The organism is Kribbella capetownensis, from assembly GCF_004331485.1.
In the GTDB taxonomy this organism is placed as follows: domain Bacteria; phylum Actinomycetota; class Actinomycetes; order Propionibacteriales; family Kribbellaceae; genus Kribbella; species Kribbella capetownensis.
Genome location: NZ_SJKD01000001.1, coordinates 1,911,920 through 2,022,366 on the forward strand (window position 1 = coordinate 1,911,920; position 110,447 = coordinate 2,022,366).

A 110,447-nucleotide genomic window follows, 5' to 3' on the forward strand; every position below is an offset into this window, starting at 1 on the left:
CCGGCAGATCGCCGGGCACCCGATCGCGGCGGCCACCCGGTGCGCCAGCGTCGTCTTCCCGGTCCCTGGCGGGCCACTGACCACTACGACAAGAGGTTTGGACTGCACCGCCGCACCCTAGCCACCCCCGCCCTCCGCTCGCACCAGGATTCCAGCAGACGTCACCGAAAAGTGTCCGTGGAGACAGCTAGCGTGACGTCCGGATGTGGCCAGACCGTCGGTGGGCAGGGGGTGACAGTGGACGGATGACGACCTATTCCGCGGTCCGTACGACGGGCATCTACTGCCGGCCCGGATGCAGGGCGAAACCGCTGGCGGAGAACGTCCGGACCTTCGAGCTCGCGGCGGCCGCGGAGGCGGCCGGATACCGCGCCTGCCTGCGCTGCCGGCCGTACCGGGTCGCGGGGACTGTGCCGGACGAGGCGCCCGAGCTCGTCTGTCGCGCCGTTCAGCTGATCATCGCCGGCGTGCTCGACGAGTCCGGCGAGGCGGCGCTCGGCGCGAGGCTCGGGCTGTCAGCTCGCCACCTGCGTAGGTTGTTCCACGAGCACCTCGGCGTCACACCGGACCAGTTCGCCCGCTCGAGACGGGCACATTTCGCGCGCAGACTCCTCGATGACAGTGATCTCTCCATCGCGGACATCGCGTTCGCATCCGGTTTCGGGAGTCTGCGGCAGTTCAACCGGGCGATGCATGAGATCTTCCGGGCTTCCCCGCGCGAGCTCCGCGACCGTCGGCGCCGCACGGACCGCCTGGTCGCCGATGGTGGCCTGATACTCCGGCTGCCGTTCACCACGCCGTACGACTGGGAGGCGATGAGCGCGTTCCTCGCGTCGCAGGCGATCCCTGGCGTCGAGTCGGTCGAGGATGGTGTCTACCGCCGGACCATCACGCTCGACGGCGATCCGGGTCTGCTCGAGATCGGTTCAGGCGGTCCCGATCACCTGCTACTGCACGCACATCTCCCGTACTGGGAAGGTGTCATCCACGTTGTCGAACGAGCCGCGCGACTCGTCGCCGTCGAATCCAATCCAGATGTCCGCATGCCCGGCGCGTGGGGCCCGTTCGAGGTCGCGGTCCAGGCGGTCGTCCGCGACCAGCTTCCGCCCGAGGATGCGTACGACGTACTGCGCAAGCTCGTCGAGGTGTACGGCGTTCCGGTCGCGGGGCTCGGCCACGGACTCACGCACGCATTCCCGGGTCCTGAGGCGCTGACCGAGGCCGAGCTCGTCGGGCCTTTGGCGCAAGCTGTTGCTTCGGGCCACGTCGTGCTCGACCACGACGCCGGGATCGGCTCCTTGGAGACCGTGCCCGGCGTCAGCGCCAACGCAGCTCGCCAGATCGCGATGCGGCTCGACGGTCAGCGGAGCAAAGAGTTGAGTTTGCCGAACTCGGCTGCAGTGGACAGGGCCTCGTAGGTACCGCTCGTGAGCAGTTCCTTCGCCGCGGCGGTCGCCAACCCGTAGGCACCGGCGGTGATCGCCGGCCCGACACTGATCCGCGTCACCCCAAGTGCGGTGAGCTCGGCAACCGTCGGTGCACCCGGACCGACCATCACGTTCAGCGGCAGCGGCGACGCGGCCACCAGCTCGCGAATGGCCGGAGCATCAACGACACCTGGGACGAACAGCACATCGGCGCCGGCTTCGGCGTACAGCTTGGCGCGTTCGATCGTGCCGCTCCCGTCGCCGAACAGATAGGTGTCGGTCCGCGCGTTGATGACGAGCTCGGGGTCAGTGGCCCGAGCGGCAGCGATCCGCTCGGCGTGCAAGGCCGGAGCGATCAGCGAGCCACCGGAGCTGTCTTCGAGGTTGATGCCAACAGCCCCGGCTTCGATGACTTCGGCAACCGTTGCCTCGACATCGCCGTAGCCGGACTCGACGTCCGCAGTCACCGGCACCGACACCGCCGCGACGATCGCGCGGAGCGCCGCGATCGCCGCCGTACGATCCAACCCGCCGGCATCGGTGACCCCAGCCGCCCACGAGACACCCGCGCTCGTGGTCGCGATCGCGGCAGCACCCGCCGCCTCGATCGCCCGCGCCGAACCAGCATCCCAGGCATTCGGCAACACCAACGGCGGCCGCTCGTGCAAGGCGCGCAACCGCCGCGCCAACTCGCCCTGGCTGCTCACAAGCTCACCACCAGTTCATGATCGATCTCGACGAACTCCACGATCAGCCCGGCGAACTTCCCCGCGATCAACTCCCGGTACGCCGCCGACCCGGTGTGCGCGTCGTATGCCGCCTGATCCGCGAAGTGCTCCACGAAGAGCAGGTAGTCCGGGTTCGCCGGATCGCGATAGACGCGGAACGACAACGTCCCCTCCTCGGCCCCCGGCCCCACCGGCGCGAACTCCCGCACCAGCTCCTCGGCCACCGCCTGATTGCCATCCCTCAACTTGATCGGAAACACCTTGGCCAGCACTTGATTCCTCCTGACTCCGACTGAACGACTCAAGCGTCGCCCCCCTGCCACCTCCCGGTCTGGCCATATTCGGCCATCTACATGCATCCAATATTCGAGACGATATGTCTCACGACACAAGATTTTGGGTTAGCGTGAGAATCGTTGGTAGAGGGCAAAGGAGCCTGGGATGAGCAACGTGTACACGCATGGGCATCATGAGTCGGTGTTGCGGTCGCACAGTTGGCGGACCGCGGAGAACTCGGCTGGGTACCTGCTGCCGCAGCTGCGGCCGGGGATGGCGTTGCTCGATGTCGGCGCGGGTCCCGGCACCATCACTGCTGACCTCGCTCGGCTGGTTGAGCCGGGGCCGACTACTGCCCTGGAGGCGACGGACGAGGCGATCGACATCACCCGTGCGACCTTCGCGAAGCTCGATCTCGAGGTGGAGTTCGTGGTCGGCGACGTCCACGCGCTGGATCTTCCGGACGACACGTACGACGTCGTCCATGCGCACCAGGTGTTGCAGCACGTGGCGGATCCGGTGCAGGCGCTCCGGGAGATGCGGCGGGTCTGCAAGCCCGGCGGGATCGTCGCGGTCCGGGACTCGGACTACCACGGTTTCACCTGGTATCCGGAGCTGCCCGAACTGGACGAGTGGATGGACCTCTACCAGCGGATGGCGCGCGCGAACGGCGGCGAACCGGACGCAGGCCGGCGGCTGCTGAGCTGGGCCCTGGAGGCCGGCTTCGAGAAGGTGGACGCGACGACCAGCACCTGGACCTTCGCGAACCCGGAGGACCGCGCGTTCTGGGGCGGCATGTGGGCAGACCGCGTCCTCAAGTCGGCGATGTCCGATCAGGCCCGCCGGGCAGGTGTGCCGGAGGAAACGCTGACCTCCATCTCGGCTGCTTGGCAGACCTGGGCGGCGCAGCCCGACGGCTGGATCGCCATCCTCCACGGCGAACTACTCTGCACCGCCTGATCAACACCGCCTGATCAAACCGACGACCGCTGGCGGGACACCTCGTAGAGGACGGCCGTGGCGGCGTTGGCGGCATTGAGGGAACTGGCCGATCCGGTGATCGGGATCCGCACCAGTTGATCCGCGGCCTCCCGCCACCCGGCGCTCAGCCCGCTGGTCTCGTTCCCGATGAGCAGCAGCGTCGGCTGGGTGAAGTCGAAGTCGAACACATCGACCGACCCGTGCTCGTCGGTGCCCACGACAACGATTGGTACGTCGGCCGACCGTCGTACCCACTCGATCACTTCACGCTGCGACGGCGCGCGTACGGCGGGAATGCCGAACAAGGATCCCGTGGTCGCGCGGACCGCCTTCGGGTCGTAGACATCGGCGGCGTGCCCGGTGACGATCACGCCGTGCGCACCGAAGGCATCGGCGGACCGGATGATGGACCCGATGTTCCCCGGCCCGGTTGGCCGGTCGAACACGACGCCAAGGAAGTCGGGCCGCACCGGGATGCGGTCCAGATCGTCCGGTGGCAGCTCCAGTACCGCGACGAGTTCGGGCGCGGCCTCGTCCTTCTCGCCGAGCTCGGCCAACAGCTCCGGCGCCATCGCAACGCGCTCGACGGACGGCAAGCGCTGCAGCAACTCCTGAGCCCAGCGGGACAACGGCCGCGAAGCGTCAGTAATCACGGTCCGCACAGGCCATCCGTTGTCCACGGCAAGCGAAATCGGCCGGACGCCCTGGACCAGGAACTCACCCGCGCGCTGCCGCTTGGTCCGGTTGGTCAGGGACGCCTGCCACACCTGGAACCGCGCGTTCCGTGACGAGATCCGTTGCACGCCCTCCACCCTACGGCGGCGGCGCAGTGGACTCGCGCACGATCAACTCCGGCCGGAAGAGCAGCGACTGCCCTTGCGACGGCCCGGGGTCGTCGAGCCGCGACCGCAGTTGGCTGAACGCGGCCGCCGCCATCTCACGCATCGGCTGCCGCACGGTGGTCAACGTCGGCGCGTACAGATCCGCCAGCACGATGTCGTCGAACCCCACGACCGACACATCCTTGCCCACCTCGAGCCCGCCGTCGCGCAGTCCACGGCAGACACCAAGCGCGCACATGTCGTTGATCGCCACGATCGCGGTCGGCGGTTCGTCGAGTGCGACCAGTTCCGCAGCCGCCGCGCGACCGAGCTCTGATGCCTCGACATCCCCGAAGTCGTCGGCGCCGCTCCCGGTCGGTGCGCGCAGGGCCTCCGCCGGATCGAGGCCGGCCTGCTCCAACCCGGCGACGAAGCCGCGGTACCGCTCCTTGCGGTTCACGCTCGCCAGCGCGCCGGACACGTACGCCAGCCGGCGGTGACCGAGATCCGTCAGGTGCTGCGTCGCCAACTGGCTGCCGACGGCGTTGTCGACGCTGATGCTCACCAGCGACGCCGGGTCGCCGGCCTGCGACGTACGGTCGAACGCGACCAGTTGGAGTCCACGCTCGACCAGCGGCATGACGTGCTCGAGCGACGGCAGCGACGAACAGAGGACGACGCCATGAACGCCGTCCGCCCAGAGCTCGTCGATGTAATCGCGCTCGCGGCGCGGATCGCGCTCGGAGTTGCACAGCAGCACGTGGTAGCCCTCGGCCAGCGCGGCCGACTCGATGTGCCGGGCGAGCGCGCCCCAGAACGGGTTGCCGACCGACGGCACAACGAGGCCGATCGTGCTGGTGCGCCCGGTGCGTAGCTGCCGGGCCGCCCGGTTCGGCCGATAGCCGAGCTTGTCGATCGCCGTTTCGATCCGCTGCCGGGTCTCCGGCAGCATCCGGTGGTTCCGCCCGTTCAGCAGATTCGACACCGTGCTCGGCGAGACGCCCGCCTCGGTCGCGACCTGCTGGATCGTCACCTCACCCATGCCCACCCGCGCATTCTTCCTCACCGTTCACCCCGTACTGCCGGATCGCAGTGCAACGATGCATCACCAGAGGCCGAAAGTCCAGCGATGGCGGAACCGGCCCGACCCCTTGACGATCGCGGAGAACGCTTCCTAGCATGCGGTGCATCGTTGCACCAGTCCGCACCAGCTCCGCCGCGCCGACTGGTAGATCGTTGCACCACTCCTATCCCGCAGCACCACGAAAGGCGCGCCATGGAGTACACCCGCAGATCAGTCCTGTCGGCCCTCGGGCTCGGCGCGTTCGCCGCCGCCACCGGGTGTTCCGCGGCGCCGTCCGGCGACGGCCAGGCGGCCGCCGACGGGCCCGCCGAGGGTGAGATCACGCTGCTCACCCCGATCTACGAGGGAAGCACCGGTAAGCAGTTGCTGGAGGGCAAGCTGCTGCCCGCGTTCAAGCAGAAGAACCCCAACGTCACGGTCAAGGTCGACTACACGACGTACGCCGCGCTGAACGAGAAGCTCACCACCGGCCTGGCCGGCGGCCTGATGCCGGACGTGGTGATGCTCGGCGTCGGCTGGATCCCGCCGTTCGCGCACAAGAAGGTGCTCGCCGCGCTGCCCGACGACCTGGGCCAGCGGTTCGACTACGAGGACCGGGTGCTCGAGCCGTGCCGGTACGACGGGAAGCTGTACGCGCTCCCGTTGATCCTGGACACCCGGATCGTCACCTATCGCAAGGACATGTTCGCCGAGGCCGGCATCAAGCAGCCGCCGAAGGACTGGACCGAACTCCGCGCGATGGCCAGGGAACTGACCCGCGCCGACGGGTCCGGCAAGCTGACCCGGGTCGGGTTCGATCCGTTCTCGATCGATCTGCGGCAGTGCTGGGAAACGTTCCTGTTCGCCAACGACGGCACGCTGTTCGACGAGTCCGGGCAGCAGGTGAAGTTCAACGACGACCGTGGCGTCGAGGCGTTGCAGCTGTTCCTGGACGTGATCAAGGACAAGTCGGGCGACTACTCGTTCAAGTCCGCGGCAGGTCAGCCGAGCACGCTGGCGCAGGGCCGGTCCGCGATGATGATGGCGAACAACTCGCTGTGGGTGCAGTTGCAGGAGCAGACGCCGGAGTTGCTCAAGGAGGACAAGGTCGGCGCGTTCATGCTGGCCAACCGGGTGCCCGCGATGTTCCAGGGTGGCACGCTGGTGTCTCGCTCGGCGACGACCAAGCACGCCGCGGCGGCGCAGGCGCTGGTCGAGTTCCTGGGTACGCCGGACACCATCTTGCCGACCGCTGCGCAGCGGGGTGCGGTGCCGGGTGTGCAGGACCTGCAGACGTCGGACTACGTGGAGAACAACGGGTTCGTGAAGCTTGCCCTGGGCAACATGGACAAGGCGCGGTCCGAGGGTGGTACGCCGGCCTGGATGGAGATCCGGGAGAAGATCAAGACCACTCTGGAGACCGCCGTGGTTGGCCAGCGGACCGCCAAGGAGGCGATCGACGAGCTGGCGAACCAGAGCAAGGAAGCGATCTCCCGCCTATGACCGGGACGATGGTGCCGGAGCGCGTGCGCGAAGTCGTCGCTGGTCCGGCCACCAACCAACCACGCCGCCTGTTGCGCAGCCGGAGACGCGCCGGTCTGCTGATGGTCGCGCCGGCGTTGCTGCACGCGCTGATCTGGATCGGCATCCCACTGGTCGCGGCCGTCGTTCTGAGCTTCACGTCGTACGACGTCCTGACGCCACCGCGGTTCGCCGGGCTGGACAACTTCCGCGAGCTGGTCCACGACGACGTGTTCCGGCGTGCGGTCCTGAACACCAGCGTCTACACCTTCTTCACCGTCCCGGTGGCGATGACGATCGCACTGCTGATCGCATTGATGCTGAACAGCAAACTGACCGGGCGGGCGATCTTCCGGACCGCGATCTTCATCCCGCAGGTGACCGCGACGATCGCGGTCGCGTTGGTCTGGCTGTGGATCTACGACCCGCGCAGCGGCCTGGCCAACGCGATCCTGTCGTTCCTCGGCCTGGACGGACCGAACTGGCTGTCCTCGACCAGTTGGGCAATGCCGGCGGTGATCATGGTCGGCATCTGGCAGGGCATCGGTCTGAAGATGCTGATCTACCTGGCCGCCCTGCAGAGTCTGCCGGGCGAGTTGTACGAGGCGGCGTCGGTGGACGGGGCGTCGAAGGTGCGGCAGTTCTTCAGCCTGACCGTGCCGTTGCTGAAGCCGGCCACGTTCTTCGTCTTCGTCACCTCGGTGATCGGCGCGTTCCAGTCCTTCGACCAGGTGTACATCCTCACCGACGGCGGTCCGGCGAACAGCACCACGATGATGACCTACGAGATCTACAAGTCCGCGTTCCGGGAGTTCCGGATGGGCTACGCCTGCGCGCAGAGCCTGGTGCTGTTCGCGTTGCTGCTGATGCTGACCCTGGTCAACCGGCGGATCACCGGAGGTGACCGTGGCAGTCGTTGACGGAGTACGACGGGTCCGGGCCGGCCGGATCGCGCTCTACCTGACCCTGGGCGCGATCTCGGTGGTGATGATCGTCCCGTTCGTGTGGATGCTGCTCACCTCGGTGAAAACCCCGGCCGACATCGCCGCGTTCCCGGTCCGGATCCTCCCGACGAAATGGGCCTTCGGCAACTACGCGGACGCGTTGCAGGCTGCGCCGTTCGCGACGTACGCGCGGAACAGTTTCGTTATCGCGGCCAGTCACACCGTGCTGAACGTGGTGATTGCCTCGATGGCCGGGTACGCGCTGGCGCGGCTGCGGTTCCGGGGCAGCCAGCTGATCTTCCTCGGGTTCGTGGGTGCGCTGATGATTCCGACGTACACGAAGATCCTGCCCGAGTTCCTGATCGTGCGGTTCATGCCGCTGTTCGGCGGCAACGACATCACCGGCCAGGGCGGTACCGGCTGGCTGGACACGTGGTGGGCGCTGATCATCCCGGGTGCGGTGAGTCCGTTCTCGGTGTTCCTGTTCCGGCAGTTCTACCTGGACCTGCCGGTCGAGCTCGAGGAGGCGGCGCGGCTGGACGGCCTCGGTGAGCTGGGCATCTACGCCCGGATCATGACGCCGCTGGTGAAGCCGGCGTTCATCACCGTCGCGTTGCTCACCTTCGAGGGATCATGGAACAACTTCCTCTGGCCCTTGCTGGTGACCAAGAGCGACAGCCTGCGGGTGATCCAGGTCGGCCTGTCGGTGTTCCGGACCGAGAACGACACGCAGTGGGCATTCCTGATGGCCGGTACGACGTTGGCCACCGTGCCGATGGTGGTGCTGTTCCTGATCGGGCAGCGCTATTTCGTCCAGGGTTTCGCGACCGCGGGGATCAAATGACATCGAGTGAAGGAGCTGGACCTATGACCGAGGAACTGCAGGGCGCACGGGCGCTGGTGACCGGGGCCGGGCACGGCATCGGCCGGGGGATCGCGCTCGGTCTGGCGGCGGCCGGGGCGGACGTGGTGGTCCACTACGGCAAGTCCGCCGACGCGGCAGCACGGACCGTCGCCGACATCGAGACCCTCGGCCGGAAGGCGATCGCGGTCGGTGCCGACGTCACCAGTACGCCGGACGTCGACCGGCTGCTGGACGAGGCGGTCGGGTTCCTCGGCGGGCTGGACGTCCTGGTCTGCAACGCCGGCCACCTGATCGGCCGGGTCAAGGTGGAGGAGATGTCCGACGAGCACTACCAGCAGGTCGTCGACGTGAACCTCGGCGCCACCTTCCGCACCACCAGGGCCGCGATCCCGCACCTGGCGCAGTCGGCCAACCCGCGGATCATCACGATGGCCTCGCTCGCCGCGCACAACGGTGGCGGCCCGGGCTCGGTGATCTACGCGGCGGCCAAGGCCGGGATCCGCGGCTTCACCAAGGGCCTGGCCAAGGAACTCGGTCCCCGAGGCATCACGGTGAACTCGGTCGCGCCCGGGTACATCGCCGAGACCGCGTTCCACCAGACGTTCTCCACCGCCGAAGCCCAGGCGAACATGGTCGCCGGGACGCCGATCGGCCGGGCCGGCCAGGTCGAGGACGTGGCGAACGCGGTCCGGTTCCTGGCGCTGCCGTCGTCGGGGTACCTGACCGGGATCACCATCGACATCGACGGTGGCACATGGCCTCGCTGACCGATCATCCGCCGACCGAGCGCGGTGGGTGGTGGCATCAGTATGTCTGCCCCGCCCACGGCGTCGAACTCGACCACGTCGGGTTCGAAACCGGTGAGTTTCCGGCCGGCGGCGTACCGTGCGCGTACGGCTGCCGCGTCGACACCGACGCGGTGCGCGGTGCGTGGCGGGTGCTCGCGCACCACTGGTGGGCTCGGCGGATCCGCCTGCTCTCGTACGACGGTGGCGGTGCTGAGCTGCTCACGTCGTACGCACGGTTGTACCTGGAGCTGACGAAGGCCGGGGAGCACGAGCAAGCGCAGGGGTGGATGCAGCGCGGGCGCCTGTTCCACCAGGCACTGACCGATGCGGTCTGGGGTGTGCCGATCGCGCACGCGATCCGAAACCTGGCCGGTCGGGCGGAGCTGGCCGAGACGTTGCCGATGCTCGACGACATGGTCGACGGCGCACGGCGGGCTCGCGACGCGATGGTTGCCCAGGACAAATTCTCCTCGAACTACACCGCGTGGTTCAACGCCTTGGGTACGACGGCCGGCCAGGCTGCCGCAGCAGTTCGGGGCGAGCGGTGGGATGGCGAGAAGGAGTGGCTGACCGGTGAGCACGGTCAGTTCGCGCACCTGGAGGTTGCGACTGGGGAGGACGGCTGGGAGTGGGAGGCCAGCACGTATTACCACGGCTTCGTGCTCCGCGCGTATCTGCTGAGCCTTCGTGGTGCCGATCCCGCGCAGGTGCCGGATCGGCTGGAGACGATGATCGCTGCGCTCGCCGGGATCGCCACCGACGGCGGCATCCTGCCGGCGCTCCACGACGGCCCGTACCGCCGAGTGCCGCTCGCTCTGGAATGGCTCGAGATCGTTGCCCTGGCGCGGCAATTCACCGCGAGCCACGGTCTCGACGCTGTCGCGGCGCACGCTCGTGCGGAGGTCGGTCCGGAGTACGACGGGCTCGAGGACAGGTTCGGTGGCTGGTTCGCCGGGCCGCCGCGCGCGGCAGGTTCGGTACGGTCGCTAGCCATCACCAGTTCCTACGCCGTGATCCGGGCTGGTGGGATCCACGCGATCCTCGACCACGGCGCACACGGCGGATCGCACGGGCATCACGACAAGCTCGCGCTGTATCTCTATGGCAAGACCACTCCGTGGCAGCCGGATCCTGGTCAGGTGCCCTACGGTCATGCGCTGTGGCGGCGGCACTACAAGTCCGCCGCTGCGCACCCCACCATCCGCATCGACGGCCTCGAGCCGGACGAGGCCACCGGCACCCTGAGACGGCACGAGAGTTCGGTGACGGCCGAGGTGAACGGCTGGTACGAAGGCGTGCAGGCGACCCGGCAGGTAATTGCTGGCGACAACTACTTGGTCGACGTGGTTCATGTGACCGCGGATCGGGAGCGGGAGATCGTGCTGCAGTTCCGCCCCGACGTCGACCTGAGCGTGGACATCCGGCCGGGAGCAGTCCACACGACCTGGGTGGGTGACGAGACGCTGTACGGCTACCACGTCGGCCCCGGGGTGCCTGTGACGTCGCCGGGACCAGGACCGGCGGACGACCCGCAACGAGTTCGGACTGCTCTCGACTGGACTGTCGTTGGCACCGCGGCGACCTTCTGCTCCGTCTACTCGATGACAGCCGTCGCCGTCGAGCTGACCGGCGACGCGGTAGCGGTCGATGGATACATACACCGGATCGGAGAGCGCTGATGCTGATCGAGGACCGCCTTGACGACCTGCGTGACGGACTCGACGGCCGGCATGCCGCCCGGTGGCGTCGGCTGCGTGAGCAGTGTGACTGGTACCGCACCCAGACGCCGCCGACCGAGCATCCCTCCGCGAGCATCACGTACTTCGGCCCGGCTGCGGCGAACCTCGCGCTCGCCTACCGGCTGACCGGCGACCCCGGCTACCGCGCCGGGGCCGCGCGATGGATCTCCGCCGCGATCGGGTTCCCGCACTGGGGCAAGGCGCATCTGCCCGACCACGACCTCGACGCCGGCTGGCTGCTGCATGGGTTGTCGCTCGCGTACACCTGGCTCGGCGACGACTTCGTGCTGGCCGACGAGTTGCGCGCGAAGCTGGAGTTGCAGGGGGCGCGGCTGTACGAGTTCGCCGTCGAGTCCGAGGGTTCCTGGTGGAGTTCGTCGTACTGGCAGAACCACAACTGGATCTGCTACACGGGTCTGGCCGGTGCTGGGTACGCGCTCGGCAAGTCCAAGTGGACCGAGCGGGCGAAGGCGAACTTCGCGACCGTGATCGACCTACTGCCTGCGGACGGCTCCGACATGGAGGGTGTCGTCTACTGGCGGTACGGCGTCCCGTGGCTGGCGACGTACCTGGATCTGCTGCAGGACCAGGAGGGTCTGGACTGGTGGGATCGCTGCAAGTTCTTGGCGAACACGTTCTCCTACCGGCTGCAGCAGTGTGCACCGGGATTCGAGGAGAACATCGATCACGGCGACTGCCATGATCGGCGCAGCGGACACAGTGTTGCGCTGTACTACAAGCTCGCCGCCGCTTACCGGATCGGCGAGGCGCAGTGGCTCGGGGACCTCGTCGCCGATCGCTTCTTCTGGCGTGAGGCGTACGCGAGTGGCGTGAAGCCGGGCGTGATGCCGGAGGCCTACCTGGAGTTGCTCTGGTACGACGAATCGGTGCGGCCCGTGTCGCCATCCGAGCGCAGTCCGCTGTCGGCGTACTTCCCGGACCTCGGGCTGGTCACCGCGCGGACCGGATGGGACGACGAGGCAACGATGGTGTCGTTCAAGGCCTCTCCGGGCGGTGGGCACCAGGCGTGGGAGACCTCGCATCGGCTGGACACCGAGCGTGGGTGGGACACCTTGAGCGCCGGTCACCATCATCCTGACGCAGGGTCGTTCGTGCTCACCTCGCGAGGGTCGTTCCTGGCGGTCGACGAGGGATACAGCAACCGGAAGCGGGCTGGGGACCACAACCTGATCCTGGTCGACGGGCAGGGGTTCGCCGACGAGGATCGGTACCACGTCTACAAGGGTGTGCCGTACGAGCGGCAGGCACGGATGGTCGACGTACTGGCATCGGACGGTGTCGCTCACGGAACGGCTGAGATCGCGGCGATGTACCCGGCCGAGTTGGAGATCACCCGGCTCGATCGGACGCTGGTGTTCACTCCGGCCGGGCGGGTGGTGCTGCTGGATCGGTGCGCTGCTCGTTCGCCGCGGGACTGGACGCTACTGCTGCACGCGGACTGGCCGCTCACGCTCGGCGAGGACATCGTGATGCGGTCGGGATCCGCACAAGCGTGGGTTCGGCTGCATACTCCGCTGACGGTCGAGACCGCAGTGACCGAGGTCGAGGCGAATCCGACATCCAGTACGCCGAGCCTCCGGCTGACCCGCACGATGCACACCCTGCGCGCGACGGCCGAGCGTCGTACGACCGCGGCCATGCTGACGACGATCGAACCGACCTCGGCGCTGCGGCCGGAACCACCGAGCGCGCGTCGGCTCGACCTCGTCCGGGGCTTCGGCATCGCCTTCGACGGGGAAACCGTTCTGTTGGCGGACGACGACGGGGTGATCGAGGGTGAGGGGTTCCTCGAGAAGGCGAAGGTCGTGATCCACTCCGCGACCAGGAGGGTCTCGCTATGACTCGGCGGGCGCTCGACTGGTTGGGCTGGCTGGCCAGTCCCGTCCTGGCGGGTGCGGCGTTCTCGATCCTGTGCCTGGGTGTGGTGACCTGGTTGCCGGCGCTGGCCGCCGTCGGGTTCGCGCTCAACCGGTGGCGGACCGACGGCGACACCCGGTGCTTCACCGGGGTGTTCGCCGGGTGGCGTCAATACTGGCGTCCGTTGCTACCGCACTCCATCGTGATGACCGTCGCCGGTGTAGTTGCCGCTAGCAACTTGCGATTCCTGGCCGGCCACTCCGGACCGCTCATCGTCGCCTTGTTCATGATCCACGTCGGTCTGGTCGCGGCCGCAGTCACCTACCATCTCGCGCTGGCCGTCGCCGCCGGTCGTGATCCATCCGGTGCGGCCGCCGATTGGCGTCGTACTGCGTTCCGGCTTGCGTTCACCTCGGTACCGCGGGGAACGGCGTTGCTTGGCGCGGCCATTGCGGCGCCCGTCTTCTCGCTTGTCGTTCCTGCAGGCCCACTGCTCCTTGGCGCCACCGTCCCCGTCCTGATCGGACTTCTTGTCGCCGATCACGTGTAACCGCCCCACACAGGAGGACCAGATGTCCAGAGCCGTCCCCATCTTGCTTCTCGGCGCCGCACTGGCGTTGCCAGCGATCCCGGCACATGCCGCGTCCGACTACTACGTCTCCCCGGCCGGCAGCGATACGAACTCCGGTACGACGTCCGGTTCGCCGTACGCCACGATCCAGAAGGCGCTCGACACGGCGCCGCGTGGTGCGACCGTACACCTTGCCTCTGGCACCTATTTGCAGGATGCGGTGACGAAACGGTCCGGCGTCACCGTCACCGGCCCGTCGACCGCGGTCGTCGAGGGTGCGGGCAACTCGCGGATCTTCCAGATCCAGCACGACCGCGTGACGCTCGACGGGTTCACGATCGACGGCCTGCACGGCTCGTCGTCCAGCGAGTCCGGCTACCGGGACAAGCTGATCTACGTGATGAGTACGACGGCCGGCGACGGCGTCGGCGGGTTGACGATCCGCGACATGACGCTGAAGAACGCGGGTGGCGAGTGCATGCGCCTGCGGTACTTGATCACGAACGCCGACGTCCACGACAACACGATCGGGCCGTGTGGTGTCTACGACTTCAAGTTCGACGGTGGCGGGAAGAACGGTGAGGGGATCTACCTCGGGACCGCGCCGGAACAGCAGGGTGAGAACGGCGCTCCCGACGACCAGCCGGACCGCAGCCGCGACAACCGGATCCACGACAACACGATCGCGACCGACGGCAACGAGTGCGTCGACGTGAAGGAGAACTCGACCGCGAACGTCGTCGAGAACAACGACTGCTCCGCGCAGAAGGATCCGGAGTCCGGCGGTCTGGATGCCCGGGGGAGCGGCAACACGTTCCGCAACAACACGATCCACGGCAACACCGGGGCCGGCGTACGCCTCGGCGGCGACACCGAGAGCGATGGCACGGACAACAACATCTACGGCAACACCATCACCGGCAACGCGGCCGGTGGCATCAAGTTCATGCGCACTCCTCAGGGCCAGGTATGCGGCAACACGATGTCCGCCAACACCGGCGGCAACTCCGTCGGCACGTACGCCGCCGACTTCAACCCGACCGACCCCTGCTGATCGAGCTCAATGAGCTCGTCTTCGGGCGATCAGTCCGCCGCGCAACCAGTTCGTCCAGCCCGCGTGGAAGACGCCGTACCGCGGCCGCAGCGACGCGTCGAAGACGGCGGTCCCGTCCGGCGACTCCAGCCGGTCGAGGGCCCACCGTGCTTCGGCCGCCGCGTCGACGGACTGCTCCGGATCGGCGAGGCCGATCTGGACCCAGGTCAGCCCGTAGAGCGCGTTGAGGAAGAAGTAGCCCTCCGGGAACTGCTTCTGCGCCGCATCCGGTGACCGGACAGCTCAGGTACCGAGCGTCGACTCCCGCGTGACCAAACGTGTCGGCAGCGCCATCTCGCCGGGGTGCGGTGAGCCCGCGATGGCGTCCAGCAGAAGATTGGCGGTACGGCGGCCGAGCTCCTCCAACTCCAGGTCGACCGTGGTCAACGGCGGCCGGCTGGCCAGAGCCATGACCGACCAGTTGTCGTAACCGGTCACCGCGATGTCGTCCGGCACCGATCGGCCCAGCTCGCGCAGGCGGTCGCAGACCCCACGGGCGATCTGGTCGCTGCCGCACGAGACCGCATCGATCTCAGGGTTCGAACGCAGCAGTACGTCGACCGCGTGCCGGCCCCACCGCTCGCTCCACTCGCCGTGCATCGGTTCGCCGACAAGCGAACTGCCCGCGGTCGCAACCGCCGCGGCGGCGCGGACCTGCGCGCTGTGGTGCGTCGCCGGTCCGGTGATGTGTGCGATGCGCCGACGGCCCAACGACAGCAGGTGCTGCACGGTCGAGGCTGCGCCGCCATGATCGTCCACGATGACCGAGATGTCGGCCGGATCGGTCGACGGGCTGAACGCGTACACGACCGGGATCGGTACGTCGATCGGCGCGCGCGGCTCGGTCCGTCGTCCGGTCACGATGATCCCGTCGACGCGGCGCGACACCAGCGAGCGCAGGTAGTGCTGCTCGCGGAGCGGGTCGTCCCGGGTGTCGCACAGCACCAGCGCCATCTCACCGGCGCTCAGTGTGTCCTCGGCACCGAGCATGATCGGGATGCTGAACCGGCCGGAGCTGTCCGTCGTGATCAGCCCGACCGTGAAGCTGCGCCCGGACGACAGCGCGCGACCGCGGCTGTCCGGCGTGAACCCGAGTTGCTCGGCGGCCCGGCGTACGCGCTCCCTGGTCTCCTCGCGGAGCTGACCGGTGTCGTTCAGGGCCTTGGACGCCGTACTCGTGGAGACGCCGGCCAGCGCGGCCACATCCGTGATCCGGGGCAGCGAAGGACCGCGAGACGCCATCGGCAACTCCTTTCCGAACTTTCCGGAAACAGTACCTCATGAAGCTCGTGGTGACCGGATTTCACCAGGTCCGAGGGGTTGACCAGGCTGCCGAAGCTCTCTAGCTTCATCAAGGAAAACGTATTCTGGATTTTCCGAGCAGCCCTCCCAGCCTCCCTGGAGTCACGCCCTATGAGCGCTACCCCGGACGCAGTCAGTACCTCTCGCAGCCCGGCCGCCGGCACCCGCGGCCGGTGGCGCCCCGTCGGCCTCGCCGACGCGAAGATCACCGGCGGCTTCTGGTCGCCGCGCCAGCAGCGCAACGGCGACAGCGCCATCCCCAGCGGCCAGGATCAACTGGAGAAGGCCGGCAACCTGCAGAACCTCCGGCTCGCGGCCGGCATCGGCGAGGGCGAGGCGATCGGCCCGGTGTTCGCCGACTCCGACGTCTACAAGTGGCTCGAGGCCGCCGCCTGGGAATACGGCCGCAATCCGAGCGAGGAGCTGCTGCAGCGCCAGCGCGACCTCACCGCGATCGTGGCCGCGGCCCAGCGCGAGGACGGCTACCTCGACTCGGTCGTCCAGCTCCGGTACGGCGACGAGGGCCGCTACAAGCAACTCGTCTGGAGCCACGAGCACTACTGCGCCGGTCACCTGATCCAGGCCGCCGTCGCGCAGGTCCGCTGCACCGGCGACCGCGAGCTGCTCGAGGTCGCGATCAAGCTCGCCGACCATCTGGTGGCGACGTTCGGCGACGGCAAGACCGTGGACGTGGACGGCCACCCGGTGATCGAAATGGCCCTCGTCGAGCTGTATCGGGAGACGGGGACGGCGGCCTACCTCGATCTGGCCCGATGGTTCGTCGACGCCCGCGGTCACGGGATCATCAAGAACCACGGCCACGAACCGGCGTACTTCTCCGATCGCGTTCCGGTCCGCGAGGCAACCACCGTCGAGGGTCACTCGGTGCGCGCGGTCTACCTGGCCGCCGGGGCGACCGATGTCGCGGTCGAGACCGGCGACACCGAGTTGCTCGAGGCCCTGAAGCGGCAGTTCGCACACATGTGGTCGACGAAGACGTACGTCACCGGCGGGCTGGGTGCGCGCTGGGAGGGTGAGGCGTTCGGCGACGAGTACGAGCTTCCCTCGGACCGCGCGTACGCCGAGACATGCGCGGCGATCGGCGGGATCCAGTGGGCGTGGCGGATGCTGCTCGCCACCGGTGAGGCGTCGTACGCGGACGCGATCGAGCGGATGCTGTACAACGGGTTCCTGGCTGGAGTGTCGCTTGCTGGGACCGAGTACTTCTACGTCAACGCGCTGCAGTTGCGCGGCGGGGCACACGCGGACAACGGCCGCAGCCCGGCGCACGGCCGGCGCGGGTGGTTCGACTGCGCGTGTTGCCCACCGAACATCATGCGTACGCTGGCCAGCCTCGACGGGTACCTCGCGAGCACCAGCGACGGCGCGATCCAGATACACCAGTACGTCGCCGGCACGCTCACCGCCGGTGAGGTCACGCTGACCGTCGAGACGGCGTACCCATGGGACGGCGCGGTCGGGATCACGGCCAGTGGGCCGATCGCGGTGGAGCTGCGGATCCCAGCGTGGGCAGAAGGTGCGACGGTCAATGGGAAACCGGTGGATGCCGGCACCTACGCGCAGGTTGATGCGGCGGCCGGTGACGTGATCGAGCTGAAGTTGCCGATGGCAACTCGCGTCGTCGGGGCAGACCCGCGCGTTGACGCAGTACGCGGCTGTGTCGCGCTGGAACGCGGTCCACTCGTCTACGCGGTCGAGCAAACCGACCAGGAGGCGAATGTCGACGACCTGCATCTGTTGCCTCAGGCATCAGTTGCCGCGAGCCACGACGACCAGTTGCTCGACGGTTTCACCGTGCTGAGGACCCGCGGACGAGCCGGCACCGGTCATCGCGATGCCGTCTGGCCGTTCGCGACCGACAGTGCCGACGGGGTCGGCGACGAGGTCGACGTGGTCGCGGTTCCGTACTACGCGTGGGCCAACCGTGAGATCGGTGCCATGCGCGTCTGGCTGCCCAGGGGCTGATCATGTTCAGCCGGCGGAAGTTCCTCGGTCTGACGGCGGCAACCGCCGCGGCCGGCGCCGTGCCGGGTTGCAGCTCTGTCCTGTCCGAACCCGACGTCCAAGCAGCCGGGTTCGGGCAGGAAGCCACCGGCACCGTGCAGGTGTGGTGCCGGGCGGCGACGCAGACCGGCCTGACCGACCTGGTGAAGAAGTTCAACGCGTCCCAGCAGCGGCTCACCGTCGAGCTGACGCCGGTGCTGGACGCGCAGTACGTGACCAAGCTGGCGACCGCGATCCGTGGCCGGAGTGTGCCGGACCTGGTCGACATCGACGACATCAACTCGATGCTGTTCATCTACCGCGACGCGTTCACCGACCTGACCGACCCGCTGCAGGAGCTGGACTTCCGGGACAAGCTCAGCCCCGGCCACCTCCGGCTCGCGACCAAGGGCGACCGGGTGTTCGGCGTCCCGTACCTGGCCGACAACTCGATGTTCTGGTTCAACACCGAGCTGTGCGACCGCGCGGAGGTCGACCCGGACGAGGCGATCAAGTCCTTCGACAATCTGCTGGATGCGGCCCGGAAGCTGCGCATGCTGGGCGACGACATCTATGCATGGAGCTTCCCGGCGAACAGTCCTGGTGCGCTCGGGTTCGTCGTACAGCCGATGATCTGGGCCGCGGACACCGATTTGATCAAAGGCACGATCGGCGAGCAGTCCGGCAACATCGTCGGCAACGACGTGGTCCAGCGGATGCTCGAGCTGCACCGGCAGCTGTGGGTCGACGGACTCGTGCCGCGGGCGAACTTCTCCGACGACGCGTCCCGCTGGGGCAGCGACTTCCGGGCCGGCAAGGTCGGCATCTTCCCGTCGAACTACAGCGTGGTCGTGTCCGCGTCGGACGACAAGTTCCACCAGAAGCTCGCGCCCCGGCTGCTGTCCGGGCCGGACGGCGGCTCGGCGTTCTTCGACGGTGGCGACAACATGTGCATCCCACGGGGCGCTCGAAATGCCTCCGGTGCTTGGGAGTTCGTTCGGTTCGCGCTCGACCTGCCGCAGCAGATCGATCTGCCGGCCGGCGGTTATACACCGGTCCGGTCGGATGCCAGGACGACGGAGTTCGCGAAGAAGTACCCGCTCGCGACGTTGCCGCTGGAGCGCATCTCGGAGGGCTACGCGCCGACCACGCTGTCCTACAACCTGCTCTACAACCAGCCGGACGGTCCATGGCTGCAGATGTTCCGCCGGGCCGTGTTCGACGGCGAGCTGGAGGCCGCCATGAAGGAAGCACAGCAGAACTACGACCGGATCCTGTCCCAGGGACAAGCATGAGTACGGACGTTGGAACCCGGCGTACGCACCGGCTCGACCCGGGATCGCGCAGGGCGGCCTCGGCCGGGCGCCGGGCCGGGCGAGGCTCACTCACCCATCCAGCCCGGACCGGCTTGCTCCTGGTGACGCCCGCCGTACTGTTCGTCGGGGTCTTCGTGCTGGTGCCGCTGGCCTTCGCCGTGGTGATCTCGCTGACCAACTGGCCGCTGATTGGCACGGTGAAGTTCAGTGGGCTGAAGAACTACACCGCGATCGCGTCCGATGCGGCGTTCGCCAAGTCGGTCCTCTACACGTTGCTCTACACGGTCATCGTGACCGGGCCGATTCTCGTGCTCGGCTACGCGCTCGCGGTCCTGGTACGACGGAAGCGCCGTGGCGCGACGTTGTTGCGGACGGTCTTCTTCCTGCCGTTCGTCGTCGGCCTCTCGACGTTGAGCTTCGTCACCGTGCTGGAGGCCCAGCCGGACAGCGGCGCGATCAACATCGTGCTCCGCAAGCTCGGCATCACCGACGGTACGACGGCCTGGCTGGTGGACGGGCCACTCGCGACCGGACTGATCTGCGTGCTGGTGATCTGGGGTGTCAGCGGCCTGACCATGATGCTGCTGATGGCCGGCATGCAGGCGATCCCGCGCGAGTTCTACGAGTCGTCCGAGCTCGACGGCGCGACCTGGTGGCAGCAGGAGCGGGAGATCACCATTCCGGTCTTGCGGCGGACGATCGCGATGTGCGTGATCATCTCGGTGGTCGGCTCGCTGCTCGCGTTCACGCAGTTCTACATCCTGACCCGCGGCGGGCCGGGAACGGACACCACCACGGTCGTCCAGTACATCTACAACCGGGCCTTCGTCCAGCTGCAGCTCGGTGCCGCGACCGCGCTGTCGATCGTGCTGGTGATCGTGGTCGGGCTCGTCACCGCGGCACAGTTCTGGCTGCTCCGGGAGAAGGACTGACGATGAGACTCAAGAACACCCTGTACGTCGTCGGCGGGGGCGGTGCCTTCCTCGTCTTCGCCGTACCGTTGCTGTGGGCCCTTTTCCGGTCGGTGCAGCCGAACGACGTGATCGTCGCGGCGCCGGACGCGTCGACGTTCTTCCACCTGACCTGGGACAACTTCCGGACCCTGATCGAGGGACCGGGCAACCTGATCCGGTCCGTCGGGAACAGTCTGATCGTCGCCTTGAGTACGGCGGTGCTGACCGCCGTACTGGCGACGCTGGCCGGGTACGGGTTCGCGCGGTTCCGCTTCCGCAGTGGGCCGTTGTTGTTCGCGCTCGTGGTGGTGTCGATGATGATCCCGTTCCAGGCGATCCTGACTCCGCTGTACCTGGAGATGAACGTCCTGCGGCTGACCGACAGCCTGCTCGGGCTGGTGCTGTTCTACACCACGGTCAACCTGCCGTTCGGCGTCTTCGTGATGCGCAACTCGTTCGCCTCGGTGCCGGTGGAGCTCGAGGACTCCGCCCACGTGGACGGCTGCGGCACCCTGCGCATGATCGGCTCGGTCCTCCGGCCGCTCATCACCCCCGGCGCCGCGACCGTCGCCCTCTATGCCTTCCTGGCCGCCTGGACCGAGTTCCTAGGCGCCCTGACCTTCCTCACCAAGGACGAGCTCTACACCCTGCCGGTCGCGTTGGTGAACGTCCAAGCCGGCGCCTACGGCGAAGTCAACTTCGGCTCCCTCGTCGCCGGCTCCGTCATCGCCATGATCCCCTGCGTAGTCCTGTACGTCGCCCTCCAACGCTTCTACGTAACCGGCCTGGCCTCCGGAGCCGTCAAGGGCTGATTCAACGCCGGCCCCGCAGCCACTCGCTCGAGACGGCACGGCGCGCAGCCGCGACTCGAAGTCGGCGCAGATCGTCGTGTCATCCTGCAGGACGAGGTGGTATCCCTCATCACTTCCACTGTCCCAGGCGATTGCCGCTGCCCTCAGCGCCGACGGCGCACCATCCGGCTCCGGGTCGACGACCACGGTCGGGCTCAGAGTCGGCAGTTTCGCGGCCAGTTCCTCAGCTCGTTCCAGCCGTCGAGGATGCGCCATGATGCTTGCGCTGATCCTCAACGTCGCTCCTTTCGTCATCCGAGCGCGGACCCCGCTGCCCTGAGAGGCGCGTGGGTGGGGTGAACCAGCTTCAGAGGCTGGGGCGGATTTTGTGGTCGGGGTGGGCGGCGGCGTGGGCGTCGGCTACCTCGCGGCACAGGGCCATCAGTTCGGTTTCGTTGCGGACCTGCTGCTTGGCTTGCGGGCCCAGCGCGGCGATGTGGTCGCGGGCCCGGAGTAGCCGCTGGAAGATCCGCTCGCGTTCGGCGGGGTCTTCGGTGTACTCCGCGTCCAGGTAGGCGGTGGCGTCGCGGCGGATGTGGGCCATCGCGGTCTGGGTCCGGCCACGGGTGCTGAACAGGGACGCGAAGATCGTGATCAGCAGGACGATGAGGATCACGACCAGCGACAGGCCGGTGCTGATCTCGACCACCTCGACGGGGTCGCCGCCGTTCACGAACGGCAGGTTGTTCTCGTGCAGTGCGTGCAGGATCAGCTTGGCGCCGATGAACGCGAGGATCGCGGCCAGCCCGAAGGACAGATAGATCAGCCGGTCCAGCAGCCCGTCCAGCAGGAAGTACAACTGCCGCAGACCGAGCAGGCTGAACGCGGTCGCGGTGAACACGACGAACACGTTCTGGGTCAGGCCGAAAATGGCCGGGATCGAGTCCAGCGCGAACATCAGGTCGGTGCCGCCGATCGCGAGCATCACCAGCAGCATCGGCGTCATCATCCGGCGCCCGTCGACCACGGTGGTCAGCCGGTCGCCGTCGTACTCCTCGCTGGTGTGGAACAACCGACGGCTCAGCCGGACGACGATGTTCTGCGCCGAGTGCGACTCCTCGGTCTCCGGTTTGAGCATGTTGCCGGCCGTCACCAGCAGCGCGATCCCGAACAGGTAGAACACCCAGGCGAACGTGTTCAGCAGCGCCGACCCGACGAAGATGAACCCGGCGCGGGCGATCAGTGAGACCACGATCCCGACCAGCAGCACCTTCTGCTGGTTCTCCCGCGGCACCCGGAAGCTGGTCATGATGATCAGGAACACGAACAGGTTGTCGACCGACAGCGCCTTCTCGGTGATGTACCCGGCGAAGTACTCCGAGCCCATCGCCGTACCGCCGAACACGAACGTCCCGAGGCCGAACAGTACGGCGATGCCGACGTACACGGTGGACCAGATCGCGGCCTCCCGCAGCGTTGGCACATGCGCGGACCGGACGTGGAAGAAGTAGTCGAACAACAGCAACGCGACGATGCCGAGCAGGGTCAGCACCCAGACCACCGGGGACACGGCCATGGGCTCAACCCAACCACGGCGGGTCCGCCGCTGAACAACCTCCCAAGGAATTTGCCTAAAAGGCATCTTTGCACTTTCGGCAAACTTTGCTACCGTCGAGGACATGGCCGAAGGATTGCGGGAGCGGAAGAAGCAGGAGACGCGGATCGCGTTGAGCTGGGCGGCCGTGCGGCTGACGGTCGAGCGGGGGCTGGCCAACGTGAAGATCGAGGACATCGCGGCCGAGGCCGGGGTCTCGCTGCGGACGTTCCGGAACTACTTCTCCAGCAAGGCGGAGGCGATCGCGGCCCGCGAGGTCGACCGCAGCCTGTGGGTCGCCGCCGAGCTGCGTGCGCGGCCGTCCGACGAGCCGCTGTGGACCGCGATCCGGGCGTCGATCGAGTCGGGATTCGCGCTCGGCGAGACGGGTCACGGCGGTGAGCAGCCGCCGGACGAGCGGTGGCTGGCGGGGATCCGGCTGATGGTGACCGAGCCGTCGTTGCAGGGTGAGATGGCGCGGGCCTCCGCCGCGGCGGGTGCGGAGTTCGCCGATGCGGTCGCGGAGCGGACCGGGACCCACGGCTTGTATCCCCGCCTGGTCGCCGAGGTCGTCGGCTCCATCCGGGCGGCGACGACGGCCGAATGGCTGCGCGCCGATCCGCCGCGGTCGATGGCCGACCTCCTGTCGGAGGCCCTCGACCTGGTCAGCGCAGGTCTCCCGGCACCCGAGAAGCACTAGAGCCCACAGCTCAAGCACACACCCCGGCGCCGCCGGGGCGATCAGTCACGCCAACTTTCGCTTGGAAGGACACCTGTCATGGACGCTGATGTCGTCATCGCCGGGGCCGGACCGAACGGCCTCATGCTCGCCTCCGAACTGCGGCTGGCCGGAGTCCGGCCGATCGTGCTGGAGCGCCTGCCCGAACGCAGTGAAGTGCCGCGGGCCAACGGTCTGGTCGGCCAGGTCGTCCGGATGCTCGACCGCCGCGGCCTGTACGAGCGCCTCAGTGGCCGGCCCGGTCCGCCGGAACCGCAGCCGGGCTATGTGTTCGCCGCGATGCCGCTGCACCTCAGCGGGCTCGACAACAACCCCGTCTACATGCTGTCGGTCCCGCAACGCCGGATCGAGGAAGTCCTGCAGGAGCGCGCCCTGGAACTCGGCGCCGAGATCCGCCGCGGTCACGAGGTCACCGGCCTGAGCCAGGACGCGGAGGCAGTCACGATCACGGTCGACGGTCCGGACGGGAGGTACGAACTACGCACCCGCTACCTCGTCGGCGCCGACGGCGGCCACAGCCTCACTCGTAAGCTCGCCGGCATCGACTTCCCCGGCGTCACCAACGACGCCACGGTCTCCCGTACGGCGAACGCCTTCGTGCCATCGGAGTACGTCGACCCGGCCACCGGAGTACTGACGATCCCCGGGTACGGCGTGATCTCACCGTTCATGCATCACCGCAACGAACGCGGACTGTTCGTGTACGGGCCGTTCGCCGACCGGCTGCCCGTGATCAGCACCGGCGAGCGGGACGTTGCCCCGGACGGTGAGATGACCTTCGCCGAGCTGCAGGAGAGCGTCGATCGAGTGCTCGGCGTACACCTGCCCTTGACTCCGCCGGAGGGTGACGGTCCGCACTTGCTGCGGCGGGTCACCGGTGGGAACAGCCGGCTCGCCGAGAGGTTTCGCGAGGGTCGCGTATTGCTGGTCGGCGATGCAGCGCATGTCCACTCGGCCATTGGCGGACCTGGGCTGAACCTCGGTCTGCAGGACACGATCAACCTCGGCTGGAAGCTCGCCGCCGAGCTGCAGGGCTGGGCGCCTGACGGTCTGCTCGACACCTACGAGTCGGAACGCCGGCCGGTCGGGCAGCGGGTGGTCATGCAAACGCAGGCGCAGTCCGCGCTGATTGCCCCAGGCAACGAAGTGACTGCGTTGCGCGAGTTGTTCGGTGAGCTGTTGTCCGAGCCGCGGAACGTGCAGCGGATCGCGGACCTGATCACCGGAGCGGACATCCGCTATCAGGATGGACCGCATCCGCTGATCGGCAGATGGGCTCCGGATCTGCAGGTGGATGGCACTCGTCTTGCCGAGCTGACCAGGACCGGTCGTCCGCTGCTCCTCGATCTCACCGAGGACGGGACCTTCGCCGCAACGGTCAGCACGGATCGGATCGAGGTCGTCGCCGGCCGAGGTGAGTCGCCGATCGCCTTGCTGATCAGGCCGGACGGGTACGTCGCCTGGGCCGCGGACCACGACGGTGTCACGGAGCAGGAGGGCTTGCGTACGGCGCTGGCCCGGTGGTTCGGCGTACGCGTGGATCAGGAGCGGCCCTTGACCAGCGCGACCAGATAGCGGCAGGGCTCCGTCGCCGGGTTGTGGAACTTGGTCGGCGTCGGCGGGCCGAGTTGGAGGCAGTCGCCGGTCAGCAGGTCGTGGATCACCGGGCCTTCGTGGAAGCGGAGATGGCCGTCGAGGATCCAGAGTTGCTGGTACTTGAAGATGTAGGCGTCGGCCGGATACGAGACCGAGGCGCCGGGTGGCAGCTCGACCTCCACCAGCTCGAGTGGGCTGTCGGTGATCGGTGACACCGCGCGGCGGCGGTAGCCGGTCATCGGGTCCGTCCACACCGGTTGGTCGGCAGCGCGGCGGAGCAGGTCGCCGGTGTTCTCGGCGCGGGCGACCAGCTCGGACAGCGTCATACCGAGGGCGCCGGACAGCCGGCCGAGCAGGACCGCGGTCGGCTGGGCCTCGCCCCGCTCGATCTTGCCGATCATCGCGCGGGACACCCCGGATCGGTCGGCCAGCGCGTTCACGGACAGGTCCTGCGCGACCCGGGCAGCCTGCACGGTCGCGGCCAGTGAAGCGGAGAGTTCGTCAATCACGCTTGCCACTATAGCGGCAGTTGTGGCTACTATCGTGACATGCCAAAGATCAGAGACGCCTCCGAGCTCGACGGCCCGGCCTGTGCGGCGATCTACACGCCGTACGTCACCGACACCGCCATCACTTTCGAGACCGAACCGCCGACGGCGGCCGACATGGCCGCCCGGATCGCCGAGGTGCAGGACACGCACGCCTGGGTGGTGCTGGAGGACGAGGGACGCGTGGTCGGGTACGCGTATGCGACTCAGATGAAGCCACGAGCCGCGTACCGGTGGTCGTGCGCGTTGAGCGTGTACATCGAGCCTGGCCGGCGGCGCACCGGGGGCGGCCGGGCGCTGTACGAAGCGCTGTTCGAGCGGTTGGCCGAGCGTGGCTTCCGGACCGCGGTCGCCGGGGTGACCCTGCCGAACGAGGCCAGCGTCGGACTGCACACGGCGCTCGGCTTCGAGACGATCGGCACCTACCGCAAGATCGGCTGGAAGCTGGGCGCCTGGCATGACGTCCACTACTGGCAGCGTCCCCTCGCCGTTCTCCCGGACCCACCCGAGGAGACCAGCTAGCTCATCGGTGGGCAGGTGCCGCCCGGGGTGGTGACGAGTTCGAAGTGCCACATCTCGTTGGACAGCGTCTGACAGAGACCGAACTGCGCTCCCTTGCGGATCAGCCAGTCGTCCGCGTCGGTCGGGCCGATGTCGACCGCGTGGCCGGTGACGTGGTGGGACTCGTCCGGCTCCGCGACGAACTCCAGCGCCTTCTTCTTGCTGCCGTACTTCCGGATCGCCTTGTCCAGCAGCTCTTGCTGGTACTTCTTACTCCGCCATCCCGTGGTCACCTGCATGCTGATGCCCTTCTCCTTCATTGCCTGCTCGGCCTGCTGGACCGCCTTCCGCAGGGCCGGGTCGAGGTTCGCGACGCCGGGCAGGCTGGTGTCGAAGGCCGAGGTGTGATCCGGCAGTACGCCGTCCGCGGCGCCGGGCGGACCGCTCTTCGACGTCGACGGTGCGCCGGCCGTCGACGGTGCCGGGTCGTCCTGGGCGGAGACCGCCGTACAGGACGACAGGGTGAGACTGATGACCGCGGCAACGACCGCCGGTCCGGCCGAGACTGACAGCCGGCGTTCGCGTTTGCGGATGGCAACGAGTTGATCGGTCAGCATGGCCACCAGTCCAACTCAGCCGATGTTGCCGCAGCGTCTGCGTTTCGGCATACGTTTTCAATACGTCCGGCCTGGTTCAATGGACGGTATGCGGGTGCTGGTTGTCGAGGACGAGGTCTATCTCGCCGAGGCGATCCGGGCCGGGCTGCGGCTGGAGGCGATCGCGGCCGACCTCGCCTTCGACGGCAACGCCGCGCTCGATGCGGTCGCGGTCAACGCCTACGACGTGGTGGTGCTGGACCGCGACATCCCCGGCCCGAGTGGCGACGAGGTGTGCCGGCAGATCGTTGCGGACGGCATCGGTTGCCGTGTGTTGATGCTGACCGCGGCCGGTGATCTCGACGACAAGGTGGCCGGCTTCGAGCTCGGCGCCGACGACTACCTGACCAAGCCCTTCGAGCTGCGTGAGCTCGTGGTCCGGCTGCGCGCCCTGGTACGCAGTCCGGCCGCCACCACGCCCACGGTGGATCGGTTGTGGAGGGCAACGAGGTCCTGCTGCACCAGCTGGTCACGAACCTGGTGCAGAACGCGATCCGGCACAACCTCGCTACCGGTGGTTCGGCGACGATCACGGTCCGTGCCGGGCAGGTCGTCGTACGAAACACCGGACCGCTACTCGACCCGGACCAGGTCCGCACGCTCACCGAACCGTTCGCCAAGGACCGGTACGGCGCCGGCCACGGACTCGGGCTCGCACTGGTCGCGCGGATTGTCGAGACCCATCACGGCCGGCTCGACCTGGTGAGGAACCCGGACGGCGGACTGACCGTCAGCGTCACCCTGCCGGAGGCTGACCTCGTCGGCGGGTGAGGATGGTGCGGTGAGTGACGAACGCCTGCCCGAACCTGAAACGACCGTCCGCCGCGCCGTCGAGTCCGACGACACTGTCCTGCTCGAGATCGACCGCACCTCGTGGGACGCCTCGTCCGGCTTCCCGTCGTACCAGGAAACCGTCCGGGAGAGCTTCTTCGAACGGTGCGGTCCGGAAGCGCATCTGGTCGCCGAGTACGACGGACAGGTCGTCGGCTATCTGCGATTGCAGGACAAGTACACCTTTCCGGAGGGCGCCGGTGTCCTGGCCGTCAACGGCCTCGCCGTCGCCCAGTCCGCTCGCAGCCGCGGCGTCGCGTCAGCCCTGCTCGAAGCAGCCGCCGCCGAAGGCCGCCTCCGCGGCGCTCGCAAGATCACCCTGCACGTCCACAGCACCAACGCCATCGCCCGTCGCCTCTACGAGCGGCACGGCTACCTGGTCGAAGGCACCCATCCCAAGGAGTTCCTCATCGACGGCACCTTCATCGACGCTCTCGACATGGCGAAGATGCTCTGATGACCACCTTCGGTGCGCCTGACGGAGTCCAGTTGGCCTATCGGCTTGTGGGGGAGGGCGAGCCGGTGGTGTGCGTGCCCGGCGGGATGCTGCCGAGTACCTACCTCGGTGATCTCGGCGGGCTGTCGGCGTACCGGCAGTTGGTGATGGTGGACCTGCGGGGGACCGGAGAGTCCGGTGGGCCGGGGGAGCCGGAGAACTGGCGGTGCGATCGGCAGGTGCCCGACCTGGAGGTGCTGCGGGAGCACTTGGGCCTTGAGCGGATGACGCTGCTCGGGCACTCGGCGGGAGCGAGTCTGGTCACCCGGTACGCCGCGGCGTACCCGGAGCGGATCGAGAAGCTGGTGTTCGCGACTCCTGGCACGCGGTCGGTCGGGATCGACCTGACGGCGGACCGGCGGCGCCAAGTCCTGGAGTCGCGCAAGGACCAACCGTGGTACGCCGAGGTGTCGGCGGCGTTCGAGGCGCTCCAGACCGGTGAAGGCGCGGACTGGGCCGCCCTCCACCCGATGTCGTACGCGCGCTGGGACGCCGAAACCCAAGCCCACCAGGCGTTCGAGGACAGCCTCGCCAACTTCGACGCGCTCCGGCAGTTCAACTCACCCGACGCCTTCGACCCACCCGCGACGCGCGCCGCGCTGGAAAAGGTCGATGCCCCGGCCTTGGTGCTGGCCGGGGCTCTCGACTGGGGTACGGACACCGTCGCCGCCGAAGCGTTCGCCGGAGTCTTCCCGCAGGCTCAGCTCGTGGTCCTGCCGGGAGTCGCCCACCACCCGTGGCTCGACGACGCCGAGGGCTTCGTCAGCACGGTAGTGAGGTTCCTGGGAACTACGGGTTGACGCCGTGCTCCCGGAGCCAGGGCTCCGGGTCGATCGGGGAACCGCCACCGGGCAGGACCTCGAAGTGGACATGCGGACCGGTGGTGTTGCCGGTCATGCCGATGGCGCCGACCTTGCTGCCGGCCGAGACGGAGTCGCCGACCGAGACGTCGAACTCCGACATGTGGCTGTACGACGTCACCGTTCCGTCGGCGTGCCGGACCTTCACCTGGCGTCCGTACGCGCCTTCGTAGTCGGCCTGGATGACCTCTCCGGCCATGACCGAGCGGACCGGCGTACCCATCGGGGCAGCGAAGTCCAGACCGGTGTGGTTGTGGGCCCAGCGGCCGCCGGCCTGGTTGAAGCGCGCGGTCAGGTGGTAGCCGGTGGTCGGCAGGACGATCTTCGGGGCGGCCTTGGCCTTCGCGGCGGCCGCCTTGGCCTCGGCCTTTGCCTTGGCGAGAGCGGCAGCCTTCGCGGCGGCGAGAGCCTTGGCCTTGGCGGCAGCCTTGCGCGCGGCGACGGCCTTCGCGGAAGCCAGCGCCAGCGCCCGGCGTTCGGTCAGGGTCGCGTTCGCGGCCAGTCGAGCGGCCCGCTGATTCGCGGCCTGGTCGGCCGCCGCCTTGCGGGTGGCGGCCAGCGACAGGTCGATGCGGGACGCATCGCGCGAGCCGAGGTCGCGCCGGTCGACCCGGGCCGCGGTGAGAGCGTCGGCCTGTGAGGGGCTCAGGCCGGTGCTGGTGGGGGCGGGCCCGGTCGCGGACGACGAAACGCCGACCGCGGTCGTTCCGGCTGCGGCGGCGAGAGCGGCGGTCAGGCCGATCAACTGGCCGCGACGGCCGATATTTCGACGGGACAAGCGGTGCTTGGCCACCCGGCGCGCAGTGGCCAGGCGTCGTGGTGCCGGCCGTTCTGCCTCCGGCACGTCATGGTGGTGGGACACGGGGGCCTTCCAGGGGAGGGTGCGCCGCCTGAGGGGGTGACGGCTCATCGACCATAACGAGCACGTCTCAACAGCCTCAAACGCAGAGCGCGACGAGATCACGGAATTGTGGCGACGCGCTGTGATCGGCTCTCTCCGCCTTGTGTGCGCTCAGGCGTGCGGGCCCGGTGAAAGTGAAGAGTTTTCACCGTGATGCGGATCACGGACGAAATGGCGCGGAGCAGACCTTCTGGACCGGTATAAGGCGCCATCGCGCAGGCGTCTGCTGATCGCAGACGGAGGCTGCATGGGCCCGAATTGGCGGGTAGGACTGATGTCATGCGGATCGCAATCTTGGGTGGTACCCGGTTCATCGGACGGGCAGTGACGCAGCGGTTGGCCGCGGAGAGGCACACGCTTGTGGTGGTGCATCGCGGGGAGCACGAGCCCGCCGGACTGCCGGAGGCTGAGCACGCTCACGTGGACCGACATGACGGTGCGGCGCTGGCGGCGGCGCTGAAGCCCTTCGACCCCGAGGCGCTGGTCGACGTGTCCGGGATGAACGCGGCGGCAGCCGACGCGGCGCTCGGCGCGGTCGGGGAGTCGGTGAAGCTGGTGGCGATCTCCAGTTGCGACGTGTACCGGGCGTACGACGCCCTGCACTCGAGCCGGAATACCGATGCGGTGCCGTTGAGTGAGTGGTCGCCACTGCGGACTCGGCGCTTCGTCGACGGACCGCAGTACGAGAACCTCGAGATGGAGGAGAGGTACCTGCCCCGCGGCGCGACCGTGCTGCGGCTGGGTGCCGTCTATGGGGAGCACGACTATCAGCGGCGGTTCGAGTTCATCCTGCGCCGCGTTCGGGCTGGTCGCCGGCGGATCCCGATCGGGTCGGGGCAGTTCCTCTTCAGTCGTGTGTACGTCGGTGATGTCGCCGCAGCGGTGTCGTTGGCGCTCGCAGGGGATCAGCGGGGCGAGGCGTTCAATGTGGTCGAGCCCACGACAGCGCCGTACGGGCTGCTCGCTCAGCAGATCCTGGCGGCGGCTGATGCCGAGGACGTCGAGCTGGTGACGGTTCGGGACGACCTGCTGCCGGCGGATCTGGAGCTCACCGGGACGTTGAGTCAGCACCTGCTGATGGATTCGTGGAAGGCGCACACCGTGCTCGGCTGGGAGCCGACGGACCCGGCCGGCACGCTGCGGACGTCGGTCCGCTGGCACCTGGAGAACCCGCCGCCGGACGGCTCGGACGACTTCTCGGCCGACGATGCCGCTCTCGCCTCCGTGCTCGACTCCGCTCCGGGCTCCGCTGTCGGCTCCGATCCCGGCTCGGAGTAGGCGGAAATTGGTCAAAGCAGCTGCCGGGAACCGGTATGCTTTCCGGGTCGGACAGAGGGGACCGCAAGGTGCGCCCGGCTCGATTTCACATCGGGACGGCGGACCGTGTAATCTCTCTCCTCGGCCCGCCCCTTTAGCTCAGTCGGCAGAGCGTCTCCATGGTAAGGAGAAGGTCTACGGTTCGATTCCGTAAAGGGGCTCTGAGCACGGCATCTCACCCGGTCCGCCGGGTGGGGTGGCGAACTCACCCGGCGGGGTAGCTCAGGTGGTTAGAGCACACGGCTCATAATCGTGGTGTCGCGGGTTCGACTCCCGCCCCCGCTACCCACCGACCAGTACTACGAGAGCGCGCGGAACCTGCGTGCTCCTGATCAGAAGAGGCAGCAGTGGCCAAGTCAACCGACATCCGCCCGAAGATCACGCTGGCGTGCACGGTCTGCAAGGAGCGCAACTACATCACCAAGAAGAACCGGCGCAACAACCCGGATCGTCTGGAGATGAAGAAGTACTGCGCGCGCTGCAACGACCACACGGACCACCGCGAGACCCGCTGACCTCAGCTTTCTTCGCGAGGGCCGCTTCGGACACCGAAGCGGCCCTTTCGCTATGCCGTTTCGTTGTGGTCAGACCGTGAGGATCGGGCGGCCGCCCTCGTAGGCGGTCAGCCGCTCGTCGCGCGGAGTCAGGCAGCACGAGCCGCAGAGGCTCCCGGTGCCGACCTCGCTGCTGTAGTAGAGACAGCAGGTGTTCCGCAGGTAGACGAGCTTGCCGGCCGCCGTCTCGACGTCGCCGAGCCGGGCCAGGCCGCCGGGTGCCTTGGCGACGAACGTCTGCCAGCGCTCCAGCAAATACGCCGGCTCGACCGTCTCCTCTTCGCGAGTGGCGGCGCAGAACCCCATCGCGCAACCGGCCGCTACCCCACCGTGCAGCTGCCGGAGGCCGGCCCGGGTACGCCGGTGCAGTTCGGCGGACAGGGGTAATAGGTGCTGCCGGAGGACCACGTCGTACAGCGTCTCCAGGCCGCCCGGGAGGTAGTTGGCCGACCGTACGGCGACCGCGGCAAGGCCGTGGCCGTCATGCGGGCGGACCCAAAGGTTGTGCGGGCGGACGTCCAGGACGTGGCCCTCGAGTGCCCACAGCAGCAGCGCGGTCGCGGGAGCGCGGCCGGCGTAGAAGGACATCAGGCTCAGCGCGTTGGCATGGGCGGACCGGTGACCGCTGGCGTCGTTGTCGCGCTTGAGAAGCTCGGTGAGCTCAGGCCCGTCCGGCTCCAGAATCCGATCGACCCGCAGCCACTCGGATCCCGTCGGCTCACCGATTTCCAGCTTGTACCGAGGCGCGTACCTGGCCAGCGCCGCCACTGCCGTCACGTTCAACCTTCCCCAGTCCCGGTCGCACGGTGAGTGGGTGGCGGCACTCGGCCTCATAGTCTGCCAGTAGGCTCTTGCGATATGACGATCGACGCCACGATGGTCGGCCGGAGCTATGCGGCCGCCGAGTCCTACCAGGTCGGCCGGGAGAAGATCCGCGAGTTCGCCGACGCGATCGGCGACCCCAACCCGGCGTACCGGGGTGCCGATGCGGTCGCGCCGCCGACCTTCGCGTTCATGCTGGGCAGCCGGGCGCTGGAGCAGTTGCTGAGCGACGAGGAGCTCGGGCTGCGGCTGGACCGGATCGTGCACGGCGCGCAGAAGTTCAGCTACACCCGCCCGATCAAGGCCGGCGACGACATCGCCGCGACCGCGACCATCACCACCGTGCGCAAGGCCGGTGACGTCGAGGTGATCATGTACGAGACCGCCCTGACCACCGTCGACGGCGAACCGATCGCCACCTCGACGTCCACCATCTCGCACAACCGGGCGGGCGCATGAAGACCGTTGAAGCGGGCTTCGAGCTCCCGCCGCTGACCGTCACCTTCCGGCGCGAGGACCTGGTCCGGTACGCCGGTGCGAGTGGCGACTTCAACCCGATCCACTGGAGCGACCGGATGGCGGGCGCGCTCGGCCTGCCCGGTGTGATCGCGCACGGCATGCTCACGATGGCGACCGCGGTCCGCGTCGTCACCGACTGGCTCGACGACCCGGCTGATCTGGTGGAGTACGGCGTACGGTTCACCAAGCCGGTCGTCGTACCGGACGATGACAAGGGTGCGAGCGTGACGTTCTCGGCGAAGGCCGACAAGGTCGCCGACGGGCTGGCCGAGTTCGACATCACCGCGATCGCCGGCGACGAGAAGGTGCTCGGCCGGGCCAGGGCGGTTGTGCGCGTCTCGTGACTACGCATGTACGCCTGGCCGACTTCACCACCCTGCGGATCGGAGGGTTGGCCGACAAGCTCGTCGAGGTCAGCACCGAGGACGACCTGATCACCGCCGTCCGCGACGCCGACGCAGCCGGGGAGCCGGTGCTGCTGCTGTCCGGCGGCAGCAACGTGGTGATCGGCGACGACGGTTTCCGCGGCACGGTGGTCAAGATCGAGACGCGTGGGATCCGCGTGGACGCCGGCATGTGCTCCGGCGCGATGGTTCACATCGCCGCTGGTGAGGACTGGGATGCCGTCGTCCAGCGCGCGATCGCCGAAGAGTGGAGCGGTCTCGAGTCGATGTCCGGGATCCCCGGGCTGACCGGGTCGACCCCGGTGCAGAACGTCGGCGCCTACGGTCACGAGGTGGCCGAGACGATCGCGTCCGTCCGCGTCTGGGACCGGGTCGACAACGCGGTCCGCACGATGTTCGCCGCCGACTGCGGGTTCAGCTACCGGAACTCGCGCTTCAAGGCCGACCCGGCGCGGTACGTCGTACTCGACGTCACCTTCCAGTTGCCGCTCGGCGACCTGTCCGCGCCGGTCGGGTACGCCGAACTGGCTCGGGTGCTGGATGTCGAGCCGGGGTCGCGGGCGCCGATGACCGACGTACGGGAAGCCGTGCTGGGGTTGCGGCGGAGCAAGGGCATGGTGCTGGACCCGGACGACCACGACACGTGGAGCGCCGGGTCGTTCTTCACCAACCCGATCCTGGACACCCCGGCCGATGTACCCGCTGGTGCACCGCAGTGGCCGCAGCCCGACGGCCGCGTCAAGACCAGCGCCGCCTGGCTGATCGAACACGCAGGCGTCTCCAAGGGCTTCACCATCGGCTCGGCCGCCGTCTCCACCAAACACACCCTCGCCCTCACCAACCGCGGCAACGCCACCGCCAAGGAACTCCTCTCCCTGGCAGCCCACGTCCGCACCCAGGTCCACCAAGCCTTCGCCATCACCCTCACCAACGAACCAGTCCTGGTGAACTGCACCCTCTGACGTCCTAAGCACAGGAGGTAATGCCGGTTCTACGGCATTCCCAAGGGTCCACGAGCGTGCGAGGTCGCGGACGGCGGGAATACCTCCTGTCGTTAGCTCGCCTGTGGACAACTTCAGCCGCGAAATCGGCGAAGCGGGCAGGATCCTGGGGTGGCATCCGTCGTCGAAGCGCTGGCCCGGCTGGGCGGTTCGGCGACCTGGGCCGAGCTGGCCCGGGCGACGACGCCCGGGGCGCTGAAGGCCGCCGTCGAGCGGGGTGAGGTCGAGCGACTTGCCCGCGGGATCTACGGGCTGCCGAGTCTCGGAGCTGACAGGTTGGCCGCCCTGGCCTACGACGGTGTTGTCTCGCACCTGAGTGCCGCGGCGGCCTGGAACCTACCGCTGCTCGTCCGCCCGGAGAAACCGCACATCACAGTGCCGGTTCACCGCCGCCCTCGTCCTGGTCGACCGGTCGTCATGCACTGGGCGGCGGTCTCGTCGGATGAACGGCTCAGCCGGGTGACGTCGTTGCTGCGAACGGTCGTCGACTGCGCCCGAATCCTGCCGTTCGGTGAAGCTCTTGCGGTAGCCGACGCTGCACTCGCCACCGGCCGGCTGACCCAGGATGAGCTGGAAGCAGCCGTCACGGCGATGCGCGGGCCAGGGCGGCCGAACGCGGTGCGGATCGCGGCCGCGGCAACTGGGCACGCCGAGAGTTTCCTGGAATCGATGCTCCGGAGCCTTCTGCTGGTTGAGGGGATCGATGGGTTCGAGCCTCAGTTGCTGGTGGACACCGGCGGCGCCACGCCGCGCGTCGATCTGGGCCACAGGTCGGCGCGGATCGCTCTGGAAGCCGAGGGCTACGAGTTCCACGGCTCGGCCAGCGCCTTCGCGGCCGACTGCAGGCGGTACGACGACCTGGTCACGGCTGGATGGTTGGTGCTCCGATTCACCTACCAGCAGGTCATCGGAGACCCCCGATGGGTGATCGGAACTGTCCGGAGCACTGTGACGCAGCGATTGGCTGCGGCTAACGACAGGAGGTAGTCCTGCCACAGCGGGCGGCTGCGGTGGGCGCGGGACGCCGGCCGGCGGCCACGAGGCACTACCTCCTGTCGTTAGCTCATCGCCTGAAAAAGTTTTGCATCAGGGCTAGGCAACAGATGCTGCGCTCGCTAATCTTTTGCGAGATTCGATGGGAGGTGGGGTGTGAGGCGAAAAAGATTTTCGCGGCGGGAGGTGTTGGCCGGGCTGGGTGCGGGGGCGCTGGCGTCGGTGGTGCCTGGGTGCTCTGGTGGGGGAGCACGGTCGGCTGTGCTGCAGGTCTGGGGCGGAGTGCCGGCCGCATCCGGGCCGGCGAACGTGGTCAAGGCGTTCGAGCAGCGGTTCCCGCAGTACAAGGTGAACTACACGCGGTTCGTGAACGACGCCCGCGGCAATCTGAAGCTGGACACCGCGCTGCAGGGTGGTGTCGACATCGACGTGTACTTCACCTACTCGCCGGCGTCGCTCGCACTCCGGGCCGGGTCCGGGCTGGCCGTGGACCTGACCGACCGGGTGACCCAGGATCCGCAGCTGAAGGTGTTCCTCGACACCGACCAACCGCGGGCGTACCTCGACAACGGCCGGGTCAAGGCGCTCGCCACCGCCCGTGAGCCGTTCTTCGTCCTCTTCAACGAGAAGCTCCGGCAGCAGGCCGGCGTCGACCTCCCACAGCAGTGGACGATCGACGAGTACCGCGCGACCGCGAAGAAGCTGACCACCGCGAACACCATCGGCGCGTACACCGTCCCCGACGTCGCCAGGATCGCGCTCGGCCCCAACTACTGGTACGACGGCGATCGCTCGAACTTCGGTGATCCGCACTTCGAACAGAACTTCCGGATCGGCCAGGACATGATCCGGGAGGGGTCCGCGTTCCCGTGGACCGAGGTGCTCGCCCGGCACCTGGACTCGTACCAGCAGAACTCGTTCCTCGGCGAGGAGTTCCACCTCTGGTCGACCGCACCGTTCAACCTGCGGTACCTGTACGACCCGAAGAAGTTCCCGCACGACTTCAAGGTGTCGTTCGCGCCACCCCCGACCGTCGACGGCCAGGACTGGAACGGCGGCAGCTACAACAACTTCGTCATGGTGAACCCGAAGTCGCCGAAGGTCGACGCGGCCTGGGAGTTCGTGAAGTTCTGGCTGACCGAGGGATCCACGCCGATGCTCGCGGGCGGCAAGCTGCCGACGCTGGGCAACGTCACCGACGATCAGGTACTCACCGGCATGCTCGGCAAGGAACCCGAGAAGTACTTCGACGTCGACTCGTTCCGCCGCGTCGTCCTGGACGCCGAACCGAAACTCGCCACCGACACCCGGCTGGCCGGGTTCCCCGAGATCACCCTCGCGGTGAAGCAGCAGAAGGACCTGTGCTGGCTCGGCGAGAAAGACCCCGGAGCGGCGATCCGTGAGGTACGCCGGGTCGCCGACGCCGCGATCGCCCGGAACGAGAGGAGTTCCTGATGGCCACCGCCACCGTCGTCGCAGCGGAACGGACCACGGTCCGGGCCGATCCGGGTCCCGGGATCAAGCCGAAGGGCTGGATCGGGCTGCTCTTCATCGCGCCCAACCTGCTCGGCGTCATCGCGTTCACGCTGATCCCACTGATCAGCGTGATCGTGCTCGCCTTCACCGACTGGAACCTGGTGTCCGGCCTCGGCGGCATCAAGTTCAACGGTCTCGACAACTTCATCGCCATCGCCCGCGACCCCGGCTTCTGGAGCGCGGTCGGCCTGACCCTCGTGTACGTCGGGGTGTCCGTGCCGCTCACCGTCATGCTCGGACTGGGCCTCGGGATCGCGCTCAACCGGCCGCTGCCGGGCCGCGCCGTACTGCGGGCGATCTTCTTCCTGCCGTACATCGTCAACATCGTCGCGATCGGCATGACCTGGCTGATGCTGATGAACCCGAAGGCCGGCCTGGTCAACCAGGTGCTCGACGTCTTCGGGCTGCAACCGGGCTGGTTCGCGTCCTCGCACTGGGCGTTGCCGGCGCTGATCGTGATGGCGGTCTGGGGTGGCGTCGGCTACTGCTCGCTGATCTACCTGTCCGCGTTGCAGGACGCGCCGCGGCAGCTGTACGAGGCGGCCGACATCGACGGTGCCGGGGTGTGGGCGAAGTTCCGCGTCATCACCTGGCCGTCGTTGCTGCCGACAACGATCTTCCTGCTGGTCACGCTGATCATCGGTGCGTCGCAGGGCTTCGGCCTGATCGCGTTGATCACCGCCGGTGGTCCGGGCGACTCGACCACGACGATCTCCTACTACATGTACCAGACCGGCTTCCAGTTCTACCGGTTCGGCTATGCCTCGGCGATCGGCCTGGTGACCTTCGTCGGCGTACTGGTGCTGACCCTGGTGACCTGGCGGGCCCAGCGAGGGAGGGCTCTGCATGACTAAGCGCGCCAAGTGGTACTGGGGGATCCCACTGTGGATCCTCGCGATCGCCTTCCTCGCGCCGTTCGCGTGGATGCTGTCGACCGCGCTCAAGCAGGACGTGGACGCGTACAAGATCCCGATGCAGTGGATCCCGGACCCGTTCCAGTGGGACAACTTCAGCACGGTGCTGAGCGGTGCCACCTCGGTGCTGCCGGCGTTCGGGCGGTCGGTGTTCGTCGCCGTACTGCGGGTCGCGGGGGAACTGATCACCGCGACGATGGCCGGGTACGCGTTCGCGCGGATGTCGTTCAAGGGCCGGGACAAGCTGTTCCTGGTGTACCTGGCGACCGCGATCATCCCGGCCCAGTTGTTGCTGGTACCGCGGTTCATCTACTTCCAGAAGCTCGGGCTCTACGACACGCTCTGGGCGCTCATCCTGCCCGGCATGTTCACGGTGCTCGGGACCTTCCTGATGCGGCAGTTCTTCGTCAGCCAGCCGGCCGAGTTCGCCGAGGCGGCGCGGATGGACGGCGCGAACGAGTGGCGGGTGTTCACCCGGATCTACTTGCCGTTGGCAACACCGGTGATCAGTGCACTCGGCATCCTGGCGTTCGTCTGGTCGTGGAACGACTACGAGACGCCGCTGGTGCTGATCAGCAACCCGGAGCGGTACACGTTGCCGCTCAGCCTGACCAACTTCGTCGACGAACAGGGCCAGATCGCACCCGGCCTGACGATGGCCGCCTCGGTGATCTCGATCGTCCCGGTACTGATCGTCTTCGTCGTCCTGCAACGCCGCTTCATCGCGGCCATGACTCACACAGGGATCAAATGACAGTGAACGTCTCAGGTGTCTTCCCCCATCTCGCGCAGATCGGCGACTTCGGTCCGCCGCGCAGCGAGCTCGGCGTCGGCTCGCTGATGCCGTGGAACGGGAAGCTCTATGTCCAGAACTACAACTCCCACAAGGCGCCGTCCGGTGCCGGCGTCAGTCTGCGCCGGATCGACGCCGACCTGTCGATGGAGATCGTCGCCGAGACGCTCGGCGTGGACGGCACCTACACCAACCGGTTCGTGCACTTCCCGACCTCGCAACTCGTCCTCGGGCCGCACGTGATCAGTGCCGACCACAAGATCGTCACCATCCCCGAGCTCCAGCCGCTCCGGGTCTGCGGTACGTCGCGGCACCTGACCAAACCGGACACCCACGTGTACGTGCTGGCGATGGAAGGCGAGCTGCTCGAGCTGGACCTGACGACGTACGAGTGCACGCAGCTCTTCGACCTCAACGACGAGCTCGGCACCGACGGCGAGATGAAGGTGCACTACAAGGACTGCTACACGTCGTTCGGCCGGCTCGTCGTCTGCTCCAACGAGTACGCCGAGCCCGAGTGGGCCGGTGAACGGTCGCGCGGACGACTTGCGGAGTACGACGGCCAAGCGTGGAGGGTACTGCGGGAGGACCCGTTCACCGCGATCGGCGGCCGGCACGAGTTCGGTGGGACCATCTTCGCGACCGGGTGGGACCGGGCCTCGGCGATCCTCGAGGTGTTCACCGAAGCCGACCAGAAGTGGACGCGGTACCGGCTGCCGAAGGCGTCGCACTGCTTCGACCACAAGTGGCAGACCGAGTGGCCGCGGATCCGGGAGGTCGAGCACGAGCGACTCCTCCTCGACCACCACGGAATGTTCTACGAGCTGTCCCCTTGGGCGTACGGCGGCCGGATCTGGGGTGTGCGGCCGATCTCCACCCACCTCTGGGTGCTGGGCGACTTCTGTTCCTGGCGGGGCATGCTCGTCGCCGGTGCGGACAACGCGTCGCCGAGTCACGGGCTCAACCCGACGACGGCCGAGCCGCAGTCCGGGTTGTGGTTCGGGAAGACGGACGACCTGTGGAGCTTCGGCAAGCCGGCTGGATGGGGTGGTCCGTGGTGGGAGACGCCGGTCGCCGCCGGGGTGCCGTCCGATCCGTATCTGATGACGGGCTTCGACGGGAAGTGTCTGCACCTGGAGAACTTCTCGGCCGATCCGATGACGATCACGGTCGAGATCGACTTCCACGGGCACGGGCGCTTCGGGGCGGTCACGGAGTTGACGGTCGAGCCGGGGCAGCTCCGGACGCACGTGTTCCCGCCCGGGTTCAGCGCGCACTGGGTGCGGGTCGTCAGCGACACCGACGGTGTGGCGAGTGCCCAGTTCGTCTATACGTGATGATCGCGGAATGGGAGACATGGAGAGAGCTGACAGCCCGAGCCCGTTGCAGCTGGTCAAGCGCGCCCTGCCCGAGCTGAACGGCGCGATGCAGCGGGTCGCCGAGCACATCCAGGCGAACCCGGACGAGGTCGCCCGCGGATCGATCACCAAGCTGGCCGAGGCCGCGCAGACCTCAGCGGCGACGGTGACCCGATTGTCGACGCACCTCGGATTCGCCGGTTACCCCGCACTCCGGGCTGCCCTGGCGATGGAGGTCGGCCGCGGGATCGAGGCCGGCTGGGCGAGCGACATCGGGATGGCGATCGGTCCGGCGGATCCGCCCGAACAGGTGCTGAACGTGCTGGCCAGCACCCAGGCCAACGCTCTGCGCAACGCGCTGGCGTCGATCGACCTGGCGGCCGCGGCGCGGGTCGCCGATTCCATCGCGGGCGCACGGCGTACGCATATCTATGGGGAGTGGGGCGACGCGATCCCGGCCCGCGAGCTGTACATCCGTCTGCTGCGGATCGGGATCCCGGTGTGGTTCTTCGACGGACCGCAGGCCGGGTCGATCGGCAGCGGGTTGCTGGAATCCGGGGACGTCGCGCTGGTCGTGACCCGGCAGGGGAACGATCCGGCCACGCTGGAGTTCATCAAGCGCTCCAAGTCCGGGGGCGCACTCACGGTCGCGATCACCGGGGTCGCGGACTCACCGATCGGACGGGTGGCGGAGGTCGTCTTCGACACCGGTACGCCGGTCGGTGGGACCTGGACCGAGTTCTTCGCCGGGCGGGCGAGCGACACCTTGACCGCCGGCTTGCTGTTCGTCCTGGTCGCGCAGCGCGTCCCGGATCACCTCACGGCCAACCACCCGAACGGGCCCGGACAACCCGTCATCACACCTGACAGCTGAAAGGTTCCTGCATGCAGCAGCTCGAAATCCAGACCGATCTGACCGTCGTCGGCGGGGGGCTCGCCGGTATCTGCGCCGCGATCGGTGCGGCCCGGCAGGGGAGCACAGTGGCGCTGGTCCAGAACCGGCCGGTGCTCGGCGGCAACTCCTCCAGCGAAGTACGGGTGTGGGTGTGCGGTGCGACCGCGCACGGCGTCCAGCACTTCGCCCGGGAGACCGGGATCATGGGCGAGCTGTTCGTCGAGAACCAGTACCGGAACCCGGAGGGAAATCCCTACTACTGGGATCTCGTGCTGCTGGAGGCGGTCCGCGCGGAGCCGCGAATCCAGCTGTTCCTGAACACCGACGTACGGAGCGTCGAGGCTTCTGACGGGGAGATTCGGTTGGTGACCGGCTGGCAGATGGGGTCGGAGAAGGAGATCCGCTTCGTCAGTCCGGCGTACGCCGACTGCTCGGGCGACGGCCTGATCGGGTTGCTGGCGGGAGCGGAGTACCGGACCGGTCGTGAGCCGCGGTCGATGTACGACGAGTCGTGGGCGCCGGACGTACCGGACAACGACACGCTCGGCAGCACGATCCTCTTCTACACCAAGGACACCGGCGCACCGGTGCGGTTCGTGCCGCCGTCGTTCGCCCGCGACATCACCGAGACCGCGATCCCGGATCGCCGCGTGATCCGGTCGGATCTGAATGGGTGCGCGTACTGGTGGATCGAGTGGGGTGGCGAGCTCGACGTCGTCGACGACAATGAGGCGATCCGGGACGAACTGCAGGCTGTCGTGTACGGGATCTGGGACTACATCAAGAACTCGGGACGGTTCGACGCGGACAATCTGACCCTGGAGTGGATCGGGTCGGTGCCGGGGAAGCGCGAGTACCGGCGGTTCCTCGGTGATCACGTGCTGACGCAGCACGACGTACTCGGGCAGACGCTCTTCGAGGATCGGGTCGCGTTCGGTGGGTGGTCGATCGATCTGCACCCGCCAGGTGGGGTGTACGCGAGTGAGCGCGGGTCGAAGCACTGGCATCCGGATGGGAACTACCACATTCCGCTGCGGTCGCTGTATTCGCGGAGTGTGCGCAACCTGTGGATGGCGGGGCGGAACATCAGTGCGAGTCACGTCGCGTTCGGGACGACTCGGGTGATGGCGACCTGCGCGATTCTGGGGGAGGCGGCCGGCATCGGTGCTGCTGTTGCCCTGCGCAACGGGTTGTCGCCGCGGGAGTTGGCTTCTTCGCGATTTGAGTTGATGCGGCACGCGCTCACTCGGGCCGATGGTTCCGTTCTTGGGGTCGTCGACGATGATCCGGACAACCTTGCACTGCAGGCCTCTGTCACGGCTTCGTCGACGTTGACGCATCCGGCTGTCGAGATCTCGTCGGGCACGTTGCCGTTGGACACCGATATCGCGATCGTCGTACCGGTCGATCCTGCGTTGGATCGTCTGGAGTTGTTGGTTGATGCTGCCGAGGACGCCGTACTGACCGTCGAGTTGCATGATCCGGTCAATCCGCAGAACTATCTGCCGTTGGCGCTGATCGACTCGCGTTCTGTGCCTGTGAGTGCGGGGGAGAAGCGATGGATCGACGTACCTGTCGACTATCGTCCGGACCACCCGGGCAATGTGATCGTGGTCCTCAAGCAGAACGCGTCTGTCTCCGTGCATACGGCGGCGACGGGGTTGCCCGGGATGATCTACTTCGCGCACCGCGAGCCGTCGCCTGATGAGCAGTGGACCGAACAGTTCCGTCCGTGGAAGCACATCCTGCCGCGGGCCGGTCTGTGCGTTCGCTTGGGGGAGACGTCGGCGTACGCACCGGAGAAGGTGATCGGCAGCTACTCCCGCCCGTACGGCGGACCCAACCTCTGGTCCTCCGAGGACCTCGCCTGGGACCTCGACCCGTGGATCGAACTCAGTTGGCCGACCCCCGTGGATGTCTCCGAGGTCGTCGTGATCCTCGACGACGACGTCGAAGAAGACCTGATCAACCTCCACCACCACCGCACGCCCTTCACATCCCTCCCCACCCTGCTCGAGTCCTACACCGTCGAAGCCCGCAACGGCACCGCCGACTGGCACCCCATCGCCACCGTCACCAACAACCACCACAGAACCCACCGCCACCCCCTCCCCACCCCAACCCCCCTCACCCACCTCCGCCTAAAACCCCACTCCACCAACGGCTCCCCCCGAGCCCATATCATTTCCATCCGCACCTACTGATTCCGCTGGCGACGCGACTGGAGTTGCCGGTAGAGTTATCGATGCCCAGGGCAATAGCTTGTGGGAAGTGAACCCGGCAGCCATCCGGACGGTTGGTGAGCCGGGTTCCGCGCGTTCAGACCGGCCGCAGGGCGCAGTACTCACGAACCACCTTGCGCCACTCGCGACCCTTCGCCCGGGCCCAGACCACCGCATCGGGGACCCGGAGCAGCGGGTCCAGGCGCTCGGCGGTGGACGCCGCGTCACGCACGATCGCGGTCAGACAGAGACGCCGGCTCGCGACATCGGCGCGCGGGACGGCGTACAGGTTGACGCGTACGTCGAGTTCGGTGATGGCGGCAAGGATCTTGCGTTGGCGCGGGGGCGATTCCTTCTGGAAGTGGATCCGGCGCTGGCCCGGCATCAGGAGGTCCGTCCGGAGGCGGCGACTGGGATTGACCCCGGCGGCGGGGCAGCTCGCGGCGGCCATGAGGAGACCTCGGGACTTGTTCTCGTCGACGAATATGTGGAGGCGGGTGGCGTGGGTGGTGGGAGGCACACCTGCGGTTAGTGGAGCGCGATCGATTCGAGGGGGGCCCAGTGGTAGAGGTGGTGGGTTCTGGTGAGGGATAGGAGGGTCAGGGTGGTGATGGAGAGGGTGGTGTCTTGGGGTGAGTGATTGAGGAGGCGGGTGGTGATGGGGGGTGCGGGGGCTGGGTGGTTGCAGTAGGCGATGGTGATGTGGGGGTTGAGTTCGGGGAGTTCGGGGACGGCGTCGTCACCCCAGACGTCGGTGATGGCGGCTCGGGTCAGGTCGCGGAGGTGTTGGAGCGGCTCGATCGGGCGGACCGGGAGTTGGATGGACTCGCGGTCGAGGACGGCCGGGCCGATGCCGACCGGGAACGAGCCGAGGCCGGTGACCCGATGACGAGTGGCCTTGACGATGTCGGCCAGGTCTGACTCCGGCACCCGGTCGGTGAAGCCGATGCCTTGCAGGGTGAGGTGCAACCACTCAAGCGGCACGGGTGTGAAGCCGGGGAGGTCGTCGACCAGCTCGGCGTACGACGCGTGCAACGCGGCCATCTCGGGTCGGTCCGCGAACGTGATGTGCCAGGTGTAGAAGGAACGATCGGCGCGCCAACCGGGGCGCCAGTACCAGTGATCCTGAACTTCTTCGAACATCGATGGGCCTCTCATTTGCTCGGGGTCGCCCGGCTGGCGGGATGACGGGTGAAGACGCGGATGGAGTCGTGCAGCGCGCGAGCCTTCGGATCGGTCGCGTGCCGGCTGAGGCGCGTGAGGGCGGCGACCTCGCTGATCCGATGGATCAACGGGCGCACCCGGTACTCGACCGGGGTGGTCAGCACGACCGACACCGCTTCGGTCGCGCCGTCGAGATCACCGAGCTGCAGATGCGCCTTGGCCTGCTGGAGCCGGACCATCCGCTCCGAACCGAAGTTGCGTACGGCGTGTGGCGCCGCCTCGAACTGCGCGATGCCGCGATCCGCATGCTCGAGGGTGCGGTGTGCCTCGCCCAGCGCGAGATGCGTGTCGGACCAGATGCCTTCCGCGCGTTCCGGCGTACAGAGGAAAGGGCCGCCAAGCTCCGGTACGTCGGTGCGGACCGTGGTGCGCTTCGCGATCGTGAGGGCCTCGCGGGCCTCGGCGTGACGACCGGTCCGCGCGAGATCGACCGCAGCGACGCTGGCCAGGAACAGCGTCGAGCTGCCGGTCGCGTACTGCAGTCCGTCCTGCGCGTACGTCGTCGCCCGGGCGAAGTCGTCCTGCCAGAAGGCGGCGGTGTGCTGCGTCGCCCGCACCCACGCTCGCAGGTCGTCGCTCTCGGCGGCCTCGGCACAGGCCCATGCGGTCCGGGTGTGGCTCTCGGCGACATCCGGACGGCCGAGGTCGACCGAGATCCACGCCAGCAGGGTCAGCGCCCAGCCGCCCGCGGCGTACAGGTCGCGGGTCTGGCTCGGAGGCTGCCGGCCGGCGAGGAGGCGGAACGCGCGGTCGCGGATCGCGCGGGCGCGGATGTACAGCGGTCGGGTCGGCGTACGCAGGTACTGCTGGGTGATGCGCACGATGTCGGCGTGCAGTTGTTCGACGGTCAGGTCGCCGACGTTCGACTCCTCGGCGAGGGCGAGTAGCGCGACCGACTCGTCGCCGGCTTGCACCAGGTCGTCCTCGAGCCCGAGCATCGAACTCGTCCCCGGCTCCGGATCGGCACCGGTCAGGCCGCCGGGCGCGACGAATCCGAGGTCGGCGTCGTCGACCACGTTGAGGACGTAGCGCAGGCCGGCCCGGTAGGCCGCTCCGGGCCAGCGGACGGCGCCGCGTTCGAGCTTCGCGATGTAGTGCCCGTCGAGCTCGTACTTCGTCTCGGTCGTCTCCCACAGCCAGCCGCAGACCGCCTCCGCGAGCTCGGCCCGGGACATCTGCTCACCGGGCGCTCGGCGGGAAGGGGTGCGTTCGCGGGCGGTGCGGAGGAGTTCGTTCGGGTCTGGCATGGCGGTAACTGTAGGTGTCCGCGCACCCTCTGTGAGGTCGAAGACGAGGGCTGTGGATGATCTGCCCCAGGTTGCCCCGGAATGCCCCGCGATGCCCCGGTTTTCTCGCGCTGTAAGGGGTTTTCGGGTGGTGCGCCTGGCCGGCAGGTGGCGAATCGGGGCAGATCGATGGTCGAGGGTCGTCGCTGAGCGTGCATGGCCGGGGCAGACAGGGGCAGGCCGGGGCAGATGCGGGACCGGCTGGCCGCCGGCGCGGAGGATCCGCCTCCTAGGGTGGGCGGATGGCCGAGGAAGCGGTGACGACCTTGCGGGCGGAACTCGCCCGGTTCGAGCAGGCCGAAGAAGGCTTCGCGTTGCTGGAGGTGTTCCTGGAGGTCGCGCGGCCTTGGCTGGGGCCTGTCGTCCTGGACCCGGTGGAGTTGCGGTTGCCGGACGAGATCACCCACGACCGGCGGTTGGTGCTCGGGCTGATCGAAGGGATCGAGGCCGAGCCGCTCCAAGGGCGCGTGGTCGAGCGGGCGTTCGACATGGCGGACGCGCAGGCGCGGTGGGACTACGTCCGGCTGGCGTACAGCGCGCGGCAGGCGACCGTCTGGAGCACCAAGCGACGTACGACTTACTTCGAGGTCATGCACCAGAGCAAGGCCTCCTACTGGTTGCCGGACAGTCTCAAGGCGGCGTACTTCGATGCAGTGCAGGCCAGGGGTTGGACCGTCCCGGACGACTGGCTGGCGGCCGTCGCCAAGCGGCCCAAACCCTGGTGGAAGCGCGGTGGGCGCTAGCTCAGAACGGGCAGGCGGGTGAGGGCCTGGGCGACCGCGGACTGGATGTCGGCGTCGTCCCACGAGCGGTCCGTCATCGCACCGCTGAGGTAGGCCTCGTACGCCGCCAGGTCCAGGTGGCCGTGACCACAGAGAGCCGTGAGGATGACCTTCTCCTCGCCGGACTCCTTGCAGCGTTGAGCCTCCTCGATCGCCGCGGCTAGGGCGTGCGTCGGCTCGGGCGCCGGCACGATGCCTTCGGTGCGGGCGAACTGCAGACCTGCGGCGAAGCACTCGGACTGTGGCTTGGCGACGGCCTCGATCTCACCGGTCTCGTACAGGTGGCTGATCAGCGGGCTCATGCCGTGGTACCGCAGACCGCCGGCGTGGATCGGGTCGGGAATGAAGTCGTGGCCGAGGGTGTGCATCTTCATCAATGGCGTCATCCCGATGGTGTCGCCGAAGTCGTACGCGTACGTCCCCTGCGTCAGCGACGGGCACGCGGCCGGCTCAACCGCCCGCACTGTCGGCGACATCCGCCCGGCCCACTTCTCCCGGAGGAACGGGAACGCCAGGCCGCCGAAGTTCGACCCGCCACCGGTGCAGCCGACCAGTAGGTCCGCCGTCTCACCAACCATGGCGAGCTGGATCAGCGCTTCCTCACCGATGATCGTCTGGTGCAGCAGCACGTGGTTGAGCACCGAACCCAGCGCGTAGTGCACCGACTCGTCCTGAACGGCGGACTCGACCGCCTCACTGATCGCGATGCCGAGCGACCCGGTCGACTCCGGGTCCTCCGCGAGGATCTTCCGCCCGGCCTCGGTGAGCTCTGACGGACTCGGGTGGACGGTCGCGCCGAAGACCTCCATCATCGTCCGGCGGTACGGCTTCTGGTCGTACGACGCCCGCACCTGCCAGACCTCGCACTCCAGCCCGTACTGCGCGCAGGCGAAGGCGAGAGCGGTGCCCCATTGGCCGGCGCCGGTCTCGGTGGTGAGCTTCCGGACACCGGACTTGGCGTTGTAGTAGGCCTGCGGAACGGCCGTGTTCGGCTTGTGCGATCCGGCCGGGGAGACGCCTTCGTACTTGTAGTAGATCCGTGCCGGGGTGTCGAGCGCCTTCTCCAGCCGGTGCGCCCGGTAGAGCGGGCTGGGTCGCCACAGCCGGTACACATCGAGCACCTCGCCCGGGATGTCGACGTACTGGTCCTGTGAGACCTCCTGCAGGATCAGGTCCATCGGGAACAGCGGCGCGAGATCGTCCGGCCCCACTGGTTGCCCGGTCCCCGGATGCAGCACCGGCGGCGGGGGCGTGGGGAGGTCGTGCAGCACGTTGTACCAACGGGTCGGAAGCTCGTCCTCTGGGAGCAGGATCTTGGTCGGCGTCATGTACGCAACGTAATTCCCGCCCGCGGGCCCGGGCAATGCCCTGATCAGGAACCAGACCAGCACTTATTCGGCACTCGTCAACCGATCGATCGAGCCGTCGGAGGTGACCCGATAGATCACGTCGGAGGGCTGGTCGCACCGCAAGGCATCCTCGACGCTGAGCCCCGCGAGTTGCTTCACCAGCAGCCGGCCGATCATCTCGTGCGAGACGAGCAGTGGCCGGCGCGATCCCGTCGCTGCGATGCTCTCCAACGCGCGTAGGGCCCGTAGCTCAGCGTCCGCATAGCTCTCGCCACCGGGAAAGCGGAAGGCGTACTTGTCCTTCTCCCGAGCCGCACGCTGCCCTGGCCAACCCGTGTCGATCTCCGCCGACGTGAGTCCGGACCACTCGCCGTGCGCGACCTCGGCCAGATCGTCGAGCACCCGCAACTCCGATGCCTCCGCAAGAATCTCAGCGGTGCGGCGCGCGCGGCCGAGCGGACTGGTGAACACAGCATCAAGCTGCTCGCGTCTGACCAGAGCCACATTCCGCTGTGCCTGCAGTAGTCCGTTCGGCGTCAGTGGCGAGTCCAGTCGCCCCTGCCTCCGTCCCTCGACGTTCCACTCCGTCTGTCCATGGCGAGCCAGGTAGACGATGTCAAACAGCACTAGTATGCCGGGACCGGGGCTGGAGTGGTGACGCCGAGCCATTCGTCGATGTCGCTGAGCAAGGACTTCTGGACGTCGGGTGGAGCGGTGGAGGCCAGGACCGAGCCGCGGGCCAGGTCGGCGAGCTCCTGGTCGGTGAAGCCGTGGACCGTGCGGGCTGACTCGTACTGCTCGGCCAGACGCGAGCCGAACAGCAAGGGGTCGTCCGCGCCGAGCGCGATGCGTGCACCTGACTCGTACAGCTGGCGGAGTGGCACGTCCTCCGGCCGCTCATAGACGCCGAGTGAGACGTTGGACGCCGGACAGACCTCCAGCGCGATCTGTGCGTCGACCACACGCTTCAGGAGGTCCGGATCCTCGATCGTCCGCACCCCGTGTCCGATGCGGCCGGCTCCCAGCTCGTCAAGGCAGGTGCGGACAGTCGCGGGACCGCACAGCTCGCCACCGTGCGGGTCCGCGAGCAGTCCGGCGCTCCGCGCGATCCGGAAGGCCGGCGCGAACTCGGACGTCGTACCGCGGCGCTCGTCGTTCGACAGGCCGAAGCCGACCACTCCGCGCCCCACGTACTGCGCTGCCAGACGAGCGAGGGTCCGTGCGTCGAGGGGATGCCGGGTGCGGTTGGCGGCGATGATCACCTGCACTGCGATCCCGGTCGTGGCTGACGCGTCCCGCGCCGCGTCCAGGACCAGATCGGTGAACTCGGTGATGCCATGGAACCGGTTCGCGTACCCGGACGGGTCCACCTGGATCTCCAGCCAGCGGGAGCCGTCGGCCCGGTCGTCCTCGGCCGCCTCCCGGACCAGACGCCGTACGTCGTCCTCCGTGCGCAGCACCGAACGGGCGATGTCGTACAGGCGCTGGAACCGGAACCAGCCGCGCTCGTCCGCCGCGGACAGATCCGGCGGCCAGTCGGTCCGCAGAGCGTCAGGCAGCCGCACCCCGTGCGTGTCCGCCAGCTCGACCAGCGTCAGGTGGCGCATCGACCCGGAGAAGTGCAGATGCAGGTGCGTCTTCGGCAGCACCCGCAGATCCCGCTGCGTCATTACCGAAGGTTACCGACGGACGGCGTACGGACAGAAATCGGGCCGATCCCGGTCAGCTGAGCAACTTGGCGATCCGGCCGACGCCCTCGGCCAGGTCGGCGTCGCCGAGTGCGTAGGACAGCCGCAGGTATCCAGGCGCGCCGAACGCCTCACCCGGGACCACCGCGACCTCGGCCTGGTCAAGGATGATCTCGGCGAGCTCCGCCGAACTGGCCGGCGTACGCCCGTTGATCTCCTTGCCGAGCACGCCCTTGACCGAGGGGTAGGCGTAGAACGCACCAGTCGGCTCCGGGCACTCGACGCCGGGGATCTCGTTCAGCAGCCGCACCATCGTCTGCCGGCGGCGATCGAACGCCTTCTTCATCTCGTCGACCGCGCTCAGGTCGCCGGTCAGGGCGGCGATCGCGGCCCGTTGGGCGATGTTGCAGACGTTCGAGGTCTGGTGCGACTGCAGGTTCGTCGCGGCCTTGACCACGTCCTTCGGGCCGATCATCCAGCCGACCCGCCATCCGGTCATCGCGTAGGTCTTTGCGACACCATTCAGTACGACGGTCTTGTCCGCCAGTTCCGGCACCGCGACCGGGAGCGACGTCGCCTTGGCGCCGCCGTACGTCAGGTGCTCGTAGATCTCGTCGGTGATCACCCAGAGGTCGTGCTCGAGCGCCCAGCGTCCGATCGCATCGACCGCCTCCGGGCTGTCCACCGCGCCGGTCGGGTTGGACGGTGAGCAGAACAGCAGCGCCTTGGTCTTCTCGGTCCGGGCCGCCTCGAGCTGCTCGACGGTGACGCAGTACCCCTGCGTCTCGTCGGCGAGCACCTCGACCGGCACGCCCCCGGCCAGCCGGATGATCTCCGGGTACGACGTCCAGTACGGCGCCGGCAGCAGCACCTCGTCACCGGGGTCGAGCAGTGCCGCGCACGCGTTGTAGACCGCGTGCTTCCCGCCGTTGGTCACCAGGACCTGGGCAGCCTCGATCTCGTAGCCGGAGTCGCGCTTGGTCTTCTCGACGATCGCCTGCTTCAGCTCCGGGAGTCCGCCGGCGGGGGTGTAGCGATGGTTCTTCGGATCCCGCGCGGCCGCGACCGCCGCCTCGACGATGTAGTCCGGCGTCGGGAAGTCCGGCTCGCCGGCGCCGAACCCGATCACCGGGCGACCGGCCGCCTTGAGCGCCTTGGCCTTGCTGTCGACCGCCATCGTCGCCGATTCACTGATGGCGCCGATCCGCGCCGAAACCCTGGAACCCATGCGTCCCATCCTGGCACCAGCGCGGCTGGCGATGCACCGTGGTGTCACCTGGTGATCCGGGGAACACGCAGGGGGCGTGGTCCGTTGGGACCGGTTGGAGGCTGTATGGTTCTGGTCGCGGTGCGGCGCCCGGTCAAGGGGTCGTACGGGCAAGGGCCTCAGTTAGACCAGGTGGCGCGGACCCCGTACACTCTTCTAGTCCGGGCGTTGGTGGCCCTGATCCGGCATGCCCGAGATCAGGTCCCGCGGCGTCCGGAGGATTGCAGAGGGCACTAGCTCAACTGGCAGAGCATCGGTCTCCAAAACCGAAGGTTGGGGGTTCAAGTCCCTCGTGCCCTGCAAATCCTGACCGGCGCAGGGCCGGTCAGGCCGCCGCTAGCGAAAGAGGTAGGTCGTGACGGAGACGCGCACCCCGGCACCGTCCGGCGCCGGCAAGCCGGCGGAAGGCAAGCAGGGCAGGGGCCTGCTGCGCTTCTACCGCCAGGTGGTTGCCGAGCTCCGCAAGGTCGTCTGGCCCACCCGTAAGCAGCTGTCCACCTACTTCGTGGTCGTCCTGACCTTCGTGGTGTTCGTCATCGCGATCGTCTCGGTCCTCGACCTCGCCTTCGGCTGGGCGATGTTCAAGATCTTCGGCTGAGGTTCGCAGCAGCCCACGAACGCATTCGCCGGGGGTCCCGGGCCGACGGCCCGACCCGAAGCCAGACAAGACCCGATGCACAGATGACGGAGTACAACGTGTCCGAGCGCGACGACGAGGTCCTCAACCTGGAGGACGAGTTCGACGTATCCGCTGACTCCGACGACGAACCTGACCTCGACTTCGACGAGAACGCCACCGACGACGACGATCTGTTCGCCGACGACGATGACGATGGCGACGACCCGTTCGCCGGGCTCGACAACGAGGACGACGACGAGGACGTCAGCGCCGACGACGAGGTCGAGGAGGACGTCGCGGAGTACTCCGCCGACGACGAGGCCGAGGACGGCCCGGCCGACGCTGACGACTCCGACGAGGAGCCGGTCGTGGTGGTCGCGGCCGCCGACGACTCCGAGGACGCCGAGGTCGTGACCGAGGCCGACGTCGAGGACGCGGCCGACGAGCTCGCTGCCGAGACCGCCGAGACCACCTCCGACGAAACCATCGAGGAGGAGCCGGCCGACGACGAGCTGGTCTTCTCCAGCGCGGACGCCAGCCCGGCCGCCGGTGCCGAGGCCGACGACGACGCGGACGTGGACGCGTTCGCCGCCGCGACCGCTTCCGCCGACGCGCAGGCCGGCGACGCCGACGAGGAGAGCGAGCCCGAGGAGCCGGGCGACCCGCTCGAGGAGCTGCGCGGCCGGCTGCGCTCGCAGATCGGCGACTGGTACGTCGTGCACACCTATTCGGGGATGGAGAACCGGGTCAAGGGCAACCTGGAGAACCGGATCAACTCCCTGAACATGGAGGACTACATCTTCGAGATCATCGTGCCGACCGAAGAGGTCGCCGAGATCAAGAACGGGCAGCGCCGGATGGTGAAGCGCACTGTCCTCCCCGGCTACGTGCTGGTCCGGATGGACCTGACCGACGAGTCCTGGTCGACCGTGCGGCACACGCCGTCGGTGACCGGCTTCGTCGGCAACAGCCAGAAGCCCGTCCCGCTCAGCCTCGAAGAGGTTGAGAAGATGCTCGCTCCGGCCGTCGTGGCGGCGGCCGAGGCAGCGGCTGCCGAAGCCGGCGCCGCACCCGCCAAGACCGCGGCCAAGAAGAAGGTCGAGGTCGCCGACTTCGGTGTGGGCGACTCGGTCATGGTGGTCGACGGGCCGTTCGCGACCCTGCACGCCACAGTCACGGAGATCAATGCCGAGGCCCAGCGGATCAAGGCCCTGGTCGAGATCTTCGGCCGGGAGACCCCGGTGGAACTCAGCTTCAACCAGATCCAGAAAGTCTAAGGACCCGACAGAATGCCTCCCAAGAAGAAGATCGCTGCCCTGGTCAAGGTGCAGCTCCAGGCCGGTGCCGCGACGCCGGCCCCGCCGGTCGGTACCGCGCTCGGTCCGCACGGCGTCAACATCATGGAGTTCTGCAAGGCGTACAACGCCCAGACAGAGTCCATGCGCGGCAACGTGGTTCCGGTCGAGATCACGATCTACGAAGACCGTTCCTTCACCTTCATCACCAAGACGCCGCCGGCGCCGGAGATGATCAAGAAGGCCGCTGGTCTGCAGAAGGGCTCGGCCGTTCCGCAGAAGGACAAGGTCGGCAAGATCACCAAGGACCAGGTCCGCGAGATCGCCAACACCAAGATGCCGGATCTCAACGCGCGCGACATCGACGCCGCGATGAAGATCATCGAGGGCACCGCCCGCTCGATGGGCGTCGTCGTCGAGAAGTAGTACCTCCATGGTCCGCTTCGGCGGATCAGCAGGAGTGGAAGGGCGACAGGTTCGCCCGTCATCACCACAACGCGAACGAACAAGCAGCGTTCGCACACAGGAGAACAGACATGACACAGCGCAGTAAGGCCTACCGCGCGATCGCGGAGAAGATCGACTTCGACAAGCTGTACACGCCGCTCGAGGCGATCCGGCTGGCCAAGGAGGCCGCCGGCAGCAAGAAGTTCAACTCCACGCTCGACGTCGCGATGCGCCTCGGGGTCGACCCCCGCAAGGCCGACCAGATGGTGCGCGGCACCGTCAACCTCCCGCACGGTACCGGCAAGACGGCACGGGTCCTCGTCTTCGCCACCGGTGAGCGGGCCGAGGCCGCGAAGGCGGCCGGCGCCGACTTCGTCGGCGACGACGACATGATCAAGAAGGTGACCGACGGCTGGCTCGACTTCGACGCCGTCGTCGCCACCCCTGACCTGATGGGCAAGGTCGGCCGGCTCGGCCGCGTCCTCGGCCCGCGTGGTCTGATGCCGAACCCGAAGACCGGAACGGTCACCCCGGACGTGGCCAAGGCCGTGACCGAGATCAAGGGCGGCAAGATCGAGTTCCGGGTCGACCGGCACGCGAACCTGCACTTCATCATCGGCAAGGGCTCGTTCGACGAGAACCAGCTGGTGGAGAACTACAGCGCCGCGCTGGAGGAGATCCTCCGGTTGAAGCCGGCCAGCTCCAAGGGTCGCTACATCAAGAAGACCGTCATCTCCACCACGATGGGGCCGGGCGTTCAGGTTGACCCCAACCTGACCCGCAACCTCACCGACGAGAACGCGGACGACTGACCCACAGTCAGCACACAGCAGGGCCCCGGGATCTCCCGGGGCCCTGCTGCATATCTAAGCTGGCCGGGAGTAGCGGACGGTCCGGGAGCAGAGGACGGAGCCGCGCTTGCTTGTCCGGGGGCTGGGCTGCGGCCTCAGCTGCGGGTGAAGCGGAGCGGGTGGTCGGCGGTTTGGATGGTCCAGCCGTTGTCATGCTCGGCAAGCACAGTGCCTGGCGCACCAGCCGACGGTCCATCAACGGGATCGGTACGGCTGATCACGTGAGTGGTGTCGCCGACGCGGATCTGGGCCTGGGGCGAGGTGACGTTGAGGGCGGCGGCCTTGCGGCGGATCTCGGCGGCAGGTACGGCGAGGTCGAGAAGCTTCTCCTCCTCGGTGAAGAACGGCGCCTCGCTGGCCCGGGCCGGATCCTGATCCTCGCCGGCTTCTCCGGCAACCAGCCGCGGAACGGCTTCGTCCAGGCACTCGCTGAGCAGCTCGTACCAGGACTGCATGAGTCCGCTCCCATTCAAATCCGCAGGCAGCGGCGCGATCCGCTGCGCCAGGATGGCTCCAGTGTCGAACTCAGCCGCAGTCCGATGCACGCTCGCCGCGACACGCTCGTCGCCTTCGTAGATCAGCCGCGACGGGTTCGGTCCACGGCCTTCGGGTAGCGGTGACGGGTGACAGTTGATCGCGCCGTACTTCGGGATCTGCAGGATCTCGGCCGGGATCAGTCGCGGGAACGCCGCTGAGATGACCACGTCCGGCCGCAACGCCTCGACGACCGGTGCGGCGACCGTCCGCAGCTTGCCGGTGATCAGCACATCCGTCCGCTCGGGCAGATCCACCACGAACGGGTTCGCGCCCTCGTCGTACCGGCTGCCCGAGGTCAGGGGCAGCGTGACGACCAGGACGATCTCGTGCCCGTTCCGGGCGGCGAAGTCGTGCAGCACCCGGAAGCCGGGCATGAAGGCATTCAGGCAGACGATGCGCAGCGGGTCCGGACGACTCATGTCAGCTCCTCCGTGCTCCGAGCAGCCCAGGCTCGCCTGGGATCACCAGATCCGGCGTGAGATCGCCAGGCCGTGCACAGCCGCTGAGACGAAGAGTGTGGCTCAGTTCGTCGCCCAAGTCGGTGAGCAACCGGGTCACACCGGTCGAGCCTCCGACTGTGAGCGCCCACAGGGCCGGGCGACCGACGAAGACTGCTCGGGCGCCCAGGGCGAGCGCAGCCAGGATGTGTTCGCCTCGGCGGATGCCGCCGTCGACGTAGACCTCGGTGCTCGTGCCGGCGAGCGCCTCCGCGACCTCGGGCAGCGCTTGTGCGGTGGCGATGGAGCCGTCGAGCTGGCGGCCGCCGTGGTTGGACACGATCACAGCCGCCGCACCCGCGTCCGCACAGCGCTTGGCGTCGTCACCGCGCAGTACACCCTTCACGACCACGGGCAGCCCCGTGCGGTCGGCGATCCAGCCGATCACGTCAGGGCTGAGGTCGTCGGCTTTGTCCAGGTCGTCGTCGGACCACTCGCCCTCGGGTAGGTTCTTCAGCCACTGGCCAGGCTGAGCCAGCTCCCACACCGTCTGTCCGTCGTCCTCCTTCCGGCCCACCACTGGCGTGTCGACGGTGAGCACGATCGCCCTCGCGCCACCGGGGACCGCGGCGTCCAGCATCCGCTCGGTGATGGTGCGGTTCCGCACGACGTAGATCTGCAGCCACCACGGCACGCCGGTCTCCCCGAGGTCGGCGAACGACGTCCCCGCGTTGCTCGACACCCCGAGCACCGAGCCGGCCGCTCCGACGCCGGTCGCCATCGCGATCTCACCGTCGGGGTCAGCCATCCGCTGCATGGTCGACGGCGCCACCAGCACCGGGGCGTTCACCGGCGTACCGAGGACTGTGGTGCTCATGTCGATGGTGGACACGTCGCGCAGCACGCGGGGACGGAACCGGTACGACGCCCAGGCCGCGGTGGCCTCGCCGACGCTCGTCCCGCCGGCGGAACCCTGCCGGTAATAGCGGTGCACGGCCTCGGGCAGCTTCTCGGCGGCCGCCGCTTCCAACGTGTCGATCCATCGCATGCGCCCCATCGTTGCACCTGGACAGTCGAGCCGGCCCGGTCTCGGCCCGACTTTGAGCACGGGTCGACCAGCTGAGCGCGCTTCGGATGGTTGATCGGTGCACAGAGTCGGTCGGTTGGTGACCTAGGCGGCAGGGGTGGTGCGCCTGGGCGGAAACAAAATGCCTCCTGACGGCAAAGAGTTTCCGAGAAGGGGACCGGCGAGGGGTGGGCGCGCGCGTGGGTACACTGGTTGGCATGACGCAGTACGGACGGCGATTTCTGCGCCCCGGCCGGCACGACGGTGCCGACGGGGTGAGCTGCTGCTGCGCTCTCTCCTGAGGTGACCGCGGCCGACCGGGGTGTCCCCCCCGTCGAGACCGTCATCCTGGAGAGAAACCCATGTCTGTACTCACTTCTGAAGAACTGCACGCTGCCCTGTCCCTGCGCGACCTGACCGATCCGGCCCAGGGACCGCACGCCGTCCAACTGGTCGTCGACTCGCTCCGTACGGCGCTGGGCGCGGCCTGGCCGTACACGGAGATCTGGACCAGACGCGACCATCCGGTGGTCAGCCTGGCCGACAACTACGACAACCTCGGGTACGCCGGTGACGCGGTGACCCGGGAAGCCCGCTACACCCGCTACGCGTCGGAGACCGAGGTACTGCGAAGTCACACGTCGGCGATGATCCCGCCGGCACTGCGTGAACTCGCCGAGTCCGAGGCGTCCGACGTACTGATGGTGTGCGCTGGCATCTGTTACCGCCGTGATTCGGTGGACTGGCAGCACACCGGTACGCCGCATCAGCTCGACCTCTGGCGGATCAGCCGGAACGTGACGCTCGGAGAGCCCGAGCTGGAAGAGATGATTGCCCGTCTGGTCGACACGGTCCTGCCCGGGCAGACGTACCGCACTGTGCCGGCGGTGCACCCCTACACGATCCATGGCCGTCAGATCGACGTACTGCTGGACGATCAGTGGATCGAGATCGGTGAGTGCGGGGTGGCTGCTCCGCATGTCCTCCGCCAGGCCGGACTGGACGAGCGCTGGACCGGACTGGCGATGGGGCCGGGGCTCGACCGCTTGCTGATGCTCCGCAAGGGCATCCGCGACATCCGGCTGCTCAGGTCGACCGATCCCCGTGTGGCCGGGCAGATGCTGGACCTGGCGCCGTACAAGCCGGTGTCGTCCATGCCGCCGGTACGTCGCGACCTGTCTGTGGTCGTGGACGCAGCTGCCGACGTGTCACCGGAGGTGGTCGGCGACAAGGTCCGCGACGCGCTCGGACCGGACGCGGACGCTGCGGAGTCACTGGATGTCCTCGGGGAGACGGCGTACGACGACCTGCCGCCAGCGGCTCGCGAGCGGCTGCAACTGACGCCAGGTCAGCGGAATCTGCTGGTCAGACTGGTCCTCCGGCCGGTGGACCGCACGCTGACCGATGCCGAGGCCAACGTCCTGCGCGACAAGGTCTACCGGGCGCTGCACGAGGGGTCGGTCCTGGAGCTGATCGGTTAGCTCCGCCGGACTACGCACTAACTACGGGAGCATCACCGTCAACTGATGGCAGCGCAGAAGGTCTGCGCCTTGGCGGTGATCGTCTCCCAGTTCGAGGCGGCCACATCGGCGGGCGACACCACATCGGTGCCGGCGCTGACAGCCAGGGCGCCGGCGGTCAGGTAGTCGCGGGCGTTGCCGGCGTTGATCCCGCCGGACGGGACCAGCGGTACGCCGGGGAACGGGCCGTTGAGGTCCTTGAAGTACTTCGGCCCCAGCTGATGCGCCGGGAAGATCTTCACCGCGTCCGAGCCCAGAGCCAGCGCCGTCATCACCTCCGACGGCGTGAAGGCTCCGAGAATCACCGGGATCCCCGCGGACCGCGCAGCCTCGGCGATCGCAGCGGCGTCCGGACCCTGGCCAGGAGTGACCAGGAACTGCGCACCGGCGTCGATCGCCCGCTTGGCCTGGGCGCCGGTCTGGACAGTGCCGGCCCCGACCACCGCACCGGTCTCGGACGCAGTCGAGGCGGCGCGTTCGAGGTGCCGGGGGAGATCCGGGGTGGTGTACGTCAGCTCCACCACATGGATGCCGCCGGCAACCAGTGCGGCGCACAGATCGCGGGCATCGGCGATCTCCGGCGCCCGGACCACAGTCAGCACCCGGTCCGCGCGCAGCAAGTCCAGCGTGTTCATCAGATTCCTCTCGCAGTCGGAGTACGGCGGATCGCGCCGCCAGGCAGAGCGTCGGTACGTTGACCGCCGTCGATCACGGGGACGCCGTTGACCAGGACGTACGGGATACCCACGGCCTGCTGCCGCGGCTCCTCGAAGGTCGCGGTGTCGCGGACCGTCGCCGGATCGAACAGCACCAGGTCGGCGACGTACCCCTCCCGGACCAGACCACGGTCGGTCAGCCGCAGCCGCCGGGCCGGGCGGCCGGTGAGGTGGTGGATGCAGTCGGCCAGCTCGAGTACGCCGAGCTCACGGACGTACCGGCCGAGGTAGCGCGGGAACGTCCCCCACGACCGCGGATGCGGTTTGCCGCCGACCAGGATCCCGTCCGACCCGCCGGTGTGGCTCGCGTGCCGCATGATCGTCCGGACGTTCTCCTCGTGCCCGACGTGCTGCAGGATCGACGTCGCCATGTTGTCCTCGACCAGCAGGTCGAAGAAGACGTCCGCCGGCGCCCGGCCGTTCCCGGCCGCGAGCGCCGCGACGGTGTTGCCGATGGCACCGGTCAGCGCCGGGTTGCGTACGCCGCCGATCTCGATGGTGTTCCAGTCGGTCACACAGCCGTGGCAGCCGTCCGACCCGACCTGCTCCATCTCGACAGCGATCCGGGCTCGCTGCTCCGGATCCTTCAGCCGCGCCAGTTGCGCGTCCGGCCCACCCTCGGCGGTCCAGCTCGGCAGGATCGCGCCCAAGGTCGTTGACCCAGGCAAGTACGGGTAGGTGTCCGTGGTGACGTCGATGCCGTCCGCGAGCGCCTTGTCGATCATCGCGACGAGCTCGGCGCCGCGACCGCGGTTGGGCTCGAAGTTCATCACCGCGTGAGTCAGGTGCAACGCGCATCCGGACCGGCGGGCCACCTCGACCATCTCGCCGTACGCGTCCAGTGCGTTCTTGCCGTACGACCGCTGGTGCGGACCGTAGTAGCCGCCGTACTGCGCGACGACGCCACACAGCTCGACCAGCTCGTCGGTGGTCGCGAACATGCCCGGTGTGTAGGTGAGACCGCTGCTCATCCCGACCGCGCCTTGCTCCAGGCCCTCGGCCAGCAGCCGCTTCATCTCGTCCAGCTCGGCACGGGTCGCCGGGCGGTTCTCGGTGCCGACGACCATCATCCGCAACGTGCCCTGCGGGATCAGGTACGCCGCGTTGCACGCGATGCCCTGGTCGAGCCGGTCGAGGTACCCGGCAACCGTGGACCAGCTGAAGTCGAAGTCGTCGGGTTCGCCGTTCCAGCCGGCGATCTGGCGCCGGACCGCGGACCGGGTCGGATCGTCGATCGGCGCGAACGACAGCCCGTCCTGACCGAGGACCTCCAAGGTGACGCCCTGGCTCACCTTCGCCGTGTGGTCCGGGGTGGCCAGGATCTGCAGGTCGGAGTGCGCGTGCATGTCGATGAACCCGGGCGACAGCGCCAGGCCGGCCGCGTCGACCGTCCGCCGCGCCCACGGCAGGTCGTTGCCGATGGCCACGATCCGGCCGGCGTCGACCGCCACATCCGCCCGTACGCCGCGAGCACCGGACCCGTCCAGCACCAACGCGCCGGAGATCAGCAGGTCCGCCATGTCAGAAGAAGGTCCTGACCAGATCGACGACGACGGGATCGGCCGCGTCCGGATCGTCCACGACCGGAATCAGTCCCCACTTGTCGAACGCCGTACACGGATGCGACAACCCGACCCGCAGCTCGTCGCCGATCACCACCGGTACGTCGGTGAAGTGCAGGAACCCATGCTGGTCGTTGAGCTTGGTGACCGTCATCCCAGTGGCCGGCAGCACCGGCTCACCGTCGGAGCGCGGCCGGATCAGCTGTGGCTCCGGCATGTCCTGGTCGAACGGCAGGTCGCGCTTGCCGGCGTCGAAGATCGCCAGCCCCGGCTCGGGCTGGGACGTGATCCGGACCCACGCATGCATCGCCGACACCAGCCGCTCGCCGTCCGTGCGCGGGTTCTCGCCGAGCGGAGAGACGCGGCGATAGAGCCCGTCGTCGTGGGTGATGTACGCACCGGACCGCAGTACTACGCGTGCTCCGTCAGCACCGAGTGGCCCGAGCACCTCGGCCACCAGCTCGAAGTACTGACTGCCACCGGCGCTGACCACCGGCGTGATGTCCGCGTCGTACAGACTCTTCAAGCGGTGGTGGATCCCAGCAAACTCGCTGAGGTACGCCCGCACTCCCGCGAGACCGGCCTCGTCGACGCCATGCCCGACGGCGCCCTCGTAACCGGCGACTCCGGCCAGCCGCAGCGTGGACGCCGCCGCGATCGCCTCACCGACGGCCACCGCCGTCTCGGCATCCCTCGCGCCGGTCCGGCCGTCGAGTCCACCGATCTCCACGAGTACGTCGAGTCGCCGCGCGTCCGGACCGACGTACGCCGACCGGGCCGCCTCCATGATCTCCACGGTCCGCACCGAGTCGGCCCAGCACAGCACCTCGAACTCCGGGTCCCGGGCGAGCTCGTCCGCGATCCAGCGCAGCTGCAGCGGGGAGATCACCGCGTTCGCGATCAGCACCCGGCGGACGCCGTACGCGCGGGCGACGCCGAGCTGGAAGACGTTCGCGAGCGTGATCGCCCACGAGCCGGCGTCGAGCTGCATCGCCCAGAGCGCCGGAGCCATCGTGGTCTTGCCGTGCGGCGCGAGGTCGAGTCCGTGGTGGGCGGACCAGCGGGCGAGGGTGTCGACGTTGTGGCGCAGACCGGGCGCGGACAGCGTCATCACCGGAGTGGGCAGCTGGGACAGCCGGGGCTTGTCGGCCAGCACCTCCGCGACGGTCCGGCCCCAGAACGCGGGCGGTAGGGCCTTGTCCCGCCAGCTCACGGGCTGGTCGGCGAGGGCGGCGATGGCGTCGGCATCGTAGGCGGCTGGCATCTGCTCCCCTGATGGTGGTCGATATTGCAGAATGCGCAACGATGATTGCGCATTCTGACGATACGGTTGTAGCATCGCGCCGAAATCCGCGTCAACGACACGTGTCGCAGCTCCCATCCCATCACTCGCACCCCGAGGAGTGCCGATGGCCGAACCGCTCCCTGAGACGGCTGCCGCCGCCGCGATCTGCATCGGCGAGGCGATGATCATGCTGGCGGGGGAGACCGGGGCACCGCTGGAAGACATCGAGACGTTCCGGCGGTCGGTGGGCGGGGCCGAGAGCAACGTCTCCGGCGGTCTCGCCGCGCTCGACATCCCGACCGCCTGGCTCTCGCGACTGGGCGACGACGGCTTCGGCCGGCATGTCCTGCGCGACCTGAAGGCGCGCGGTGTGGAGGTCGGTGGAGTCGAGATCGACCCCGACCGGCCGACCGCGATGTATGTGAAGGAGTCGCTGGGCGGCCGCTCGCGGATGCACTACTACCGGACCGGTTCGGCAGCCTCGGCCATGACTCCGGCGTTCCTGGACCGGCCGGCGGTCCGCGACCGGCTGGCACAGGCCAAGCTCGTGCACACGACCGGAATCACTGCAGCGATCTCCGACACGGCCGCACTGATGCTGGACACCCTGGCTGAGCAGCAGCACGACTTCACCCTGAGCGTCGACCTCAACTGGCGACCAGCGCTGTGGCGGGGCAAGGACCCGGCGCCACTGTGGCGGTTGCTGCGCGCGGCCGAGGTCGTACTGATCGGTGCTGACGAGGCGCTGGTCTTCGCAGGCACCAAGGACCCCGGTGAGCTGCGTGAACTCCTCGGACCGCGGTCGACGCTGGTCCTGAAGGACGATGCGCACACCGCGCTGGTGCTGGAGCCGGACGGACGTCGTACTGAGGTCCCTGCCCTCACGGTCGAGGTCGTGGAGCCGGTTGGTGCGGGCGACGCGTTTGCTGCGGGCTTCTTGGCGGGGACGCTGCAAGGGTTGCCGATGGAGCAGCGGCTGCGGCTCGGACATCTGGGTGCTGCGGCGGTGTTGGCTGTGCCGGAGGACCACGCGGCTCCGTTGGACCCGGCCGTACGTCAGGCACTGCTCACCTCCTCCGACGAGGAGTGGGCCGTGACGCATGTCGGTCCGGCAGGTGTGAAGACGGCGGCATGAGTCAGAGTCTCGCCAGGGCACTGCAGATCCTCGCCAGTCTGGGCGAGGGGGAGCGGTCGCTCGACCAGTTGGCGACGGAGCTCGGCGTACACAAGACGACTGTGCTCCGGCTGCTGCGGACCATGGAGGCGGACCGGTTCGTACGACGTGATGACTCGCATCGCTACCGGCTCGGGTCGCGGCTGTTCGCACTGGCGGATGCGGCTCGCGAGCAGCACGTCGTACGCGAGGTGGCGGCGCCACATCTGCGGCAGCTGAACCAGAAGACCGGTCAGACGGTTCACCTGGCGGCGTGGGAGAACGGCGAGGTCATCTACGTCGACAAGCTCGACAGCGTGCGGTCGGTGCGGATGTACTCGCAGATCGGCGTACCCGCCGCACTGCACTGCACTGCTGTCGGGAAGGTGCTGCTCGCGGCGCAGCCGAAGCGGATCCGGGAGGCGCTGCTCGCGTCGATCGACTACCACGCGTTCACGCCGCAGACGATCACCGATCCGGACGCACTGCGCGCCGAACTGGACGCGGTCCGGGCCCAGGGCTGGGCGCAGGACCGGGCCGAGCACGAGTCCTTCATCAACTGCATCGGTGCGCCCGTCGCCGACCAGCACGGCCGGATCGTGGGGGCCGTCTCGATCTCGGTTCCCGACGTCCTGCTGGACTATGGGCAGGTGCTCGAGCTCCTGCCCGAGCTCCTCGCCACCACCAAGGCGATCAGCGCCGACTACAACTGACGACAACTGAGAGGTGTCAGACCTGATGTCCGACAAGACCGCCGTCTCCACCACCGAGGCGCCCGCGCCGATGCCGGTGTACTCGCAGGGCGTCCGCAAGGGCAACATCCTGCAGGTGTCCGGTCAGGGTTCGGTCGACCCGGCCACCGGCGAATTCGTCTCCACCGGTGACGTGAAGGGCCAGACCACGCGGGTGCTGCAGAACGTCGAGGCGATCCTGAAGGCCGGCGGCGGCAGCTTCGACGACGTCGTGATGATGCGCGTCTACCTGACCAAGCGCGAGGACTTCGCCGTCATGAACGAGGCGTACGCCGAGTTCCTCTCCACCCGCACCCCCAGCGGCGTCCTCCCCTCCCGCACCACCGTCTTCACCGGGCTCCCCCGCGAGGACATGCTGGTAGAGATCGACGCCCTCGCCGTCCTCAGCTGATCCAACCCGCAAGGCACCTGGTGCTGTCCACTGGCACCAGGTGCTCAGCGGCCTGTGGTGACTGGGTTGGTGAGGGTGCCGACGCCGGGGATGCGCGATTCGGCGGTGTCGCCGACGGTGATGTGGACGGCGCCGGGGGTGCCGGGGGAGATGATGTCGCCGGGGTAGAGGGGCATCACCTTGCTGTGGAAGCTGACCAGGAACGCGGGGCTGAAGGCCATGTTGGCGATCGTGTTGCTGCGGTGCACCTCGCCGTTCAGGACCGTCGAGACCTCGACCGCGTCGAGTGAGCCCCAGTGCGCGAGGACGGCGTCCAGGCTGGTGATCCATGGGCCGAAGGAGAAGAAGCCGGGGAAGTTCTTCGAGCGGGTCAGGAAGCGCGGGTTCTTCTCGAGGATGTCCTCGGCGGTCTGGTCCAGCACCGGGACGACGCCGAAGATGTGGTCGAGCGCCTCGTCCTCCTCGACCTGGTAGCACTCCCGGCCGATCACCAGCCCCAGTTCGGCCTCCGCCGTCGTACGCCGGCTCTGCGACGGGACCGGGATCGGATCACCCGGCCCGATGATCGTGTGGTCGCCCTTCATGAACGACGCCGGCTCGGTCGGCACGTTCTCGGACAGGTCACCGGCGTGCTCGAGGTAGTTCAGCCCGATGCCCCAGATCTTGCGCGGATTCCGGTACGGCGCCACCACCTCGGCCGGCGAGTGGAACGCCGAGTCCGGCGCCCGCTCGGCCGCGACCGCGAGCTTCGCCAGGGTCGTCGTACCGAACAGCGTCGGCAGGTCCGGCGCGAAGCCGAGGTCGGCGATCGGCACCACGCCGCGGTCCGGATCGTGCACCACCGGCACTTCGTTGCTACTAGCAAGCTTCGCGGATCCCACCTGGACGAACCGGCCGGCCATGCTGCTCCTTCGACGCGGGGACAGGTGCGCCACAGCCTAGATCCGGACCTGTCCGTCTATCGGGAGCGGATGCAAAGTTCCCGCATCGTGGGATACATTCTCGCCATGCAGGAAGACCCCGGACGCCGTGGATCGGTGCAGTCCATCGATCGGGCGGTGGCGATCCTGCGCTGCTTCGACGCCCGGACGCCCGATCTCGGCATCAGTGACCTGGCCCGCGCGACCGGGCTGTCCACCAGCACCGTGCACCGGCTGCTGCTGGCGATGCAGGAGAACGGGCTGATCCGCCAGACGGCACACCGCCGGTACGCGATCGGTCCGCTGGTCGCCCAGTTGGCGCACAGCGGCGGGATCCCGGCGACCCTGCGTGACGCCGCCATGCCGGTCCTGCGGGCCCTTCGCGACGAGACCGAGGAGACGGCGGCCGTGCACGAGTTGCTCCCGTCCGGGCAACGCGTCGTCCTCGATCAGGTCGAGAGTCGTCACCAGTTACGTCGTACGTACACGGAGTTCGGCATCCCGGTGCCGTTGCCGCTCGGTGCCCCAGGCAAGGTTCTGTTGGCGTTCTCCCCGTGGGAGCGACAGGTCGCAGTGCTGGCCGGTCCGCTCGAGCAGGTGCTGCCGCAGACCATCACCGATCCGGTCGCGCTGGCCGCTCAACTGGCTGAGATCCGGACCCGAGGCTTCGCCAAGTCGCTGTCCGAACGAACGCCGGGCATCAGATCCGTGGCCGCTCCGGTCTTCGACTTCTCCGGTCAGGCGGTCGGCTGCCTGTCCGTGTCGGGTCCGGAGATGCGGATGCCGGTGGAGCGGATGGATGAGTTCGGCGAGCGGGTGGTCCCCGCCGCGTGGTCGGTGTCCGAGCTGCTCGGCGCCACCCCAGCTGAACGCGACCTCGGTACGGCGCGCGCGTCGGAGCCGGCGGTCAGCCGCTCATGACCGGACCGGCAGGCCTCTGGAAGATCGCACCATCGGTCTATCTGCCCGCTTTGCTCTACGGCATCGGGCAGGGCGCGATCGCGCCCGTGGTCGCGGTGTCGGCTACCCACCTCGGCGCCTCGGTCGCAGTCGCCGGTCTGGTCGTGGCGGCGGCCGGTCTCGGTCAGGTCATCGGTGACATCCCGGCTGGTGCGCTCACCACCAAGATCGGTGAGCGGAGCGCGATGCTCGCCGCGACGGTGCTGGTCGCGCTGGCGTTGGCGGCCTGCATCGTCGTCCCGACGGTCTGGGGCCTGGCGATCGCGATCGGGGCGACCGGACTGGCCGGCGCGGTCTGGGGTCTGGCCCGTCAGGCGTACCTGAGCGAGGCCGTGCCGATCCAGTTGCGTGCACGCGCCCTGTCCACGCTCGGCGGCGTACAGCGCATCGGCTCCTTCATCGGCCCGTTCCTCGGTGCGTTCGCGATGCGCTTCCTCGGCACCGACGGCGCTTACTGGGTCCACCTGGTCGCCGCGGTCCTGGCGTGTGGCGTGCTGGTGAGCCTCCCCGACATCGAGTCCGTACGGCGTGCGCGCGGGAGCCGACCGGTGTCCGCGCAGTCGACCTGGGGCGTGATCCGCGACCACCTGCCAGTACTGCGGACCCTCGGCGTCGGCGCACTGCTCGTCGGCGCGGTCCGGGCGTCACGGCAGGTGGTCATTCCGCTGTGGGCGCTGCACATCGGGCTCGATCCGCAGACCACCAGCATCATCTTCGGACTGTCGGGCGCGGTCGACATGCTGCTGTTCTATCCGGCCGGTTCGGTGATGGACCGCCTTGGCCGCAAGTGGGTCGCCGTACCGTCCATGCTCGTCCTCGGGTTCGCGCATCTGCTGCTGCCGTTGACGCACACGACGGTCACGCTCACCGCGGTCGCGTTGCTGATGGGTGTCGGCAACGGTCTGGGCGCCGGCGTGATCATGACGCTGGGAGCGGATGCGTCTCCGCCGATCGGGCGCGCGCAGTTCCTCGGTGCGTTCCGGCTGTTCGCCGACACCGGCAACGGCAGTGGGCCGTTGCTGCTGGCCGGGGCCACAGCTCTGTTCGGACTCGGTCCGGCGATCGTCATCATGGCCGCGACGGGGTGGGCCGCTGCCACCGCGATGCATCGCTGGATCCCGCCACATCCGATCGCCGAAGCACCGACCTGACGGAACCGATTTGGTTTCCGGAGTAACAGTCAGGCACAATGAATCTTGCCGAAGACCGCTGGTCGTCACTTTCGAGTGACTGAAGGTCCCACAGATCGAGTGGGCGGCCCGCGTAGGTGACTTGGACAGTGTGACATCAGTATGTTCACGCCCTTGCGCCTGCGCAGGGGCGCTTTTTTGTGAAGTCACAGCTTGTTCTGCGGGTCCGGCCCGGGGTCGAGGCGTTGAAGCCAAACCCTGCGCAAGCAGGTTGGAAGGAGACCCCATGGCGAGGCCGGACAAGGCAGCCGCTGTCGCCGAGCTCACGGACGAGTTCCGGAGCTCGAACGGCGCCGTGCTGACCGAGTACCGCGGACTCACCGTGGCGCAGCTGCGGCAACTGCGTACTGCGCTCGGTGACGACGTGAACTACGCCGTGGTGAAGAACACGCTGACCAAGATCGCGGCCAAGGACGCGGGTGTCGAGTCGTTCGACTCGCTGCTCGAGGGTCCCTCGGCCATCGCCTTCATCAAGGGCGACCCGGTGGTTGCGGCCAAGAGCCTGCGTGACTTCGCCAAGGCGAATCCCCTGCTCGTCATCAAGGCCGGTGTGCTGGAAGGCAAGGCACTCGGCACCGACGAGATCAACAAACTCGCTGACCTGGAGTCGCGTGAGGTTCTCCTCGCGAAGCTCGCAGGTGCGATGAAGGCGGCTCCGCAGCAAGCGGTGTCGTTGTTCGCTGCTCCGCTGTCGCAGGCCGCGCGCCTGTTCGCGGCGCTGCAGGACAAGCTGCCGGCCGAGGCCGCCCCCGTGCAGGACACGGTTGCGGACGAGGCGCCGGCCGTGCAGGACGCGGTCGAGGCACCTGCCGAGGCGAGCACCGAGGAGACCGCCCCAGCCGAGAGCTGAGGCCGATCCGACCCGCAACACCCCATCAGTGATCACCAAGCACGACCATTAGGAAGGACCGCCACCATGGCGAAGCTCAGCACCGAAGAGCTCCTCGGCCAGTTCAAGGAACTGACCCTGCTGGAGCTGTCGGAGTTCGTTAAGGCGTTCGAGGAGGAGTTCGGCGTCACCGCCGCCGCCCCGGTCGCCGTGGCCGCCGCCCCGGGCGCCCCGGCCGCTGCTGCCGAAGAGGCCGCGGAGCAGGACGAGTTCGACGTCGTTCTCGAGAGCGCCGGCGACAAGAAGATCCAGGTCATCAAGGAGGTGCGTGGTCTCACCAGCCTTGGGCTGAAGGAGGCCAAGGACCTCGTCGAGGCGGCTCCGAAGCCGATCCTGGAGAAGGTCGACAAGGCTGCCGCGGAGAAGGCCAAGGAGGCCCTCGAGGGCGCCGGCGCCACCGTCACGCTGAAGTGACCTGTGCGGCACCAGCCGCACACCCCAGCAGTACGCCGAGGGGCGGTCCTCACCAGGACCGCCCTTCGTCACGTTCTCAGACGCCGATGCGGCGCCACAGGCCCCAGATGGCGAACGACATACCGCGACTGGCCTGGATGTTGCCGAACAACGTGTGGCCGTCGGGGCTGAAGGTGGAGCCGGCGAACTCGTCGCCGGAGCGGTCCGCCCCGGGTGCTGCTGGTCAGCCGGTTCAGCCGGTCTCCCTCCGCGACGGCCGCGCTGCCCTTCAGGAATGTTCGTCGTTCGATGCTCATCGGTCGTCCCCTCCTCGGCCTGCGAAACCCTTGATCGACGCCAACTTTCGGGTCGCGGTCGGGACAGACCTCGGGCAGCCGCTAGGATCGCCGGTGCCGTGTGCCTGTCAGCACACCGTGTTGGGCCGGTCGACGCACCGTGATCGGCGTGACCGGAGCGTGACCAAGCGGTCACCGTCGCTTGACATGCGGGGGTTACGCAAAAGCGTACTCGTGCGTAACCTAGGCAACCGTGCCTCGTTGGACCGGGCAGAAACTCGTCGGTTCGGGGCCTGACAGACATCCCGTGAGGAGGACCGGTGGGCGTAGAAGTCCGCGTCGAAGGTCTGACCAAGTCCTTCGGAAACCAGCTGATCTGGGGCGACGTGTCCCTGACGCTGCCCGCCGGCGAGATCTGCGTCATGCTCGGCCCGTCCGGCACCGGGAAGTCGGTCTTCCTCAAGACGCTGATCGGTCTGCTCAAGCCGGACAAGGGCCACATCTACATCGAGGGCACCGACATCGCGACCTGCAGCGAGCGCGAGCTGTACGAGATCCGCCGCCTGTTCGGCGTGCTGTTCCAGGACGGCGCGATGTTCGGCTCGATGAACCTGTACGACAACGTCGCCTTCCCGCTCCGCGAGCACACCAAGAAGTCCGAGTCCGAGATCCGCTCCATCGTGATGGAGAAGATGGAGATGGTCGGTCTCGTCGGCGCGGAGAAGAAGCTGCCCGGCGAGATCTCCGGCGGTATGCGCAAGCGCGCCGGCCTGGCCCGCGCCCTGGTGCTGGACCCCGAGATCCTGCTGGTCGACGAGCCGGACTCCGGTCTGGACCCGGTCCGTACGTCGTTCCTGAACCAGGTGATGATCGACCTGAACGAGGCCTTCGGCGCGACGTTCCTGATCGTCACCCACGACGTCAACACCGCGCGCACCGTGCCGGACAACATCGGCATGCTGTACCACCGGCATCTGGCCATGTTCGGGCCGCGCGAGATGCTGCTGTCCAGCGAGGAGCCGGTGATCCGGCAGTTCCTGAACGCGCAGATGATCGGCCCGATCGGCATGTCCGAAGAGAAGGACGCCGACGAGTTGGCCGCCGAGGCCGGCCAGGAGCTGCCGCCGCTGCCACCGATCCCGATCCAGCAGCTGCCGAGTAGCGGCATGCTCCGGGCGACGCAGCGGCCGCCAGGCGAGTGGTGCCGGGAGAACGGCATCACCCCGCCGCCCGGATCCTTCGCCGACACGAGGGCGGGGGCTACGTGACTGTTTCTGCGACCGCCCCCCTGAAACACGCCGGCTCGCTGTTCTCCTTCGCCCTCGACACTGCCCGCGCCTCGGTGCGCCGGCCGTTCCAGTTGAGGGAGTTCCTGCAGCAGGCGTGGTTCGTCGCCAGCGTGACGATCATCCCGACCGCGCTGGTCGCGATCCCGTTCGGTGCGGTGATCGCGCTGCAGGTCGGTGGGCTGATCAAGCAGTTCGGCGCGCAGGCCTTCACCGGGTCGGCCGCCGTACTGGCCGTGGTCCGGGAGGCGTCGCCGATCGCGACCGCGCTGCTGATCGCCGGCGCCGGCGGCTCGGCCATCTGCGCGGATCTGGGCTCGCGGAAGATCCGCGAGGAGCTGGACGCGATGATGGTGCTCGGCATCGACCCGATCCAGCGGCTGGTGGTGCCGCGGGTGCTGGCGACAATGCTGGTCGCGTTCTTCCTGAACGGTTTCGTCAGCGTGGTCGGCGTGATGGGCGGCTACGTCTTCAACGTCGTCCTGCAGGACGGCACGCCCGGTAGTTATATAGCCTCGTTCACCGCGCTGGCCCACCTGCCCGACCTGTGGCAGGGGCAGGCGAAGGCGCTGGTGTTCGGATTCATCGCCGCGGTCGTGGCGTCGTACAAGGGAGTCAACGCGGGCGGCGGGCCGAAGGGTGTCGGCGACGCGGTGAACCAGTCCGTCGTGATCACCTTCATGCTGCTGTTCGTCGCGAACTTCTCGATGACCGCGATCTACTTCCAGCTCGTTCCGCCGAAGGGGGCCTGAGGAATGTCAGCCCTCGTCGACACCCTGGTGAAGAAGCCGCTGCACTCGCTCGACCGGCTGGGCGAGCAGCTCTCCTTCTACATCAAGGCGCTGGCCTGGTCGGGCAAGTCGATCACCCGGTACCGCAAGGAGATCTTCCGGCTGCTGGCCGAGGTGACGCTGGGCACCGGCGCCCTCGCGGTGATCGGTGGCACCGTCGGAGTGATCACGTTCCTCGCCTTCTTCACCGGCACCGAGGTCGGCCTGCAGGGCTACTCCGCGCTGAACCAGATCGGTACGTCGGCCTTCGCCGGGTTCGTCAGCGCGTACATCAACACCCGCGAGATCGGCCCGCTGATCGCCGGGATCGCGCTGGCCGCGACCGTCGGCTGCGGCTTCACCGCGCAGCTGGGCGCGATGCGGATCAGCGAGGAGATCGACGCCCTCGAGGTGATGGCGATCCCGTCGCTGCCGTTCCTGGTCACCACCCGGATCATCGCCGGCCTGGTCGCGGTCATCCCGCTGTACGTCGTGGGCCTGCTCGCGTCGTACTTCGCCACCCGGCTCACCGTGACCACGTTCTACGGGCAGAGTACGGGCACGTACGACCACTACTTCCATCTCTTCCTGCCACCCGGCGACGTGCTGTGGTCGTTCGGGAAGGTGCTGGTGTTCTCCGTCCTGGTGATCCTCGTGCACTGCTACCACGGCTACCACGCGACCGGCGGTCCGGCCGGTGTGGGCGTCGCCGTCGGTCGTGCGGTCCGGACCTCCATCGTCGTCATCAACGTCGTCGACCTGCTGCTCTCGATGGCGATCTGGGGTACGACGACCACCGTCAGGCTGGCGGGGTAGCGCGATGACGAGACGAGTCCTGGGGGTCGCCTTCATCGGCGTGCTCTGCTTCCTGCTCTGGCTGACGTACGCCTTCTACGCCAAGGTCTTCACCAAGACCGTCGACGTCGAGCTGAAGACCAGCCACATCGGCCTGCAGCTGAACGAGCACGCCGACGTGAAGCTGCGCGGCATCATCGTCGGCGAGGTCCGCAGCGTCTCCACCGACGGCGACGAGGCGACCGTGAACCTCTCGCTCAAGCCGGACCAGATCGGCGAGATCTCCAGCGCGGTCAGTGCCCGGATCCTGCCGAAGACGCTGTTCGGCGAGAAGTACGTCGCCCTGGTGCCACCGGAGGGCTCGGAGGGTCGCCACATCCGCGCCGGGGACGTGATCTCGCGCGACAAGACCGCGGTCGGCATCGAGATCGAGAAGGTGCTGAACGACGCGTTGCCGCTGCTGCAGGCGGTAGACCCGGCGGACCTGAACGCCACGCTGAACACGCTGGCCACCGCGCTCGACGGTCGCGGCGCCGAGCTCGGTGGCACGCTGACCCAGCTGGACGGCTACCTGAAGAAGCTGAACCCGAGCGTCCCGAAGCTGATGGACGCGCTGACCAAGCTCACCCAGGTTTCCGAGCTGTACGGCGATGCCACGCCGGACCTGGTCCGGGCGCTGCGCAACCTGACCATCACCGGCAACACCGTGGTGGAGAAGCAGGCGCAGTTGCAGAAGTTCTTCCTCGATGTGCAGGGCCTGTCCTCGACCACGAACACGTTCCTGAAGCAGAACGAGGACAAGGTGATCCGCCTGGGCGAGGTGAGCCGGCCGGTGCTCGATCTGCTGGAGCGGTACTCGCCCGAGGTGCCGTGCTTCCTCAAGGTGATGACCGAGACGGCCCCGATCCTCAACGACACGTTCCGCGACGGGCGGCTGAACATCAACCTCGAGCTGATCACCAATCAGCCGACGCCGTACGCCCCGAACGAGCTGCCGGCGTACAACGACCACCGTGGGCCGACCTGTGTCGGCAAGAACTACAGTCACCCCGGTGCGAAGCCAGGTCCGTACACCCAGCAGAACCCCGCGCCGTACATCACCGGTGACGACGGCGTGATCGGCGACCACAACAAGAACCAGCGCTTCCCGCTCAACCTGCAGCTGAACCGGGCGGTGCCGGGCTTCGACCTGGACACCGGCGGCGTCGGTACGCCGGCCGAGCAGCAGGTGATCGACTCGGTCGTCGGCCCCGCGATGGGCGTCCCGGCCACCGACGTCCCCGATCTGACCACCCTGATGGTCGGCCCCCTGCTCCGGGGAGGCCAGGTGAATCTCAAGTGAAAATCCTGGACAAGAAGACCTCGATCGACACCGTGCGGCTGGCGATCTTCGTGGTCGTGACGACGGTGGCGACCGCGCTGCTGGCGGTGACGATCGGGAACATCACGTTCAACGCGACGACGAAGTACCGCGCCGTGTTCACCGATGCGGTCGGGCTGAACAAGGGTGACGACATCCGGATCGCCGGCGTGAAGGTCGGTCAGGTCGACAAAATCGCGCTGTACCAGACTGATGCCGGTCAGAGCGGCCTCGCGATGGTGACCTTCAGCGTCGACTCCGACCAGATCCTCGACGCCTCCACGCACGCGACGCTGCGCTACCGGAACCTGGTCGGCAACCGCTACATCGCGCTCACCGACGGCGTCGGCGGTGGCGACCGGATGAAGAAGAACGGCGTCATCCCGAAGGAGCGGACCGCGCCCGCGCTGGACCTGTCGGTGCTGTTCAACGGGTTCAAGCCGCTGTTCACCGCGCTCACCCCGGCGGACGTGAACCAGTTCGCGTTCGAGGTGATCAAGGTGCTGCAGGGCGAGGGCGGCACGATCGAGTCGCTGCTGGCGAAGACGGCGTCGCTGACCACCACGTTGGCCGATGCGGACCAGGTGATCGGAGACCTGATCACGAACCTGACCTCGACGCTGCAGATCGTCTCCCAGCGGCAGCAGAACTTCTCCCAGTTGCTGGTGAACCTGCAGCAGTTCATCACCGGGCTGAGTCAGGACATCCACCCGATCCTGAACTCGCTCGGTTCGATCAACTCGCTGAACACCAAGACGGCCGGCCTGCTGCAGCAGACCCGGGTGCCGATCAAGGCGGACCTGGACAAGATCCGCGCGGTCGCCACCACCCTGGACGACACCCAGGCGATCTGGGTCAAGACGCTGCAGAACATGCCGGGGAAGCTGACCACGATGACCCGGACCGCGTCGTACGGCTCCTGGTTCAACTTCTACCTGTGCAACTTCAACGGCAACGTCACCCTGCCGATCGGCACGCGCATCCCCGTTGCCTACGACAACAACTCGGCGAGGTGCACGAAGCCGTGACCCCCCTCGCATATTCGGCACGCATCTCCGGCGCCCAGGCGGGTACCTCGCTGCGTTGTCGTCGGGGCACGATGAAACCCGCATCGAGCCCCTCCTCCGCCTTGCGATGCACCCACCTGGACACCGGAGCTACGCACCAACATCCGAGGGGGGTCACTCCGTGAAGCCGTTCCGTGAGCAGAACCAGGTGACCGTCGGGGTGATCGGGCTGACCGTGATCGGGCTGATCATGCTGGCCGCGTTCAAGGCGCAGGACCTGCCGCTGATCGGTGGCGGGACGAAGTACTCCGCGCAGTTCTCCGAGGCCGGCGGCCTGAAGCCGAACGACGAGATCCGGGTGGCCGGTGTTCGCGTCGGGCAGGTGCGCAAGGTCGAGCTCGACGGCACGCACGTGCGGGTCGACTTCGTGGTGGACAAGGGCGTGAAGCTCGGTGACCAGACCGGCGCCGAGATGAAGATCAAGACCCTGCTGGGCCAGAAGTACCTGAAGCTGAACCCGGCCGGTCAGGGTGAGCTGAAGGCCGGATCCGAGATCCCGCTGGACCGCACGGTCTCGGCGTACGACGTGGTGGACGCGTTCACGGATCTCGCGAACACGACCGAGCGGATCGACACCACGCAGCTGGCCAAGGCCCTGGACACACTGTCGGCGACGTTCAAGAACACGCCGGACGAGGTGCAGGCGTCGCTGACCGGTCTGTCCCGGCTGTCCCAGAACGTCGCCAAGCGGGACGAGCAGCTGAAGCTGCTGCTGCAGCACTCGAACGTGGTCACCAAGGTCCTTGCCGACCGCAACCAGCAGCTGATCAAGCTGCTGAAGGACGGCAACTCGGTCTTCCAGGCCGTGCAGGCCCGACGGGCGCTGATCCACCAGTTGCTGGTGTCGACGCAGAAGCTGTCCGCGCAGATCACCGCGCTGGTCCGGGAGAACCGCAAGGACCTGACGCCGACCCTGCAGAAGGTCAACGCCGTACTGGCCACGCTGCTGAAGAACCAGAACGACCTGGACGCGAGCATCCGCGGGCTGGCGCCGTTCGTCAAGCTGTTCACGAACACCCTGGGCACCGGCCCGTGGTTCGACACCTACGTGCAGAACCTGGTCCCGGTGCCGGAGATTCCGTTGCCGAAGGTCCCGATCCCCGGGCTGCCGCCGATCCTGGGAGGTGGCGGCTGATGAAGCTCGCCTCACTGTCCCGGTTGGTCGCGATGGCGGTCGTCCTGGTGATCGTCACGGTCAGCGTGATTTCGCTGTGGCCGAAGGCCGACCGGGTCTCCGCGACGGCGTACTTCCCGCGCGCGGTGTCGGTGTACCCCGGTTCCGACGTACGGATCCTCGGCATCAAGGTCGGCGAGGTGGAGAGCGTCACCCCGGCCGGACGGTCGGTGCAGGTGAAGTTCTGGTGGGAGGCCAAGCACAAGGTGCCGGCCAACGCCAAGGCCGTGATCGCCGCTCCGTCGATCGTGGCCGACCGGTACGTGCAGCTCACCCCGGTGTACTCCAAGGGTGACGTGATGGCCGACGGCGCCGAGATCCCGATGGACCGGACCGCCGTACCGCTGGAGCTCGACCAGATCTACCAGAGCCTGAATGACTTGTCGGTTGCCCTCGGGCCGAAGGGTGCGAACGACCAGGGCGCGCTGTCGCGGCTCCTGGACGTTTCCGCGGCGAACCTGAACGGCCAGGGCGCGAAGCTGAACCAGACCATCACCGATGTGTCCAAGCTGACCGGGACGCTGGCGAACAACTCGCAGAGCCTGTTCTCGACCATCCGGCAGTTGCAGACGTTCGTGTCCGCGCTGGCCGCGAACGACCAGTTGGTGAAGCAGTTCAACACCAACTTCGCGGCCACCTCGACCACTCTGGCCGGCGAGCGGAAGGACCTGGCGTCGTCGCTGTCGCTGCTGGCGACCGCACTCGGCGAGGTCGCGACGTTCGTGAAGGACAACCGGACGCTGGTGAAGACCACGGTCTCCGGGGCGACCGACCTGTCGCAGATCCTGGTCAAGGAGAAGGCCGCACTGGCCGAGGTCCTCGACACGGCTCCGCTCGGCCTCGGCAACCTGGCCCGGATCTACAACCCGCAGTTCGGCACGCTGGACCAGCGGATCAACCTGGCCCAGCTGGACGACCCGGCGACGTTCATCTGCTCGCTGCTGCTGCAGGCCAACCAGCCGCTCTCGACCTGCTCGGCGCTGAAGCCGGTCCTCGCCGCGCTGCCGAAGCTGCCGCTGCTGAGCCAGATCACCGGCGCTCCGCCGAGCGGTGGCCCGGCCGGTACGCCGTGGGCCCCGGCGCCGGCCCCGAAGCTGGCGAGCCCGGACCCGGTCGACCCGACCCTCGGGGGGCTGGTCCGATGAGACGCCGTACGAAGATCGTCGCGGGGGTCCTCGGTCTGGCCATGGTGCTGACCGGCTGCGACTTCAGTGTGTACTCGCTGCCGCTGCCCGGTGGCGCGAAGATCAAGGGACCGTCGTACACCGTGACGGTCGAGTTCGCCGACGTCCTGGACCTGGTGCCGAAGTCGTCGGTGAAGGTCGACGACGTCACCGTCGGCACGGTCGAGAAGGTCTGGCTGGACGGGTACGTCGCCAAGGTCCGGGTCAAGCTGCCGAAGAGCCTCGACCTGCCGGACAACGCGCGGGCGACGATCCGGCAGACCAGCCTGCTGGGCGAGAAGTTCGTCTCGCTCGCTCCGCCGACCGGGTCGGAGAAGCCGCGCGGGAAGCTGGAGAACGGCGAGCTCATCCCGCTGTCGCGGACCACCAGCAACGTCGAGGTCGAGGAAGTCCTGTCGGCGCTGTCGCTGCTGCTGAACGGCGGCGGTGTGGCGCAGTTGCAATTCATCACCCAGGAGCTGAACAAGGCACTCACCGGCAACGAGCCGGCCATTCGCAGCGTGCTGACCCAGCTGGACACCTTCGTCGGCACCCTGGACCAGAACAAGCAGCGGATCATCACCGCGATCACCGCGGTCGACGCGCTCGCCAAGAAGCTGAACGCCCAGAAGGCCACGTTGGCCACGGCGATCGACTCGCTACCGAAGTCGATCGCGACCCTGGACAAGCAGCGCGCCGCCCTGGTCAAGACGCTGCAGGCGCTGGCGACGCTCGGGAACACGGCAACCAGGGTGATCACGGCATCCCAGAAGGACCTGGTCGCGAACCTGCAGTCGCTGTACCCGATCCTGACCAAGCTGGCCCAGGCGGGGGAGGACCTGCCGAAGTCGCTCGAGCTGCTGTTCACCTACCCGTTCCCGGACGGCGCGGCCAAGGCGGTCGGCGGTGACTTCACCAACCTCGGGATCACGCTGGACGTGAACACACAGAAGGCACTGCAAGGCCTGCTCGGTCTCAACCTGCCGTCCACCGGAGTCACCCTGCCGACCGCCGGCCTGAGCATCCCGCTGCACAACCCGAGCAACCCGCAGGGCAACGGCCTGCCGGCGCTGCCGGTCCCGACCGGGACGGCGACAAGCTGCATCACCCTGCTCGGCCTGCCGGTCTGTACGCCGAAGCTCAACCGGCCCGGGCTCGACCCCGACCTGGCCCGGGCGCTGATGCCGGGGGTGGCGAAGTGATCACCAGAGCGGTCCGGATCCAGTTGATGGTGTTCCTGCTGATCACCGTCGTCGGTGTCGCCTTCGTGGGGGCGAAGTACGCCCAGGTGGACAAGCTGTTCTTCGACGAGGACTACACGGTCAGCGCCAGCTTCGGCGAGTCCGGCGGCATCTTCACCGGTGCCGAGGTGACGTACCGCGGCCAGCCGGTCGGCCGGGTCGGCGAACTCAAGCTGCTGTCCGACGGCGTCGAGGTGAATCTCGACATCGAGAACAAGGCGAAGATCCCCAGCGACCTGCTCGCGGTGGTCGCGAACCGCTCCGCGATCGGCGAGCAGTACGTCGACCTGCAGCCGCGGCGCGACGGTGGTCCGTACCTGCGCGACAACTCCAAGATCGCCCGCGCGGACACCGCGATCCCGATCGACAGCACCGAACTGCTGCTGAACCTGGACCAGCTGGTCAACTCGGTCGACAAGAAGAGCCTGCAGACCACGGTCCGCGAGCTCGGCGCGGCGCTGAAGGGCCGCGGCACCGACCTGCAGCGGATCATCGACAGCTCCGGCACGCTGATCGACGACGCGGACGCGAACATCCTGCAGACGATCAAACTGATCAACGACGGCGACACTGTGCTGGCCACCCAGGTGGCCAGCGGCGACGCGATCAAGACCTGGGCGAAGAACCTCGCGCTGCTGTCCGACACCCTGGTCAGCTCGGACGCGGACCTGCGCCAGGTGATCGACCAGGGCTCGCTCGCGTCGCAGCAGATCACCGGCCTGATCCAGGACAACCGGGCGGACATCGCGGTGCTGCTCGGTAACCTGCTGACGGTGAGCGAGATGACCGCGGTCCGGCTGGACGCCGTCGAGCAACTGCTGGTGGTGTACCCGGCGGTCTCGATGGGCGGGTACGTCGTACCCGCCAAGAACGCCGACGGGCACTACGACGCGCACTTCGGCCTGGTGCTCGGCTTCAGCCCGCCCGCCTGCCGGGCCGGCTACGGCAGCACCAACCAGCGGGTTCCGCAGGATCTCACCAACATCCCGGCCAACACCAAGGCGGGCTGCACCGCGAAGCCGTCCACGGACGTGAACGTCCGCGGCTCGCAGAACAAGCCGAGCCCGTCGACCCGTGGCGACCGGAACCGGACCGGCTACGGCATCGGCTACGACCCGACCACCGGCGCCGCTGGCGGCTCCGGCGGCATGCCGGAGATCGTCCTGGGCTCGACCGGTGGCCAGGAAGAGTTGCTCGGCAGCGACTCCTGGAAAGCTCTCATCCTTGGACCGGTGACCGGCAAGTGACTCCTGGTAAGTCCCGGCGGGGACCTCTGATTCTGGCGTGGGCGCTGAGCGTTCTGCTCGTGGTGGCACTGGCGGGTACGACGCTGTCGGTGATCGCGCTGCAGAAGCAGCGCTCCGACGACTCGCAGCGCGACGGCGCGATGAAGGCCGCCCGGCAGTTGGCGCTCGACTTCACGACGTACGACTACAAGACCTGGGACACCGACGCGAAGCGGGTGCTGGACGACTCGACCGGTCAGTTCAAACAGGAGTTCCAGGCCGGCACCGACTCGGTGAAGGCCGAGGTGCTGACCAACAAGGCGACCTCCAAGGGTGACGTGAAGGAGGCCGCGGTGGTCTCGAACGACAAGGACTCCGCCCAGGTGCTGGTGATCGTGAACGCGGTCGTCACCAACACCGCCTCCACCCAGGGCGTCGAACGCCGCTACCGGATCAAGCTGGACATGGTCCGCGACAGCGACCACTGGCTGACCGCTGACCTCCAGGTGGTGGGCTGATGCCGGACCGCTCCCGCAACCGCCCCCGGATCGCCGGCCAGCGCCGTACGGCGTCCGGACCCGGGACCACGGACACCGCGCCCGAGGTCGAGCTCGACGAGACGCCGGACGAACTGACAACGAGCGACACGGCGACCACGCCGGAGGATGTGACCCCCGACACATCGGAGGTCTCCGAGGTCGCCCCGGAGGAGGTTCAGGACCCCGTCGTGGTCACGGACGGTGACGGCAAACGGGGTTTGGGTGTCGTGCTGTCCGTAGTGCTCGCGGTGGTCGTCGTCCTGGTGCTGACCGTCGGGGCGGTGCTCGGGATCAAGGCGTGGCAGGGCAAGCAGGCCGAGGACGCCCGGGACCAGGCCGCCACGGCCGGCCGGAAGGCGGCCGAGACCGCGCTCAGCTACGACTACCGCGACCTGGACAAGAGTTTCGCCGCGGCACGGTCGACGATGACCCCGGACTTCGCCGCCAAGTTCGACGAGACCGCGAAGGTGGCCGGCGAACTGGCCACCAAGACCAAGGCGACGGTCAAGGCCGACGTCCGCGAGGTCGGGGTCCGTGACGGGAACGCCGACCGGGTCACGCTGATCATCTTCGTGAACCAGACCACGACCAGCACGATCACGAAGGGTAGTCCCCGGGTCGACCTCAACCGGACGAGGTTCACGATGGTCCGAAAGGACGGCCGATGGCTGGTCCAGGAGATCGCCGGACTGTAGTCTCTTTGTGACTCCGCACCAGGAGGGCGCCGGAGGTCTCGCGGGTGATCTACTCGCTGGAGACACCGGGTCGGTCCTTGACGGAAAGGGTGGTCCGACGGCATAGTGTTGGACCCCATTGGACAGGCTTGCCTGGATCATGTAATCTTGTGCTTTGCGCTGCCTTTAACCTCCACCCTGGTTCGGGTCTCGACTTGACTAGGGCGGTTCGGCGTGCGCTCCCAGCACCGAAGTGATTTCTGCGAGCCCGTGGAAGGACGCCCCTTGGTCGCCTCGCGCAACCCCCAGTCCGACAGTATTTCCGACGTTTCCGGCTCCCGCCGCATCTCCTTCGCAAAGATCTCCGAACCTCTCGAGGTTCCGGATCTGCTTGCGCTGCAGGTGGACAGTTTCGACTGGTTGGTCGGCAACGAAACGTGGCAGGCCCGTGTGGCCGCCGCCGAGGCCGAGGGACGGACCGAACTGTCCGGCCCCTCCGGCCTGGAAGAGATTTTCGAGGAGATCTCCCCGATCGAGGACTTCAGCGGCACCATGTCGCTGTCGTTCCGCGACCACCGCTTCGAGCCTCCGAAGAACACGGTGGACGAGTGCAAGGAGCGAGACGTCACGTACTCGGCTCCGCTGTTCGTCACCGCCGAGTTCATGAACAACGAGACCGGCGAGATCAAGAGCCAGACTGTCTTCATGGGTGACTTCCCGCTGATGACGCGCAAGGGCACCTTCGTCATCAACGGCACCGAGCGGGTCGTCGTGTCCCAGCTCGTCCGCTCGCCCGGTGTGTACTTCGAGCGCACCCCGGACAAGACGTCGGACAAGGACATCTTCACCGCCAAGATCATCCCGTCGCGCGGCGCGTGGCTGGAGTTCGAGGTCGACAAGCGCGACATGGTCGGTGTCCGGCTGGACCGCAAGCGCAAGCAGAACGTCACCGTGCTGCTGAAGGCGCTCGGCTGGACCGACGCGCAGATCCTGGAGGAGTTCGGCGACTACGAGTCGATCCGGCTCACCCTGGAGAAGGACCACACCTCCGGGCAGGACGACGCGCTGCTGGACATCTACCGCAAGCTGCGGCCGGGTGAGCCGCCGACGCGCGAGGCTGCCCAGGCGCTGCTGGACAACTACTACTTCAACGGCAAGCGCTACGACCTGGCCAAGGTCGGTCGCTACAAGATCAACAAGAAGCTCGGCCGGGACGAGACGCACGACACCGCGGTGCTGACGATCAACGACATCGTCGCCACGATCAAGTACCTGGTGGCGCTGCACGAGGGCAAGACCGAGCTGCCCGCCCCGACCGGCGAGATCGTGGTCGAGGAAGACGACATCGACCACTTCGGCAACCGCCGGCTGCGGACTGTCGGTGAACTGATCCAGAACCAGCTGCGCACCGGCCTGGCCCGGATGGAGCGCGTGGTCCGGGAGCGGATGACGACCCAGGACGTCGAGGCGATCACGCCGCAGACCCTGATCAACATCCGTCCGGTGGTGGCGGCGCTGAAGGAGTTCTTCGGCACTTCCCAGCTGTCGCAGTTCATGGACCAGACCAACCCGATCGCGGGCCTGACCCACAAGCGCCGTCTGAACGCACTCGGCCCGGGTGGTCTGAGCCGCGAGCGGGCCGGCTTCGAGGTTCGCGACGTACACCCGTCCCATTACGGCCGGATGTGCCCGATCGAGACCCCGGAAGGCCCGAACATCGGTCTGATCGGCTCGCTCGCGTCGTACGGCCGGGTGAACCCGTTCGGCTTCGTCGAGACGCCGTACCGCAAGGTCGTGTCCGGTCAGGTCACCGACCAGGTGGACTACCTGACCGCGGACGAGGAGGACCGGTTCGTCATCGCGCAGGCCAACGCCGCGCTGACCGACGACGACCGGCTCGCCGAGGACCGCGTGCTGGTTCGCCGTCGGCACGGTGAGGTCGAGCTCGCCCTGGTCGAGGACGTGGACTACATGGACGTCTCGCCGCGCCAGATGGTGTCGGTGGCGACCGCAATGATCCCGTTCCTCGAGCACGACGACGCCAACCGCGCGCTGATGGGCTCCAACATGCAGCGCCAGGCGGTGCCGCTGATCACGGCCGACGCTCCGCTGGTCGGCACCGGTATGGAGTACCGCGGTGCGGTCGACGCCGGTGACGTGGTCGTGGCCGACAAGGCCGGTGTGGTCAAGGAGGTCTCGGCCGACCTGATCGAGATCGCCGCCGACGACGGCACGTACCAGACCTACCGGCTGGCGAAGTTCCGCCGGTCGAACCAGGGCACCTGTATCAACCAGCGCCCGCTGGTCGACGCGGGACAGCGTGTCGAGGTGAACTCCCCGCTCGCCGACGGTCCGTGCACCGACGAGGGCGAGATGGCGCTCGGCCGGAACATGCTGGTCGCGTTCATGCCGTGGGAGGGTCACAACTACGAGGACGCGATCATCCTGTCCCAGCGCGTCGTGCAGCAGGACCTGCTGACCTCGATCCACATCGAGGAGCACGAGGTCGACGCTCGCGACACCAAGCTGGGTCCGGAGGAGATCACCCGGGACATCCCGAACGTCTCCGACGAGATGCTGGCCGACCTGGACGAGCGGGGCATCATCCGGATCGGCGCCGAGGTCACCACCGGTGACATCCTGGTCGGCAAGGTCACCCCCAAGGGCGAGACCGAGCTGACCCCGGAGGAGCGGCTGCTGCGCGCGATCTTCGGTGAGAAGGCCCGTGAGGTCCGCGACACCTCGCTGAAGGTGCCGCACGGCGAGGAGGGCACCGTCATCGGTGTCCGCGTCTTCGACCGTGACAACGGCGACGAGTTGCCGCCGGGCGTCAACCAGCTGGTCCGGGTGTACGTCGCCCAGAAGCGGAAGATCTCGGTCGGCGACAAGCTGGCCGGCCGGCACGGCAACAAGGGCGTCATCTCCAAGATCCTGCCGGTCGAGGACATGCCGTTCCTCGAGGACGGCACCCAGGTCGACATCATCCTGAACCCGCTGGGCGTGCCCGGCCGGATGAACGTCGGTCAGGTGCTCGAGACCCACCTCGGCTGGATCGCCAGCCGCGGCTGGGAGATCGACCCGGAGAACCAGGAGGAGTGGGCCCAGCGGCTGATCAAGATCGGCGCCGGCTCGGCCGCTCCGATGACGAACGTCGCCACCCCGGTGTTCGACGGCGCCAAGGAGGAGGAGGTCACCGGCCTGCTCAGCTCCACGCTGCCGAACCGCGACGGTGTCCGGATGGTCGACGGATCGGGCAAGGCCCGGCTGTTCGACGGCCGTTCGGGTGAGCCGTTCCCGGAGCCGGTCGGTGTCGGCTACATGTACATGCTGAAGCTGCACCACCTGGTCGACGACAAGATCCACGCGCGTTCGACCGGTCCGTACTCGATGATCACCCAGCAGCCGCTGGGCGGTAAGGCGCAGTTCGGTGGTCAGCGGTTCGGCGAGATGGAGGTGTGGGCCCTGGAGGCCTACGGTGCCGCCTTCGCGCTGCAGGAACTGCTGACGATCAAGTCCGACGATGTCGTCGGGCGGGTCAAGGTGTACGAGGCGATCGTCAAGGGCGAGAACATCCCGGAGCCGGGTATCCCGGAGTCCTTCAAGGTTCTGGTCAAGGAAATGCAGTCCCTGTGTCTGAACGTGGAGGTGCTCTCGTCCGACGGAAGCCGGGTCGAGATGCGCGACAGCGAGGAGGACGTCTTCCGCGCCGCGGAGGAACTGGGCATCGACCTGTCCCGGCGGGAGCCGAACAGCGTCGAGGAGGTCTGAGCGGGTTGCCGCTTGAGATCAACAACCAACTCACTCAGACCGCTTTTACTATCGGGAGATAACACATCGTGCTCGACGTGAACTTCTTCGACGAGCTTCGGATCGGCCTGGCCACCGCGGATGAGATCCGTCAGTGGTCGCACGGCGAGGTCAAGAAGCCCGAGACGATCAACTACCGGACGCTCAAGCCTGAGCGTGACGGCCTTTTCTGCGAGAAGATCTTCGGTCCCACCCGGGACTGGGAGTGCTACTGCGGCAAGTACAAGCGCGTTCGCTTCAAGGGCATCATCTGCGAGCGGTGTGGCGTCGAGGTCACCCGTTCCAAGGTGCGCCGTGAGCGGATGGGCCACATCGAGCTGGCCGCGCCGGTCACCCACATCTGGTACTTCAAGGGTGTCCCGTCGCGACTCGGCTACCTGCTCGACCTCGCCCCGAAGGACCTGGAGAAGGTCATCTACTTCGCGGCGTACATGATCACCGACGTCGACGACGAGGCGCGGCACCGCGACCTGTCGTCGTTGGAGGGCCGGACCGACGTCGAGCGCAAGCAGCTCGAGAACCGGCGCGACAACGACATCGAGACGCGGATGAAGAAGCTCGAGGAGGACCTGGCGCAGCTCGAGGCCGAGGGCGCCAAGGCCGACGTACGCCGCAAGGTCAAGGAAGGCGCCGAGCGTGAGGTCAAGCAGTTGCGCGACCGTGCGCAGCGCGAGATCGACCGCCTCGACGAGGTCTGGACCCGGTTCAAGAACCTGAAGGTCCAGGACCTCGAGGGCGACGAGATCCTCTACCGCGCCATGAAGGAGCGGTTCGGCAAGTACTTCGAGGGCGCCATGGGTGCCGCCGCGATCCAGCGCCGGCTGGAGACCTTCGACCTGAAGGCCGAGGCGGACAACCTGCGCGAGACGATCAAGACCGGCAAGGGGCAGCGCAAGACCCGCGCCCTGAAGCGGCTCAAGGTCGTGACCGCGTTCCTGGCCACCAACAACAGTCCGATGGGCATGGTGCTCGACTGCGTGCCGGTGATCCCGCCGGACCTGCGGCCGATGGTTCAGCTCGACGGTGGCCGGTTCGCCACCTCGGACCTGAACGACCTGTACCGCCGGGTGATCAACCGGAACAACCGGCTCAAGCGACTGCTCGACCTGGGCGCGCCGGAGATCATCGTCAACAACGAGAAGCGGATGCTGCAGGAGGCCGTCGACGCGCTGTTCGACAACGGCCGTCGTGGCCGTCCGGTCACCGGCCCGGGCAACCGGCCGCTGAAGTCGCTGTCCGACATGCTCAAGGGCAAGCAGGGCCGCTTCCGTCAGAACCTGCTCGGCAAGCGGGTCGACTACTCCGGCCGTTCGGTCATCGTCGTCGGTCCGCAGCTGAAGCTGCACCAGTGCGGTCTGCCGAAGGCGATGGCGCTGGAGCTGTTCAAGCCGTTCGTGATGAAGCGGCTGGTCGACCTCAACCACGCGCAGAACATCAAGTCCGCCAAGCGGATGGTCGAGCGCCAGCGCGCCCAGGTCTGGGACGTGCTGGAAGAGGTCATCACCGAGCACCCGGTCCTGCTCAACCGTGCACCAACCCTGCACCGGCTGGGTATCCAGGCGTTCGAGCCGCAGCTGATCGAGGGCAAGGCGATCCAGATCCACCCGCTCGTCTGCTCCGCGTTCAACGCGGACTTCGACGGTGACCAGATGGCGGTGCACCTGCCGCTGTCGGCCGAGGCGCAGGCCGAGGCCCGGATCCTGATGCTGTCGACCAACAACATCCTGAAGCCGGCCGACGGCCGTCCGGTCACGATGCCGACGCAGGACATGATCATCGGCATCTACTTCCTGACCATGCTGAAGGAAGGCGCTCTGGGCGAGGGCCGGGCGTTCAGCTCGGTGGCCGAGGCGCTGATGGCGTTCGACCGCAAGGAACTGTCGCTGCAGGCCAAGATCACGCTGCGTCTGGACGAGTCCGGCGTACCGGCCGGTGCGACCGAGCGGCCGGACGGCGGGTTCTCCCTGGAGACCACGCTGGGCCGGGCGCTGTTCAACGAGGCGCTGCCGACGGACTACCCGTTCGTCGACGTCGAGGTCGGCAAGAAGCAGCTGGGCGGGATCGTCAACGACCTGGCCGAGCGGTACTCCAAGGTCGAGGTCGCCAACGCCCTCGACGCGCTGAAGGACCTCGGTTTCCGCTGGGCCACCCGGTCCGGTGTGACCGTGTCGATCGACGACTTCAGCACGCCGCCGTCCAAGCCGGAGATCATGGCCCGGTACGAGTCGCAGGCCGAGAAGGTCCAGAAGCAGTTCGAGCGGGGTCTGATCACCTCGTCCGAGCGGCGCCAGGAGCTGATCGAGATCTGGACCGGCGCCAACGCCGAGGTCGGCAAGGCGATGGAGGAGAACTTCGAGAAGGCCAACCCGATCTGGATGATGGTCCACTCGGGTGCCCGAGGCAACATGATGCAGATCCGGCAGATCGCCGGTATGCGTGGGCTGGTGGCCAACCCGAAGGGCGAGATCATCGCCCGGCCGATCAAGTCCAACTTCCGTGAGGGCCTGTCGGTGGTCGAGTACTTCATCGCCACCCACGGTGCGCGGAAGGGTCTGGCCGACACCGCGCTGCGGACCGCCGACTCGGGATACCTGACCCGTCGTCTGGTGGACGTCTCGCAGGACGTGATCATCCGCGAGGAGGACTGCGGCACCGAGCGGGGCCTGCCGAAGAAGATCGGCGAGCCCGGTCCGGACGGCAAGGTCGTGCACGCCGAGAACGTCGAGACCAGCGCGTACGCACGCACGCTGGCCACCGACGTGTCCGACGCCAGCGGCAAGGTCGTGCTGGCGGCCGGCAGCGATCTGGGCGACGTCTCGATCGCGAAGCTGGTCGAGGCCGGGATCGAGGAGGTCAAGGTCCGCTCCGTGCTGACCTGTGACGCCAAGACCGGTACCTGCGCGAAGTGCTACGGGCGTTCGCTGGCGACCGGCAAGCCGGTCGACATCGGCGAGGCGGTCGGCATCATCGCGGCCCAGTCCATCGGTGAGCCGGGGACGCAGCTGACGATGCGGACCTTCCACACCGGTGGTGTCGCGGGTGATGACATCACCCACGGTCTGCCGCGTGTGGTCGAGCTGTTCGAGGCCCGCCAGCCCAAGGGCAAGGCGCCGATCTCGGAGGCGGCCGGCCGGATCTCGATCGAGGACACCGACAAGACCCGGAAGCTGGTGCTCACCCCGGACGACGGTTCCGAGGAGGTCGCCTACCCGGTGTCGAAGCGTGGCCGCCTGCTGATCGAAGAGGGTCAGCACGTCGAGGTCGGTCAGCAGCTGACGCAGGGTACGCCGGACCCGCAGGAGGTTCTGCGGATCCTGGGTGTCCGCAAGGCGCAGGAGCACCTGGTGGACGAGGTCCAGGAGGTGTACCGGTCGCAGGGTGTGGCCATCCACGACAAGCACATCGAGATCATCGTCCGGCAGATGCTGCGCCGGGTCACGGTGATCGAGTCGGGCGACGCCCAGCTGCTGCCGGGTGAGCTCGCGGACCGGATCATGTTCGAGGCGGAGAACCGCCGCGTGGTCGCCGAGGGCGGTACGCCGGCCTCGGGTCGTCCGGTGCTGATGGGTATCACCAAGGCCTCGCTGGCCACCGAGTCGTGGCTGTCGGCCGCCTCCTTCCAGGAGACGACCCGCGTCCTGACCGAGGCCGCGATCCACGGCAAGTCCGACTCGCTGGTCGGTCTGAAGGAGAACGTCATCATCGGCAAGCTGATCCCGGCCGGTACGGGCATGGACCGGTACCGCAACATCCGGGTGGAGCCCACCGAGGAGGCGAAGGCCGCGATGTACTCGATGGTCGGCTACGAGTCGTACGACTACGACTTCGGCCCGTCCACCGGTCAGTCGGTCCCGCTCGACGACTTCGACCTCGGTTCCTACCAGAACTGAGCCGAGTCATCCCCCTGACCGGGGCGGTGGGGCGGGGAAAGAAGAAGCACAGAGGGCGGCACTCCCAGCAGGGGGTGCCGCCCTCGCGGCATTCCGGGCACGATGAGCCATGGCCGAGAACAAGACCCGGAGGACGGACGCGTCCGTCGACGACTACCTGGCCGGCATCGCCGGAGTGCGAGGCGACGACGCCCGCGAGCTCACCGCACTGATCACCGAGGCGACCGGTCTGGAGCCGGCCATGTGGGGACCGTCGATCATCGGTTTCGGCGACCGCCACCTGGTCTACGACAGCGGTCGCGAGCTGGACTGGTTCGACGTCGGATTCGCGGCCCGGAAACAAGCACTGACGCTTTATCTGACCACCGGTTTCGACGGGTACGACGAATTGCTCGCCCGGCTCGGACCGCATTCGACCAGTGCCGGATGCCTGTACGTCAAACGCTTGGCAGACGTGGATTCCGGCGTTCTGGCCGAGTTGGTACGCCGGTCTGCACAAGACACTCGGGGGCGGGGCTGAAAGTGTCCGGGTGATAGGCCAAGATTGGTCCATGACGGATCTCCCGGCCTATCTGCGGCCTTTCGTCCTGGGGGTACTGGACGGGCCCGACGTGCGGGTGGACAGGCTCGGAGAGATCGACATCTACCGCCCGGCCGGGACTGCCCGGACGGGTGCGATGCTGTTCGTGCACGGGGGACCTGGACCAGCCGAGCTCGTGGCCACACCACGGGACTGGCCGGTCTACAAGGGCTATGCGACCGCTGTCGCCAGGCGAGGCCTGGTGGCCGCAGTCGTCGACCACAGCCTGATTCGCGGCTTCGACCAGTTGGTCACCGCCGCGGACGAGGTGGAGGCTGCGATCGGCGTACTGCGTTCTGATCCACGGGTCGACCCCGATCGGGTTGGGCTGTGGTTCTTCTCGGGTGCGGGCCTGCTGGCCGGGGAGTGGCTGGACAGCCGCCCCGACTGGCTGCGCTGCATCGCCCTGACCTACCCCCTGCTCGCCACCCCGCCCGGTGTCGACGACCTGGTCACCGCCGCCGAAGTGATCGGGAAACACAAGGATCTGCCGGTGCTGCTCACTCGAGCCGGACGCGAGCGTGAGGAACTCGCCGGTCCGGTCGCGGAGTTCGTCTCCGCAGGTGGCAGCGCGCTGGACATCATCGACGTACCGAAAGGGCACCACGGGTTCGACATGCTCGACCACACCGAAGAATCACGCGCCGCCGTCACCAAGGCCCTGGACTGGGCGATCGCCCACCTGGGCGAGGACCCGGACGGCGTGACCACGGCATCCACCTCACCGACGACCACCACCAAGACCCGGGCCAAGAGCGCCCCGGCATCCCGAAAGACCGCTGCTGCGCGTACGCCGGCCGCGGCCGAACCGCTGATGGATCTCCCGAGTCCGACTCCGACTCCGGCTGCGCCTGCCAGTCAGCCGGCGCCGACCGCTCCGGTTCCGACGCTCGATCCTCTTCCGACCACTCCCGCCGTTCCGGTGGACACCCCGGCTGCCCGGGTGGTGGGGCGCGAGCACGCGGCGTACGCGGCGCACGACCTGGAGGCGTTCCTGGCGATGTACTCGCCGACCGCCCGGATCCACCTCGCGGACGGCACCGAACTGAAGGGCCGCCGGTTCCTGCGTGAGTACTACGGATCACGGTTCGCGGCCGGCCGGTGCAAGACCGAGGTCGTGCAGAAGCTGATGCTCGGCGAGTGGGTGGTCGAGCACGTGCTGGCCTACGACACCGGCGCAGGGGTCCCGATGATCGCGCTGTACCGCGTCTCCGAGGGACTGATCACCGACGTCGAGCTCCGTGCCTGACGGACCGATCGACTACCCGGCCGAGTTCGAGCGGACGGCCGCGGAGCTCGCGGCCGTCCTCGACCAGGCCGACCCGGCGTCCGAGGTGCCGGCCTGCCCAGGCTGGACGCTGGCCGACCTGGCCCTGCACCTCGGTTCCGGCCAGCGCTGGGCGGCGTCCATCCTGCTCAGCGGCACCTCGCAGCGGGTCCCGGAGGTTCTGCGTACGACGATCTCCTGGAGCGACTGGTATGCCGGTACGACCGCGGCGCTGGCTGCCGCGATCCGGGCCGTCGATCCGGACGAGCCGTGTTGGAACTTCGCCCCGGTCGCGCAGTACGCGGGATTCTGGTCCCGGCGGCGCGTGCATGAGACAGCCATCCACCTCGTGGACGCGATTCAGGCCGGCGTGACCCCGGATCGGCAGGCCGCCAGTGGTCTGGCCGTCGTACCTGCGACCCTCGCGGCCGACGGAGTGGACGAAGTGTTCGGGGTCTTCCTGCCGCGGATGCTGGCCCGGCGGGTCGCGCCGGCGGTCACCCGGCAGATCGGCGTACGGGCGACTGACACCGGCGACGAGTGGACGCTGACGCCTGTGTCAGAAGGGGATCCGCCCCGGTTGGACCGAGGCTCGGCGGCCGGCGAGGCGGTCATCTCGGGGACTGCCGCGGAGCTCGACCTGTGCCTCTGGAAGCGGTTGCCGGGGAGCGTCCTGACGGTCGAGGGAGACCAGGCGGTGGCATCCGCTTTCCTGGCCGGCCGGGCCACTCCGTAGACCCTGTAAACTGGAGGAGCGGACCAGCCTCAGGCCCGTGCGGTCAGTCATTTTGACCGTGCTTGAGGCAGCCGCTAGTCTTAACGATCGTGCCCGGGTCATCCTGGGCCGTCATGCGTGCCCCTGGTCGAACGGGTTGCGCGCGTGGCACGGGACTCCTGCCGACAGTCTGGAAGATTACGGCTTCGGTACGCCCGTGCGCACGCGACACACCCGACCGCGGGGGTCAGCAAAAGCAGAGCAGAAGAAAGCCGGACGACAGAAAGAGACCTACGCGGTGCCCACCATTCAGCAGCTGGTCCGCAAGGGCCGCCAGGACAAGGTGTCCAAGAACAAGACGCCCGCCCTGAAGGGTTCCCCTCAGCGTCGCGGTGTGTGCACGCGCGTCTACACGACCACGCCGAAGAAGCCGAACTCGGCCCTTCGCAAGGTCGCGCGTGTCCGCCTGACCAGCGGCATCGAGGTCACCGCGTACATCCCCGGCGTCGGCCACAACCTGCAGGAGCACTCGATCGTGCTCGTGCGTGGCGGTCGTGTGAAGGACCTGCCGGGTGTCCGGTACAAGATCATCCGCGGTTCGCTTGACACCCAGGGTGTGAAGAACCGCAAGCAGGCGCGCAGCCGTTACGGCGCGAAGAAGGAGAAGAGCTAATGCCGCGCAAGGGCCCCGCCCCGAAGCGTCCGGTCATCATCGACCCGGTCTACAGTTCGCCGCTCGTCACCCAGTTGATCTCCAAGATCCTGGTCGACGGCAAGAAGCAGATCGCGCAGAGCATCGTCTACACCGCGCTCGAGGGCACCCGGACCAAGACCGGCACCGACCCGGTGATCACGCTGAAGCGTGCGCTGGACAACGTGAAGCCGAGCATCGAGGTGAAGAGCCGCCGTGTCGGTGGTGCCACCTACCAGGTGCCGATCGAGGTCAAGCCGGGCCGGTCCACCACGCTGGCGCTGCGCTGGCTGACGACGTACTCCCGGGCTCGTCGCGAGAAGACGATGTCCGAGCGCCTGATGAACGAGATCCTGGACGCCTCCAACGGCCTGGGAGCCTCGGTCAAGCGCCGCGAGGACACGCACAAGATGGCCGAAGCCAACAAGGCTTTCGCCCACTACCGCTGGTGATCCGGGGTCCGATCCGGACCCCAGCGCTCACCCTTTGACTGCAGTACAGAATCGAGAGGTAGACCACCGAGGTGGCCGTACAAATCACCACCGACCTGGCCAAGGTCCGCAACATCGGGATCATGGCTCACATCGACGCCGGCAAGACGACGACGACCGAGCGGATCCTCTTCTACACCGGTATCACCTACAAGATCGGTGAGGTCCACGACGGCGCCGCCACGATGGACTGGATGGAGCAGGAGCAGGAGCGCGGCATCACGATCACGTCCGCCGCGACGACCGCGACCTGGAAAGACCACACCATCAACATCATCGACACCCCCGGGCACGTCGACTTCACCGTCGAGGTGGAGCGCTCGCTGCGCGTTCTTGACGGTGCCGTCGCGGTCTTCGACGGTGTCGCCGGCGTGGAGCCGCAGTCCGAGACCGTCTGGCGTCAGGCGGACCGGTACGGCGTTCCCCGGATCTGCTTCGTCAACAAGCTGGACCGGACCGGCGCGGAGTTCATGCGCTGTGTCGACATGATCGTCGACCGGCTGGCCGCGGTGCCGCTGGTGCTGCAGCTGCCGATCGGTGCCGAGGCCGACTTCATCGGCGTCGTCGACCTGATCGGGATGCGCGCGCTGACCTGGCGTGGCGAGACGAAGATGGGTGAGGACTACACGGTCGAGGAGATCCCGGCCAGCCACACCGAGATCGCCGCCGAGTGGCGCGACAAGCTGATCGAGACGCTGGCCGAGGCCGACGACGACATCATGGAGATGTACCTCGAGGGCGAAGCGCCCACCGAGGAGCAGATCGTGGCCGGTATCCGGCGCGCGACGATCGCGAGCAAGCTGACCCCGGTGCTGACCGGCACCGCGTTCAAGAACAAGGGCGTCCAGCCCCTGCTCGACGCGATCAACGCGTTCCTGCCGAGCCCGCTCGACGTTCCGGCCATCGAGGGCCACGACGTCAAGGACAGCGAGCAGGTCGTCCTGCGCAAGCCGGACGACACCGAGCCGTTCTCGGCGCTGGCGTTCAAGATCGCCGCCGACCCGCACCTGGGCAAGCTGACCTTCATCCGGGTGTACTCGGGCAAGCTCGAGACCGGCACCCAGGTCCTGAACCCCACCAAGGGGCGCAAGGAGCGGATCGGCAAGATCTACCGGATGCACGCGAACAAGCGTGAGGAGATCGCGTCGATCGGCGCCGGCCACATCGTCGCCGTGATGGGTCTGAAGGACACCACCACCGGTGAGACGCTGGCCGACCCGGCCAAGCCGGTCGTGCTGGAGTCGATGCAGTTCCCGGCCCCGGTCATCTCGGTCGCCATCGAGCCGAAGTCGAAGGGCGACCAGGAGAAGCTGGGCGTCGCGATCCAGCGGCTGGCCGAGGAGGACCCGACCTTCCAGGTCCGGACCGACGAGGACACCGGCCAGACGATCATCGCCGGTATGGGTGAGCTGCACCTCGAGGTGCTGGTCGACCGGATGAAGCGCGAGTTCCGCGTCGAGGCCAACGTCGGCAAGCCGCAGGTCGCCTACCGCGAGACGATCAAGAAGAAGGTCGAGAAGGTCGACTACACGCACAAGAAGCAGACCGGTGGTTCGGGTCAGTTCGCGCGCGTGATCATCAACATCGAGCCGACCTCGGTCGAGGCCGGCGGCGAAGGCGGCTACGAGTTCGTCAACTCCGTCACCGGTGGCCGGATCCCGCGGGAGTACATCCCGTCGGTGGACGAGGGCGCGCAGGAAGCGATGGAGTTCGGCGTACTGGCCGGCTACCCGATGGTGGACGTCAAGGTCACGCTGACCGACGGCGCCTACCACGACGTCGACTCCTCCGAGCTCGCGTTCAAGATCGCCGGTTCGATGGCCTTCAAGGACGCGGCCCGCCGGGCGACTCCGGTCATCCTCGAGCCGATGTTCTCGGTCGAGGTCACCACCCCTGAGGACTACATGGGTGAAGTGATCGGCGACCTCAACTCCCGCCGTGGCCAGATCCAGTCGATGGACGAGGGCCCCGGTGGCAGCCGGGTCGTCAAGGCCCTGGTGCCGCTGTCGGAGATGTTCGGGTATGTCGGTGACCTGCGTTCCAAGACGCAGGGCCGCGCGTCGTACTCGATGCAGTTCGATTCCTACGCCGAGGTTCCGAAGAACGTGGCGGAAGAGATCATCAAGAAGGCCCGGGGCGAGTAGTCTCTCGCTCCTGACCACCACACCCCAAGCGCGTCGGCGTACGGCGTAGTCAACATTTAACTAGGAGGGCCCCAGTGGCGAAGGCGAAGTTCGAGCGGACTAAGCCGCACGTCAACATCGGCACCATCGGTCACATCGACCACGGTAAGACCACTCTTACCGCGGCGATCACCAAGGTGCTGCACGACAAGTACCCGACGCTCAACGAGGCATCGGCCTTCGATCAGATCGACAAGGCGCCCGAAGAGCGTCAGCGCGGTATCACCATCTCCATCGCGCACGTCGAGTACCAGACCGAGGCCCGGCACTACGCCCACGTCGACTGCCCGGGTCACGCGGACTACATCAAGAACATGATCACCGGTGCGGCTCAGATGGACGGCGCGATCCTGGTCGTCGCCGCCACCGACGGCCCGATGCCGCAGACGCGTGAGCACGTTCTGCTCGCCCGCCAGGTCGGCGTGCCGGCCATGGTCGTGGCGCTGAACAAGTGCGACATGGTCGACGACGAGGAGATCCTGGAGCTCGTCGAGCTCGAGGTCCGCGAGCTGCTCTCGGAGCAGGAGTTCGACGGCGACAACGCGCCGATCGTCCGCGTCGCCGCTCACCCGGCGCTGCAGGGCGACGCCAAGTGGGGCGAGTCGATCCTCGAGCTGATGAACGCGGTGGACTCCTACATCCCGCAGCCGGAGCGCGAGGTCGACAAGCCGTTCCTGATGCCGGTGGAGGACGTCTTCACCATCACCGGTCGCGGTACGGTCATCACCGGCCGGATCGAGCGCGGTGTCGTCAAGATCAACGAGACCGTCGACATCGTCGGCATCCGTCCGGAGAAGCAGACCACCACGGTCACCGGTATCGAGATGTTCCGCAAGCTGCTCGACGAGGGCCAGGCCGGTGAGAACGTCGGTCTGCTGCTTCGTGGCACGAAGCGCGAGGACGTCGAGCGCGGCATGGTTGTCATCAAGCCGGGCACCACGACCCCGCACACCAACTTCGACGCTTCGGTCTACATCCTGTCGAAGGAGGAGGGCGGCCGTCACACGCCGTTCTTCCAGAACTACCGGCCCCAGTTCTACTTCCGCACCACGGACGTCACCGGCGTCGTCACGCTGCCCGAGGGCACCGAGATGGTCATGCCGGGCGACAACACCGACATGTCGGTCGAGCTGATCCAGCCGATCGCCATGGAAGAGGGCCTGAAGTTCGCGATCCGCGAAGGTGGCCGCACCGTCGGCGCCGGCCGGGTCACCAAGATCCTCAAGTGATCCCACGAGGTCCGCGAGGGCTCGCATCCTGAGCCCCGCGGACCTCTGCTTTGCGCCTGATCCGGTGCTCAGGAGGCCCCGGATCAGGCGTGAAGCCACCCGATTGGCGTTTCGGCGCCGATCTCTGGCACAATATTCAGGTTGCTCAGGCGAGGCCGCCGGGGCGCGCCCCAGACTGTGCGTCTGGCGGGTGCGCCGGACCGGAGACCATGCCGAGGTTCTGGTCCGAGACCAGGCCCCGATCACCATTCCAGGTCGATGAAGCGGTGAGTCACGTGCGTTCCGCGCGCGCGACACACCCGACCGCGGGGGTCGGAGCAACGCAGACGTTGACGATAGAGAAGGACGAAGCGAAGCGATGGCGGGACAGAAGATCCGCATCCGGCTGAAGGCCTACGACCACGAGGTCATCGACAGCTCGGCACGCAAGATTGTCGACACGGTGACGCGTACTGGTGCGAAGGTTGCTGGCCCGGTGCCGTTGCCGACGGAAAAGAACGTGTTCTGCGTCATCCGCTCGCCGCACAAGTACAAGGACAGCCGCGAGCACTTCGAGATGCGCACCCACAAGCGGCTCATCGACATCATCGACCCCACGCCGAAGACCGTCGACTCGCTGATGCGGCTCGACCTGCCGGCCGGTGTCGACATCGAGATCAAGCTCTGAGGGACGCGAACAACCAATGAGCCCCACATCCATGAACACAGCGACCAAGAACACGCGCGGTCTGCTGGGCACCAAGCTCGGCATGACCCAGACCTGGGACGAGAACAACCGTGTCGTCCCCGTCACCGTGATCCAGGCCGGCCCGTGCGTCGTGACCGAGGTTCGCACCTCGGACAGCCACGGGTACGACGGCGTCCAGATCGCTTTCGGCGACATCGACCCCCGCAAGGTCACCAGCCCGATGCGCGGCCACTTCGACAAGGCCGGCGTGACGCCGCGGCGCCACCTGCTGGAGCTGCGCACCGCCGACGCCAGCGAGTACACGCTGGGTCAGGAGATCAAGGCCGAGGCCTTCGAGGCCGGTGAGCGGGTCGACGTGTCCGCCACCAGCAAGGGCAAGGGCTTCGCCGGTGTGATGAAGCGGCACGGCTTCCACGGCCTGCGCGCCACCCACGGTGTCCACAAGAAGCACCGCTCGCCGGGTTCCATCGGCGGCTGCGCCACCCCGGGCCGGGTCTTCAAGGGCCTGCGGATGGCGGGCCGGATGGGCTCCGAGCAGGTCACCACGCAGAACATCACCGTGCACGCGGTCGACACCGACCGCGGCCTGATCCTGCTGAAGGGTGCGGTGCCCGGTCCCAAGGGCGGCCTCGTGCTGATCCGCAACGCCGCCAAGGGCGCAGCTGTGAAGGGAGCCCAGAAATGAGCTCGGTCGACGTCGTCGTCATGAAGGGCGACAAGGTCAGCAAGAAGGGCTCCGCCGAGCTTCCGGCCGAGCTGTTCGACGTCCAGGTCAACATCCCGCTGATCCACCAGGTTGTCGTGGCCCAGCTGGCCGCGGCCCGCCAGGGCACGGCCAAGGCCAAGACCCGGGGCGAGGTCTCCGGCGGTGGCACCAAGCCGTACCGGCAGAAGGGCACCGGTCGCGCCCGCCAGGGTTCGATCCGCGCGCCGCAGTTCACCGGTGGTGGCGTCGTCCACGGCCCGGTGCCGCGTGACTACAGCCAGCGGACCCCGAAGAAGATGATCGCCGCCGCGCTCCGCGGTGCGCTCTCGGACCGGGCCCGTGACGGCCGCGTGCACGTGGTCGAGAAGTTCGTCGACGGTGACAAGCCGTCCACCAAGGCCGCGCTGAACGTGCTGGCCGCCGCGACCGAGCCGGGCAAGGTCCTGGTCGTGGTCGAGCGGGCCGACGAGCTCACCTGGCTGAGCCTGCGCAACGTGCAGCACGTGCACCTGATCGCGGCCGACCAGCTGAACGCGTACGACGTGCTGTGCAGCGATGCCGTCGTGTTCACCCAGGGTGCCCTCGACGCTTTCGTCGCCGGCGCGCCCCAGGGCAAGTCCGTCAAGGCCGTCGCCACGTCGACCGAGGCCGAGCAGGAGGTTGAGGCATGAGCCACGGAGTCAACAAGGATCCGCGGGACGTGCTGCTGCGGCCGGTCGTGAGCGAGAAGAGCTACGGCCTGCTGGACGAGCAGAAGTACACGTTCGAGGTGGACCCGAACGCCAACAAGACCGAGATCAAGCTCGCGGTCGAGAAGGTGTTCAAGGTCAAGGTCAGCGACGTCAACACCATCAACCGCAAGGGCAAGCGCCGCCGGACTCGTGCCGGCTGGGGCAAGCGCCCGGACACCAAGCGGGCGATCGTGACCCTCAAGGGTGACGACCGCATCGACATCTTCGGAGGCCAGTCGTAATGGGTATCCGCAAATACAAGCCGACAACGCCGGGCCGCCGTGGCTCGAGCGTGGCCGACTTCGTCGAGCTCACCCGTTCGACCCCCGAGAAGTCGCTGCTGCGTCCGCTGCCCAAGAAGGGCGGCCGGAACAACACCGGCAAGATCACCACCCGGCACCACGGTGGCGGTCACAAGCGGGCGTACCGGCTGATCGACTTCAAGCGGTACGACAAGGACGGCGTGCCGGCCAAGGTCGCGGAGATCGAGTACGACCCGAACCGCACCGCGCGGATCGCGCTGCTGCACTACGTGGACGGCGAGAAGCGCTACATCCTCGCCCCGTCGAACCTGAAGCAGGGCACGATCGTCGAGAACGGCCCGGCCGCCGACATCAAGATCGGCAACAACCTGCCGCTGCGCAACATCCCGGTCGGCTCCACGGTGCACGCCGTCGAGCTGCGTCCGGGTGGCGGCGCCAAGATGGGCCGCTCGGCCGGTGCCAGCATCCAGCTGGTCGCGAAGGAAGGCCGGATGGCCACCCTGCGGATGCCGTCCGGCGAGGTCCGGATGGTCGACGTACGCTGCCGCGCCACCCTCGGTGAGGTCGGCAACGGCGAGCAGTCGAACATCAACTGGGGCAAGGCGGGCCGGATGCGCTGGAAGGGCAAGCGCCCGACCGTCCGCGGTGTCGCGATGAACCCGGTCGACCACCCGCACGGTGGTGGTGAGGGCAAGACCTCGGGTGGTCGACACCCGGTGTCCCCGTGGGGCAAGCCCGAGGGGCGTACCCGCACCCGCAAGGAAAGCGACCGCATGATCGTCCGGCGCCGCAAGGCCGGCAAGAAGCGCTGATAGGAGCCGGCCAGAATGCCACGCAGCTTGAAGAAGGGCCCGTTCGTCGACCACCACCTGATGAAGAAGGTGGAGGTGCAGAACGAGAAGGGCACCAAGAACGTCATCAAGACCTGGTCCCGCCGATCGATGATCGTGCCGGACATGATCGGCCACACGCTGGCGGTGCACGACGGCCGCAAGCACGTGCCGGTGTTCGTGACGGACGCGATGGTCGGGCACAAGCTCGGCGAGTTCGCCCCGACCCGCACGTTCAGGGGTCATGAGAAGGACGACCGGAAGTCACGGCGTCGCTGACCTAGTCAGTGACGAAGCGATAGCAACCTACGGAGAGATTCGAACATCATGAGCGTTCAAGAGCGTAGGGCCGTCAGTGCCCGTCGCGAGAGCCTGCTGGGCGACGAGCCCGGGGCCTTCGCGGTCGCGCGCTTCGTCCGCGTGACGCCGATGAAGGCGCGCCGCGTGGGTGACCTGGTGCGCGGTCTGGGCGTCGACGACGCACTCGCCACTCTGAAGTTCGCCCCGCAGGCCGCTGCCGCGACCGTGTACAAGGTCGTCGACAGCGCCGCGGCGAACGCCGAGGGCACCGAGCACCTGAGCCGGGCCGACCTGGTCGTGACCAAGGTCCTGGTGGACGAGGGTCCGACGCTGAAGCGTCACCGCCCGCGTGCCCAGGGCCGGGCCACCCGGATCGACAAGCGGACCAGCCACATCACCGTGGTCGTGACGCCGCGGGTCGAGGAAGAGCCGGCCAAGCCGGCCGAGAAGGCCCCGGCGAAGAAGTCTGCCAAGAAGGCCGACACGGCCAAGAAGGCGCCGGCGAAGAAGGCCGCGGCCGACAAGGCCGAGGCCGCCGACAAGCCGGCCAAGAAGGCGACCGCCAAGAAGACGGCTGCCAAGAAGTCCGCTGAGAAGAAGGAGTCCTGACGTGGGCCAGAAGGTTAACCCGCACGGGTTCCGTCTCGGCATCAGCACCGATCACAAGAGCCGTTGGTACGCCGACAAGCTGTACAAGGACTACGTGGGCGAGGACGTCAAGATCCGCCGCCTGCTGAGCAAGGGCATGGAGCGCGCCGGCATCTCCCGCGTGGAGATCGAGCGCACCCGTGACCGCGTCCGGGTCGACATCCACACCGCCCGTCCGGGCATCGTCATCGGTCGCCGTGGCGCCGAGGCGGACCGGATCCGGGGCGGCCTGGAGGAGCTCACCGGCAAGCAGGTGCAGCTGAACATCCTCGAGGTGAAGAACTCCGAGGTCGACGCCCAGCTGGTCGCGCAGGGCGTGGCCGAGCAGCTGTCCGGCCGCGTGGCGTTCCGCCGCGCGATGCGCAAGGCGATGCAGACCACCATGCGTGGCGGCGCCCTGGGCATCCGGATCCAGTGCTCCGGCCGCCTCGGTGGCGCGGAGATGTCGCGGTCGGAGTTCTACCGCGAGGGCCGGGTGCCGTTGCACACGCTCCGCGCGGACATCGACTACGGCTTCTACGAGGCCCGTACGACCTTCGGCCGGATCGGCGTGAAGGTCTGGATCTACAAGGGTGACGTGGCCGGCTCCCGGGCCGAGCGCGAGGCGCAGGCCGCGGCCCGCGCCGCCACTCAGCAGCGCCGGCCGGCCCGCCGCGACGACCGTGGCGGCCGTGGTGGCCGCCGCGACGACCGTCGGGACGACCGTGGTGACCGCGGTGGCCGTGGTGGAGACCGCGCCGAGGCCCCCCGGGCCGAGGCGACCGCCCCCGCTGCCGACAAGCCCGCTGAGACGACCGGAACGGAGAGCTGAACCATGCTCATCCCCCGCAAGGTCAAGCACCGCAAGCAGCACCACCCGAAGCGCTCCGGCGCTGCCAAGGGTGGTACGACGCTGGCCTTCGGTGACTTCGGCATCCAGGCGCTGGAGAACCACTACGTCACCAACCGGCAGATCGAGGCCGCGCGTATCGCGATGACCCGGCACATCAAGCGTGGCGGCAAGGTGTGGATCAACATCTACCCCGACCGCCCGCTGACCAAGAAGCCGGCCGAGACCCGGATGGGTTCCGGTAAGGGTTCGCCGGAGTGGTGGATCGCCAACGTCAAGGCCGGCCGGGTCCTGTTCGAGCTGTCCGGCGTACCGGAGGACATCGCTCGTGAGGCCCTGCGCCGCGCGATCCACAAGTTGCCGATGAAGTGCCGCTTCATCGCCCGAGAGGCAGGTGAGAACTGATGGCTATCCAGACTGCCGCCGAGCTGCGGAACCTGGGCCGGGACGAGCTGATGAGCAAGCTCGGCGAAGCCAAGGAGGAGCTGTTCAACCTCCGGTTCCAGGCTGCCACGGGCCAGCTGGAGTCCCACGGCCGGCTGCGCGCCGTCCGCAAGGACATCGCCCGCATCTACACGGTGCTGACCGAGCGGGCGCTCGGCATCACCGACGAGGTCGACGCCCCGGCTGCTGAGGCCGAGGCTGAGGTCGAGGAGACCGCGGACGACAGCGAGAAGGCTGGGAGCAAGGCATGACCGAGAACGCGAAGGACGAGACCGTGAGCACGACCACCGAGACGCGAGGCCGCCGCAAGACCCGTGAGGGCCTGGTGCTGAGCGACAAGATGGACAAGACCGTCGTGGTCCAGGTCGAGGACCGGGTCAAGCACGCGCTGTACGGCAAGGTCATCCGTCGCACCAGCAAGCTGAAGGCGCACGACGAGCAGAACGCCGCCGGTACTGGCGACCGCGTCCTCCTGATGGAGACCCGGCCGCTGTCGGCGACCAAGCGCTGGCGCGTCGTGGAGATCCTCGAGAAGGCCAAGTAGTTGCCGGTACGTCCGGGAACCAATCGAAATCATTCGTTCCGCAAGGCTCACGTGAGTGAGAACCAGCGAGACAACCAGGAGATCAACAGATGATCCAGCAGGAGTCGCGACTGAAGGTCGCCGACAACACGGGTGCGAAGGAGATCCTTTGCATCCGGGTGCTCGGTGGCTCCGGTCGGCGCTACGCCGGTGTCGGTGACACGATCGTCGCCACCGTCAAGGACGCGATCCCGGGCGGCGGTGTGAAGAAGGGTGACGTCGTCAAGGCGGTCGTCGTGCGGACCGTGAAGGAGCGCCGGCGTCCGGACGGCTCCTACATCCGCTTCGACGAGAACGCCGCGGTGATCCTCAAGGCCGACGGCGAGCCCCGCGGTACCCGCATCTTCGGGCCGGTCGGCCGGGAGTTGCGGGAGAAGCGCTTCATGAAGATCATCTCGCTCGCCCCGGAGGTGCTCTGAGATGGCGCAGAGGAAACTGCACGTGAAGAAGGGTGATCTCGTCCGCGTGATCGCCGGCAAGTCCAAGGGCCTCGAGGGCAAGATCATCCAGGTCCTGCCCGACGCCGAGAAGGTCATCGTCGAGGGCGTGAACCGGGTCAAGAAGCACACCAAGGTGCAGCAGGCCCAGCGCGGCGGCACCACGGGTGGCATCGTCACCCAGGAAGCCCCGATCCACGTCTCGAACGTGATGCTCGTCGTCGAGGTCGAGAAGGACGGCAAGAAGCAGAAGGTGACCACCCGCGTCGGCTACAACCGCGTCGAGGTGCAGAAGCGGCGCCCCGACGGCTCGACGTACACCGGTTTCCGGAGCGTCCGGGTCGCGCGGCGTACCGGCGAGGAGATCTGATGACCACCGCAGTGACCGAAACCAGGGTCCAGCCGCGGCTGAAGACGAAGTACCGCGAGGAGATCGTCGGCAAGCTGCAGGAGCAGTTCCAGTTCGAGAACGTCATGCAGGTGCCCGGCCTCACCAAGATCGTGGTGAACATGGGCGTCGGCGAGGCGGCTCGCGACTCGAAGCTGATCGATGGCGCGGTGAAGGACCTGGCCGCGATCACCGGGCAGAAGCCGCAGGTGACCAAGGCCCGCAAGTCGATCGCGCAGTTCAAGCTGCGTGAGGGCATGCCGATCGGTGCACACGTGACGCTGCGCGGCGACCGGATGTGGGAGTTCCTGGACCGGCTGCTGGCGCTCGCGCTGCCGCGGATCCGTGACTTCCGCGGTCTGTCGCCGAAGCAGTTCGACGGCACCGGGAACTACACCTTCGGCCTGACCGAGCAGGTGATGTTCCACGAGATCAACCAGGACCGCATCGACCGGGTCCGGGGCATGGACATCACCGTGGTGACCACCGCGAAGAACGACGACGAGGGCCGGGCCCTGCTGCGGCAGCTCGGTTTCCCGTTCAAGGAGAACTGACGTGGCGAAGACAGCACTCAAGGTCAAGCAGGCCCGGAAGCCGAAGTTTGCGGTGCGCGGTTACACCCGCTGCCAGCGCTGCGGCCGGCCGAAGGCGGTCTACCGCAAGTTCGGTCTGTGCCGGATCTGCCTGCGGGAGATGGCGCACCGGGGCGAGCTGCCCGGTGTGACCAAGTCCAGCTGGTGACCGTCTCCACCCCCGATCTTTTCTCCACTCACCATCTAGTCACCGTAGGTCGCCGGACGGCGAAACCACGGCGGGAAAGAGGCCCCAGGCCATGACGATGACCGACCCGATCGCAGACATGCTGACGCGTCTGCGCAACGCCAACCAGGCGTACCACGAGTCGACCTCGATGCCGTACAGCAAGATCAAGCAGGGCATCGCCGACATCCTCCAGCAGGAGGGCTACATCTCCTCCTACAAGGTGGAGGAGCCCAAAGAGGGCGCCGTCGGCAAGACCCTGGTCGTCGACCTCAAGTTCGGCCCGAGCCGGGAGCGCTCCATCGCGGGCGTCCGCCGGATCAGCAAGCCGGGTCTGCGGGTCTACGCGAAGTCGACCAGCCTGCCCAAGGTCCTCGGTGGCCTGGGCGTCGCGATCATCTCGACGTCCCAGGGACTGCTGACCGACCGTCAGGCCAAGAACAAGGGCGTTGGCGGGGAAGTCCTCGCCTACGTCTGGTGACGAAGAACCGGAAGGAGGACCACAGAAGTGTCTCGCATCGGTAAGCTCCCGGTCTCGGTCCCGTCCGGCGTCGACGTCACGATCGACGGCCAGACGGTCACCGTGAAGGGTCCCAAGGGTCAGCTCTCGCACGTCGTGGCTGAGCCCATCGCGGTCAACCGGGACGAGGACGGCGCCATTGCCGTGACCCGCCCGGACGACCAGCGCAAGAGCAAGGAACTGCACGGCCTGTCCCGCACCCTGATCGCCAACCTGGTGACCGGAGTGACGGAGGGCTACGAGAAGAAGCTCGAGATCGTCGGCGTGGGATACCGCGTCATCTCCAAGGGCCCGGCCCAGCTGGAGTTCTCGCTCGGGTACAGCCACACCATCACGGTGGACGCGCCGGAAGGCATCACGTTCACGGTGGAGGCGCCGACCCGTTTCTCGGTGCAGGGAATCGACAAGCAGTCCGTCGGCGAGGTTGCCGCCAACATCCGCAAGCTGCGCAAGCCCGAGCCGTACAAGGGCAAGGGTGTGCGGTACGCCGGCGAGCAGGTGCGCCGCAAGGTCGGAAAGGCTGGTAAGTAACCATGGCGATCGGACTGCGTCCGCACAAGCACTCCGCCAAGACGACGGCATCGCGACTGCGTCGCCAGATCCGGGTCCGGAAGAAGATCAACGGCACGGCCGACCGGCCGCGGCTGGTGGTCACCAAGTCGTCGAGGCACCTGTTCGTTCAGGTCATCGACGACGTGGCCGGCAAGACGCTGGCGTCCGCCTCCACCATGGAGGCCGACCTGCGTGGCGCGGAGGCGAACAAGACCGACAAGGCCAAGACCGTCGGCGGCCTGATCGCCGACCGGGCCAAGGCTGCCGGCATCGACTCGGTCGTGTTCGACCGGGCCGGGAACAAGTACCACGGCCGCATCGCGGCTCTGGCCGACGCCGCCCGTGAGGGCGGACTCGGGTTCTGACATGGCGACACAAAACACAGGAAGAGGTAGTTCCGTGCACGAGCGCATGCGAGTGGACAGTTCAACGCAGCAGCGTCTCGCGAATGAGAACTCCGAGCGAAGCGAGGATTCGAAATGAGCGGAGGCCAGCAGCGTCGCGGAGGCGGCGCCGGTGGTGAGCGCCGTGGTCGCGACGGTGGTCGCGGTCAGGCAGCTGACAAGACCGCCTACATCGAGCGCGTGGTAGCCATCAACCGTGTCGCCAAGGTCGTGAAGGGTGGTCGTCGCTTCAGCTTCACCGCCCTCGTGGTCGTCGGCGACGGTGAAGGCACCGTCGGTGTGGGTTACGGCAAGGCCAAGGAGGTGCCCGCGGCGATCGCCAAGGGTGTCGAGGAGGCCAAAAAGGCGTTCTTCAAGGTGCCGCGGATCCAGGGCACCATCCCGCACCCGGTCCAGGGCGAGAAGGCCGCAGGCGTTGTGATGCTGCGTCCGGCCGCTCCCGGTACCGGTGTGATCGCCGGCGGTTCGGCGCGCGCGGTCCTGGAGTGCGCCGGGATTCACGACATCCTGAGCAAGTCGCTGGGCTCGTCCAACGCCATCAACGTGGTTCACGCCACCGTCGAGGCGCTGCGCAGCCTGGAGACCCCGGAAGCCGTGGCGGCTCGCCGTGGTCTGCCGGTGGAGCACGTCGCCCCGGCGGCGCTGCTGAAGGCGCGGGCGGAGGCGGCTTCCTGATGGCACGCTTGAAGGTGACCCAGACCCGTTCCGGCATCGGTGGCAAGCAGAACCAGCGCGACACCCTGCGCACGCTGGGCGTGAAGCGGATCGGCGACGTCGCCGTTCACGACGACCGCCCGGAGATCCGTGGCATGGTGCGCACGGTTCGCCACCTCATCACCGTCGAGGAGGTCGACTGACATGGCGCTGAAGGTTCATCACCTGCGTCCGGCGCCCGGTGCCAAGACCGCCAAGACCCGCGTGGGTCGTGGTGAGGGCAGCAAGGGCAAGACGGCCGGCCGCGGTACCAAGGGCAGCAAGGCGCGCAACAACATCCCCGAGTGGTTCGAGGGTGGCCAGATGCCGCTGCACATGCGGCTGCCGAAGCTCAAGGGTTTCAAGAGCAGGAACCGGGTGGAGTTCCAGGTCGTTAACCTGGACAAGCTCGGACAACTGTTCCCCGAAGGTGGCGAGGTCGGCGTGGCCGACCTGGTCGCCAAGGGCGCGGTCCGCAGCGGTCAGCCGGTGAAGGTGCTGGGTGACGGCGAACTGACCGTGGCACTGCAGGTTTCGGTGCACAAGTTCTCCAAGTCCGCCCTGGAGAAGATCCAGGCGGCCGGGGGGACCACCACCGAGGTGTAACGAGGTCCAGGGCTCGTGCGAGCCGGCGCTTGATATCGTGCGCTGGAGTTCGGACGAGCCCTGGTTCGTCTCTTGCCCAGCTGCTTTGCTAGGCCCCTGCCCTGAGCGGGCAGAGGAAACATGTGGGAGGACAGGGTGTTAGGCGCCTTTGCCAACGCGTTCAAGACTCCGGACCTGCGCCGGAAGATCTTGTTCGTGCTCTTCATCGTCGTGATCTTCCGGATCGGTTCGGTCGTGCCGGCGCCTGGCGTGAACGTCCAGTCGCTGAACACCTGTCTCAAGCAGGCGCAAGGTGGCGCCAACGCCAACCTGTACAACCTGATCAACCTGTTCTCCGGCGGCGCGCTGCTGCAGCTCGCGATCTTCGCGCTCGGCATCATGCCGTACATCACCGCCAGCATCATCCTGCAGCTGCTCACCGTGGTCATCCCGCGGCTGGAGTCGCTGAAGAAGGAAGGGCAGGCGGGCCAGGCCAAGATCACCCAGTACACCCGGTTCCTGACCGTCGGTCTGGCGATCCTGCAGTCCACCGCCTTCGTGGCGCTGGCCCGCACCCCGGGCCGGCTGTTCCAGGGCTGCCAGGAGCCGCTGCTGCACCGCGACGACTGGTTCACGATCAGCGTCATCGTGCTCACCATGACCGCCGGCACCGGCGTGATCATGTGGCTGGGCGAGCTGATCACCGACCGCGGCGTCGGCAACGGCATGTCGATCCTGATCTTCACCCAGATCGTCGCCACCTTCCCGACCCAGCTGTGGAACATCCGCAAGGAGAAGGGCATCCCCACCTTCGTGGTGGTGGTCGCGATCGGCCTCGTGATCATGGCCGCGGTCATCTTCATCGAGCAGGCGCAGCGCCGGATCCCGGTGCAGTACGCCAAGCGCATGGTCGGCCGCCGGATGTTCGGCGGCACCTCGACGTACATCCCACTGAAGGTGAACCAGGCCGGCGTCATCCCGGTCATCTTCGCCTCGAGCCTGCTCTACCTACCGGTGCTGGTCAGTCAGTTCCAGCAGGACAAGAAGTGGGCCCAGTGGATCCAAGGGAACCTGGTCAAGGGCGACCACCCGATCTACATGGTGACGTACGTCGCGCTGATCATCTTCTTCACCTACTTCTACGTCTCGATTACCTTCAACCCGAAGGAAGTTGCAGACAACATGAAGAAGTACGGCGGCTTCATCCCCGGGATCCGGGCGGGACGGCCGACCGAGGAGTACCTGGGCTACGTGCTGTCCCGCATCACGCTGCCGGGCGCGCTCTACCTGGCGGTGATCTCGATGATCCCGCTGGTGGCGCTCGTCCTGCTGAACGCGAGCCAGAACTTCCCGTTCGGTGGTACGTCGATCCTGATCATGGTCGGCGTCGGACTGGACACGGTGAAGCAGATCGAGAGTCAGCTGCAGCAGCGTAACTACGAAGGGTTCCTGCGCTGATGAGAATGTTGCTGATGGGTCCGCCCGGGGCGGGCAAGGGCACGCAGGCAAAGGTGCTTGCGGAACGCCTGAATATCCCGGCCGTGTCCACCGGCGACATCTTCCGTGCGAACGTCAAGGACGAGACGCCGCTCGGGCTCGAAGCGAAGCGCTACATGGACGCCGGTGACTACGTCCCGGACGAGGTCACCAACGCGATGGTCCGCGACCGGCTGTCCGAGGCGGACGCCGGCGAAGGGTTCCTGCTGGACGGGTACCCGCGGACCCTGGCCCAGGTGGGCACGCTGGACGACATCCTGGCCGAGCACGGTCACAAGCTGGACGCGGTGGTGGCGCTGATCGCCGACATCGACGTACTGGTGGACCGGATGATGAAGCGGTCCCACACCGAGGGCCGCACGGACGACTCCGAAGAGGTCGTCCGGCACCGGCAGGACGTCTACACGGCCGAGACCAAGCCGCTGCTGCGCGTCTACGCGCAGCGCGGGCTGCTGTGCGAGGTCGACGGCGTCGGCGAGATCGACGAGGTGAGCGAGCGCGTGCTCGTCGCGCTGAAGTCGATGACGGAGTAAGACACGGGGTGTGATGTTCAGGGACCGCGGCATCGAGATCAAGACCCGCGAGCAGATCCTGTCCATGCGTGCCGCCGGCCTGGTGGTCGGCCGCACGCTGGAACTGCTCCGCGGTGAGGTCAAGGCCGGTATCAGCACCGGTGAGCTGGATGCGATCGCCGAGGACCACATCCGGTCCTCCGGTGCGGTCCCGTCGTTCAAGGGCTACCACGGCTTCACCGGTTCGATCTGTGCGTCGGTGAACGAGGAGATCGTGCACGGCATGCCCGGCGAGCGGGTGCTGGCCGACGGCGACCTGATCTCGATCGACTGCGGTGCGATCGTGGACGGCTGGCACGGCGACGCGGCGATCACGGTCGGTGTCGGCGAGGTCGGTGCCGAGCTGCTCGAGCTGGCCCGGGTCTGCGAGGAGTCGATGTGGCGTGGGTTCGCCGCCGCGAAGCTCGGCGGCCGGCTCACCGACATCTCGGCTGCCGTCGAGGCCTATGTCCGCGCCAATTCGTCGTACGGGATCGTCGAGGACTTCGTCGGGCACGGGATAGGTTCGGCGATGCACCAGCCGCCGAATGTGCCGAACTTCGGCCGCCCGGGCCGCGGCCCGAAGCTGGTCCAGGGGATGGCACTCGCCGTCGAGCCGATGCTCACGCTCGGCAAGCAGGACAACCACACCCTCGAGGACGACTGGACCGTGGTCACCGACGACGGCCGGTCCGCGGCACACACCGAGCACACCTTCACGCTGACTCCGAAGGGCCCGTGGATCCTCACCGCCCTCGACGGCGGCGAGGCCAAGCTCGCGGAGCTCGGAATCGCCTGCGGCGCGCTCGCCGACTAGAAGAACTACATCCGGGGTCAGCCCATCGGGGGACGCCGCCGAACCCCGGCCTGAGGCACACTTGAGACATGCCTCAGTACCAGCCGCACCAGCGTTTCACCGAAGCCGACCGGGACAAGATCGCCGGGCGGCTGCGGGACGCGTTCGCGGACGGCCGGCTGGACCAGCCCGAGTTCTCCTCCCGCCTGGACCAGTTGTACGCCGTCCAGACGTACGGCGAACTCGAGCCACTGGTGCGTGACCTGCCGCCGGTGCGGACGTACCAGACCCCGGCGGTGGTGCAGGACAGCAAGCCGGCGCCGGCTCCGGGCGAGTTCCCGGAGCGCAAGAAGGACGCCCAGCCGGACCGGCGCGGGGCGATCGGTGGCTTCACCGGCGTCGTGATGGTCAACGTGGTGATCTGGTTCGTGATCGGACTCGCCAACGGCGGGCACTGGCCGCACTTCTGGCCGGTCTGGCTGCTGATCCCGTGGGCCCTGATCGCGATGGGTAGCCTCGGCAGGCGCCGTTGACAGCGGCCCCGGTCAGCCGTCGCGTCGCCGGACCGCGTCTGCGGCCGGACCTGGCCTGGCAGCTGCGGCGGGGATCCGCCCTGGTGTACGTCATCTGGTTCGCGGTTGCCATCCCGCTGGTGGTGGCCGGGCTGTTGCTGGAGCCACGTTGGGTCGGCTGGATGATGCTCGCCTGGTTCCTGGTGCTGATTCTGTTCACGCTGGCGATGCGGATCGCGGACGGACGGTTGCGGAAGTCGTGGGCCGACGTGGTGACCCAGCTGGGCTGGCGGATCAAGGCGACCGAGCCCGAGCTGCGGGAGCGCTGGCCGTTCCCGCCGTTCGACATCGACCCCAACGCCGAGGTGTCTGATGTGACGACGGGCCGGCACCGCGGCCGCGAGTTCTGGACCGGGCGCTTCCGGCACAAGGTACGGCGCCGTGACCTCGGCTTCGACTTCCTCGACCTGCAGGTGGATCGGCCACTCCCGCCGCTCCAGGTGCTGCCCGCATCGCTGTCACAGGTCGCGGCCGCCAGCCTGCTGCCCCTGGACCTGACGGTCGACGGGCTGCCCGGTCGCTACTGCCTGTTCAACGGCCGGGAAGACCACGCGCAGGCCGTGCTGCACCCGCGCGCGGTCGAGGCCCTCGCCCAAGTCCCACCCTTCGGCTTCAGCTGCGAAGGACGACGCTTCGTCGCGATCCTCCCCGCGTACCGCGATTCCGTCACTGCACTCGCACAATTGGATGCAGCCTGTGACCTCTTGGACCTGATGCCGGAGGCGATCTACCGCGAAGGCGAACAGTGGGCTGCTACACACTCCTCCTGAGCAACGGGACCAAAGCAGCCAGATCCTCGTCGCCGTGGCCGGTACCGACGGCCTGCCGGAGCAGTTCACCCATCGGGACGAGCAGACCGGGATCGATGCCTTGGGCAACCGATGTGTCGATCAGATTCTCGTACGCCGCCGCCTGCATCGCCAGGTTCGACCCCGCGGCACCGGGCTCCGGGCCTTCGTCCAGTTCCTTGGCGATCCTGGGCAGGCTCCCGAGCATCGCCGTCACCCAGGGCAGCAGGAAGTCCTCGGTGAATCGCGAGGCCGGAATCTTCTCGCTGCCGACCAGGGCGAGCGCATGCTGGGCGCCGCCGAACATCCCGTACATGGCGCTGAGCAGAGCGATGTCGTGCAACGCGGCCAGCCCGGCGTCACCGCCGACGTACTCGGGCCGGCCGACTGCGGCGAGATCCGCGCTGTGCCGCTCGAAGGCGACTGGGGAACCGCTGTAGAAGACGAAGGCCGCGGGGCCGCCGATCATCGCTGGGACAGCCATAATCCCGCCGTCCAGGTACTCCGCTCCCGCGGCAGCAACTCGTTCTCCGGTACCCCTGGCCTGGGCCGGCGTGCCATTGGTCAGGTTGACGACCGCCTTGCCGGAGAGGTCGAGTCCGTCGAGCGTGCTCCCGACCGTTGCGTCGACCAGTAGACAGACGACCACGAGCGGACTCGCGGCGACCGCCTCGGTGGGACTGGCGGCGCGGACGGCGCCGAGGGTGTCGAGTTCGGGGGAACGTCCTGGGGTTCGGTTCCAGACAGTGGTCGGGTGCCCGGCGGTCAGGAAGGCGCGGGCGAGCGCGGTTCCCATTGCGCCCAGCCCGAGAACGGTGACGGGTGTCTTCATGGCCTCCACCCTGGCTTGGCGCTTTAGACTGGACAAGTACCTACTAATCGGTCAGGTACTAACCGAAAGGTAAGTGAGGATGATCCCGTACACCTGCGGGCTGGATGCCGCGGCCGACGTGATCGGCGGGAAGTGGAAGCCGCGGATCCTGTGGGCGCTGCACTCCGGGCCGATGCGGTTCGGGGAGCTGCGCCGGGCGATCGCCGGCGTGACGGAGAAGATGCTGATCCAGCAGTTGCGTGAGCTGGAGAGTCGCGACATCGTCCACCGCGAGGTCTTCCACCAGGTCCCGCCGAAGGTCGAGTACTCACTGACCGACCTCGGCCGGTCACTCAACGTCGCTCTGGCGCCGCTGGATGCCTGGGGTGCAGACCACCTGGACGAACTGGAGGCGTCGCGGGCGGGGTGACGGGGTCTCGATTGGGTTTCGTGTGGGGGAGTGGCGTACACTCTTTCCTTGGCTCTTTGTAGCCTCTGTCTCGTGCTGCCCGCGGCTGCCTGACCTGGTCAGGAGGGCGCTTTGAGCCCGGGCTGGAGCCATGTGTCAACCATCATTCAGTACGACGTCTACAGAAGTGCGAGGACATGCCCAAAAAAGAGGGAGTCATCGAACTCGAGGGCACCATCGTTGAGGCCCTGCCGAACGCGATGTTCCGTGTTGAGCTGTCCAACGGGCACAAGGTGCTCGCGCACATCAGCGGCAAGATGAGGCAGCACTACATCCGGATCCTCCCCGAGGACCGGGTCGTCGTGGAGCTGTCGCCGTACGACCTCACCAGGGGTCGCATCGTCTACCGGTACAAGTAAGACCACCACCAACACCTGTCGAAGAAAGAAGCTCGATGAAGGTCAATCCGAGCGTCAAGAAGATCTGCGACAAGTGCAAGGTGATCCGCCGTCACGGCCGGGTCATGGTG

118 protein-coding genes, 3 tRNA genes and 2 pseudogenes (2 of these 123 running past the window's edge) are annotated in these 110,447 nt (G+C 67.7%); 98 read left to right on the forward strand and 25 right to left on the reverse strand.

Going from position 1 to position 110,447, the window contains the following annotated elements:
* Window positions 1–108, reverse strand: partial view of a P-loop nucleotide/nucleoside kinase family protein gene (locus tag E0H75_RS09405; protein WP_131512775.1) — the 5' portion only. Its footprint begins 441 nt before the window's first position; 108 of the gene's 549 nt are visible here — the first part of the coding sequence; it begins with the start codon at window positions 106–108; its stop codon lies beyond the left edge, outside the window.
* A 137-nt stretch (window positions 109–245) separates the two neighbouring features.
* On the opposite strand from E0H75_RS09405, the gene E0H75_RS09410 reads away from it, so the two are divergent.
* Window positions 246–1,418: a helix-turn-helix domain-containing protein gene (locus E0H75_RS09410; RefSeq protein WP_131512776.1), complete on the forward strand. Its 1,173-nt coding sequence runs from the start codon at window positions 246–248 to the stop codon at window positions 1,416–1,418.
* On the opposite strand, the gene E0H75_RS09415 is transcribed toward E0H75_RS09410, so the two are convergent.
* Window positions 1,361–2,134 (reverse strand): isocitrate lyase/PEP mutase family protein, encoded by a 774-nt coding sequence (locus E0H75_RS09415; RefSeq protein WP_131512777.1) that lies wholly within the window; start codon window positions 2,132–2,134, stop codon window positions 1,361–1,363. The two genes, E0H75_RS09410 and E0H75_RS09415, sit on opposite strands and share 58 nt — an antisense overlap.
* Window positions 2,131–2,427: a putative quinol monooxygenase gene (locus tag E0H75_RS09420; protein ID WP_165553537.1), complete on the reverse strand. Its 297-nt coding sequence runs from the start codon at window positions 2,425–2,427 to the stop codon at window positions 2,131–2,133. Before E0H75_RS09420 ends, E0H75_RS09415 begins: the two co-directional genes overlap by 4 nt.
* Window positions 2,428–2,596: 169 nt before the next feature.
* Here E0H75_RS09420 and E0H75_RS09425 point away from each other — a divergent pair, with 169 nt between their 5' ends.
* Window positions 2,597–3,391, forward strand: coding sequence for a class I SAM-dependent methyltransferase (locus E0H75_RS09425; protein ID WP_131512779.1), 795 nt, complete (start codon window positions 2,597–2,599; stop codon window positions 3,389–3,391).
* Window positions 3,392–3,405: 14 nt separating this feature from the next.
* On the opposite strand, the gene E0H75_RS09430 is transcribed toward E0H75_RS09425, so the two are convergent.
* Together E0H75_RS09430 and E0H75_RS09435 are read right to left on the reverse strand one after the other, a co-directional pair.
* Window positions 3,406–4,215 carry a TrmH family RNA methyltransferase gene (locus E0H75_RS09430; protein ID WP_202872875.1) on the reverse strand — a complete coding sequence of 270 codons (810 nt, stop codon included), beginning with the start codon at window positions 4,213–4,215 and terminating at the stop codon, window positions 3,406–3,408.
* A gap of 10 nt (window positions 4,216–4,225) precedes the next feature.
* Window positions 4,226–5,299 (reverse strand): LacI family DNA-binding transcriptional regulator, encoded by a 1,074-nt coding sequence (locus E0H75_RS09435; RefSeq protein WP_202872876.1) that lies wholly within the window; start codon window positions 5,297–5,299, stop codon window positions 4,226–4,228.
* Between the two features lie 210 nt (window positions 5,300–5,509).
* Here E0H75_RS09435 and E0H75_RS09440 point away from each other — a divergent pair, with 210 nt between their 5' ends.
* The 8 genes from E0H75_RS09440 to E0H75_RS09475 are packed head-to-tail and all read left to right on the forward strand — an operon-like array spanning window position 5,510 to window position 14,656.
* Window positions 5,510–6,799, forward strand: a complete 1,290-nt coding sequence (locus E0H75_RS09440) for an ABC transporter substrate-binding protein (protein ID WP_131512781.1) — start codon at window positions 5,510–5,512, stop codon at window positions 6,797–6,799.
* Window positions 6,796–7,737 carry a carbohydrate ABC transporter permease gene (locus tag E0H75_RS09445; protein WP_202872877.1) on the forward strand — a complete coding sequence of 314 codons (942 nt, stop codon included), beginning with the start codon at window positions 6,796–6,798 and terminating at the stop codon, window positions 7,735–7,737. Before E0H75_RS09440 ends, E0H75_RS09445 begins: the two co-directional genes overlap by 4 nt.
* Window positions 7,724–8,605: a carbohydrate ABC transporter permease gene (locus tag E0H75_RS09450; RefSeq protein WP_238162903.1), complete on the forward strand. Its 882-nt coding sequence runs from the start codon at window positions 7,724–7,726 to the stop codon at window positions 8,603–8,605. Before E0H75_RS09445 ends, E0H75_RS09450 begins: the two co-directional genes overlap by 14 nt.
* 23 nt (window positions 8,606–8,628) lie before the next feature.
* Window positions 8,629–9,393: an SDR family NAD(P)-dependent oxidoreductase gene (locus tag E0H75_RS09455; RefSeq protein WP_131512782.1), complete on the forward strand. Its 765-nt coding sequence runs from the start codon at window positions 8,629–8,631 to the stop codon at window positions 9,391–9,393.
* On the forward strand, window positions 9,381–11,093 hold the full coding sequence (locus E0H75_RS09460) for a heparinase II/III domain-containing protein (protein ID WP_131512783.1): 1,713 nt from the start codon (window positions 9,381–9,383) through the stop codon (window positions 11,091–11,093). The genes E0H75_RS09455 and E0H75_RS09460 overlap by 13 nt, the downstream gene beginning before the upstream one ends.
* Window positions 11,093–13,015, forward strand: coding sequence for a heparinase II/III family protein (locus E0H75_RS09465; protein ID WP_131512784.1), 1,923 nt, complete (start codon window positions 11,093–11,095; stop codon window positions 13,013–13,015). The genes E0H75_RS09460 and E0H75_RS09465 overlap by 1 nt, the downstream gene beginning before the upstream one ends.
* Window positions 13,012–13,581, forward strand: a complete 570-nt coding sequence (locus E0H75_RS09470) for a YesL family protein (protein WP_131512785.1) — start codon at window positions 13,012–13,014, stop codon at window positions 13,579–13,581. Before E0H75_RS09465 ends, E0H75_RS09470 begins: the two co-directional genes overlap by 4 nt.
* 22 nt (window positions 13,582–13,603) lie before the next feature.
* Window positions 13,604–14,656, forward strand: coding sequence for a DUF1565 domain-containing protein (locus tag E0H75_RS09475; RefSeq protein WP_131512786.1), 1,053 nt, complete (start codon window positions 13,604–13,606; stop codon window positions 14,654–14,656).
* A 282-nt stretch (window positions 14,657–14,938) separates the two neighbouring features.
* Here E0H75_RS09475 and E0H75_RS09480 read toward each other — a convergent pair whose 3' ends face one another.
* The gene (locus E0H75_RS09480; RefSeq protein ID WP_131512787.1) at window positions 14,939–15,937 is read right to left on the reverse strand and encodes a LacI family DNA-binding transcriptional regulator; all 999 of its coding nucleotides are present in this window, start codon (window positions 15,935–15,937) and stop codon (window positions 14,939–14,941) included.
* Between the two features lie 171 nt (window positions 15,938–16,108).
* Here E0H75_RS09480 and E0H75_RS09485 point away from each other — a divergent pair, with 171 nt between their 5' ends.
* Genes E0H75_RS09485 through E0H75_RS09500 form a run of 4 tightly spaced genes read left to right on the forward strand, consistent with a single transcriptional unit; the run spans window position 16,109 to window position 21,082 of the window.
* Window positions 16,109–17,983, forward strand: coding sequence for a glycoside hydrolase family 127 protein (locus tag E0H75_RS09485; RefSeq protein WP_131512788.1), 1,875 nt, complete (start codon window positions 16,109–16,111; stop codon window positions 17,981–17,983).
* 2 nt (window positions 17,984–17,985) lie between these two features.
* Entirely contained in the window at window positions 17,986–19,296 is a 1,311-nt protein-coding gene (locus E0H75_RS09490) for an extracellular solute-binding protein (protein ID WP_131512789.1), read from the forward strand.
* Window positions 19,293–20,249, forward strand: coding sequence for a carbohydrate ABC transporter permease (locus E0H75_RS09495; protein WP_131512790.1), 957 nt, complete (start codon window positions 19,293–19,295; stop codon window positions 20,247–20,249). The genes E0H75_RS09490 and E0H75_RS09495 overlap by 4 nt, the downstream gene beginning before the upstream one ends.
* A gap of 2 nt (window positions 20,250–20,251) precedes the next feature.
* Complete coding sequence (locus E0H75_RS09500; RefSeq protein ID WP_131361139.1) at window positions 20,252–21,082, forward strand: carbohydrate ABC transporter permease; 831 nt, start codon at window positions 20,252–20,254, stop codon at window positions 21,080–21,082.
* 346 nt (window positions 21,083–21,428) lie between these two features.
* Here E0H75_RS09500 and E0H75_RS09505 read toward each other — a convergent pair whose 3' ends face one another.
* A complete protein-coding gene (locus E0H75_RS09505; protein WP_131512791.1) occupies window positions 21,429–22,637 on the reverse strand; it encodes a TerC family protein in 1,209 nt (402 codons plus the stop codon).
* Between the two features lie 103 nt (window positions 22,638–22,740).
* On the opposite strand from E0H75_RS09505, the gene E0H75_RS09510 reads away from it, so the two are divergent.
* Entirely contained in the window at window positions 22,741–23,355 is a 615-nt protein-coding gene (locus tag E0H75_RS09510; protein WP_131512792.1) for a TetR/AcrR family transcriptional regulator, read from the forward strand.
* Window positions 23,356–23,433: 78 nt separating this feature from the next.
* Entirely contained in the window at window positions 23,434–24,969 is a 1,536-nt protein-coding gene (locus E0H75_RS09515; RefSeq protein WP_131512793.1) for an FAD-dependent monooxygenase, read from the forward strand.
* Here the strand turns inward: E0H75_RS09515 and E0H75_RS09520 are convergent.
* Window positions 24,936–25,499 carry a helix-turn-helix domain-containing protein gene (locus E0H75_RS09520; RefSeq protein ID WP_131512794.1) on the reverse strand — a complete coding sequence of 188 codons (564 nt, stop codon included), beginning with the start codon at window positions 25,497–25,499 and terminating at the stop codon, window positions 24,936–24,938. The two genes, E0H75_RS09515 and E0H75_RS09520, sit on opposite strands and share 34 nt — an antisense overlap.
* A 39-nt stretch (window positions 25,500–25,538) precedes the next feature.
* Here E0H75_RS09520 and E0H75_RS09525 point away from each other — a divergent pair, with 39 nt between their 5' ends.
* Entirely contained in the window at window positions 25,539–26,060 is a 522-nt protein-coding gene (locus tag E0H75_RS09525) for an arsinothricin resistance N-acetyltransferase ArsN1 family B (RefSeq protein ID WP_131512795.1), read from the forward strand.
* On the opposite strand, the gene E0H75_RS09530 is transcribed toward E0H75_RS09525, so the two are convergent.
* The gene (locus tag E0H75_RS09530; protein WP_131512796.1) at window positions 26,057–26,656 is read right to left on the reverse strand and encodes a M15 family metallopeptidase; all 600 of its coding nucleotides are present in this window, start codon (window positions 26,654–26,656) and stop codon (window positions 26,057–26,059) included. The two genes, E0H75_RS09525 and E0H75_RS09530, sit on opposite strands and share 4 nt — an antisense overlap.
* Before the next feature lie 88 nt (window positions 26,657–26,744).
* Between E0H75_RS09530 and E0H75_RS44950 the strand changes: the two are divergent.
* The 4 genes and pseudogenes from E0H75_RS44950 to E0H75_RS09550 form a co-directional block, all read left to right on the forward strand.
* Window positions 26,745–27,122, forward strand: a pseudogene (locus E0H75_RS44950) (response regulator transcription factor); the annotation flags it as partial.
* A 53-nt stretch (window positions 27,123–27,175) separates the two neighbouring features.
* Window positions 27,176–27,466, forward strand: a complete 291-nt coding sequence (locus tag E0H75_RS44955; RefSeq protein ID WP_165553539.1) for a sensor histidine kinase — start codon at window positions 27,176–27,178, stop codon at window positions 27,464–27,466.
* Between the two features lie 10 nt (window positions 27,467–27,476).
* Window positions 27,477–27,983, forward strand: a complete 507-nt coding sequence (locus E0H75_RS09545; RefSeq protein ID WP_238162904.1) for a GNAT family N-acetyltransferase — start codon at window positions 27,477–27,479, stop codon at window positions 27,981–27,983.
* Window positions 27,983–28,822: an alpha/beta fold hydrolase gene (locus E0H75_RS09550; RefSeq protein ID WP_131512798.1), complete on the forward strand. Its 840-nt coding sequence runs from the start codon at window positions 27,983–27,985 to the stop codon at window positions 28,820–28,822. The genes E0H75_RS09545 and E0H75_RS09550 overlap by 1 nt, the downstream gene beginning before the upstream one ends.
* Here the strand turns inward: E0H75_RS09550 and E0H75_RS09555 are convergent.
* Window positions 28,812–29,726, reverse strand: a complete 915-nt coding sequence (locus E0H75_RS09555; protein WP_238162905.1) for a M23 family metallopeptidase — start codon at window positions 29,724–29,726, stop codon at window positions 28,812–28,814. The two genes, E0H75_RS09550 and E0H75_RS09555, sit on opposite strands and share 11 nt — an antisense overlap.
* 336 nt (window positions 29,727–30,062) lie before the next feature.
* On the opposite strand from E0H75_RS09555, the gene E0H75_RS09560 reads away from it, so the two are divergent.
* The 4 genes from E0H75_RS09560 (at window position 30,063) to rpmG (ending at window position 31,615) form a co-directional block, all read left to right on the forward strand.
* Window positions 30,063–31,061, forward strand: a complete 999-nt coding sequence (locus E0H75_RS09560; protein ID WP_131512799.1) for an NAD-dependent epimerase/dehydratase family protein — start codon at window positions 30,063–30,065, stop codon at window positions 31,059–31,061.
* A gap of 127 nt (window positions 31,062–31,188) precedes the next feature.
* Window positions 31,189–31,261 (forward strand) — tRNA-Thr (locus E0H75_RS09565).
* Window positions 31,262–31,311: 50 nt separating this feature from the next.
* A tRNA-Met gene (locus E0H75_RS09570) sits at window positions 31,312–31,385 on the forward strand.
* 62 nt (window positions 31,386–31,447) lie between these two features.
* Window positions 31,448–31,615 (forward strand): 50S ribosomal protein L33, encoded by a 168-nt coding sequence (rpmG, locus tag E0H75_RS09575; protein ID WP_131361122.1) that lies wholly within the window; start codon window positions 31,448–31,450, stop codon window positions 31,613–31,615.
* A 69-nt stretch (window positions 31,616–31,684) separates the two neighbouring features.
* On the opposite strand, the gene E0H75_RS09580 is transcribed toward rpmG, so the two are convergent.
* The gene (locus E0H75_RS09580; RefSeq protein ID WP_238162906.1) at window positions 31,685–32,431 is read right to left on the reverse strand and encodes a hypothetical protein; all 747 of its coding nucleotides are present in this window, start codon (window positions 32,429–32,431) and stop codon (window positions 31,685–31,687) included.
* A gap of 81 nt (window positions 32,432–32,512) precedes the next feature.
* Between E0H75_RS09580 and E0H75_RS09585 the strand changes: the two genes are divergently transcribed.
* From E0H75_RS09585 to E0H75_RS09630, 10 genes are all read left to right on the forward strand, one after another.
* On the forward strand, window positions 32,513–32,935 hold the full coding sequence (locus E0H75_RS09585) for an FAS1-like dehydratase domain-containing protein (RefSeq protein WP_131361121.1): 423 nt from the start codon (window positions 32,513–32,515) through the stop codon (window positions 32,933–32,935).
* Window positions 32,932–33,339 (forward strand): MaoC/PaaZ C-terminal domain-containing protein, encoded by a 408-nt coding sequence (locus E0H75_RS09590; RefSeq protein WP_131512800.1) that lies wholly within the window; start codon window positions 32,932–32,934, stop codon window positions 33,337–33,339. Before E0H75_RS09585 ends, E0H75_RS09590 begins: the two co-directional genes overlap by 4 nt.
* Entirely contained in the window at window positions 33,336–34,361 is a 1,026-nt protein-coding gene (locus tag E0H75_RS09595; RefSeq protein ID WP_131512801.1) for a UDP-N-acetylmuramate dehydrogenase, read from the forward strand. Before E0H75_RS09590 ends, E0H75_RS09595 begins: the two co-directional genes overlap by 4 nt.
* 150 nt (window positions 34,362–34,511) lie before the next feature.
* On the forward strand, window positions 34,512–35,387 hold the full coding sequence (locus tag E0H75_RS09600) for a type IV toxin-antitoxin system AbiEi family antitoxin domain-containing protein (protein ID WP_131512802.1): 876 nt from the start codon (window positions 34,512–34,514) through the stop codon (window positions 35,385–35,387).
* 267 nt (window positions 35,388–35,654) lie between these two features.
* Window positions 35,655–36,848, forward strand: a complete 1,194-nt coding sequence (locus E0H75_RS09605; protein WP_238162907.1) for an ABC transporter substrate-binding protein — start codon at window positions 35,655–35,657, stop codon at window positions 36,846–36,848.
* Window positions 36,848–37,783 carry a carbohydrate ABC transporter permease gene (locus E0H75_RS09610; RefSeq protein WP_238162908.1) on the forward strand — a complete coding sequence of 312 codons (936 nt, stop codon included), beginning with the start codon at window positions 36,848–36,850 and terminating at the stop codon, window positions 37,781–37,783. Before E0H75_RS09605 ends, E0H75_RS09610 begins: the two co-directional genes overlap by 1 nt.
* Complete coding sequence (locus E0H75_RS09615; protein WP_131512803.1) at window positions 37,776–38,597, forward strand: carbohydrate ABC transporter permease; 822 nt, start codon at window positions 37,776–37,778, stop codon at window positions 38,595–38,597. The genes E0H75_RS09610 and E0H75_RS09615 overlap by 8 nt, the downstream gene beginning before the upstream one ends.
* Window positions 38,594–39,973: a hypothetical protein gene (locus E0H75_RS09620; protein WP_131512804.1), complete on the forward strand. Its 1,380-nt coding sequence runs from the start codon at window positions 38,594–38,596 to the stop codon at window positions 39,971–39,973. Before E0H75_RS09615 ends, E0H75_RS09620 begins: the two co-directional genes overlap by 4 nt.
* Before the next feature lie 19 nt (window positions 39,974–39,992).
* A complete protein-coding gene (locus tag E0H75_RS09625; protein WP_238162909.1) occupies window positions 39,993–40,868 on the forward strand; it encodes a MurR/RpiR family transcriptional regulator in 876 nt (291 codons plus the stop codon).
* An 11-nt stretch (window positions 40,869–40,879) separates the two neighbouring features.
* Window positions 40,880–43,093: an FAD-dependent oxidoreductase gene (locus E0H75_RS09630; RefSeq protein ID WP_131512806.1), complete on the forward strand. Its 2,214-nt coding sequence runs from the start codon at window positions 40,880–40,882 to the stop codon at window positions 43,091–43,093.
* A 115-nt stretch (window positions 43,094–43,208) separates the two neighbouring features.
* On the opposite strand, the gene E0H75_RS09635 is transcribed toward E0H75_RS09630, so the two are convergent.
* The 3 genes from E0H75_RS09635 to E0H75_RS09645 all read right to left on the reverse strand — a co-directional run bounded on the left by E0H75_RS09635 (window position 43,209) and on the right by E0H75_RS09645 (window position 45,582).
* Window positions 43,209–43,496, reverse strand: coding sequence for a hypothetical protein (locus E0H75_RS09635; RefSeq protein WP_131512807.1), 288 nt, complete (start codon window positions 43,494–43,496; stop codon window positions 43,209–43,211).
* A gap of 143 nt (window positions 43,497–43,639) precedes the next feature.
* Window positions 43,640–44,254, reverse strand: a complete 615-nt coding sequence (locus tag E0H75_RS09640) for a 2'-5' RNA ligase family protein (RefSeq protein WP_165553541.1) — start codon at window positions 44,252–44,254, stop codon at window positions 43,640–43,642.
* A gap of 11 nt (window positions 44,255–44,265) precedes the next feature.
* Window positions 44,266–45,582 (reverse strand): NsdA family TPR-like regulatory protein, encoded by a 1,317-nt coding sequence (locus tag E0H75_RS09645; protein WP_238162910.1) that lies wholly within the window; start codon window positions 45,580–45,582, stop codon window positions 44,266–44,268.
* A gap of 281 nt (window positions 45,583–45,863) precedes the next feature.
* On the opposite strand from E0H75_RS09645, the gene E0H75_RS09650 reads away from it, so the two are divergent.
* Complete coding sequence (locus E0H75_RS09650; protein ID WP_131512809.1) at window positions 45,864–46,364, forward strand: hypothetical protein; 501 nt, start codon at window positions 45,864–45,866, stop codon at window positions 46,362–46,364.
* Here the strand turns inward: E0H75_RS09650 and E0H75_RS09655 are convergent.
* From E0H75_RS09655 to E0H75_RS09670, 4 genes are all read right to left on the reverse strand, one after another.
* Window positions 46,361–47,731, reverse strand: a complete 1,371-nt coding sequence (locus tag E0H75_RS09655) for a TrpB-like pyridoxal phosphate-dependent enzyme (protein ID WP_131512810.1) — start codon at window positions 47,729–47,731, stop codon at window positions 46,361–46,363. The two genes, E0H75_RS09650 and E0H75_RS09655, sit on opposite strands and share 4 nt — an antisense overlap.
* Before the next feature lie 63 nt (window positions 47,732–47,794).
* Window positions 47,795–48,421: a histidine phosphatase family protein gene (locus E0H75_RS09660; protein WP_131512811.1), complete on the reverse strand. Its 627-nt coding sequence runs from the start codon at window positions 48,419–48,421 to the stop codon at window positions 47,795–47,797.
* Entirely contained in the window at window positions 48,379–49,422 is a 1,044-nt protein-coding gene (locus tag E0H75_RS09665) for an adenosine deaminase (protein ID WP_131512812.1), read from the reverse strand. The genes E0H75_RS09660 and E0H75_RS09665 overlap by 43 nt, the downstream gene beginning before the upstream one ends.
* Before the next feature lie 52 nt (window positions 49,423–49,474).
* Window positions 49,475–50,668, reverse strand: a complete 1,194-nt coding sequence (locus E0H75_RS09670; protein ID WP_131512813.1) for a pyridoxal phosphate-dependent aminotransferase — start codon at window positions 50,666–50,668, stop codon at window positions 49,475–49,477.
* A gap of 266 nt (window positions 50,669–50,934) precedes the next feature.
* Here E0H75_RS09670 and E0H75_RS09675 point away from each other — a divergent pair.
* The 5 genes from E0H75_RS09675 (at window position 50,935) to rplA (ending at window position 53,880) form a co-directional block, all read left to right on the forward strand.
* Window positions 50,935–51,007, forward strand: a tRNA-Trp gene (locus tag E0H75_RS09675).
* Between the two features lie 55 nt (window positions 51,008–51,062).
* On the forward strand, window positions 51,063–51,305 hold the full coding sequence (gene secE / locus E0H75_RS09680; protein WP_130384685.1) for a preprotein translocase subunit SecE: 243 nt from the start codon (window positions 51,063–51,065) through the stop codon (window positions 51,303–51,305).
* Between the two features lie 431 nt (window positions 51,306–51,736).
* Entirely contained in the window at window positions 51,737–52,603 is an 867-nt protein-coding gene (nusG, locus tag E0H75_RS09685; RefSeq protein ID WP_420323288.1) for a transcription termination/antitermination protein NusG, read from the forward strand.
* 12 nt (window positions 52,604–52,615) lie between these two features.
* On the forward strand, window positions 52,616–53,047 hold the full coding sequence (rplK, locus tag E0H75_RS09690; protein WP_131512815.1) for a 50S ribosomal protein L11: 432 nt from the start codon (window positions 52,616–52,618) through the stop codon (window positions 53,045–53,047).
* Between the two features lie 110 nt (window positions 53,048–53,157).
* A complete protein-coding gene (gene rplA / locus E0H75_RS09695; RefSeq protein WP_131512816.1) occupies window positions 53,158–53,880 on the forward strand; it encodes a 50S ribosomal protein L1 in 723 nt (240 codons plus the stop codon).
* A 134-nt stretch (window positions 53,881–54,014) separates the two neighbouring features.
* On the opposite strand, the gene E0H75_RS09700 is transcribed toward rplA, so the two are convergent.
* A complete protein-coding gene (locus E0H75_RS09700; protein ID WP_131512817.1) occupies window positions 54,015–54,875 on the reverse strand; it encodes a methionyl-tRNA formyltransferase in 861 nt (286 codons plus the stop codon).
* A gap of 1 nt (window position 54,876) precedes the next feature.
* Window positions 54,877–55,950, reverse strand: a complete 1,074-nt coding sequence (locus E0H75_RS09705) for an alpha-hydroxy acid oxidase (RefSeq protein ID WP_238162911.1) — start codon at window positions 55,948–55,950, stop codon at window positions 54,877–54,879.
* A gap of 371 nt (window positions 55,951–56,321) precedes the next feature.
* On the opposite strand from E0H75_RS09705, the gene srmL reads away from it, so the two are divergent.
* Window positions 56,322–57,440 (forward strand): PheS-related mystery ligase SrmL, encoded by a 1,119-nt coding sequence (gene srmL / locus E0H75_RS09710; RefSeq protein WP_131512819.1) that lies wholly within the window; start codon window positions 56,322–56,324, stop codon window positions 57,438–57,440.
* 38 nt (window positions 57,441–57,478) lie between these two features.
* Here the strand turns inward: srmL and E0H75_RS09715 are convergent, their stop codons facing one another.
* The 3 genes from E0H75_RS09715 to E0H75_RS09725 are packed head-to-tail and all read right to left on the reverse strand — an operon-like array spanning window position 57,479 to window position 61,021.
* Window positions 57,479–58,114: a bifunctional 4-hydroxy-2-oxoglutarate aldolase/2-dehydro-3-deoxy-phosphogluconate aldolase gene (locus E0H75_RS09715; RefSeq protein ID WP_131512820.1), complete on the reverse strand. Its 636-nt coding sequence runs from the start codon at window positions 58,112–58,114 to the stop codon at window positions 57,479–57,481.
* A complete protein-coding gene (locus E0H75_RS09720) occupies window positions 58,114–59,715 on the reverse strand; it encodes an N-acyl-D-amino-acid deacylase family protein (protein ID WP_131512821.1) in 1,602 nt (533 codons plus the stop codon). Before E0H75_RS09720 ends, E0H75_RS09715 begins: the two co-directional genes overlap by 1 nt.
* Window position 59,716: 1 nt before the next feature.
* A complete protein-coding gene (locus E0H75_RS09725) occupies window positions 59,717–61,021 on the reverse strand; it encodes a type III PLP-dependent enzyme domain-containing protein (protein WP_131512822.1) in 1,305 nt (434 codons plus the stop codon).
* A gap of 145 nt (window positions 61,022–61,166) precedes the next feature.
* Between E0H75_RS09725 and E0H75_RS09730 the strand changes: the two genes are divergently transcribed.
* The 3 genes from E0H75_RS09730 to E0H75_RS09740 are packed head-to-tail and all read left to right on the forward strand — an operon-like array spanning window position 61,167 to window position 63,338.
* The gene (locus tag E0H75_RS09730; RefSeq protein ID WP_131512823.1) at window positions 61,167–62,177 is read left to right on the forward strand and encodes a sugar kinase; all 1,011 of its coding nucleotides are present in this window, start codon (window positions 61,167–61,169) and stop codon (window positions 62,175–62,177) included.
* A complete protein-coding gene (locus tag E0H75_RS09735; RefSeq protein WP_131512824.1) occupies window positions 62,174–62,908 on the forward strand; it encodes an IclR family transcriptional regulator in 735 nt (244 codons plus the stop codon). Before E0H75_RS09730 ends, E0H75_RS09735 begins: the two co-directional genes overlap by 4 nt.
* Before the next feature lie 25 nt (window positions 62,909–62,933).
* Complete coding sequence (locus E0H75_RS09740) at window positions 62,934–63,338, forward strand: RidA family protein (protein ID WP_131361066.1); 405 nt, start codon at window positions 62,934–62,936, stop codon at window positions 63,336–63,338.
* A gap of 44 nt (window positions 63,339–63,382) precedes the next feature.
* On the opposite strand, the gene E0H75_RS09745 is transcribed toward E0H75_RS09740, so the two are convergent.
* Complete coding sequence (locus E0H75_RS09745) at window positions 63,383–64,240, reverse strand: fumarylacetoacetate hydrolase family protein (RefSeq protein ID WP_131512825.1); 858 nt, start codon at window positions 64,238–64,240, stop codon at window positions 63,383–63,385.
* Between the two features lie 105 nt (window positions 64,241–64,345).
* On the opposite strand from E0H75_RS09745, the gene E0H75_RS09750 reads away from it, so the two are divergent.
* The 50 genes and pseudogenes from E0H75_RS09750 (at window position 64,346) to E0H75_RS09995 (ending at window position 108,680) form a co-directional block, all read left to right on the forward strand.
* Complete coding sequence (locus E0H75_RS09750; protein ID WP_238162912.1) at window positions 64,346–65,179, forward strand: IclR family transcriptional regulator; 834 nt, start codon at window positions 64,346–64,348, stop codon at window positions 65,177–65,179.
* Entirely contained in the window at window positions 65,176–66,369 is a 1,194-nt protein-coding gene (locus E0H75_RS09755) for an MFS transporter (protein ID WP_131512827.1), read from the forward strand. Before E0H75_RS09750 ends, E0H75_RS09755 begins: the two co-directional genes overlap by 4 nt.
* A 265-nt stretch (window positions 66,370–66,634) precedes the next feature.
* Window positions 66,635–67,258: a 50S ribosomal protein L10 gene (gene rplJ / locus E0H75_RS09760; RefSeq protein WP_131512828.1), complete on the forward strand. Its 624-nt coding sequence runs from the start codon at window positions 66,635–66,637 to the stop codon at window positions 67,256–67,258.
* 66 nt (window positions 67,259–67,324) lie between these two features.
* A complete protein-coding gene (gene rplL / locus E0H75_RS09765; RefSeq protein WP_131512829.1) occupies window positions 67,325–67,711 on the forward strand; it encodes a 50S ribosomal protein L7/L12 in 387 nt (128 codons plus the stop codon).
* Window positions 67,712–68,306: 595 nt separating this feature from the next.
* Window positions 68,307–69,254: an ABC transporter ATP-binding protein gene (locus E0H75_RS09770; protein ID WP_131512830.1), complete on the forward strand. Its 948-nt coding sequence runs from the start codon at window positions 68,307–68,309 to the stop codon at window positions 69,252–69,254.
* Window positions 69,251–70,024, forward strand: coding sequence for an MlaE family ABC transporter permease (locus E0H75_RS09775; RefSeq protein ID WP_131361050.1), 774 nt, complete (start codon window positions 69,251–69,253; stop codon window positions 70,022–70,024). Before E0H75_RS09770 ends, E0H75_RS09775 begins: the two co-directional genes overlap by 4 nt.
* Window positions 70,025–70,027: 3 nt before the next feature.
* Complete coding sequence (locus E0H75_RS09780) at window positions 70,028–70,858, forward strand: MlaE family ABC transporter permease (protein WP_131361049.1); 831 nt, start codon at window positions 70,028–70,030, stop codon at window positions 70,856–70,858.
* A gap of 4 nt (window positions 70,859–70,862) precedes the next feature.
* Entirely contained in the window at window positions 70,863–72,179 is a 1,317-nt protein-coding gene (locus tag E0H75_RS09785) for an MCE family protein (RefSeq protein WP_131512831.1), read from the forward strand.
* On the forward strand, window positions 72,176–73,225 hold the full coding sequence (locus tag E0H75_RS09790) for an MCE family protein (protein ID WP_131512832.1): 1,050 nt from the start codon (window positions 72,176–72,178) through the stop codon (window positions 73,223–73,225). Before E0H75_RS09785 ends, E0H75_RS09790 begins: the two co-directional genes overlap by 4 nt.
* Before the next feature lie 160 nt (window positions 73,226–73,385).
* Entirely contained in the window at window positions 73,386–74,399 is a 1,014-nt protein-coding gene (locus E0H75_RS09795; RefSeq protein ID WP_131512833.1) for an MCE family protein, read from the forward strand.
* Entirely contained in the window at window positions 74,399–75,583 is a 1,185-nt protein-coding gene (locus E0H75_RS09800) for an MCE family protein (RefSeq protein ID WP_131512834.1), read from the forward strand. Before E0H75_RS09795 ends, E0H75_RS09800 begins: the two co-directional genes overlap by 1 nt.
* Window positions 75,580–76,803, forward strand: a complete 1,224-nt coding sequence (locus E0H75_RS09805) for an MCE family protein (RefSeq protein WP_131512835.1) — start codon at window positions 75,580–75,582, stop codon at window positions 76,801–76,803. Before E0H75_RS09800 ends, E0H75_RS09805 begins: the two co-directional genes overlap by 4 nt.
* Window positions 76,800–78,089 carry an MCE family protein gene (locus E0H75_RS09810; protein WP_131512836.1) on the forward strand — a complete coding sequence of 430 codons (1,290 nt, stop codon included), beginning with the start codon at window positions 76,800–76,802 and terminating at the stop codon, window positions 78,087–78,089. Before E0H75_RS09805 ends, E0H75_RS09810 begins: the two co-directional genes overlap by 4 nt.
* Before the next feature lie 59 nt (window positions 78,090–78,148).
* The gene (locus E0H75_RS09815; protein WP_238162913.1) at window positions 78,149–78,586 is read left to right on the forward strand and encodes a hypothetical protein; all 438 of its coding nucleotides are present in this window, start codon (window positions 78,149–78,151) and stop codon (window positions 78,584–78,586) included.
* Entirely contained in the window at window positions 78,586–79,302 is a 717-nt protein-coding gene (locus E0H75_RS09820; protein WP_131512838.1) for a hypothetical protein, read from the forward strand. The genes E0H75_RS09815 and E0H75_RS09820 overlap by 1 nt, the downstream gene beginning before the upstream one ends.
* Before the next feature lie 264 nt (window positions 79,303–79,566).
* Window positions 79,567–83,049, forward strand: a complete 3,483-nt coding sequence (gene rpoB, locus E0H75_RS09825; RefSeq protein WP_131361031.1) for a DNA-directed RNA polymerase subunit beta — start codon at window positions 79,567–79,569, stop codon at window positions 83,047–83,049.
* A gap of 68 nt (window positions 83,050–83,117) precedes the next feature.
* Window positions 83,118–86,978 (forward strand): DNA-directed RNA polymerase subunit beta', encoded by a 3,861-nt coding sequence (locus E0H75_RS09830; RefSeq protein ID WP_131512839.1) that lies wholly within the window; start codon window positions 83,118–83,120, stop codon window positions 86,976–86,978.
* A gap of 109 nt (window positions 86,979–87,087) precedes the next feature.
* Window positions 87,088–87,498, forward strand: a complete 411-nt coding sequence (locus E0H75_RS09835; RefSeq protein WP_131512840.1) for a DUF1801 domain-containing protein — start codon at window positions 87,088–87,090, stop codon at window positions 87,496–87,498.
* Window positions 87,499–87,529: 31 nt separating this feature from the next.
* Entirely contained in the window at window positions 87,530–88,807 is a 1,278-nt protein-coding gene (locus E0H75_RS09840) for a nuclear transport factor 2 family protein (protein ID WP_131512841.1), read from the forward strand.
* Complete coding sequence (locus E0H75_RS09845; RefSeq protein ID WP_131512842.1) at window positions 88,800–89,561, forward strand: maleylpyruvate isomerase N-terminal domain-containing protein; 762 nt, start codon at window positions 88,800–88,802, stop codon at window positions 89,559–89,561. The genes E0H75_RS09840 and E0H75_RS09845 overlap by 8 nt, the downstream gene beginning before the upstream one ends.
* A 277-nt stretch (window positions 89,562–89,838) precedes the next feature.
* Window positions 89,839–90,213, forward strand: coding sequence for a 30S ribosomal protein S12 (gene rpsL / locus E0H75_RS09850; RefSeq protein ID WP_012923692.1), 375 nt, complete (start codon window positions 89,839–89,841; stop codon window positions 90,211–90,213).
* Window positions 90,213–90,683 carry a 30S ribosomal protein S7 gene (gene rpsG / locus E0H75_RS09855; RefSeq protein WP_131361025.1) on the forward strand — a complete coding sequence of 157 codons (471 nt, stop codon included), beginning with the start codon at window positions 90,213–90,215 and terminating at the stop codon, window positions 90,681–90,683. The genes rpsL and rpsG overlap by 1 nt, the downstream gene beginning before the upstream one ends.
* Window positions 90,684–90,805: 122 nt before the next feature.
* A complete protein-coding gene (gene fusA, locus E0H75_RS09860; protein ID WP_238162938.1) occupies window positions 90,806–92,866 on the forward strand; it encodes an elongation factor G in 2,061 nt (686 codons plus the stop codon).
* A 74-nt stretch (window positions 92,867–92,940) separates the two neighbouring features.
* Window positions 92,941–94,134 carry an elongation factor Tu gene (gene tuf / locus E0H75_RS09865; RefSeq protein ID WP_131512844.1) on the forward strand — a complete coding sequence of 398 codons (1,194 nt, stop codon included), beginning with the start codon at window positions 92,941–92,943 and terminating at the stop codon, window positions 94,132–94,134.
* Window positions 94,135–94,492: 358 nt separating this feature from the next.
* Complete coding sequence (gene rpsJ, locus E0H75_RS09870) at window positions 94,493–94,801, forward strand: 30S ribosomal protein S10 (protein ID WP_012923688.1); 309 nt, start codon at window positions 94,493–94,495, stop codon at window positions 94,799–94,801.
* Between the two features lie 31 nt (window positions 94,802–94,832).
* Entirely contained in the window at window positions 94,833–95,507 is a 675-nt protein-coding gene (gene rplC, locus E0H75_RS09875) for a 50S ribosomal protein L3 (protein ID WP_131512845.1), read from the forward strand.
* Window positions 95,504–96,199, forward strand: a complete 696-nt coding sequence (gene rplD / locus E0H75_RS09880) for a 50S ribosomal protein L4 (protein ID WP_131512846.1) — start codon at window positions 95,504–95,506, stop codon at window positions 96,197–96,199. Before rplC ends, rplD begins: the two co-directional genes overlap by 4 nt.
* Window positions 96,196–96,501: a 50S ribosomal protein L23 gene (gene rplW / locus E0H75_RS09885; RefSeq protein ID WP_131512847.1), complete on the forward strand. Its 306-nt coding sequence runs from the start codon at window positions 96,196–96,198 to the stop codon at window positions 96,499–96,501. The genes rplD and rplW overlap by 4 nt, the downstream gene beginning before the upstream one ends.
* Window positions 96,501–97,334, forward strand: a complete 834-nt coding sequence (rplB, locus tag E0H75_RS09890; RefSeq protein ID WP_131361014.1) for a 50S ribosomal protein L2 — start codon at window positions 96,501–96,503, stop codon at window positions 97,332–97,334. The genes rplW and rplB overlap by 1 nt, the downstream gene beginning before the upstream one ends.
* 15 nt (window positions 97,335–97,349) lie before the next feature.
* Entirely contained in the window at window positions 97,350–97,631 is a 282-nt protein-coding gene (gene rpsS / locus E0H75_RS09895; RefSeq protein ID WP_131512848.1) for a 30S ribosomal protein S19, read from the forward strand.
* A 48-nt stretch (window positions 97,632–97,679) separates the two neighbouring features.
* Window positions 97,680–98,150: pseudogene (gene rplV, locus E0H75_RS09900) on the forward strand (50S ribosomal protein L22); the annotation flags it as partial.
* Window positions 98,151–98,262: 112 nt separating this feature from the next.
* Window positions 98,263–99,111 carry a 30S ribosomal protein S3 gene (rpsC, locus tag E0H75_RS09905; RefSeq protein ID WP_131512850.1) on the forward strand — a complete coding sequence of 283 codons (849 nt, stop codon included), beginning with the start codon at window positions 98,263–98,265 and terminating at the stop codon, window positions 99,109–99,111.
* Between the two features lie 3 nt (window positions 99,112–99,114).
* Window positions 99,115–99,534 (forward strand): 50S ribosomal protein L16, encoded by a 420-nt coding sequence (gene rplP, locus E0H75_RS09910; RefSeq protein ID WP_131361007.1) that lies wholly within the window; start codon window positions 99,115–99,117, stop codon window positions 99,532–99,534.
* Window positions 99,534–99,824: a 50S ribosomal protein L29 gene (gene rpmC, locus E0H75_RS09915; RefSeq protein WP_131512851.1), complete on the forward strand. Its 291-nt coding sequence runs from the start codon at window positions 99,534–99,536 to the stop codon at window positions 99,822–99,824. Before rplP ends, rpmC begins: the two co-directional genes overlap by 1 nt.
* On the forward strand, window positions 99,821–100,117 hold the full coding sequence (gene rpsQ, locus E0H75_RS09920; protein ID WP_131512852.1) for a 30S ribosomal protein S17: 297 nt from the start codon (window positions 99,821–99,823) through the stop codon (window positions 100,115–100,117). The genes rpmC and rpsQ overlap by 4 nt, the downstream gene beginning before the upstream one ends.
* Window positions 100,118–100,206: 89 nt before the next feature.
* On the forward strand, window positions 100,207–100,575 hold the full coding sequence (gene rplN / locus E0H75_RS09925) for a 50S ribosomal protein L14 (protein WP_012923677.1): 369 nt from the start codon (window positions 100,207–100,209) through the stop codon (window positions 100,573–100,575).
* A gap of 1 nt (window position 100,576) precedes the next feature.
* Window positions 100,577–100,963 carry a 50S ribosomal protein L24 gene (gene rplX / locus E0H75_RS09930; RefSeq protein ID WP_131361001.1) on the forward strand — a complete coding sequence of 129 codons (387 nt, stop codon included), beginning with the start codon at window positions 100,577–100,579 and terminating at the stop codon, window positions 100,961–100,963.
* Window positions 100,963–101,535, forward strand: a complete 573-nt coding sequence (gene rplE, locus E0H75_RS09935; RefSeq protein WP_131512853.1) for a 50S ribosomal protein L5 — start codon at window positions 100,963–100,965, stop codon at window positions 101,533–101,535. The genes rplX and rplE overlap by 1 nt, the downstream gene beginning before the upstream one ends.
* Before the next feature lies 1 nt (window position 101,536).
* Window positions 101,537–101,722, forward strand: coding sequence for a type Z 30S ribosomal protein S14 (locus E0H75_RS09940; RefSeq protein ID WP_131512854.1), 186 nt, complete (start codon window positions 101,537–101,539; stop codon window positions 101,720–101,722).
* Between the two features lie 91 nt (window positions 101,723–101,813).
* Window positions 101,814–102,221, forward strand: a complete 408-nt coding sequence (gene rpsH / locus E0H75_RS09945; RefSeq protein WP_131512855.1) for a 30S ribosomal protein S8 — start codon at window positions 101,814–101,816, stop codon at window positions 102,219–102,221.
* A 27-nt stretch (window positions 102,222–102,248) separates the two neighbouring features.
* Window positions 102,249–102,791, forward strand: coding sequence for a 50S ribosomal protein L6 (gene rplF / locus E0H75_RS09950; protein ID WP_131360995.1), 543 nt, complete (start codon window positions 102,249–102,251; stop codon window positions 102,789–102,791).
* Window positions 102,792–102,793: 2 nt separating this feature from the next.
* Window positions 102,794–103,177, forward strand: a complete 384-nt coding sequence (gene rplR, locus E0H75_RS09955) for a 50S ribosomal protein L18 (protein ID WP_131512856.1) — start codon at window positions 102,794–102,796, stop codon at window positions 103,175–103,177.
* Between the two features lie 114 nt (window positions 103,178–103,291).
* Window positions 103,292–103,891 carry a 30S ribosomal protein S5 gene (gene rpsE, locus E0H75_RS09960; protein WP_131512857.1) on the forward strand — a complete coding sequence of 200 codons (600 nt, stop codon included), beginning with the start codon at window positions 103,292–103,294 and terminating at the stop codon, window positions 103,889–103,891.
* Entirely contained in the window at window positions 103,891–104,073 is a 183-nt protein-coding gene (gene rpmD, locus E0H75_RS09965) for a 50S ribosomal protein L30 (protein WP_012923669.1), read from the forward strand. Before rpsE ends, rpmD begins: the two co-directional genes overlap by 1 nt.
* Window position 104,074: 1 nt before the next feature.
* On the forward strand, window positions 104,075–104,515 hold the full coding sequence (gene rplO / locus E0H75_RS09970) for a 50S ribosomal protein L15 (RefSeq protein ID WP_131512858.1): 441 nt from the start codon (window positions 104,075–104,077) through the stop codon (window positions 104,513–104,515).
* A gap of 135 nt (window positions 104,516–104,650) precedes the next feature.
* Entirely contained in the window at window positions 104,651–105,952 is a 1,302-nt protein-coding gene (gene secY, locus E0H75_RS09975) for a preprotein translocase subunit SecY (protein ID WP_131361285.1), read from the forward strand.
* Window positions 105,952–106,524, forward strand: coding sequence for an adenylate kinase (locus E0H75_RS09980; RefSeq protein WP_131512859.1), 573 nt, complete (start codon window positions 105,952–105,954; stop codon window positions 106,522–106,524). The genes secY and E0H75_RS09980 overlap by 1 nt, the downstream gene beginning before the upstream one ends.
* 13 nt (window positions 106,525–106,537) lie before the next feature.
* Complete coding sequence (gene map, locus E0H75_RS09985) at window positions 106,538–107,359, forward strand: type I methionyl aminopeptidase (RefSeq protein WP_420323280.1); 822 nt, start codon at window positions 106,538–106,540, stop codon at window positions 107,357–107,359.
* A gap of 68 nt (window positions 107,360–107,427) precedes the next feature.
* Window positions 107,428–107,871 carry a DUF1707 SHOCT-like domain-containing protein gene (locus tag E0H75_RS09990; RefSeq protein ID WP_131512861.1) on the forward strand — a complete coding sequence of 148 codons (444 nt, stop codon included), beginning with the start codon at window positions 107,428–107,430 and terminating at the stop codon, window positions 107,869–107,871.
* A complete protein-coding gene (locus E0H75_RS09995) occupies window positions 107,868–108,680 on the forward strand; it encodes a hypothetical protein (protein ID WP_131512862.1) in 813 nt (270 codons plus the stop codon). Before E0H75_RS09990 ends, E0H75_RS09995 begins: the two co-directional genes overlap by 4 nt.
* Here E0H75_RS09995 and E0H75_RS10000 read toward each other — a convergent pair.
* Window positions 108,664–109,530, reverse strand: coding sequence for an NAD(P)-dependent oxidoreductase (locus E0H75_RS10000; RefSeq protein WP_131512863.1), 867 nt, complete (start codon window positions 109,528–109,530; stop codon window positions 108,664–108,666). The genes E0H75_RS09995 and E0H75_RS10000 overlap by 17 nt on opposite strands.
* 79 nt (window positions 109,531–109,609) lie before the next feature.
* Between E0H75_RS10000 and E0H75_RS10005 the strand changes: the two genes are divergently transcribed.
* The 3 genes from E0H75_RS10005 to rpmJ all read left to right on the forward strand — a co-directional run.
* Window positions 109,610–109,939, forward strand: a complete 330-nt coding sequence (locus E0H75_RS10005; protein ID WP_131512864.1) for a winged helix-turn-helix transcriptional regulator — start codon at window positions 109,610–109,612, stop codon at window positions 109,937–109,939.
* A gap of 176 nt (window positions 109,940–110,115) precedes the next feature.
* Window positions 110,116–110,337 carry a translation initiation factor IF-1 gene (gene infA, locus E0H75_RS10010; RefSeq protein WP_012923661.1) on the forward strand — a complete coding sequence of 74 codons (222 nt, stop codon included), beginning with the start codon at window positions 110,116–110,118 and terminating at the stop codon, window positions 110,335–110,337.
* A 35-nt stretch (window positions 110,338–110,372) separates the two neighbouring features.
* On the forward strand, window positions 110,373–110,447 hold the 5' portion of the coding sequence (gene rpmJ / locus E0H75_RS10015) for a 50S ribosomal protein L36 (protein WP_008361054.1). Its footprint extends 39 nt past the window's final position; the window shows 75 of its 114 coding nt (coding positions 1–75); it begins with the start codon at window positions 110,373–110,375; its stop codon lies beyond the right edge, outside the window.

Excerpts from the sequence above, each read along its gene's own strand:
- E0H75_RS09410 (WP_131512776.1), top strand. The coding sequence starts at position 246 with ATGACGACCTATTCCGCGGTCCGTACGACGGGCATCTACTGCCGGCCC.
- E0H75_RS09425 (WP_131512779.1), top strand. The coding sequence starts at position 2,597 with ATGAGCAACGTGTACACGCATGGGCATCATGAGTCGGTGTTGCGGTCG.
- E0H75_RS09440 (WP_131512781.1), top strand. The coding sequence starts at position 5,510 with ATGGAGTACACCCGCAGATCAGTCCTGTCGGCCCTCGGGCTCGGCGCG.
- E0H75_RS09445 (WP_202872877.1), top strand. The coding sequence starts at position 6,796 with ATGACCGGGACGATGGTGCCGGAGCGCGTGCGCGAAGTCGTCGCTGGT.
- E0H75_RS09455 (WP_131512782.1), top strand. The coding sequence starts at position 8,629 with ATGACCGAGGAACTGCAGGGCGCACGGGCGCTGGTGACCGGGGCCGGG.
- E0H75_RS09460 (WP_131512783.1), top strand. The coding sequence starts at position 9,381 with ATGGCCTCGCTGACCGATCATCCGCCGACCGAGCGCGGTGGGTGGTGG.
- E0H75_RS09465 (WP_131512784.1), top strand. The coding sequence starts at position 11,093 with ATGCTGATCGAGGACCGCCTTGACGACCTGCGTGACGGACTCGACGGC.
- E0H75_RS09470 (WP_131512785.1), top strand. The coding sequence starts at position 13,012 with ATGACTCGGCGGGCGCTCGACTGGTTGGGCTGGCTGGCCAGTCCCGTC.
- E0H75_RS09475 (WP_131512786.1), top strand. The coding sequence starts at position 13,604 with ATGTCCAGAGCCGTCCCCATCTTGCTTCTCGGCGCCGCACTGGCGTTG.
- E0H75_RS09480 (WP_131512787.1), bottom strand. The coding sequence starts at position 15,937 with ATGGCGTCTCGCGGTCCTTCGCTGCCCCGGATCACGGATGTGGCCGCG.
- E0H75_RS09485 (WP_131512788.1), top strand. The coding sequence starts at position 16,109 with ATGAGCGCTACCCCGGACGCAGTCAGTACCTCTCGCAGCCCGGCCGCC.
- E0H75_RS09490 (WP_131512789.1), top strand. The coding sequence starts at position 17,986 with ATGTTCAGCCGGCGGAAGTTCCTCGGTCTGACGGCGGCAACCGCCGCG.
- E0H75_RS09495 (WP_131512790.1), top strand. The coding sequence starts at position 19,293 with ATGAGTACGGACGTTGGAACCCGGCGTACGCACCGGCTCGACCCGGGA.
- E0H75_RS09500 (WP_131361139.1), top strand. The coding sequence starts at position 20,252 with ATGAGACTCAAGAACACCCTGTACGTCGTCGGCGGGGGCGGTGCCTTC.
- E0H75_RS09505 (WP_131512791.1), bottom strand. The coding sequence starts at position 22,637 with ATGGCCGTGTCCCCGGTGGTCTGGGTGCTGACCCTGCTCGGCATCGTC.
- E0H75_RS09510 (WP_131512792.1), top strand. The coding sequence starts at position 22,741 with ATGGCCGAAGGATTGCGGGAGCGGAAGAAGCAGGAGACGCGGATCGCG.
- E0H75_RS09515 (WP_131512793.1), top strand. The coding sequence starts at position 23,434 with ATGGACGCTGATGTCGTCATCGCCGGGGCCGGACCGAACGGCCTCATG.
- E0H75_RS09525 (WP_131512795.1), top strand. The coding sequence starts at position 25,539 with ATGCCAAAGATCAGAGACGCCTCCGAGCTCGACGGCCCGGCCTGTGCG.
- E0H75_RS09530 (WP_131512796.1), bottom strand. The coding sequence starts at position 26,656 with ATGCTGACCGATCAACTCGTTGCCATCCGCAAACGCGAACGCCGGCTG.
- E0H75_RS09550 (WP_131512798.1), top strand. The coding sequence starts at position 27,983 with ATGACCACCTTCGGTGCGCCTGACGGAGTCCAGTTGGCCTATCGGCTT.
- E0H75_RS09560 (WP_131512799.1), top strand. The coding sequence starts at position 30,063 with ATGCGGATCGCAATCTTGGGTGGTACCCGGTTCATCGGACGGGCAGTG.
- E0H75_RS09585 (WP_131361121.1), top strand. The coding sequence starts at position 32,513 with ATGACGATCGACGCCACGATGGTCGGCCGGAGCTATGCGGCCGCCGAG.
- E0H75_RS09590 (WP_131512800.1), top strand. The coding sequence starts at position 32,932 with ATGAAGACCGTTGAAGCGGGCTTCGAGCTCCCGCCGCTGACCGTCACC.
- E0H75_RS09610 (WP_238162908.1), top strand. The coding sequence starts at position 36,848 with ATGGCCACCGCCACCGTCGTCGCAGCGGAACGGACCACGGTCCGGGCC.
- E0H75_RS09615 (WP_131512803.1), top strand. The coding sequence starts at position 37,776 with ATGACTAAGCGCGCCAAGTGGTACTGGGGGATCCCACTGTGGATCCTC.
- E0H75_RS09620 (WP_131512804.1), top strand. The coding sequence starts at position 38,594 with ATGACAGTGAACGTCTCAGGTGTCTTCCCCCATCTCGCGCAGATCGGC.
- E0H75_RS09625 (WP_238162909.1), top strand. The coding sequence starts at position 39,993 with ATGGAGAGAGCTGACAGCCCGAGCCCGTTGCAGCTGGTCAAGCGCGCC.
- E0H75_RS09630 (WP_131512806.1), top strand. The coding sequence starts at position 40,880 with ATGCAGCAGCTCGAAATCCAGACCGATCTGACCGTCGTCGGCGGGGGG.
- E0H75_RS09635 (WP_131512807.1), bottom strand. The coding sequence starts at position 43,496 with ATGCCGGGCCAGCGCCGGATCCACTTCCAGAAGGAATCGCCCCCGCGC.
- E0H75_RS09640 (WP_165553541.1), bottom strand. The coding sequence starts at position 44,254 with ATGTTCGAAGAAGTTCAGGATCACTGGTACTGGCGCCCCGGTTGGCGC.
- E0H75_RS09645 (WP_238162910.1), bottom strand. The coding sequence starts at position 45,582 with ATGCCAGACCCGAACGAACTCCTCCGCACCGCCCGCGAACGCACCCCT.
- E0H75_RS09650 (WP_131512809.1), top strand. The coding sequence starts at position 45,864 with ATGGCCGAGGAAGCGGTGACGACCTTGCGGGCGGAACTCGCCCGGTTC.
- E0H75_RS09655 (WP_131512810.1), bottom strand. The coding sequence starts at position 47,731 with ATGACGCCGACCAAGATCCTGCTCCCAGAGGACGAGCTTCCGACCCGT.
- E0H75_RS09660 (WP_131512811.1), bottom strand. The coding sequence starts at position 48,421 with ATGGCTCGGCGTCACCACTCCAGCCCCGGTCCCGGCATACTAGTGCTG.
- E0H75_RS09665 (WP_131512812.1), bottom strand. The coding sequence starts at position 49,422 with ATGACGCAGCGGGATCTGCGGGTGCTGCCGAAGACGCACCTGCATCTG.
- E0H75_RS09670 (WP_131512813.1), bottom strand. The coding sequence starts at position 50,668 with ATGGGTTCCAGGGTTTCGGCGCGGATCGGCGCCATCAGTGAATCGGCG.
- rplK (WP_131512815.1), top strand. The coding sequence starts at position 52,616 with ATGCCTCCCAAGAAGAAGATCGCTGCCCTGGTCAAGGTGCAGCTCCAG.
- rplA (WP_131512816.1), top strand. The coding sequence starts at position 53,158 with ATGACACAGCGCAGTAAGGCCTACCGCGCGATCGCGGAGAAGATCGAC.
- E0H75_RS09700 (WP_131512817.1), bottom strand. The coding sequence starts at position 54,875 with ATGAGTCGTCCGGACCCGCTGCGCATCGTCTGCCTGAATGCCTTCATG.
- E0H75_RS09705 (WP_238162911.1), bottom strand. The coding sequence starts at position 55,950 with ATGGGGCGCATGCGATGGATCGACACGTTGGAAGCGGCGGCCGCCGAG.
- srmL (WP_131512819.1), top strand. The coding sequence starts at position 56,322 with ATGTCTGTACTCACTTCTGAAGAACTGCACGCTGCCCTGTCCCTGCGC.
- E0H75_RS09715 (WP_131512820.1), bottom strand. The coding sequence starts at position 58,114 with ATGAACACGCTGGACTTGCTGCGCGCGGACCGGGTGCTGACTGTGGTC.
- E0H75_RS09720 (WP_131512821.1), bottom strand. The coding sequence starts at position 59,715 with ATGGCGGACCTGCTGATCTCCGGCGCGTTGGTGCTGGACGGGTCCGGT.
- E0H75_RS09725 (WP_131512822.1), bottom strand. The coding sequence starts at position 61,021 with ATGCCAGCCGCCTACGATGCCGACGCCATCGCCGCCCTCGCCGACCAG.
- E0H75_RS09730 (WP_131512823.1), top strand. The coding sequence starts at position 61,167 with ATGGCCGAACCGCTCCCTGAGACGGCTGCCGCCGCCGCGATCTGCATC.
- E0H75_RS09735 (WP_131512824.1), top strand. The coding sequence starts at position 62,174 with ATGAGTCAGAGTCTCGCCAGGGCACTGCAGATCCTCGCCAGTCTGGGC.
- E0H75_RS09740 (WP_131361066.1), top strand. The coding sequence starts at position 62,934 with ATGTCCGACAAGACCGCCGTCTCCACCACCGAGGCGCCCGCGCCGATG.
- E0H75_RS09745 (WP_131512825.1), bottom strand. The coding sequence starts at position 64,240 with ATGGCCGGCCGGTTCGTCCAGGTGGGATCCGCGAAGCTTGCTAGTAGC.
- E0H75_RS09750 (WP_238162912.1), top strand. The coding sequence starts at position 64,346 with ATGCAGGAAGACCCCGGACGCCGTGGATCGGTGCAGTCCATCGATCGG.
- E0H75_RS09755 (WP_131512827.1), top strand. The coding sequence starts at position 65,176 with ATGACCGGACCGGCAGGCCTCTGGAAGATCGCACCATCGGTCTATCTG.
- rplJ (WP_131512828.1), top strand. The coding sequence starts at position 66,635 with ATGGCGAGGCCGGACAAGGCAGCCGCTGTCGCCGAGCTCACGGACGAG.
- rplL (WP_131512829.1), top strand. The coding sequence starts at position 67,325 with ATGGCGAAGCTCAGCACCGAAGAGCTCCTCGGCCAGTTCAAGGAACTG.
- E0H75_RS09780 (WP_131361049.1), top strand. The coding sequence starts at position 70,028 with ATGTCAGCCCTCGTCGACACCCTGGTGAAGAAGCCGCTGCACTCGCTC.
- E0H75_RS09785 (WP_131512831.1), top strand. The coding sequence starts at position 70,863 with ATGACGAGACGAGTCCTGGGGGTCGCCTTCATCGGCGTGCTCTGCTTC.
- E0H75_RS09800 (WP_131512834.1), top strand. The coding sequence starts at position 74,399 with ATGAAGCTCGCCTCACTGTCCCGGTTGGTCGCGATGGCGGTCGTCCTG.
- E0H75_RS09805 (WP_131512835.1), top strand. The coding sequence starts at position 75,580 with ATGAGACGCCGTACGAAGATCGTCGCGGGGGTCCTCGGTCTGGCCATG.
- E0H75_RS09820 (WP_131512838.1), top strand. The coding sequence starts at position 78,586 with ATGCCGGACCGCTCCCGCAACCGCCCCCGGATCGCCGGCCAGCGCCGT.
- E0H75_RS09835 (WP_131512840.1), top strand. The coding sequence starts at position 87,088 with ATGGCCGAGAACAAGACCCGGAGGACGGACGCGTCCGTCGACGACTAC.
- E0H75_RS09840 (WP_131512841.1), top strand. The coding sequence starts at position 87,530 with ATGACGGATCTCCCGGCCTATCTGCGGCCTTTCGTCCTGGGGGTACTG.
- rpsG (WP_131361025.1), top strand. The coding sequence starts at position 90,213 with ATGCCGCGCAAGGGCCCCGCCCCGAAGCGTCCGGTCATCATCGACCCG.
- fusA (WP_238162938.1), top strand. The coding sequence starts at position 90,806 with ATGGCTCACATCGACGCCGGCAAGACGACGACGACCGAGCGGATCCTC.
- rpsJ (WP_012923688.1), top strand. The coding sequence starts at position 94,493 with ATGGCGGGACAGAAGATCCGCATCCGGCTGAAGGCCTACGACCACGAG.
- rplC (WP_131512845.1), top strand. The coding sequence starts at position 94,833 with ATGAACACAGCGACCAAGAACACGCGCGGTCTGCTGGGCACCAAGCTC.
- rplD (WP_131512846.1), top strand. The coding sequence starts at position 95,504 with ATGAGCTCGGTCGACGTCGTCGTCATGAAGGGCGACAAGGTCAGCAAG.
- rplW (WP_131512847.1), top strand. The coding sequence starts at position 96,196 with ATGAGCCACGGAGTCAACAAGGATCCGCGGGACGTGCTGCTGCGGCCG.
- rplB (WP_131361014.1), top strand. The coding sequence starts at position 96,501 with ATGGGTATCCGCAAATACAAGCCGACAACGCCGGGCCGCCGTGGCTCG.
- rpsS (WP_131512848.1), top strand. The coding sequence starts at position 97,350 with ATGCCACGCAGCTTGAAGAAGGGCCCGTTCGTCGACCACCACCTGATG.
- rplP (WP_131361007.1), top strand. The coding sequence starts at position 99,115 with ATGCTCATCCCCCGCAAGGTCAAGCACCGCAAGCAGCACCACCCGAAG.
- rpmC (WP_131512851.1), top strand. The coding sequence starts at position 99,534 with ATGGCTATCCAGACTGCCGCCGAGCTGCGGAACCTGGGCCGGGACGAG.
- rpsQ (WP_131512852.1), top strand. The coding sequence starts at position 99,821 with ATGACCGAGAACGCGAAGGACGAGACCGTGAGCACGACCACCGAGACG.
- rplN (WP_012923677.1), top strand. The coding sequence starts at position 100,207 with ATGATCCAGCAGGAGTCGCGACTGAAGGTCGCCGACAACACGGGTGCG.
- rplX (WP_131361001.1), top strand. The coding sequence starts at position 100,577 with ATGGCGCAGAGGAAACTGCACGTGAAGAAGGGTGATCTCGTCCGCGTG.
- rplE (WP_131512853.1), top strand. The coding sequence starts at position 100,963 with ATGACCACCGCAGTGACCGAAACCAGGGTCCAGCCGCGGCTGAAGACG.
- rpsH (WP_131512855.1), top strand. The coding sequence starts at position 101,814 with ATGACGATGACCGACCCGATCGCAGACATGCTGACGCGTCTGCGCAAC.
- rplR (WP_131512856.1), top strand. The coding sequence starts at position 102,794 with ATGGCGATCGGACTGCGTCCGCACAAGCACTCCGCCAAGACGACGGCA.
- rpsE (WP_131512857.1), top strand. The coding sequence starts at position 103,292 with ATGAGCGGAGGCCAGCAGCGTCGCGGAGGCGGCGCCGGTGGTGAGCGC.
- rpmD (WP_012923669.1), top strand. The coding sequence starts at position 103,891 with ATGGCACGCTTGAAGGTGACCCAGACCCGTTCCGGCATCGGTGGCAAG.
- rplO (WP_131512858.1), top strand. The coding sequence starts at position 104,075 with ATGGCGCTGAAGGTTCATCACCTGCGTCCGGCGCCCGGTGCCAAGACC.
- E0H75_RS09980 (WP_131512859.1), top strand. The coding sequence starts at position 105,952 with ATGAGAATGTTGCTGATGGGTCCGCCCGGGGCGGGCAAGGGCACGCAG.
- map (WP_420323280.1), top strand. The coding sequence starts at position 106,538 with ATGTTCAGGGACCGCGGCATCGAGATCAAGACCCGCGAGCAGATCCTG.
- E0H75_RS09990 (WP_131512861.1), top strand. The coding sequence starts at position 107,428 with ATGCCTCAGTACCAGCCGCACCAGCGTTTCACCGAAGCCGACCGGGAC.
- E0H75_RS10000 (WP_131512863.1), bottom strand. The coding sequence starts at position 109,530 with ATGAAGACACCCGTCACCGTTCTCGGGCTGGGCGCAATGGGAACCGCG.
- E0H75_RS10005 (WP_131512864.1), top strand. The coding sequence starts at position 109,610 with ATGATCCCGTACACCTGCGGGCTGGATGCCGCGGCCGACGTGATCGGC.
- infA (WP_012923661.1), top strand. The coding sequence starts at position 110,116 with ATGCCCAAAAAAGAGGGAGTCATCGAACTCGAGGGCACCATCGTTGAG.